Origin of the sequence: Cyanobium sp. WAJ14-Wanaka (genome assembly GCF_024345375.1) — a bacterium.
In the GTDB taxonomy this organism is placed as follows: Bacteria; Cyanobacteriota; Cyanobacteriia; order PCC-6307; family Cyanobiaceae; genus Cyanobium_A.
The window spans coordinates 507573-615929 of record NZ_JAGQAZ010000002.1 but is presented as its reverse complement, the minus strand read 5'-3'; the positions used below and the strand labels follow the sequence as shown (position 1 = coordinate 615929).

Sequence of the window (108357 nt, the reverse complement as noted above, 5' to 3'; positions counted from 1 at the left end):
GAAACCAGCAGCGCTCAAAACAGCCAGGCGGGATAATCGCCCCTTGATGCCAAAGGCGATGTGAGCGCGCGTCCGGACAATTCCACCCCGGCTTCTGCCTACAAGGACACGCTCAACCTGCTGCAAACGCCTTTCAACATGCGGGCCAATGCCAAGGCACGCGAACCCGAGCTGCAGCGCTTTTGGGCCGAAAGTCGCCTCTACGAAAGGCTTAGTCAGCAGAACCCCGGAGAAAGTTTCACCCTCCACGACGGCCCCCCCTACGCCAACGGGAACCTGCATGTGGGCCATGCCCTCAACAAGATCCTCAAGGACATCATCAACAAAACGGCCCTGCTCCAGGGCAAGAAAGCCCGCTTTATTCCCGGCTGGGATTGCCACGGTCTGCCGATCGAGCTGAAGGTGCTCCAGGGCCTCAGCAGCAGCGAGCGCCAGGAGCTCACACCGATCAGCCTGCGCCAAAAGGCCCACGCCTTTGCCCTAGAGCAGGTGGAGGGCCAAAAAGCCGGCTTCCAGCGCTGGGGCATTTGGGGCGACTGGGACCAGCCCTACCTGACCCTGCAAAAAAGCTACGAAGCCGCCCAAATCGGCGTATTTGGCCAGATGGTCTTGGCTGGCCACATCTACCGGGGCCTTAAACCCGTGCACTGGAGCCCCAGTTCCCGCACCGCCCTGGCGGAGGCGGAACTGGAATATCCCGATGGCCACACCTCCCCAAGCGTGTATGTGGCCTTCGCGGTGGAAACCCTGCCCGAAAGCCTGGAGGCCCAACTAGCCGCCGCCGGCGCCACGGAAAACCTAGCGGTGGCGATCTGGACCACCACCCCCTGGACCCTGCCGGCCAACCTGGCCGTATCGGTGAACGGCAAGCTCAACTACGCCATCTGCCGCAGCAGCTGTCCGACCAGTGGCAGCAAGCGCCACCTACTGGTGGCCGCAGAGCTGGTGGAGGGCCTGGAGAAAAGCCTGGGCATGGCCCTAGAACCGCTGCTCACCCTCAAGGGGGCCGAACTGGAGGGCATCACCTATCGCCACCCCCTACTCGAGCGCTCCAGCCCGGTGGTGCTCGGCGGCGACTACATCACCACCGAAACCGGCACGGGCCTGGTACACACCGCCCCGGGCCATGGCGTCGACGACTTCAACACCGGCAAGAAATACGGCCTGCCGGTGCTCTGCCCGGTGGATGAGGGCGGCACCCTGACCGCCGAGGCCGGCCCCTTTGCGGGCACCAACGTGCTCAAGGACGCCAACCCCACCATCATCGAAGCCCTCAAGAGCGCAGGGGCCCTGCTCGCCGAGGAGCGCTACGAACACCGCTACCCCTACGACTGGCGCACCAAAAAACCAACAATCTTCCGCGCCACCGAGCAGTGGTTTGCATCGGTAGAGGGGTTTAGGGAGCAGGCCCTAGCCGCCATTGCCGAGGTGGAGTGGCTGCCGGCCAGTGGCCGCAACCGGATCGAATCGATGGTGAGCGAGCGGGGCGATTGGTGCATCTCGCGCCAGCGCACCTGGGGCGTGCCCATTCCCGTTTTTTATCACCGCCAAAGTGGCGAGGTGCTGCTCAACGCAGACACCCTCAGCCACATCCAAGCCCTGATTGCCGAGCACGGCGCCGATGTCTGGTGGGAGCGCGACGAGGCGAGCCTGCTGCCTGACACCTACGCAGACCAGGCGGCCGATTACCGCAAGGGCACCGACACTATGGACGTGTGGTTCGACTCCGGCTCCTCCTGGGCCGGGGTGCTCGGTGGTCTCGAGGGTCAACAGCCCCGCGCAGCCGAACTGCAATACCCGGCCGATCTCTACCTGGAGGGCTCAGACCAGCACCGGGGCTGGTTCCAATCCAGCCTGCTGACCTCCGTGGCCGTCAACGGCCACGCCCCCTACCGGCGGGTGCTCACCCACGGCTTCACCCTCGATGAGAAGGGCCGCAAGATGAGCAAATCCCTGGGCAATGTGGTCGATCCGGCCGTGTTGGTGGAGGGCGGCAAAAACGAAAAGCAAGATCCCGCCTATGGCGCCGATGTGCTGCGCCTCTGGGTGAGCTCGGTCGACTACTCCGCCGATGTGCCCCTGGGGCCAGGCATCGTCAAGCAACTGGCCGACGTCTACCGCAAGGTGCGCAACACGGCCCGCTACCTGCTTGGCAACCTCCACGACTTCGACCCCAGGCCCCAGGCCGAGGGGGGCCACGCCGTGGCCTACGCCGAGCTGCCCCTGCTGGATCGGTGGATGCTGCAGCGCACCGCCTCCCTAATCAGCTCCGTAACCGCAGATTTTGAGAGCTACGAGTTTTACCGCTTCTTCCAAGCCCTCCAAAACTTCTGCGTGGTCGACCTCTCCAACGTCTACCTCGACATCGCCAAGGATCGGCTCTATGTGAGTGGGGCCAATGACGCCCGCCGCCGCAGCTGCCAAACCGTGCTGGCCCTGGTGGTGGAGCGGCTGGCCGGGCTGATTGCGCCGGTGCTCTGCCACATGGCAGAAGACATCTGGCAAAACCTCCCCTACCAGGTGGCCGAGGCTTCAGTTTTTGAGCGGGGCTGGCCCACCGCCCCGGCCCCCTGGGGCGAGGCCGACCTGGAGGCCCCCATGGCCCAGCTGCTGGAGCTGCGGGCCCAGATCAATCGGCAATTGGAAAGTTGCCGCTCCCAGGGCGAACTGGGCTCCTCATTGGAAGCGGCCGTGCACCTTGAGATCGGCGCCAGTGCGGCCGCCGAATTGCAATCGGCCCTAGATCTGGTTATTGGCAGCGCCCACCCCAGGGTCGACAACCTGGCCGACTGGCTCCTGGTGTCCAAGCTGTCAATGCAAGCCACTAGCAACCCAGTGCTTGCCGAGGCAGAAGAAGCAGGGGTAAGGGTGCAGATCGTCAGGGCGGCCGGCGAAAAATGCGAGCGCTGCTGGCACTACGAAACCAACATCGGCAGCCACACCAGTCACCCCAGCCTCTGCGGACGTTGCGTGGCGGTGTTGGCGCAATGAACGCAGCGCTGCCGCCGGCGCAACTGATCGAACTGCTCCAGCTACAACCCCACCGAGAAGGTGGTCACTACCGCGAGACCTACAGGGCTAAGGAGCTGGTGACGACACCCCGCGGACCCAGGCCCGCCAGTACGGCGATCCTGTTTCTGCTTACGGCAGGCGAGCGCTCGCACTGGCATCGCATCGCCTCCGACGAGCTCTGGCATCACCACGGTGGCGGTGGACTGGTGATCCATGAGCTCTGCCAGGCGGGGAAGGTTCTCTCCACCCACCTAGGGCTGGATCTCAGCGCGGGTCAGACGCCCCAGCATGGGGTTCCGGCGGGGAGCTGGTTTGCAGCCGAGCCCATGGCAGGCAGTCCCTGGAGCCTGGTGAGCTGCACCGTGGCACCTGGATTTGACTTCGCCGACTTCGAGCTGGCGAGCCAGGCCCAGCTGGCCTCCCATGCCTCAGCCCTGGGCCGAGGCTGTCCCCACTGGCAAAGCCTCTGTGCGGAGTTGCCCTGAGGTGTGTCTGGGCAGGGCAGAAACGGGGGCGCCGTTAGAGCCAGCTGGCGGGATCGAGAAACCGCTCCACCGCCACTGGAGCAGCCAGCTGCTGCTCCGCTACAGGATTGAGAGGGCCCAGCAACAGTTCAGCCGTCTCGATCAAGGCTCCGTCTGGCAAAAGCGGCTGATCAGGGTCGTAGGCCGTGGGATGGGTGGTGCTGCTCGAGAAGCCCCGATACATAACCAGCTCAAACGCTTCAGCGGTCCCACCAACTCCCTGCCACTGCCCACGCAAGCGAAGCACCCGATCGGGGCGATCGCGACTGAGCAGCTCCAGCTGGGCCATCAGGCCCAAATTGGCCATGGCCACCCTCAGAACTCACCGGCAACACGGCCCTGCTTCGGCAGACGCACCAGCAGCCACTGCAGCAGCCCCACCACGTAGGCCACCAGGGCCAAGTAGCCCACAAAACCCGCCAGGGTTGGGGACCATTGGGCGCCGAAAACAAAACCAAACACGCCAGTCACCTGGACATTGAGGGCTTGGGGAGCCTGCAGCCAAGGGATGCAGGCAGCACTGGCCAAGGCCGCCTTATTCAGGCAAGCCAAACTGGTGGCACTTAGGGCAGCCCCCAGCAGGGCCCAAAAGGTCAGGCTCCAACGCCAGATGCGCACGGTTAGGGGCAGTGGGCGCCAGGGGGGCAAATCGGCCAGTTCTTCGTTGATATCCACCCAAAACCAAACCGCCAGCACCACCAAAAGCTGGCCGACCAGGGCCATCAAAAAGCCCAGGGGCCGCTGGTTGGCCAGCAACAACACGCTGATCAGCAGCAGGCTGGCCACCTTCCAGTAGATCTGCAGCAGTCGGACAAGGGCGCCCTCGCGCCGCAAGGAAGCCCAGACCAGGAGCACCAGGGGCAGGGCCACGCTGAACAACACCGCCAGGCGGTAGTCGAGCCACACCAGCGAGCGGTACAGCGTTTCGGGCACAGGGATGGTTCGGTAAGACGCCATTATCCGTGCACCCCGCTGGCGATAGGGTCCAGCGATGGCTGCTTTTTCCCTGCCTAACTGGTTGAAGCTTGGTGCCACCCCTGGCGACCAGGGCCCTTGGTGCCGCACGGCCTTGGCCACCGATGCCTCCCTGCAGGCGGCGGTTGATGCCGTAGCCAGCCAACTGCAGGGCACGGGTTCGGCCGATTTAGCCCTGGTATTTGCTTCGGCCAGCTACGCCAGCGACCTGCCCAGGCTGTTGCCCCTGTTGCAGGCCCAACTACAGGCCAGCCATTGGCTTGGCTGCCTAGGAGGCGGGGTGGTGGGCACCGATGCCGCCGGAAAACCCCATGAGCTCGAGCATGCCCCAGCCCTGAGCGTCAGCCTGCTGCGGCTGCCGGGAGCCGAGCTGCACCCCTTTGCCATCGACACCCAATCCCTCCCCGACCTAGACGGTTCTGCCCAGCCGTGGCAGGAGTTGGTTGCAGCTGAACCCAGCTACTGCCCCTCGATGTTGCTGCTGGTGGATCCCAGCTGCAACGCCATCAACGACCTCATCAACGGCCTGGATTACGCCTGCCCCCAGGCCACAAAGATCGGTGGAATTGCCTCCCAGCACAGCTCCGCCCATGGCTCCCTGCTCTTTGGCGACAAGGTCACCAAGGGGGCAGTTGGCTGCTTGATCGGCGGCGACTGGCGCCTAGATCCGGTGGTGGCCCAGGGCTGTCGCCCGATCGGGCCAGTGCTTGAAATCGAGCAGGCCCAGCGCAACGTGATGCTGGAGGTGAGCGAGGGCAACAAACGCAATAGCCCCGTGGCCGCCCTTCAAGCGATCCTCTCCAGCCTCAGCGCCGACGAACGGGAGCTAGCCAAGAATTCCTTGTTTTTAGGGGTTGGCCGCAGCAGTTTCAGCCTGGAGGCGGCGGACCAGCAGGCCTTTTTAGTGCGCAACCTGATTGGGGTGGATCCCCGCAATGGGGCCGTTGCGGTGGCCGAGCGCCTTCGGGTGGGCCAGCAGGTGCAATTCCAGCTGCGCGATGGCACCACCTCCCGCCAGGAGTTGCAGCAGCTACTCGAAGACCAACACCGGCGCCAGAGCCAACCCCTAGCCGCCTTCCTATTTGCCTGTTTGGGCCGGGGCCAGGGGCTCTATGGCGAACGCGATGGCGATGTGGGCGTGGCCCGGGAGATTTTCGGCGATGTGCCCATGGCTGGGGCCTTTTGCAATGGCGAAATTGGCCCAGTGGCCGGCAGCACCCACCTGCACGGCTACACCGCCAGCTGGGGATTTTTTGTCCCAAATGCCGATGCCGTCGACTGATGCGGCAACACGTCAATCCGCTCAGTCGCATCTACCAACAACCCCTGGCCCTGCCGCCACCAAGGGAGTTATTCAGCGATCCAGATCGGCCAATCCACCTAGACATCGGCTGCGCCAGGGGCAGATTTCTACTGGCCATGGCCCAGGCCCAACCGGAGCGCAATTACCTGGGCGTAGAGATCCGCCGGCCCCTGGTGCAGGCCGCTGAATTAGATCGAGTCGCCCTGGGGCTCACAAACTTGAAATATCTCTTTTGCAATGCTAATGTAAGCCTCCAAACCTGGCTGCAGCAGTTGGGAGGAAGTCAGCTAGAGCTGGTATCGATCCAGTTCCCTGATCCCTGGTTCAAAAATCGGCACCACAAACGTCGGGTGCTCCAACCCGAGCTCCTGCTAGCCATCGCCGCGGCCCTCGATCCAGGCCGGGAGCTGTTTATCCAGAGTGATGTGCTGGCAGTGATCGAGCCAATGGTGGAGCTGATCGAAGCCAGTGGCTGCTTTACAAGGCCAAGCACCGACGAGCTGCCATGGCGCCATAACAACCCCCTGGCCTGCCCGACTGAGCGGGAAACCCTAGTGCTGCAGGAGGGTTTGCCCGTATACCGGGTGCTCTATCAACGCAACCAACAGGCCCCACCAAGGGCAAATTTCTACGTTGGCACCGATAATTCGCCAAACAGCCCAGCTCCCCTCCCTTGAGCAGCTCCGCCAGCGCGCCAGCAGTTCCCCTAATCCTGCGCTGGCAGGGAGTGCTGGCCAACTACCCGGCGGGCCAGCTAGGCCGCCAACTGACCCTGATCTCAGGCATCGTGCTGTGCGCCTTGATGGCCGGGCTGCCGCTTGTGACCCGCCCTGGCATGACTTTGCTGATTGCCGCCAGTGGCCTGCTCTGGGTATTGATAGCCCTGCGCACTCCAGCCGGGAGCATCGGTTCAATCAATCGCTGGCTGCTGGGGATCATTGCCCTAGCCCTCCTTGCCACCGGTTTTTCGCCCGTGCCAAGCGCCGCCCTGCATGGCTTTTTAAAACTGCTGAGCTACCTGGGGGTTTACGCCCTGATGCGCCAGTTGCTCGCTACAGCACCGATCTGGTGGGATCGAATTGTGGCTGCCCTGCTGGCCGGCCAGCTGGTGACCAGTGTGTTGGGCATTCGCCAACTATTTGGCGACACCAGTGAACTAGCCCGCTGGGCCGACCCCAACTCCGTGGCAGACGGCACGATCCGGATCTACGGCACCCTCGATAACCCAAACCTGCTGGCCGGTTACCTACTGCCGGCCATACCGCTGGCGCTGGTGGCCCTGTTGCGCTGGCCTGGCATGGCCCGCAAGGCCTTTGCCCTGGCTGCCCTGCTGCTGGGCATAGCGGCCCTGGTGCTCACCTACAGCCGCGGAGCCTGGATGGGGTTGGTGGCAGAAGCCGCAGTGGTGGTGGTTTTGCTTGGCAGCAGCCTCACTCGCAGCTGGCCGCCCCTCTGGCGCAGGCTATTTCCCCTATTGCTACTGGTGCTGGGCGCTGCGGCTCTGGTGGTGGTGGTCACCCAGGTGGAACCCCTCAGGGTGCGGGTGCTCAGCCTGGTGGCGGGCCGCAATGACAGCTCCAACAACTTCCGCATCAACGTGTGGCTAGCGGCCCTCGACATGATCCAGGCCCGCCCCTGGCTGGGTATCGGCCCGGGCAACGACGCCTTCAACCAGATCTATCCCCTCTTTGCCCAGCCCCGTTTCAATGCCCTGAGCGCCTATTCAATCCCGCTTGAACTCAGCGTGGAAGCCGGAATCCCCGGGCTGCTCGCCGGCATCGGTCTGGTTATCTGCTGCCTGCGTCGCGCCCTAGGCCAATGGGGCCGGGGTGGTTTTTGGGCCCTGCCGGCCCTGGCCGTGCTGGCCGTGATCGCCGGCCTGGGGGTGCAGGGCCTCACCGACACGATCTTCTTCCGCCCTGAGGTGCAGCTGAGCGGCTGGTTCTGCGTGGCCACCCTGGCTGCGGCCCCAGCCCCTACGACCGCACCGCCTAATTCCCGTGACTGAAGCTGGCCTGTTGGCCGGCTTTGATGCCGGCCAAACCCACACCACCTGCCGCCTGGTCGATGCCAGCAGTGGCGCAACCTGGGCTGAGGGCCAGGGCCCCGGCGTCAGCCACCTCGCCTCGCCCAGGGGCCCGGAGCATTTTTGGGCGGCGCTGCAGGCCAGCCTGGAAGCTGCCTATGGACACAGGCATGGGCATGGCCAGCAAAAACCAGCGCTGCTGGCAGCTGCCATTGGCGCCAGCGGCATCGAAGTGGGCAGCCCGGGGGCCGAAAGCGAATTACAACTTCAGGGCAAAACCCTGGCGGCAGGGGCCCTGGGGCTGCCGATGGGGCGGATCTGCGTAACGGGGGATGAGCGCACCGCCCTGCGGGGGGCGATGGGACAGGCTCGGGCAGGAATTCTGGTGATCAGTGGCACCGGCACGATTGCCGTGGGCCGCAATGGCGCAGGCCTCGAGCACCGCTGTTCAGGCTGGGGCTGGTTATTGGATGGCGCCGGTTCGGCCATGGATATCGGCCGAGATGGGCTGGCCCTCAGCCTGCAGATGGCCGATGTCCGAGTGGCCGATGGCCCCCTCCGCCAGCAGATCTGGCAGCACCTGGGCCTCGATCCCCAGGCCCCAAGCTCCCCCCAAGCCATCAAGACCATGGTGGTGGCTCCGGGCTTTGGGGCAGCAGGTTTTGCGCGCCTAGCCCCGGTGGTGGCCCAACTCGCCCAGGCCGGGGATAGCCATGCCCTGGCGATCTTTAAGCGCTCAGGCCAAGCCCTCGCCCAGATGACTTCAACGATCAGCGGCAGGCTTGAACTGGAAGCCCCCCTGGTCTGGACGGCGGGCGGAGCCCTACTTCACCTGGCCCCCCTAAGCAGTGCCTTCTCGGAGGCATTGGCGATCGCTTGCCCTGGCGCCCAGCTAGCGGCCGCAGCGGGAGACGCCTGTGATGGTGCCCTAGGCCTGGCTCGGGAGCTACTTAATGCCCGTTGAGATGGTGCTCGGCCTCGGACGCCAGGTGGGCTGCCCAATGGTCTACCAGTCCTTGCTCAACCGCCTCCACCATCACGCGCAATAGGGGCTCGGTGCCACTGGCCCGCACCAGCACCCTGCCCTGGCCATCCATGGCCGCCTCGGCCCGCTCCACCGCCATGCGCATCGGCTCGCAGTCCTGCCATTGCTGGCGCCTTAGGCGATCGGGAACGGTCACATTCACCAGGCTTTGGGGATAGGGGCTGAAGCTGGTATCCAGCCAATCCGCCAGGCTCTGGCCCCGGTGATGGAGAAGGGTGGCCACCTGCAGCGCCGTCAGCAGGCCATCACCGCTCATGCCATGGCGGGCCGAGAGGATGTGGCCCGATTGCTCACCACCTAGGCCGGCCCCCAGCTGCTCCATGGCCTGGTGCACAAACTGATCGCCAACGGAGGTGCGCTCGAGCACCCCCCCCTTAGCTTGCCAGGCCTTTTCGAAGCCCAAATTGGACATCACCGTGGCCACGATCCGATTGGCCGGCAGTTGGCCCTCCGCCAGTAGGGACGATCCCCAGAGATAGAGGATCTGGTCCCCATCCACCAGGCGGCCCTTGCCATCAACGGCGAGCATCCGATCCGCATCGCCATCAAAGGCAAAGCCCATGCTGGCGCCCCGCTCGAGCACGCACTGGCGCAGCTTTTCTAGGTAGGTGCTGCCGCAGTCGACATTGATCTGGTCTCCATCCGGACTGCCATGGAGCACGCTCAGATCGGCGCCCAGCTCCCTAAAAACCGCCTCACCGCAGGCGGTGGCAGATCCCCAGCAGAGGTCCAAAACAATCTTGCAGCCCTGCAAACGCCTGCCACGGACGCTCGATAACAGAGCGCGCTGGTAATCAGCCAGCAGATCGCCTCGATCCAGCACCCTGCCATTTCCTGAAAACCCTGGCCCCCCAGCACCTGCAGCCTGGCCTGCCAGGCCCGACAGGCCGGCTTCCACCGCCTGTTGCTGGGCGCGGCTGAGCTTGGCTCCCGAGGGGCCAAACACCTTGATGCCATTGTCGTGGGGTGGGTTGTGGCTGGCGGAAACCATCAGGCCGCCACTGGCGTTAAGGCGGCGAATCGCCCCTGGCACCGCAGGGGTGGGGCAGAGGCCCATGCTCCAGACCTCTCTTCCTGCTGCCGTTAGGCCCGCGCTGAGGGCAGCCTCAAGCATCGGGCCACTGCTACGGGAATCCTTGCCGATCAATATCGGCCCGCCCGGGGGCAAAACCTGGCCGCACCAATAACCCACCTGCATCGCCAAGGCGGGGCTGAGCTGGCTGCCCACCCGGCCGCGAATGCCATCGGTGCCGAAGCCCGCAACCGCACCGCCAAGGGGAAGGCCAACGGGATGGGGGACCTTCTCGACCATGGGGCTTTGCTCGAAGGAGGCCAGGCTACGTGGCCCGCCTCGGCCGCCCTAGCGCCAGCGTGGCGGCCACCAAATCCAGATCAACAATTCGCCAATGGCCCAAAGCAGCAGGGCTCCCACCACCCAGCCAGGCAGCCAATTCAAAGGCCAATAGGGCCTCAGTAGCAGCAAGGCGCCAGTCGCTGCCCAAACCCTCAGGCTGCGTAGCCGTTGGGAGGCACCTGGCAGCTGCACCTGACCTTGCTGGAGCAAGGACCAACGCGGGGGCCATCGCATGGCAGACAAAACAGGCCGTGGTGTTCCCACAATGGCGCCATTGCCGCTCCATGCCCTTGGCCCGCCTCGTCCAGTTACTTGCCCTTAGCTGCCTCGGCAGCTTTGGCCTGCTGCTGGCTGGCGATGCCCTGCTCGAGTGGGGCCCCCAGCCCAACCCCCAAACCCCCAATTGGCAGCTCGAAGGCTGGCGCCAGCTATCTGCCGATCCCGAAAAACGCCGGGAAGCCAGCCTGCTGTTGGCCGCCCAGGCAAATGCCGATCCCAGACGCCAACTGCAACTACTTGGCAACCAGGCCTGGGGGCCTGACCCCATTGCGGGAGTGGTGCTCAAACAACAGGCCCTCGCCCAGACTGCCCTGGGGGAGCACCAGGCAGCTGGGCTGCTCTGGCAGCAACTGCAGCGCCGTTTCCCCAAAGATCCCAGCAGCGCCGATGCCCTTTACAGCCTGGGGGCCAGCCAACCTTCCCTACGCCAGCAGCTCCTCAAGCGCTTCCCGGCCCACCCCGCCGCCCTGGCCGCGGCCCTGGAGGCGGGCCCCAGCCCCAAAGACCAACGCCAAGGAGCCCTGCACCTGGCCCGCTGGGGTATCCGCTGGCCCGGTGCAGATCGAAAACTCCAGGCGGTTTGCCGCCGGGAGCGGGCCCTAAAACCAGCCGAACGCAACCAGTTGGCCACGGGCCTGGCCCAACTGGCAGATACCGACAGAGCCCAGGCCTGCCTGCGGGGAACAGCAGCCTCGCCAACCACCACCCTGGCCCTGGCCAAAGCACTCCTCAAGGGCCCAGGTGGCGGGCAGGGGCAAGCCCAGCTGCAGCAAGCCGACCAGCTGCTGCTGAGCCTGGCCCAAGGCCATCCCCAAAGTTTGGAAGCGGCCGAAGCCACCCGTCTCCTGGCGGAGGGCGAAGGTGCCAGCAGTTTGCAAGCCATTGGGCACCTACCTGAAAAGCTCCGGCAGAGCGCGCCTGTGCAAGCGCGGCTAGCCCTGGAAAACGGCAAGGTTGAAAGGGCCCTTGCCGTGCTCAAGCGCTGGCCCAAGGATCCCGCGAGCTGGGAGCTCCAATGGCAAGCAGCCCGCCTGGCCCTACTGAAGGGCCAATGGTCCACGGCCCGCCAGCTGCTCTCTAGCCCCACCAACCAATATCTGCCGCTTGACCTAGCGGCCCGTCAAAAGTTTTGGTTGGGCTTTTCGCTGTTGCGCCTAGGCCAGGGAAGGGCCGCCAGGGCCCAATGGGAGCTGGTGCAACAACAACATCCCGAGGGCTATTACGGCTGGAGAGCAGCGGTGCGTTTGGGCCGCAGCGATCAGCAGTTGAAAAGTGCTGGCCCATCTGCCTTGAGCAAACCAAGCTGGAGCCCCTTGGCCAGCCCATCGCCCTCTCTGAATCGGCTGTGGCGACTGGGCCTCAACCAGGAAGCCTGGGAACACTGGCGCCACCAGCGCGGCGGTCAAGCGCCCCAGCGGGCCCAGGAGCTGCTGCTCGAGGGTCGCTTGCGCCAGGGAGCCGGAGACGACTGGATCGGCTTGGGCCAATTGGAACAGGCCGGACTCAAGCTCCAGCCCCATCAGTGCAACGCGAGGAGCCAACTGCTGAACGCCCAGAGAAGGCCGCGCTTTGTGGAAATTTTTAACCCCGTGGCAGAACGCCACGGCCTGGCGGCCAGCCTGCTGGCAGGGGTAGCCAAACAGGAATCGCGCTTTTCCCCCGGCGTCAAATCAGTGGCCGGAGCGGTGGGCCTGATGCAGCTGATGCCAGAAACCGCCCAGGAGCTCGCCGGCCGGCCGCTGGGCAATGAAGAGCTTGAAAATCCCCAAATCAGTGCAGACCTTGGTGGTCTTTACATCAAACAACTGTTGGGTCTGTGGGCCGGCAACCCGATCCTGGCCATTGCCAGTTACAACGCGGGACCCGGGGCCGTATCCCGTTGGGCTTCCCGTCCGATTGGGCCATGGCCGGAACTTTGGGTAGAGGCCATTCCCTATCCCGAAACCCGGCTCTACGTAAAAAAAGTGCTCGGCAATGCCTGGACTTACCAGCAAGAGCGCTTAGCCGATTGTTAAGCCGGGATCTTGGCTGGAAATGAAGTGGCCTGCGGTCGCCCCAAGCAACACCAGCAGGGTGAGGGCTGCGGTTAGCAGCGCTGGCGGGGGCACCACCCGAATCCGGGCCAAATCAACCCGGGCCAGCAGCACCCCAGAAGCCAGGATCAGCACGTGGCTAAGCACCTGCAAATGCAGCATGTAGAGCCCGCCAATGGTCACGATCAAAAGGGTGATCACCAAACTGATCACTCGGCTGGCCGCCATCAGGCTGGAAACCCGTTGCAACAGCAAATCGGGCATGGTGCAAATCACCACCACCACCACCGCATGCAGGCAATCGAGGGACCAAAACAGACTTGGCCACTGAAGTGAATCGACGTTGATCCCAGGGGGGTGGCCCCAGCTGAGCCCCTCATAGACCGCAATGGCCACCAACACCAACAGCATCGGCGCCCGCAGGGGCAGCAGCAGTAGGCGCAAGGCGGCTTTCACAGTTTTTTCATGACAGTTGGCTGGTCAAGCACTAGGGCAATCGCGTCCAGTGGGCAGCTGGGGATGCACTGCTCACACACCAGGCAGCGTTGCGCATCAAAGTGCAACTGCCAAGACGGCGCGCCAAAACCCAAGGCCCCACTGGGGCACACGCTCGAGCAAATGCCGCAGTCGACGCAGCGTGCCGGGTCGACCTGAATCTGTCCTGGGGCGCGGTTTATGCCCAGACCCTGGCCCTCGAGCCAATGTTCCGCTGCGGCGAGCTCATCGATGTCGCCTGAGAGTTCGACCACCATCGTGCCGCTCTGGTTTGGAGCGATTTGGGCCCGCAGGATTTTGGCGGCCACATCAAAATCGACCGCCAGCCGGTAGGTGATTGGCTGGTGAACAGCCTCCCGGGGGAAATGCAGGGTTAGACGCCGTTTCATCGGGGCCGCTCAGCTATGGGGCCGCTCAGCTGTGGCGTCCTGCAAAAAGCTAGCAAGCACTGGCAAAGTGCCCCCATGATCGAAACTCCGGATCCGGGTCCTAGCGAGCAGCGCGGCCTCAAGGAAAGCTTGCTGCTGCTGCTTTTAGCGGTTGTTTTGGCCGGGGCCGTGCTCTGGTTCCGCGGTGGCCTCCATCCCGAGGCGCCCCTCGAGCGCATGGCTCGCCAATCCCCAGACCTCCAGGTCGCCCTCGCCAATGGCAAACCAAGCATGGTGGAGTTCTACGCCGACTGGTGCGAGGCCTGCAAATCGATGGCACCGGCGATGGAGACGATGGAGTCCCAACACCGGGGAGAGCTCAATGTGGTGCTGCTCAATGTCGATAACCCCCGCTGGCAACCACAGATGGATCGCTATGGCGTCAATGGCATCCCCCAGCTGGAATTGTTCAACGACCAAGGCGTCGACATTGGCCGCTCAATCGGCGCCCGCAGCGGCGCAGAACTGCAGGCCATGGCCCAGGCCCTAATCGCCAAGGAACCCCTGCCCAAGTTCGCCGGGATGGGTGCCATAAGCACGCTTGACGCCGCCGAGCAGAATCAAGCCAAAGGGGTTACATCCCCAAGCCAGGCCGGCCCCCGCAGCCACGGCTAATCCGGCCAACCATCTCTGATATCCGCCAACCCAACCCCCCATGGATCCCCGTTTCCGGGTGGCCCTTATTGCTGCCACCCCAAATCCCCAGCAGTGCGTCTATGCCGGCATGCACCAGGACTACAGCGAGGGCTTTGTGGCAGGCGATTCGGCCAACTGGCCCGAAGAAGCTAAGGCTGGGGAGATTTGTGTAAAGCGTTTGCTGTCTGGGGAGAGGGGCCACTACGGCCCCCTGGAGCATGCCCAAATTGTGCTGAATGTGGGCTGGTTTCCCCATTCGGTGATGCAACAGGCCCGCACCCACCGGGTGGGGGTGAGCTTCGATGTGCAGTCGATGCGTTATACCGGCGATCGCATCTGTAAAGCCGCAGCAGGGGAGCTGGAGCTGGAGGAGGTTTTCTACCTACGCCCAGAGGGTAATTACAGCGACCGGCAAGGTAAAAAATACGCCTACACAGGCGAGCAAAGGGCCATCGACCTGGGGCTTTGTCAGCAGGCCGCTGAGCGCTACAGGGATCTACTGGCGGCAGGTTTTGCGGAGGAGCATGCCCGCGGCATCCTGCCCTTCGACTATCGCCAACACTTTGTGGTGAGCTTCACCCTGCGGGCCTTTCTTCACTTTTTAGATCTGCGGGCTAAGCTCGATGCCCAGCAGGAAATTCGCGAACTCTGCGACCTGATGTGGCCCCACCTGCAAACCTGGACACCCCAGTTTGCAGAGTGGTATGAGAAGAGCCGGCTCCACAAAGCCCGCCTAGCGCCCTAGGGGTCCCTAGAGCTCCCGGTACTCAAACTTTGGCCAGGGTCACCCGCTCTGGCTGATGTTGATATTTACCAGCCCGATCCTGATAGGTGGTCTCGCAGGGATCTCCCTCAAAAAAGAGCAATTGGCAAATGCCTTCGTTGGCATAAATGCGGCAATCTGCCCCCGAAGAGTTACTGAACTCCAAGGTGAGATGGCCCTCCCAACTGGCTTCAGCTGGGGTGGTATTGACAATGATGCCAAGGCGGGCATAGGTGCTTTTGCCGAGGCAGATCACGGTGATATTGGCTGGCACCTTCATCTTTTCTAGCGCCACACCTAGGCCATAGGAGTGGGCAGGCAAAATGAAGTAGGACCCGTCGGCGTCTTCGGCGAGGGCTGCTGGTTCGAGGTTGGCGGGATTGAAGCGCTTCGGATTCATGATCGTGCCCGGCACATGGCGGAAGATCAAAAACTCCTTGGGCGAAAGGCGCAGGTCGTAGCCATAGGAAGAGCAGCCAAAGCTCAGTACAGGCGAGGCACCATTCTCTGGATCGAGATGCCTAACAAGGCTGGATTGAAATGGCTCGAGCATGCCCTCTGCGGCCTGCTCCTTGATCCAAAGGTCGTTTTTCAGCATGACGGGAGAGAGAACCTAAAAGCCGCGACGCAGCTCGGTAACTTGATCAGCCAGGGCCATCAGGGCAGGGCCCATGGCAGGGCCAGTAAGGATGACATCCAGGTGGGCTGGACGGCGCTCAAGCGCATCTAGCACCTCGGCCGGCTGGAGGTAGCCCAGCTCCATCGCCAAGCCAAGTTCATCGAGCACCATTAGGTCCACCGCCCCACTGATCAGCTGCTCGCGGCTGAAGGCCCAAACCTCCTGCACGGCGGCCAAGGCGCCGCCATCTGCAAATTCAGCTTGCGCAGTTTCGGCCAAACAAGCTGGCACCGCAGGGCGCAGCCACTGCAGGCGGCCACATAGCCAAACACTGTTGGCCAACCCCTGCTCCACCCCGCCCTTGAGCAGCTGGGAAACCAGCACCCGGCTACCAAGACCAGCAGCGCGTAGGGCCTGGCTGAGAACGGAGCCAAAGCTGCCCCGGAAAGGGGCCGTATGGATCTGAAGCAGACCTTCCGACTGCTCGGCAATGCGTAAGGGCCTGGGGGCATGGGCCTGGATGCCACCGGCCACCAACTCCAACCGCTGCGGGCGCTGGTGGTTTGGGTTGGCAGCAGACAGGCTGGCGGTCATCAACTCCCCGGAGATCTGGCTTTAGGAACGCAGCCAGCCCTAGGGGCGAATGCCGCAGAATCTGAATGTAGCGGCGTAGGGGCCTTTTACAAGGAAAGGACACTACCGATAGTGGAAGCATCCGTACTACTGGTGCCGCGCCAGGGCATGGGGCGCCAAAAAGGTGCGGGTTGCTACATGTTGAGGCAGCGGTGGTACCTAGGTTCCTGCCATCTGTCCATCCCGATGGTTGGCGTGATCCACGGATTCAGCCGTACGGCCAACACACCGTCAACCGGCTCCCCCGGCAGCGTGGCGGGGGTCGGTGTGGCGAGCCAGGGCTCCGCAACCCTGCTGGAGGTAATCCGCTCCCTTTCTGGTAGCAGCGTTGAAACGGTTGAACGGGGGAAAACCATCTTCTTTCCCGGAGACCCCGCAGAACGGGTCTACCTATTGCGCCGCGGCGCTGTCCGCCTCTCACGGGTCTACGAATCCGGAGAGGAAATCACGGTGGCCCTACTCCGCGAAAACAGCCTTTTCGGGGTCTTGTCGCTGCTGACGGGCCAGCGTTCAGACAGGTTTTATCACGCGATTGCCTTCACCAGGGTGGAGATGGTTACGGCGCCGGCCACCTCCGTAAGGCGGGCCATCGAACAGGACGCCAGCGTCGGACTGCTCCTGCTGCAGGGCCTTTCTTCGAGGATTCTGCAGACCGAAACGATGATAGAAACCCTCACCCACCGCGATATGTCTTCGCGGCTGGTGAGCTTTCTGCTAGTTCTCTGCCGGGATTTTGGGGTGCCTGGCAACGAGGGGATCACCATTGATCTGCGCCTCTCACACCAGGCGATCGCCGAGGCCATTGGCTCCACCCGGGTAACAATCACCCGCCTGCTGGGCGACCTACGCAACGAAGGGCTGGTGCAGATCGATCGCAAAAAAATCACCGTGTTTGATCCGATCGCCCTGGCCAAGCGCTTTAGCTAAAGCCTTTCGCCGGGGGATACTGGTACCCCCTGCTGAAACCTGTGTCGGGCTGGCTTCTGATCCTGGCGCTGCTCGTGCTTGGGGGCGTGCTCTCGACCCTTGGTGATCGCCTGGGCAGCCGGGTGGGCAAGGCCCGTTTAAGCCTGTTTCAGATGCGGCCCCGACGCACGGCCGTGTTGATCACCGTGCTCACCGGCAGCGTGATCAGTGCCGTGTCTTTGGGCTTAATGCTTTTGGTGAGTGAACGGCTGCGGGTGGGGCTTTTTGAGCTCGACAAGCTGGAAACTCGCCTGCAAACCAGCCGCAGCAACCTGGCCACGAGCGAAGCCAAGCGGAAGCAGGCAGAAAAGGAGCAGGCCCGCTTCCAGGGCCAACTAAACCAATCGGAAGCCAGGCTGGTGACCCTGCGTAGGAGCCTGGCACCGCTGCTGGCCCAGCGCCGGCAACTGGAGGCGGAACGCAGCCGCTTGGGCCGCGACCTACAGGTGCGGGATGCCGAAATCCGCAGCAACGAAAGGGATTTGGCCCAGGTGCGCAGCCAAATTGCCGCCGGCACAAAAGAGCTCAAGGATCTGGAGACAAACCTGATTGCCTTCCGCCGCGGCGATGTGGTGATCAGCAGCGGTCAAATCCTGGCCAGCGCCAAGGTGAAGCTGGAGCAGCCAAGCCAGGCAAAATCCGTGGTTACGGCCCTGTTGCAGCAGGCCAACCTCAATGCCTTTCGCAGGGTGCTGCCGGGCCAGAACGCTGATCGGCAAATTCTGCTGGTGCCCCGTAGCGACATTGCCAAACTCGAAGAAATGCTTGCCAAACCAGGCAGCTGGGTAGTGAGCCTGATTTCGGCAGCCAATGTGTTGCGCGGGGAAAGGCAGGTGCTGGCCTTCCCCGACCTCCGGCCAAACCGACCCGTGATCAAGGCCGGTGAAGTGCTTGCCAGCACCATCCTGGAAGGGGATCTCAGCAATCCCGAGGCGATCAACAGACGCCTAAATCTGCTGCTCGCTGCCGCCTATGCCCGAGCCCAGCGCCAGGGCACGGTGGCGGATGGCCTTCAGGTGGATCCAGCCGCGGTGCGGCAACTGAGCTCGGAGTTAAGCGAACGACCCAGGGGCCTTGTCGTTGCCCTTTCGGCGGTCGCTGTTCAAAGTGCTGACACTCCCGATCCCATTGCGGTGGAACTGCGCTGGGATCGGGATGGCGATCTACAGAAGGGTGGCGCCCGGGGCAACCTTCGGTGAACTGGAAGCCGAATTGCCTAATTGCCGGCATCGACCCAGGCCGCAGCAAATGCGGTCTCGTCATTGCCGATCGGGAGGGCGGCTGGATCGAACAGGCCGCCATTCTCGAACCGGACGCGGCCCTCGCCTGGCTGGGCCATTGGCGGGGCGAAGGCCTAGCCAGCCTGGTAATTGGCAACGGCACCGGCAGTAGGGGCTGGCTTCATGCCATTGCCCCATTCGGTTTAGAAACCCATCTCGTGGACGAATACGGCACCACCCTGGCCGCCCGGCATCGCTTTTGGCAGCTGTTCCCCCCCAAAGGCCTCAGGCGCCTAGTGCCCAGGGGCCTGCGCCTCCCCCCCCGCGACCTGGATGATCTAGCGGCCCAGCTACTGGTGGAAGGCCACCTGAAACGGGAACTCAAGCGCCGGGACAGCGCCCTGCTCAGAACTTGGCCCGCACCGTAAAAACGTAGTCACCACCAGGCTCCAGCTGGTAGTCAGCCTTCAGCAAAAAGCGGAGCAGGGCATCTTGGATCAGGGCCCGGCCCAGGGAGGGCTCCACGCTTAATTGACCCCGATCGAATGCCCAGCTAAAGGTCCACTTAAAACCGCCCGCACTCACCTCACCCTCCAACAGCCGTTGGCTAAAGCTCTGGTGAAGCACCCTCAATTGCGCCGTGGTGGCAGGAAGTCGAGCCATGCAATCAGGTTGCGGCCTCTTCTGGCTTGAAACTGTTCAAACGATTGCCAGCCCGCTCGAGCCCCAGGCGCAGAATTAAGTCGATGCCACTCTCAACCTCGGCCAACACCGATTTGAGTTGGGGCTGTTCACCTGAGGCAAAGCTGCCCAACACGTGGCCCACGGTGCGCTCTTTGCGCTCAATGGGGTTGAGGGCAGGGGCCCCAATGCCAATGCGTAGCCGGGGAAAATCCTGGGTGCCCAGGTGGCTGATCGTGCTGCGTAAACCGTTGTGACCGCCTGCACTACCGCTGGCGCGCAGGCGCAATTTGCCCAGGGGTAGGTCTATGTCGTCGACCAGCACCAACAACTGCCCAGGCTTCAGGCCAAACCAATCGAGGGCAGCACGAATCGAGCGGCCGCTCTCGTTCATGTAGGTCTGGGGCATCAACAACCTCAAGCGCCTATTTCCCTGGCCCACTTCAGCCAGGAGGCCGTGCAACTTGGCCTGATTACGAAAGCTAGCCTTTGCCGCTGCCGCCAACTGCTCAAGGGCCATGAAGCCCACGTTGTGGCGAGTGCCGGCATATTTGCTGCCCGGATTACCCAGGCCCACAACCAGCTGTAAAGCCAGGGCTGGCGACTCAGGATTCAAGGCCACTCCCGTCAGGCCGCGGGCGGCTCTTCGATAACCGGCTCTGGCATAGGAACGGGCAGTTGAACTGGGGCTTCAGTTTCAGGATTCATGGCACCACGGAACTCCTTCTCAAATTCCGAGGAGGCCGATTGAAATCCCTTCAGGGTTTTGCCCAGGGTCTTACCCAGCTCAGGCAGGCGCTTCGGTCCAAACACCAGCAACCCAATGGCAGCAATAACTGCCATTTCGGGTAATCCGATGCCAAAAAAATTCATGGAGCTGGGGGGTGATTGGAGCTCAGCCGAAGCCGTTCCAGTTCACGTTGATGCCTTCCAGCAGCAGCGACTTGTTGTACAGCTGCAGGATCACCAGCAGAAACACTAGGAAAAGCACCATAAAGATTCCCATCACCGGGGTGGTGCCCCAACCCGGCACAACCTTGCCGTACTCGGAATTTAGGGGGCGGAGCAGATTTCCGAGGCGGGTCCGTTGGGCCATGGCTGCTAGGTCCTCTCGCTCAAAGAATTGCTCTAGCTACTGTAAGGGCCTCGCTGGCTCCGATGCGTTGGGCTGTCGAGACTTGTGACGCAATTCGCCAGGTAAACGCCCCATGGACCCCGCCGCTACTGGCTCACCTGCCCTTTCCATAGCCATGGCCGTTTTGGCCGTACTGCTTGCCCTGACTGGCTTTGGCGTCTACACGGCCTTTGGCCCTCCGTCGAAGCAACTGACCGATCCCTTTGACGATCACGAAGATTGAGTTGGTCCTACCAACCAAAAACCCAGGGTCCAGGGTTTGAGTTCAACTGAGAGCTTTTGGGGCGATTGCTGATCCAGGCCGTCCAACCGCGCCAAAAGCGTCCAATCGGCCCCCAAATCCAATTGGCGGCGACCTGGCGAGCTGTTTTGAACAGCCACTAGCAGCTCGCCGGGGCCTGAACCGGCCCTGCAACTAACCAGCTGGAGACCATCCCCCAGGGGTGGCAAGCCCGGCTGAGTAGCGCGGCCAGGGATTGGGGATTCGGCGGGCCTGAGCCAGAGGGGCTCCCGAAACCGGATTGCCTGCTGCGGCACTTGATCCTGTTGCCAATGGCCAGGGCAGGGCATTAGCGCCAGGCGTAGGCGCTGATATCCGTTGTCTGCGCCTGGATCAGGCCAGGTGGGGGCCCGAAGTAGCGAAACCCCAAGGGCTCCAGGGGCAGCAGACACCCCCTGGGGGCCATCGAGCAACACGGCCAAGCCCCCCTGGCCAGGCACCGATGCCAGCCAACTGATCACGGGCACTTCCCAGCGGGCCAGTTCGCGGGGGGTGATGGCCTCGGCAGGGCGCTCCAAAATGCCCCCACTGGTGTCGGCTGCCCAGCGCTGGGCAGGCTGCAACAGGGGTATCTCCAGGCGCAGCAGTTCATGGCGGGCTCGCCAGTCGACCTGCAGCAGCAGCTCAACCCAGCTCGATCCAGCCCGCAGGCGCACCTCCAGACGCACGGAGCTGTCGCCGCAGTAGCCCCGTTGCACAAAGCTGCAACAAAGGGGCCCCTGTTCAGTCAGTACCGGACCTTCCTGCCAAGCCCATGGCAGGGGATGCTCGCGGTAATCGGCTGCCAAATCCCAGGCATCCCAGAACTCACCGGAATCGCCAAAGCGCTGCCAAGCCAGGGGGGCGGCCAACTGGTGGACCCCGTCGGCACCCCAGAGCTGAACAAGCCCCCCAGCTCCCACTTCCAGGCCCACCAGGCCGTTATCTACCCGCCAGCGGCCCTGGCTGTTGGAATCGCCAGCGCGCCCGGGCAGGGTTTCCAGCTCCACCGGATGGCTGATCCCGGCAAGACCTGCAGCCGGTGCTGGCTGGGCACCCAGTTGGCGTTGCAGGGGCTGGGCCACCACCCCCGCCAGAGAAGGCAGCTGAACCCAACTGGCCCCGCCCCTGGCGGACTGCTGGGGCAACCGTTGACCGTGGCAACTCCACTGGCCTGGTGGCAAACGCAGCACGGCCGCCTGGGGCGCCAGGGGCTGGAGTTGGGCGACCCACCAATGCTGGCTGGACTCACTCTGCGGGTCGGCTTGCGGGTGCCTGCCGCCAGCCAACCAGGCCTGCAGGGCCCAATCCCGTTGCTGCCTGGCCTGGCGGCGGGCCTGGCGCCATTGGGGCTCGGCCTGCTCAAAGACCTCAGGAATAGATGTGCCCGGCAGGATGTCGTGAAACTGCTGGAACAGCAGCACCCGCCAATCGATAGCGGCCGATGCCTTTGTGGCGGCGGGCAAGCTGGCCCCGGCGAGGCCAGTCGCCAGCTCAGCCTCCCGAAGCAGGCGTTCGAGGCTGCGGTTATGCCGCTTCTGATCCGGCCGACTGGTGGCGCAGCCCCGATGCAACTCCAGGTAGAGCTCATCGCGCCAAACCGGCAGGCCCTCCTTGGCGGTCGCCAACCCGTCCAAATAGGTCCGCAGGCTGCCCTGGTGCTGCTGCACCGCCTCCCCTTGCTGGTGCCACAACTCCAGCTGCTCGAGCATTTCAGCGGTGGGGCCGCCGCCGTGGTCGCCCACGCCCGGTAACCAAAGGGCCTGGGGAGAACCCGTGGCAGCTGTCCACTCCAGGCGATAGCGCTCCATCGCCACAGGGTCGCCGTCGGTCCCAATCGGAGCCGTCATTAGGGCGAGGACCTCAGCCCCACAGCGGCCACGCCAGCGGAACAGCCTGTGGGGGAAGGGATTGGTGGCATTCCAGAACAACTTGTGGGTGCAAAACCAGCGCACCCCTGTGGCCTGGGCCACCGCTGGCAGCCCCGCCCCAAAGCCAAAGCTGTCCGGCAGCCAGGCCAACCCGTGCTCCAGCTGGGGGAAGGTACGGCGGCTGTAGTGCTGGCCAAGCTGGAATTGACGCAGCAGCGAGGCCGTGCTGATCAGCACGCAATCACTCTCCACCCAAGGGCCATTGATCGGCTCGAATCGCCCCGCCGCCACCGCCTCGAGCAGCTGGCCAAAGAGATCGGGGCGGCCCTGCTCCAGCCAGGCGTAGAGGGCTGGGGTGGAATGGGCGAAATGGAGCTCTGGAAATCGCTCCATCAGCGACAACACTGAGGCGAAGGTACGTTCGGCGGCCTGCCAGGTGTCGGCCACTGGCCACAGCCAGGCCAAATCGAGGTGGGCATGGCCCAGCACGTGAAAACGGGCATTGGCGGCTGGCTCAGAACCATGCCGACGCAGGTCGGCCAGGGCCTGCTTTGTTTCCAGCAAGAGACCCTGGGGATCAGCAGGGTCCTTGGGCTCCAAGACCAGCGCACTGGCGATCAGGGCCCCGTCGTCGTGCAGGGGGCTGCGCAGGCGCAGTTCCAAAGCCAAGGGGGTCCCTTGCCACCAACTGGCCGGCAGGGGCCAGCGGCAGGCGGTATCGAACAGGTCACCACCATGGACAAGGCGGCCATCCACCCAGAGTTCTGCCTGGTCAGCCCACCAACGCAGGGTGAGCCTGGCGATGGCCTGGTCAGCAAGCCCCCGCCAGGCCTCAGGGCAGACCAACTCCAGCCTGAGCTGATGCCATTGGCCTCCCCTGGGCCAAATCACCAGGCCCCGGGCCTGCCAATCGGGGCGATGCTGCCCGCCCCAGGGGTGTTGCAGGGCAGCGGCTTCGGAGCCATCGGGCTGCATACAGCCCCAAAGGGACTGGAGGTCCCAGCTGAAACGTGACTGAAACGTTTCAATCCGCTGGGTCTGAGGTGCACCAGGGGCCTCTGGCATCGTTGGATAGCAAGCCAAGTCCCATAGGATGATGCGGCTGCCCAGGGGCTGCCGCCCGTCTCCACCCAAGACCGAACCATGCTGGCTCTCAAGATCTCGGTTTATTCGGTCGTCTTCTTATTTATTGGGATTTTCGTGTTTGGCTTCCTAGCCAGCGATCCCAGCCGCACCCCCAGCCGCAAGGACCTCGAGGATTGAATCGGCGGCCTGCGGTGCTGGGGGCTTGTTCCCCTAAATGCCTGTGGCATGATCACGGGCTCCTAAACCCGTTAAGCCCGACGTGCGTGGCCTGCAAGATCCAGCTGCGCCGTTAAGGGGCTTTCTTTTGGGTTCGCTCGTCGCCGTACTGCCCTCAGCTCAGGTGTGGGCGGCGCCAAAAATGGCAATTCCAATGCCGGGCTCGGCAAACACCAGCCAGGGATCCACCAGTCCAAGTAAGCAACCAGCTACAGAGCCAATTACCCCGGGCCAAGGGCAGGGTTTTGTGATCATCCGTGCCGACAAACAGGGATTTGACGGACAGCTAAATCGCTACGTAGCCACGGGCAAGGTTCGACTGCAATTCAACGGCTGGACCCTGCTGGCAGATCGGCTGGAAGTTGAGGAGAAAAGCCGCAGCTTCTATGCCACAGGGCAAGTGCGACTGCGTAAAGGAGACCAGTATCTCCAAGCCAGCAGCATTCGCTATAGCTATTGGGAAGGGATCGGTGAGCTTGAAGACGTCTACGGAGTTATTGACCAAGACACGCTCAAAGCAGATACTTCACTGTCCGAAGCGCCTGATACCGCTAGAACCACAGCAGCCGCTGATATTCCTTTTGTCTGTCCGCCACTACAGGCAACTGGCAAATCAACCGCCATCAGCCTTATACCGCCAGGCAGGGTCAACCTGCCAAGCATGGCTGCAGGAGCGGGCTGCCCAGGCAGCCAGGGCGGGGCAAGACCAAAGCGAATGCAAGAAGCCCTGGAGCAGGTGGCCTTTAAGCAAGGGGCCTATGAAGAACCAGCACTTGTCAACCAGAAAGCCGAAACCAATTCCTCGGAGGGCTATGCAGGCAATGAAATCAACCAGCGGGTGCGCAATGTGCAATATCAACGCAGCTTCAACACCGGGATCAAGGTCAATTTTTCAGGGCTAATCGGCTATACAACTCCCTCAAGCCTTGGTGGCGGTTCAGGCTCTCGCTCTTTTGATAAGTCTAAAGATTTAATCCGCCGCATACGTTTTCAAAGTAGCAATCTAAGAATCAGCAAACAGGTTTGGACCTCGCGTCAAATGGCCTTTACCAACGACCCATTCACGCCAGCCCGCTCCTGGACCATGGCCCGCAATGTGACCGCCGCCATGGCAGCCGATGGCACCACCAAAATCTGGGCACGCAATGGAAACATTATCCTTGAAAATAAGCTTTCTCTGCCAGCTGTTTTCAGCACAACTCTGAATCAGCAAAAGCCAAGTTATGCTTTTGGAGTTGACAATCAAGATCGTGATGGATTTTTCGTTGGCTACAACGTAAAACCCATTCAACTGGGATCTGGCGGCGGCACCCTCAAACTCCAGCCCCAGCTACTTCTAGAAAGGGCTATCAGCGGTCAAAACAGTTCATTTGTAGCCAAGGGAGCCAGCCTGGCCAGCCCGACGGTCACCAAATCCAACACAGCCGCAGACGACTTTGGCTTGATCGCAATTACAAATTTACCGATTAAGAGGTTTAACTTTAATTCTTTTGTGAGCCTGTCGACTCTTAATCCCGAAAATATTCCCTCGGGAACACGCAGCGTAAATCGAATCAGCACACCACTTAAGCTGCCCCTACTGGGAAGTTCCTCAGCAAGTGCCTATGGCAACTACCGAGAGAGAATATACAACGGAAGCCTTGGCCAACAGACCCTTATCTACTCATATGGGCTCGAGATAGGCGGCAGCAACGTGCTCCAAACCCAACGCAGCCAACCATTGGCACTAAAAGAAACTGGCGACATAAGTTTCGCCAATCCTGCGGTAGCTAGCGCCGAATTAGAAAAGAATGATTTTGGCAAATCAACTTCATCAAGCCCATTTTTTCAACCTATTAACTTTAGCTGGAATCTGAGCTCAGGCAATTTTCAAGCAACACTCTTTGATACCGGCGCCCTCGCTACCCTTTGGCGAACGACCGCCTCTGGAACAGTTTCATCCGGGTTTTCTATCTGGAAAGGCAAGGCCCTATCCACCAAAACAAATCCGATAGCAGGCCTTAACTATTCAGCTACGGCAATAACACCAGGACTCAGCGTTGATTTTGGAGCCAGCGGTCTGGCTGCCAACTACGGCGATGGCAGCAATCAAAACACCATCACATTCTTTGGCGGGCCATCCCTGACCCTTGGACATTTTGAAAAGCCCTTTTTTGATTACACCCGCCTTTCTGCATCGATTTCGGGGACCTTCCTGGGGGGGATTAGCCCCTTTGGCTTTGATCGCTCTGTTGATAACCGCACCATTTCATTTGCCGCCAGCCAGCAGATTTATGGACCCCTAGTAGTCGAGGGCGGCGCCACATACAACATCGATCCCAACTCAATTTATTATGGCAATAATTCCTACTCATACATAGAAGTCAAATGGCAACGCCGCTCCTATGAGCTCGGGGTGTATTACAGCCCCTACGATGGCATCGGCGGCATCAGGGTGAAGCTCAACGATTTTGATTTTGATGGCACTGGCGTGCCCTTTGTGCCCACAGCGCCCTCTGCCAGAAAATTTGATGCCTCAATGCCGATTCAGCGGCGGTCAAGCTAAATCAAAAGTCAAGTTATTGAGCAGTGATAAAGCTATTGAGATAGGGCAGCTGATTCGCGACCCTGTTGAGCTCGCGGTCATGGCTAATTAACTGCGAAGTGGCATCCCACTGACCACTCAGCAACATTTGCCTGGCACCAACGGCCAATTGCAGGGGCCATTGCTGAGCTGACGAGCTTGTGGCAACTAAAGCCTCAAGATCAAGGCTGAACTCCTGGGCTGGATCGGCCTTAGCGGCCTCCTGGAGGCTCAAAATCCCAGCATGGTCTGAGGTGAAACAGGGGATGCCCAAGGCCAGGCAATTGCCGTAGAAGATCTCAGCAAAGCTCTCCCCTACAACCGCCCGAATACCCCAGCGCATCAAGGCCTGGGGCGCATGTTCGCGGCTGGAGCCACAACCAAAATTGCGGTTCACAAATAGCAGGCTGGCTCCCTGATGGGCGGAGCGATCGAAGGGATGCTCACCCTTTAGCTCCCCTCGATCATCTGCAAATACCTGCTGCCCCAAACCATCAAAGGTGACGCATTTCAAAAATCGAGCCGGAATAATCCGATCTGTATCGATGTCATCGCCGCAAAGCACCACGGCGCGGCCACTCACATTGCCGATCGGGCCCAGGGGGAAGAGGGGTGCAGACATCACAAATAGGGCAAGGGGAACAGGGAAAAGAGAAACCAGAAGACCTACAACAACTCGCGCACATCACTGACCTTGCCAGCAATTGCAGCTGCGGCCACCATGGCCGGACTCATTAACAGGGTGCGGCCGCTGGCAGAGCCTTGGCGACCCTTGAAATTGCGATTACTGGAGCTAGCGCTGATCTGGCGCCCCTCGAGGCGGTCTGGATTCATGGCCAGACACATCGAACAGCCTGGTTCGCGCCACTCAAATCCAGCCTCCCGAAACACCACATCCAGGCCTGCCGCTTCCGCCGCTAGCGCAACCTGCTCTGAACCTGGCACCACAAAAGCCTTGATTCCTGGCGCCACGTGGCGGCCCTTAGCGATGGCCGCAGCCGCCTCAAGGTCGCTGAGCCGGCCATTGGTACAACTGCCGATAAAACAAACATCAATGGGCAGTCCCACAATTGGCGTTCCTGGATTTAGGTCCATGTAGCGGTAGGCCTCCTCAGCCAGGGGGCGCTCGTCGGCTGGTATTTGCTCCAGGGTTGGCACTGTTTCATTGACGCCTATGCCCTGGCCTGGCGTAATCCCCCAGGTAACCGTGGGAGCAATCGTGCTGGCATCGAAGCGCAGCTCATCGTCGAAGACCGCCTCGGGCCCACTCGCCAAGCTGCTCCACCAGGTAAGGGCCCGACTCCAGGCATCCCCAGTGGGCGCGTAGGGCCTCCCTTCGAGGTAGGCAAAAGTGGTGGCATCGGGGTTCACATAGCCGCAGCGGGCCCCGCCCTCAATCGCCATATTGCAAAGGGTCATGCGCTCCTCCATCGAGAGGGCAGCAATGGCCGGACCCGCAAATTCATAGGCATAGCCCACACCACCCTTCACCCCGAGGCTGCGGATGATGTGCAGCACCAAATCCTTGGCATAGACCCCTGGTTGCAGCTGGCCATCCACCCAAAGGCGCCTCACCTTGAGCTTGCCCATCGCCAGGCTTTGGCTGGCCAACACATCTCGCACCTGGCTCGTGCCAATGCCAAAGGCGATGGCACCAAAGGCGCCGTGGGTGGAGGTATGGGAGTCGCCGCAGGCCACGGTCATGCCGGGCTGGGTTAGGCCCAGCTCGGGGGCGATCACATGGACAATTCCCTGGCGGCCGCTGCCGAGCCCGTGGAGGGTGATGCCGTGCTTAGAGCAGTTGCGCTCCAGGGTGACCAGCATCTCCTCGGCCAGGGAATCGGCGAAGGGCCGGGCCTGGGATGTCGTGGGCACGATGTGGTCAACGGTGGCCACCGTGCGTTCCGGATGGCGCACGCCAAGGCCCAAATCCTGCAGGGCAGCAAATGCCTGGGGACTGGTGACCTCGTGAATCAGGTGCAAACCGATGAATAGCTGGCTCGAACCACCGGGCAGCTCGGCGACCTGGTGCAAATCCCAGACCTTGTCGTAGAGGGTGCCGGAGCTCAAGGTGCAGGGTTCAAGTTGGTACTTAAGCCTAAAAGAGCTGCAGACGCAGCCGATTTAGCGATTCCCCCACCGTGAGGGCCTGGATCAACTGTCGACCATGGCGCTCGCCGAAGCGCAGCAGCTCAGAACTACTCCCCTTTGGCCCAGCAAGGCCGAAATAGACCGTGCCCACTGGCTTATCGGGGCCACCGCCAGCCGGTCCGGCGATGCCTGTCACGGCGACGCCCCAGGTGGCGGATGTGGCGCGGCGGACCCCTTCGGCCATGGCAATGGCCACCGGCGCACTTACGGCGCCATGGCGCTCCAACAATTCCGCAGGCACCCCAAGCAATTCCTGCTTGATGGCATTGGCATAGGCGATCACCCCGCCCAAAAAACCATCGGAGGCCCCTGGCACCGCCGCCAAAGCTGCCCCTAGCCCACCTCCCGTACAACTTTCTGCCACCGCCAAGGTTTCAGCCCGCTGGCGCAATTGTTCGAGCACAACCCAGGCCAAATTCTCCGCATCGGCGCCAAAGCAGTCCAGGCCCGTTCTGAGTTTGATTTCAGCCTCAACAGGCTGCAGCAGCGACCAAGCAGCCAGCTCGGATGCAGCTTTAGCCGTAATCCGCAGCTTTACTTCCCCCGCACTTGCATAGGGCGCCACCGTGGGGTTGGCCAGCTCCAGCAGGTCGGCCATTTGCTCTGCCAGCGCTGATTCACTGACCCCCCAAAAGCGCAGCATCCGGCTCACAAATACCCCCTGGGCCATGCCGCTCGCCTTCAGCCAAGGGGCCGCCGTGGCCCGCCACATCTCCTTCATTTCAGTGGGCACGCCCGGGAAGGTGAGCACCGTGAAGCCGCTCTGGATCCCAGCAGCCGCAGGCGGGCTCCAAATCATGCCGGGGGCGGTACCCGTGGGATTGGCAAGGAGCTGGGCACCTTCAGGTAGCAGGGCCTGCTTGCGATTGCTGGCGGCACCGGGCCTTCCCCTGGAGCTGATTTTGGCTTGGATATCGGCCCAAACCTCGGGCCGCTCGACCAGGCGCGTCCCGAAGGCAGCCGCAATTGCCTCCGTGGTCAGGTCGTCTGGGGTGGGGCCCAAGCCGCCCGTGGTGATCAACAGTTGACAGCGGCTGGCGGCGGCACGCACCGCCCCAATCAGTCGCTCGCGGTTGTCCCCCACCACCTCCTGGCGATGGTGGGGAATCCCCAGGCACGCCAACTGTTCAGCTAGCCAACGGGCGTTGCCGTTGGTGATGTTGCCGAGCAAAAGCTCGGTGCCGATGCAGAGAATTTCAGCGCTCAAGTTTTTGCAGTTGGCGGCGCGAGCGCACCAATACCCAAATCAGGATTGCGGTGGCAAGGGCAAGCCAGAGAAAACGCTGCTCAGCATTGACCAGCACCAGGGCCAGCGCCGCCAACCACTGGGTAAAGGCATATATCAACAACACCGTGCGGCGGTGACTAAGACCGGTGCGCAGCAGCCGGTGGTGCAGGTGGCGCCGGTCGGGATAGAAGGGGGAATGGCCCGAACTCAACCGGCCCATGATCACCGCTGACATATCGACCAGGGGCAGCGAAAGAATCAAGAGCGGCAACAACAAGCTGACGGTGGTAAGTCCCTTGGCGGGCCCCACGATGCTCACCGCGGCCAGGGCAAAGCCGAGGAAATAGGAGCCCCCATCCCCCATGAAAATGCGGGCCGGATTGAAGTTGTGGCGCAAAAAACCCAGACAGGCGCCAGCCAGGGCAGCCGCCAAAAGGCCCGCAGCCGGCTGATTGAGGCTGTAACTGACCGAGAGCAGTCCGACTGCCGCAATGCCACTAACCCCAGCCGCCAAACCATCTAGCCCGTCTAGCCAATTGATTGCGTTGGTGATACCCACCAGCCAAATCACCGTGGCCACCAAGCTCAACCACTCGGGCAGTTGCACCGAAGGAAGGCCACCACCCATGTGGCCAAAGGGCACCTCAATCGTGCCAATGCGCACCCCCTGAAACCACACCAGCGATGAAACTCCCAGCTGCAGAGCTAGTCGAGGTAGGGGCGGCAGGGCAAATAGATCGTCTGCCAGGCCAATCAGGAAAAAGCAAAGGGCCCCAGCCAGGCTGGTCCAAATCAACTGGTCATTGCTGCTGGGCAAATCGGCGAAGCCACCCAGCAACCAGGTCAAAGCCAGGGCGAGGGTGAAGGCAATCACAATTCCCACCCCCCCGAGCCGCACCATCGGGGTGGTGTGCTGCTTGCGGGCATCGGGAAGGTCGGTCAAACCCCAGCGCAAACCCAACTGGCGCACAACTGGCACCACCAGGGCCGTCAAAGCAGCGGCCAGCACAAAGGTGAGCAGGGCAGAGGCGTTCGGGCTGTGGGCGAGGTTCACAGGTATTTAGGCCGCTTGCAGCTGGCGCTGGTTCCCGTAGAGGGGGAAGCGCTCGCAAAGGCTCGCCACCCGCTCACGGCAACGCTGTTCAATCTGGCCATCCTCTGGATTGAGCAGACGGTCAGCAATCACATCGGCCACCTCCTGGAAAGCAACCGCATCGAAGCCCCGGGTTGTCATTGCTGCCGTTCCCAGCCGCAGGCCACTGGTGACGAAAGGGGATTCCGGGTCAAAGGGCACGGTGTTCTTGTTGGCGGTGATGTGCACGTCGCTGACCAACAGGTCGGCGACCTTGCCGGTCATGCCGATGCTGCGCAAATCCACCAGCACGATGTGGTTGTCGGTGCCGCCGCTGACCACCGCAATGCCCCGCTCCTGGAGGCGACTGGCGAGGGCCTGGGCATTGACCACCACCTGCTGGCAATAGGCCCTAAAGCTGGGTTCAAGGGCCTCCGCAAAGGCCACGGCCTTGGCCGCAATCACGTGCTCAAGGGGGCCGCCCTGGGTGCCAGGGAACACCGCCTTATCGAATTGCTTGGCAAACTCAGCATCCCGGCAAAGGATCAGGCCGCCCCGGGGGCCCCGGAGGGTTTTGTGGGTGGTGGTGGTGACCACGTCGCAATGGGGCAGGGGATTTGGATGGACACCGGCCGCCACCAGGCCAGCAATGTGGGCCATATCTGCCAGCAGATAGGCCCCCACCTCATCGGCAATCGCCCGGAAGGCCGCAAAGTCGATGGTGCGTGGGTATGCCGAATAGCCACAGACGATCAGCTTGGGCCTGTGCTCCAGGGCCAACTGGCGAATTGAATCGAAATTGAGCTGCTGGGTTTTGGGATCAACGCCGTAGTGGAAAGCCTTGAACCACTTGCCCGAAACATTTACCGGCGAGCCATGGGTCAGGTGGCCTCCATGGGAGAGGTCCATCCCAAGGATGGTGTCCCCGGGCTTGAGCAGGGCCAGGAAGACCGCGAAGTTGGCCTGGGCCCCACTGTGGGGCTGAACGTTTGCCCAGGCCGCTCCGAACAGCTGCTTGGCCCGCTCAATCGCCAACTCCTCAATGGCATCGACGTGTTCACAGCCGCCGTAGTAGCGCTTACTGGGCAGCCCTTCGGCGTACTTGTTGGTGAGAACCGAGCCCTGGGCCTCCATCACGGCGCGGGAGGCAAAGTTCTCACTGGCAATCAACTCCAGGTGGCTTTGCTGGCGCTGGAGCTCCTTGTTGATCAGGCCAAAAATGGCGGGATCTCCGGCAGCCAGGCTTTGATTGAGGAAGGTGCCACCGGTTTCGGGCATGGATCACAAATTGATTGACCCAGATCGTAAGAAAAAAAGCTGCCTCGGCACCCTTGCGTGGGCAGACTCGGAAACGAATGGACCAATCCAATCTGCCAAAAGCTTGAGCGCTTCTGGTGGAAGGATTGGGTTAATTGAGTGGTGAAAAGCGCGCCTGGAGAGATTCGAACTCCCGACCCTCTGATCCGTAGTCAGATGCTCTAATCCGCTGAGCTACAAGCGCATGGGCCCATTCTCACCGCATGGAGGGCCCATCCGTCAAACCATCCCCCCAAAACAACGATGCCAATCCGCTGGTACGGACCTGCCAATCCCGAAGATCCCACCTACCGGCACTTCGATCGGATTGTGAACTTCACGCTCCATGCCTCCCTGTTTGCCGCCGTAAACAGTGGCCTATGGGTGGTGCAAAACCTGCGCCACCCCTGGAGCCACCTCAATTGGTTCAGCCTGGGCTGGCTGGTGCTTTTGTTGGGGCACGCTGGGATGGTTTTACTGCTGAAGCCAGCCACCCCAACCCCAGAACCATGACCCTGAGCGCTAGCGACCTCCACGACCTCGAACTGGCCCTGGGGGATCGGCTCTACCTACAAATTGCTAACTGGCATCTTTACCTCAAGGACGCCGGCCTGGCCCAGGCCCTGGCGATCGAGTGCTCCGCCCGGCTTGACCAGGGGGCAGAGGTTGCCAGTCGCCAAGCACTTGAAGCCGTGTTGGTACCGGTGGGCGGAGGCGCCACCCGGCTTCCCCTAGCTCGCCTGATTCCGGCGGGTCAACTAAGGGATCTAGAAGAGGTGCTCGAGCCCCTTTGCCGATAGGGTTGCTCCACCTGAACGTGGGCTGTGCTGGTCATCGAGGTCACCAATGCCCAAGAGGTGATGCGCCAGCGGATGGGGCCCGTGGGCAGCCGCCTGCTCGGCAAGATCGTGGATGCAGAAGCCCAGGTGGAAAAAGCCCTTATCCAGGAGATGGAAACGGCTTTTAAGGAATTCGGCATCGAAGCCCGAATTCTCTCGGTGGATGGGCCCAAGGTGCTGGGCAGATCCCATCTCGAGATTCCCCTGCAGGTGCGCGAAGAGCGATTGGTGCGGCTAACCGATTAGGGGGAGCTTTTGGCGCAGCTGACGCACCAGCTGAAGCACCTCAGGCACACCCGCAGCTGCTGCCACCAGCCCATAGACCAATAGGCCCAAAGCACCACTGAATGTGGCCTGGATCAGGCTGCCGACCAAGCCATCGGGCCAGGCCACCAAGCTGGAGCTGGCCCAGGCCGCAGCACCGGCCAGAACCGCTGCGCCAAGCAGCAGGACCGAATCCCTGGCCCATAGCTTCAGGGGCAGGCCACCGAGCTTGATCTGCAGCGCAAGCAGTAGGGCGAGGCAGGTAAATATATTCACGGCCACGGTGGCCAAAACCAGGCCGGGGGCGCCGAAATTGAGCGCGGGCAGCTGCTGGCCCCAGGGGCTGGGTCCCCCGACCAACAGCCAATCAAAAATCACATTGAGCCCAATGCCCGCCACGGAGAGGCGAAAGGGGGTTTGGCCGTCGCCCAGGGCATAAAAAACCCGCACCAGCACATCCCGCCCCAAATAGACCGGCATGCCCACCCCGTAGGCCATCAACAAACTGCCCACCATCAGCGCCGCCTGGTGGTCAAAAGCACCGCGTTCGTAGACAAGGGCCACGATTGGGCCCGCAAGGGCCACAAACAGGGCCCCCAGGGGCAACATGCTGGCGCTGGAGAGCATCAGGCCCTGGCGAATCCGGGCGATCAACTCCGGCCGATCCGCGGGGGCCGTGAGCCTGGCAAACACCGGCAAAAGGGGCACCAACAGGGCATTGGAAAGCAGCCCCAGGGGGGTTTGAACCAGCAAGTTGGCGTAGCCAAGACCCGCCGCCGCCCCAATGATCCCCGAGGCAAAAAACAGATCGGTAAACACATTGATCTGCAACATCCCGGAGGAGAGGGTCGCCGGAGCCATCACCCGGAGCACTTCCTGCACTCCCGCATGCTGCCAATCCCAAACCAGCTGGAACTTGTGGAGACCCTGCTTCGCCAGGGCTGGCAACTGAATCAACCATTGGAAGACGGCCCCCAAGGTGGTGCTCGCGGCCAAAACCACTCCCCCCAACACGGCCTGCTGGGGGAGGGCAATCGCCGGACCAAGTTGCCACCAAAGCAGGCCAAGGCCGCCAATCACGGCCACGCTGGAGAGCAGGGGGCTTACCGAAGGCAGCCAAAAAACATCTGCGGCATTGAGGGCACCAAAGCCCAGGCCAATCAAGCCGGCGAATAAAGCCATCGGCGCCATCCAGCGCAACTCGAGCACCGCAATTGCATGGCGCTCCGCATCAAGGCCTGGCCCCACCAGGGTGATTAGGGGATCTGCAGCTAGCCAAAGGACCACCGTGACGCCAATCAAGCCAGCCCCGACGATCGTGTTGATCGCGGCCAACACATGGGCACCCTCCTGCCGCGGTCGGCGGGCCAGCACGCTCACCATGGCGCTGTGGAAAGGGCCATTGATGCCACCCAGCAGGATCAGTAAAAAGCCCGGCAACACGTAGGCGTAGTTGTATGCGTCGTAGGCCACCCCCACCCCAAATGCAGCCGCAATCACCTGCTGGCGCACAAGCCCGGCCACCTTGCTGAGGGCCGTGGCAACGGCCACGATCAGGGCAATGCGACGTAGGGATCTACTCATGGCCGGCAGTATGGCAAGCATGCCCGGTTGGCTCTAGCCCATGTCCAAAGAGATCCTGCAGCTAGGCCCGTTGGTGGAGGGCACATTGGTGAAGCGCTACAAGCGCTTTATGGCCGATGTGGAGCTGGAGGGGGGCGAGGTTGTAACGGCCCACTGCCCCAACACCGGCCCCATGACGGGGGTTTTGCACCCGGGCGGGCGGGTGCGGCTGCGGCACGATCCCTCCCCCACCCGCAAGCTGGCCTGGACCTGGGAACAGGCCCTCGTGCAGGGCGCCCATGGGAAATCGATCTGGGTGGGGGTCAACACCGCCCTACCCAACCGTCTGGTGCGGGCCACGATCGAGGCGGGTTGCCTGGAGCCCTGGCTGGGCCCTATCGCCGCCATTAGGGCTGAAGTGCCCTACGGGGAAGGGAGGCGCAGCCGCATCGACCTACTCCTAACGCCCGCAGAAAACGCCCCAGATCCCCGGGCCATCTACCTGGAGGTCAAGAACACCACCTGGACCCAGGGCGAGCTGGCCCTCTTCCCAGACACGGTCACCGAGCGGGGTCAAAAACACCTGGTGGAACTAAAGGCCCTCCTGCCAGGGACCCGCGCCGTGCTGGTGCCCTGCCTCAGTAGGTCTGATGTCAGCCGCTTTGCCCCGGGAGATTCGGCCGATCCCCGCTACGGCGAGCTGTTTCGCGAAGCCCTGGCGGCCGGCGTGGAAGTGCTGCCATGCATCTATGACTTCACTGAAGCCAAGATCAGTTGGCTGGGCCTCGCCCAGCTGGAGCAACGCCAGAGCCCATAGAGTTTGTGTATCTCGTGCTGGCAGTTGTGGATACCCGTGCCTTCAAGCGCTCTCTGCACCACTCGGAGCGCTACAACCGCCGGGGCTTCGGCCTGGGCGAAGAGGTGGCCGGCAGCCTCGAGCAGGCCTACCAGAGCGATCTAATTGCATCCCTGCGGAGCAATGGCTATGAGCTGCGGCGGGGCCGCCTGACGGTGCGCCTGGCCGAGGCCTTTGGCTTTTGTTGGGGAGTGGAGAGGGCCGTGGCAATGGCCTACGAAACCCGCCGCCACTATCCGAGTGAACGGATCTGGATCACCAACGAGATCATCCACAACCCTTCGGTGAATGACCATCTGCGCGAGATGGACGTTCAATTCATCCAGGTGGATGCGGGAGAGAAAGATTTCTCCGGGGTCGCCCCAGGTGATGTGGTGATCCTGCCGGCCTTTGGCGCCACGGTGCAGGAAATGCAGCTGCTCAACGAGCGCGGTTGCCACATCGTAGACACCACCTGTCCCTGGGTTTCCAAGGTCTGGAACACCGTGGAGAAGCACAAAAAGCACGACTTCACCTCGATCATCCACGGCAAGGTGAAGCACGAGGAAACCCTCGCCACCTCCTCGTTTGCGGGCATCTACCTGGTGGTGCTCGACATGGCCGAAGCCCAACTGGTTTGCGACTACATCCTCAATGGAGTTGAGGGGCGCCAGGACAGCAACGAGCGCAAGGCCGCGAGGGAGGCTTTTATGGATCGATTTGCCAAGGCTTGTTCACCGGGTTTTGACCCCGACATCGACCTAGTGCGGGTGGGCGTTGCCAACCAGACCACGATGCTAAAAAGCGAAACCGAAGAGATCGGTCGCCTGTTCGAGCGCACGATGCTCAAGCGCTACGGCCCCGCCGAGCTGGGCGAGCACTTCCTGGCCTTCAACACGATCTGTGATGCCACCCAGGAGCGCCAGGACGCCATGTTTGCCCTGGTGGATGAGCCGTTGGATCTGATGGTGGTAATCGGCGGCTACAACTCATCAAATACCACCCACCTCCAGGAAATTGCCGTCAGCCGTGGCATTCGTTCTTTCCACATCGACACCCCTGAACGAATCGGCCCTGACAACTGCATTGAGCACATGCCCCTGGGCGGCCAGATCGAAACCGAAATGCCCTTCCTGCCGGAAGGAGAGATTCGGGTGGGCATAACCTCCGGCGCCTCAACCCCCGACCGGGTGGTGGAAGACATCATTCAGCGCCTGATTCGGCTGACTGGGGAGTAGCAGCCGCTGCCGTTCAATGCCCACCCGGGGCTTTAGATTGCTTGAGGTTCAGCATCCCCGGGGCCCTTAGATCTGCCAGGAGTTTCGACGTTGTCTTCGCTGAAGGCCCCATCCGAGCCGGCCTTACGCCTCAGCCAGGACCCCCGGGTCCGTCGCTATTCGAGCCATTTCGCCGATCTGATGGACATGCTGGCCCCCATCTCGGTGGTGGAGGCCTACCTCGACAGCCATGAGGGCTGGTTCCAGCGCTGTGCGGCCCCAATGGCAGTGCAGCCCCTGGGGCGCCATGGCTACATCCTCACCTTGGGGAGCTTCGGCAACTTTGGCTTTGAAGTGGAGCCCACCATTGGCCTGGAGCTTTTGCCCCAGGCCAATGGGATCTACCGGATTGTCACCGCACCCGTGGCCAACCCCGCTGCCAAGGGCGAAGCTCCAAGCCTGGACGACCTATACGACGTGGAATTCAATGCCTCACTCAAACTCGATGCCCCCGAGTCGCCAGGGCTATGCACCCAAGTGCGCTGGGAGCTCGACCTAAGTGTGTGGATCCAGCTGCCTGGAGTGATCAGCCTCCTGCCGGAAGGCCTGGTGCAGTCGAGTGGTGATCACCTGCTCAAGCAAATCGTCCGCCAGGTCTCCCGCAAACTCACCTGGAAGGTGCAGGAAGACTTTCACGAGAGCAATGGCCTGGCCTGTCCGCCAAGGCGCAAGGCCCAGTTTTAAACAGGCCTTTTTTCCCAAATTTTGGCGACGATCTGCATGCCGCTGACCGCCTGCCAGAGGAAGAAGGTCATCAGGCCCATGTTCAGGCCCACGTGGATCTTGCGGGCAATCAAGTTGCCTTGCTGGATCAACGGGGTCAGGGAGGCCGCGGTAGCCACCATGCAGGTCATGGTGATCCCCACCAGCAGGTGGGGTCCCACAAACAACTTGCCGTTATTCAGGTAGGTGACAGCCATGCCGCCGAAGGTGCCCACCACCATCACCACCAAGACCAGGCTGCCAATTTGAAAATGGCGCTTGGCAAATTGGCCCTTGAGCAGCTCCTTGCGGGCCTCAGGTGTGCCGGTACGGGTGCGCTTGGCCTTGATGCCCAAAAACATCCCATAGCCAGAAAGTGCCAGCAGGGCCCACATCAATAGGGGATGCAGGAAGTTGAGGCTGTAGCTAAGCGTTTCAGGCATGGCTGCTAGGGGGTATTTGGTAATGCCAAGGGCGATCGAGTGAAGCTACAGGGGCATCAATGCAGGAAATGGCGGCGACCCGTCACAACCATGGCTAGTCCCAGGGCATTGCAGGCCGCGATCGAATCGGCATCTCGCACGCTACCGCCGGGCTGAATAACGGCCGTAATGCCATGGCTGGCAGCCAATCGCACGGTGTCGTCGAAGGGAAAAAATCCATCGCTTGCCAGCACGGCTCCCTTGGCCTTTTCAGCCGCTGCCTCGAGAGCTAATTTGGCCGATCCGACCCGATTCATCTGGCCTGCGCCAATGCCCAGGCTCTGCCCCGACTTCGCCACGGTGATGGCATTGGATCGCACATGGCGCACTAGCCGCCAGGCAAAGCGCAGATCTTGCATTTCTTCGCTGCTGGGTTGGCGCTCACTGACCACCTGCCAGCCGCCCTCATCCACCGGCTGATCATCGAACTCCTGCACAAGCACCCCACCAAGGATGCTGCGCAATTGCTGGCGCGGGGCCTGGCCAATCGCCTCTGGGCTGAGTTCGAGCAGCCGCAGGTTGGCCTTTGCCGCCAGGTGGGTCCTGGCCTCGGCGCCAAAAACTGGAGCCACCACACATTCCAAAAACAGACTGGTGAGCTGTTCAGCTGCCACCAGATCCACCGAGGTGTTGAGGGCGACGATGCCACCAAAGGCCGACAGCCGATCGGCATCTAGGGCCCTGGTCAAGGCCTCGGCCGTGCCGAGGCCGGTGGCGACACCACAGGGATTGGTGTGTTTGAGCACAACTGCAGCACTTTGGGCCCCGGGGCCGTAGCCAAATTCCCGCACGGTGGCCAGGGCTGCTTCGAGATCGATCAAGTTGTTGTAGCTGAGCTCCTTGCCCTGCAACTGGCTGGCACCACCCCAGCCAATGGCAGGGGCGCTATACCAGGTGGCGCCTTGGTGCGGGTTTTCGCCGTAGCGCAGCGACTGCCTGGCGGGCAGCTCCAATTTCAAGCTGGGAGCGGCTTGGGTCCCTAGCCAGCTGCTAATTGCCCCGTCGTAGCTAGCGGTGTGCTGGAAGGCCTCAAGGGCCAATTGGCGACGTAGCTCGTTGCCAATGCCATTGGCCGCCAAGGCTGCCAAAAAGGCTGGGTATTGGCTGGGGCTGGTGAGCACCGCCACATCGGCGTGGTTTTTGGCCGCTGCCCGCACCATGGCCGGACCACCAATATCAATGTTTTCGATGGCAGTTTCAAAAGAAACCGAAGGATCGGCGATGGTTTCCCGGAAGGGATAGAGGTTCACCACCACCACATCGATGGGGTCGATGCCCTGGGCAGCCAAATCAGCCTGATGGGAGGGCTCAGAGCGCTTGGCCAAGATGCCGCCATGGATGCGGGGGTGCAGGGTTTTGACCCTGCCGCCAAGGATTTCAGGAGCCCCGGTGTGCTCTGCCACCTTGGTCACCGGCAGCCCAGCTGCCTGGAGAGCAGCAGCGGTGCCGCCACTGGAAATCAATCGATAGCCCGCCGCCAAAAGGCCTTCGGCCAAGGGCACCAGACCCTCTTTATTGGAGACACTGAGAAGGGCCGTGGGCGCCATGGCTGCAGCTGGGCTGGTTGAAAGGCCAACCTAAGCAGTGGCTATCACCCAACCCCTCCACCGCCGAAGCTCCATGGCTGACGAATTCCCGCCCACCGCTCCAGCAGCCGCTCCAGGGGCCACTCCAGCCGCCGGAGAGCTGCGCTTGGGCCCTTCAGGCACGGGCAAGCGCCTAGTGCTGCTCCATGGCTGGGGCGCCGATGCCGACGACCTCTTGGAACTGGGCCCAATGCTGGTGGGAGCTGGGGTGGAAATCGTGGCCTTGCAGGCCCCCTGGCCCCACCCTGCGGGCAGCGGTAGGCAGTGGTACGACCTGCAGCAGAGCGAATGGCCCCAGTTACCCGAAGCCCGGCTTGCCCTGCGCACGCGCCTAGAACAACTGGGCCGGGAAACGCCCCTGGAGAACACCTTGGTGCTGGGTTTTTCCCAGGGAGCAGCCATGGCCATCGATGTGATCAGCTCCGATGGGGGCCTGCCCTGTGCGGGGCTGATCGGCTGTAGCGGCTACCCCCACCCCCAATGGCAACCCAATGCAGCCAAACCCAGCGCCGTGTTGCTAACCCATGGCATCCACGATCCCGTGGTGCCATTCGCAGCCAGTAAAGCCCTGCAGAAGCAATTGGAGGAGGGCGGCCACCTGAGCCAGCTACTGCGGTTCGAAGGCGGCCACACAATTGATCAGGGGCTATTTCCGGCCATGCGCGACTTCATTGCCGCGCAATGGCCACAGTCCTGATCAAACGAAGGCGTACTCGTACTCCTCCATTTCTTCCCAATCATCGGCAGCCAGGGCCTCAATACCTTCGAAGAGAACCTCTTCTCCAATCCGATCAACAATTTCCCGAAGGGAAGGGAAAAGGAAATGATTTTCCTCAGCGTATTGGGCGCTGAAAAGGCCCTTTTCACCCCAGAAGAATCGATCGGTGGTGTGCTCATTGCGACGCACATTGAGGATTGCTGGCGGTACCAACACCTCCTCGGCGATGAAGCGACGGGCCGCTGTCACCGGTTTGTGGGAGCCCGTTTCTAAATGAAAGGTGGCTACATGGGCCAAAACCCTTTGGCCAGCCAACCGACGGCGGCTGATGCGCTTGCGCTTCTTAGACATGGAACGGCTCCGGAACAGGAGCAAAGAGTGGGGACAAGAAGGGATCAGGGGGAAACAGTCGAGGGCTGCGAAAAGACCAAGTTGGTCAGATCCACAGAGACCGTGACTCAGCAAGCCGAGGGATGAACCCGGCGGCGGCGCCCAACCATCTGTCGTCCATGAGGGTCTGCAGGCCTTGGGAGGTCAGCGACTCTGCAATTCGCCCATTCGAATTGCAAGAACAGCTAGAGGAGTGGTCGTCGAAAGACTGAACTACATCTGCTGTAGCCTGATTACACGAAATGTGCAACTCGGCTGTCACAACTGTGGCCTGCTGCCCGCTCGCGGACCGCGAAGTATTGGTCGATACGAAGATCTTAAGACTTTTTTCTGGATTTCCCCAAAATCCCGAAAACTTTTTTTGTACGCCGTCCAGCTGAGCGCGTCAAATGCAAGTCTCCACGCGCTTTTTGAGCCTGCTCCACTTCCAGTTGGCCCAGTTCGCTGACCGCAGCGATGTCAGCTCCCTAGTGGTTTACGTGACCCAGCCAGGCGATGGCGGGCCTCCCTCTCTGGTACCTATCGGCCAATGGCCCCGCGATGGCAGAGCCCTGCCCACGGTTGCTGCAGATAGCCCCCTACGGATGCCAGCCGAGGGAAGGCGCTGGTTACCCCTGCGCCAGGAGCAGATTTTGCTTGGCGCCATCCAAGTGGAAACCAACACCCTCCCCTGGCCCGACGGACTCAGCCAAAGGCTGCAGGCGGTGGCCCTCTGTCTTACCGAAGCGCTTTGCCTGGATCTCGACCAGAAGCGCCTAGCCGAGAGCCTGCATCAGCAGCAGGAGCAACTGGCCCTGTTGGTACACCAGCTGCGCAACCCCCTCGCCGCCCTGCGCACCTTTGGCCAACTGCTGCTGCGTCGACTCGAGCAGGACAGCCTGAATAGACCACTGGTGGAGGGGCTTCTGGCCGAAGAGCGCCAACTCAATCGCTATGTCGAAGCGATCGACGAACTGCAAGGGATGGAGGCCCTGCCAGCCGCGGGCAACCTGGCCCACCCCCTGCTGCTGCCCCCCACCCTCAGTGGCGCCGAAGGGCAACCCCTCGCTGATCTACTAATCCCCCTTTTGCAAAGGGCCTCGGCCACCGCAGCCCTGCAACAGAGGGCCTGGCATCCACCCGAGCACCTACCCGACTGGTGTGGGGACAGTGGCAGTGCGGCAGAGGTGCTCGCCAACCTGCTGGAAAATGCCTTCCGCTACAGCCAAAGCCAAGCCCCCATAGGTCTCTATTGCCAAAAAACCGAGGCCGGTAGCTGGCTGATCAGCGTTTGGGATGGCGGTGAGCCAATTGCCAATAGCGAAAGGGAGGCCATCTTTGGGCGGGGCTTTCGGGGCCAGGCTGGCCAAAAGCTGCCGGGCACCGGGGTCGGCCTGGCCCTAGCCAGGGATCTGGCCAGGAGCCTGGGGGGCGATTTAGTGCTGCTGCCATCGCCGGCCGCCCTGGATCCCGCCCTACCGGCCAGGGGCAACGCCTTTCAGCTCAGCCTGCCAGCCCCAACAACAGCCTGATCAACAGGCCACAAAGCAGCAGGGCCAGGGCTTCGCTCCATTCCACGCAGGCGCCATAGCTGTCGCCGCTGTGGCCGCCCAGGCGGCGGCCCAACCAAAGCGGCACCAGCAGAGCCGGCACGCCAGCAAGCAGTCCCATCCAGAGCAGGGGTGCTGCCACCCCTGCTACCAGCAGGCCCGCCAGCAGCAAACCAGCCGCCACCAGGGCCGGTCCCAACTCCCTGGGCAAGCCAAGCCAATGGCTGCGATGGAAGGCGGCGCTGCCGCCCTCGGGCCGCAGGTAAGCAAAGGCCGCCATGGCAAATAGGGGAGACACCCGGCCCCACAGGGCAGCCCAAAGCAGGGCCACCGGTGCTGCCTGGGCCAGGCAGGCGAAAGCGGCAACCTTCAGCAGCAGCAACAAGACCATTGCCTGCACGCCAGAGGCCCCCACCCGGCTGTCTTGCATCGCCTCCAGGGCCCGCCGGGGGCCAGCGGCCAGGCCATCGGCCGTATCCATGGCGCCGTCCAGGTGCAGCCCCCCCGTGAGTAGCACCCCCAGGGCAATCACCAAGGGCACCTGGGCCGCCAGCGGCAGCCAGGCGGCAGTGAGCCACCAAAAAGAGGCCTGAACCAGGCCCAAAACCAGTCCGACAAGGGGGGCAAAACGGGCAATCCGTTCAAAACGCGGCTCAACCCCAGGCCAGGCAGGTAATACGGAATAGAAAACCCAAGCCCCTGCCCCATCGCGGATCCCGCCCTTCAAGCGCGTTTTCAAGGGCATGGGCTTTGCAGGTGTAAATGAGAAAGGCCAGTGGATATGGCAGGTGGTTAAGGCAAGACAGCAACTGTTTTCCCTTGCCTGCAAGTCTTAGCTTCGAACAAGCACCCAAGGGGCGCGATCGCCTTTTCATTCGACATCACCGCCCGTTGCCCCCGCAGCCGGGCCCGTTGTGGCTGTTTTCACACCCCCCACGGGGTGGTGAATACGCCCCGCTTCATGCCCGTGGGAACCCTCGCCACGGTCAAGGGGGTCACCACCAGCCAGCTGGCCGCGACGGGCGCAGAAATGGTGCTGGCCAACACCTATCACCTGCACCTGCAGCCCGGTGAGCAAATCGTGGCCGATGCGGGGGGACTGCATCGCTTCATGGGCTGGAGCGGCCCCCTGCTCACCGATTCAGGGGGCTTCCAGGTCTTCAGCCTGGGGGACCTGAACCAGATCAACGACCAGGGGGTGGTCTTTCGATCCCCCCGGGATGGCGCCCGCATTGAGCTGACCCCAGAGCGCTCCATGCAGATCCAGATGGCCCTGGGGGCCGATGTGGCGATGGCCTTCGACCAATGTCCGCCCTATCCGGCCAGTGAAGCCGATGTGGCCACAGCCAGCCGCAGGACCCACAACTGGCTCGAGCGCTGCATCACCACCCACAACAAAAGCGATCAGGCCCTTTTTGGCATCGTCCAGGGGGGCTGCTTCCCCCATCTGCGCCAGGAATCGGCAAGGGTGATTGCCTCGATGGGCCTACCGGGCATTGCGGTGGGCGGCGTGAGTGTGGGGGAGCCCACCGAGGAGATGCATCGAATCGTGCGCCAGGTCGGGCCGCTTTTGCCGGAAGAGAAACCCCACTACCTAATGGGTGTGGGCACCCTTCGAGAGATGGCCATTGCCGTGGCCCAGGGCTTTGATCTATTCGATTGCGTGATTCCCACCCGGTTGGGCCGCCATGGGGCCGCCCTGGTCGGCGGAGAGAGCTGGAACCTCAAAAATTCCTGCTTTCGCCACGACCACACCCCGATGGACGCCAGCTGCCCATGCCCGGCCTGTAGCTGCCACACCCGGGCCTATTTGCACCACCTGACCAAGAGCAACGAAATGCTGGGCAAAATTCTGCTGAGCCTGCACAACCTCCACCAATTGGTGCGCTTCAGCACTGCCATGGCCCAGGCAATCCGCGAAGGATGTTTTGCGGAGGATTTCGCTCCATGGGAAGCGGGCTCCCCAGCCGCCCACACGTGGTAGCGTCCGCCTCTAGCTGATTACTTTCAGGGATGGCTGTCTCCGCTCTGCTGGCTTCCACTTCGCTGCAGACCTTGGCCCAGCTGCCTGAGGCCTACCAAGCTTTTGGACCCTTGGTAGACATCCTGCCAATCATTCCCCTCTTTTTCCTGCTGCTCGCCTTTGTGTGGCAAGCCTCGGTGGGTTTCCGCTGAGACCTCAGGCCAACTAATTGCCAGAGGCACCCCTGGTTGCTTGAGGGGGCCTGATTAGGCACCCCGCCAAACCGCCCAGGCGAATTGGGGCAGTGAAAGCATTCGGCGCCAACGGCTCGGCTCCTGGAGGAGCCGGTAAAGCCATTCGATTTGCATCGCTCCCATCCAGGCGGGGGCCCTTTTTTTTGTGCCTGCCCACACGTCAAAGCTGCCGCCAACGCCCATCCACAGGCCGCCCCGGCGCCCGGGTAAGGATTGGATCCAGGTTTCCTGCCGCGGCACGCCTAGGGCAACCAGCACCAAATCAGGGCGGGCCGCCAGCAACTGGTGCTCCAGCCCAGCCCAGGCCTCAGCCGGCTGGTAGCCGTGGGCGCAGAAAACCAGTTGCAGCGCCGGCAGCTGTTGGCGCAACTGCGCACCGAGCTGGGTCATCACCTGGGGAGATGAGCCAATTAGGGCCACCCGCCAGCCCCGCTGGGCGGCATGGCCCAACAGCTCCCGGGCCAGCTCGATCCCGGGGCTCCGGCGAACTCGATAGCCCTGACGGGCCAGGGCCCACACCACCCCGGCCCCATCTGGAATTACCAATTGGGCCGCCTCTATGGCCGCGCCCAAGGAAGGATCGGCAATTGCCGCCATGGTCATCTCGGCATTGAGGGTGACGATCTGGCCACCACCCCGTTGCTGCAGTGCCAAAGCCGCCTCAAAGACATCCGGGCAAACACTGACCTGCACGCCCAGCACTCGCGTTTGCAAGGGTTCTGTTGCCGTTGCTGCCATGGGGGGTTGCTGCCGCGGAGCAGAATCTATGGCTGTCCAATTCTGAACTGCTCCAGGCCGGGCGCCCTAACGCCGCGGTCCGATGACGCGCTTCGACATGTCCCCACCCCCAGCCACCCCGGGGAGCTCCCCGGCTGGCAGCTCCTACGACGCCATGGAGGCGGCACAGGCCTGGGCTGCGCTGCTGGAGATCGATCGGCAAATTGAAACGGTGGTGCTGGCGCGCCAGCACCCGATCACGGGGCTACTCCCCGCCAGCACGGCAAACACCGTCCATGGCAATTACGGCGACGCCTGGGTGCGTGATTGCGTCTATTCGATCCAGTGCGTCTGGGGCCTGGCCCTGGCCCACCGGCGCCTGCGCGGACCCAGCCGGAGGGTTTTTGAACTGGAGCAGCGGGTTCTGCAACTGATGCGCGGGCTGCTCAACTCGATGCTGCGCCAGGCGGCGAAAGTGGAACGGTTCAAGCACAGCCTGGCCCGGCTGGATGCAATTCACGCCAAATTTGATACCCTCACCGGCTCCGCCGTGGTGGCCGATGACGGCTGGGGCCATCTCCAACTCGACGCCACTGCCCTTTTTCTGCTGCAACTGGCCCAATTAACCCGCTCCGGGCTGGTGGTGATCCAAAGCCAGCATGAGTGCGATTTCGTTCAAAACCTCGTCTACTACGTGTCGCGGGCCTATCGGGTGGCCGACTACGGCATCTGGGAGCGGGGCGACAAAGGCAACCATGGCCAGCCCGAGCGCAATGCCAGCTCGATCGGCCTTGTCAAAGCGGCCTTGGAATCCCTGGAGGGCCTCGATCTCTACGGCCCCCATGGCGACGGCAGTGCCTGTCTAGTGATCCCCCACGACGCCATCGTGCGCCTGCGGCGTGCCCTGAGGAGCCTGTTGCCAAGGGAGTCCGCCAGCAAGGAAGTGGACAGCGCCTGCCTCTCGGTAATTGGCTACCCCGCCTGGGCAGTGGAGGATCCCGCCCTGGCCGAACGGACCCGCCGCAAGATCCGCGCTGAGCTGGGTGGCGCCTACGGCTACAAACGCTTCCGCCGTGACGGCCACCAAACCGTGGTGGAGGATCACGGTCGCCTCCACTACGAGCGAGAGGAACTGGCGGCCTTCGAGCACATCGAATGCGAATGGCCCCTCTTTTGGGCCTACGAGTTGATCACCGCCTGCTGCGAAGAACGCTGGGAGGAGGCCCGGCAATGGCGCCAAAAACTGACCACCGTCAGTGTCAATGTCCAGGGTGTGTCGCTCCTGCCAGAGCTCTATCTGGTGCCTGAAATCGGCTTGGCCGCGGAACGGCGCCAGCCAGGTAGCCAGCCCCGTCAAGCCAACCCGAATGTGCCCCTGCTCTGGACCCAGAGCCTTACCTGGCTGTCGGACCTGCTGCTCCAGGGCTTGATCACCCCCGCCGATCTCGACCCGAGCGGCCGGCGGCTACCCCAACCCCTCGGTGCCGACCAGGTGCTGGTGGCCCTGGTACCCGCCAACGGGGAGATTGCCGCAGTTCTGAACGAAGCGGGCCTGCCCCTGGCCACCGATCAGAGCCCGCCAGCCGATCTGCACGCCAAAACCGAGGGGCAGCAAACGCTCATAATTGGCGGCTCAAGGGAACTGGCCCAACGGATGGCCCAGGTGGGCGCCAATGGCCGCCTGGGCCTCAGCGGCCATCCGAACGTGCGCATGGAAACCTTGGCCACGGCGCGGCTCTATCGCCGTTCGGGAGCCGAAGGCGTTGAGCAACTGGCTTTCCTGCCAGCGGTGCTTGAGGAAGGCACTTTTTATTTGGCCGATGACCCCGAACAATTGGTGGATGTGGTCGCCGCCGAACTGCGCCTGCTGCAACGCCACTGGCGCGGTCCTGGGGCCCCGTTACTGCTGATTCCCGTGGCTGAAGGGGCCTTCGGCGCAAGCCCAAACGCCTTTTTGACCCTGGGCAAGCAGCTGCAACAGGGCTTGCTGGAGGGCGTAGCCGTACAACTGGCTCCGCTCGACAAACTGATTGACCAAGCCTGCTGGGTCGAGCTGCCGGAGCAAGCACACCTCAACCACGCACCGCAAACACCCGCTGCCATTCCCCTGCGGGCCAGTACCAGCCAGCCGCCGCTTTCCGCCGAAGAAGAGCAAGAACTGGAACGGGAAGACCTCAGCATCGGCGAACTGGCCGAGCGGCTTTGGCAAAGCACCTCCCTGGCCGAGCAGAGCGAAGTGCTGGAGCAACTGGTGCGGCGCCTGGGCAGCGGGGCCCAGTTACAGGGGCCCGCCAATGCCCAACCCGTGAGACTCCAGGAACTATTGGCCGAGGTCTATCGCCGCTCCCTTGCCGAGGCCAATTGGGATGTGGTGCGCCGCGTAGCCGGCGCGATGGGGCTGGTGCATCCCCAGTTGGAAGATGCCCTGACCGACCTGCTGGTGCGTCAAAAACAGGTGGTAGTTGGCCGCAACTACACCAACGATTCGCTGATCAGCGAGCCCCAGGGCAGTGCGGCAATCGCCGCCATGATTCGCCAGTTCAGCGGCGAAGACGGGCGCGAATGGATGCTGCAGCAGGAGATTTTGCTGGCCCTTGATGGCCTGGCACGCCACGAGCCGGACCTTTTCAACGGCAGTCTCACCCTGCAACTCGGCCAACTACTGCTGCTGCTCACCAGCGAACTGGCCGGCGAAGCCGATCTCACCCCCATTGATGCCTTTGAGGCCCTCTGCGCCCAGCCGCCCCATGGGATTCGGCGCCGACTAAGGGCAGTGCTGGCCGACGTGGAGCACGCCCGGGCCGCCCTGCAGCGCAAGGAACAGCTGCACGTGCGTGGGCGGGTCAAATGGCACATCCCCATCCCCCTTGAAGAGCTTCCCAAAGGGGGCTGCTGGCTACAACACCGCATCCGGCTAGGGGCCCTGGGCCGGGTTCCCCGCGACTTTTATCCCGGTATTTGGGAGCTGTTGCACCACTGCCATGGCCTGGTGATTGGCGACAAGTTGGAAAAACGCAACCGCCTCGAAAGTGGCCCGCTCCTAAGTGAAAAAACACCTGGGGAGAAAAACTTCGCCGCGCTAGTGGAACACCTGCTCAGCAAAATCGAGGCCTCGGAATATCGCCAACTCTGCACCGAAACCCTGATCACTTTGATGGCCTTTTTTGCTGAAAACCCTGGGGCCCGCTTTGAAGAGGATCTGGCCCTGGATGTGGTTATCGGCCATGCCGTGCGGGTGGGCTGGCAACTGGAGCACCCCGAAATTTCCGAAACGCTCTACAGCCAGCACAAAGCAGAGGCCTGGGATCGCTTCTACCGGGCCGCACCCAGTGATTGCCGCGGCTGGCAGCTGGAAGCGCTCAAACAGCTAACCACCAGGGCCTAAAAGCTGCTAGATCGGCGTGGCGAGGCTCATGCTCAGGCCGGGCTGTTCCACGCACTGTTCGATCAGGTCAGCTAGTTGCAGTGCCCGGGAAGCCTGTAGGCCGTCCACTGCGGGGATTTCAGCCCCCCGGACGCACTGGAGAAAATGCTCCAGTTCGGCATATAGGGGCTCGATCGAAGTGGTGCTCACCTCCTCAATCACCCCATCGGAGCGATAGACCAGCTCACCGTGGTCGGCGCTGACCGACTCGTGGGATTTGCGGTGGATGTGCAGGGTGCGATTGAGAAAATCGGTCTCCACCAAGCTGCTTCTGCAGTGGGCACTGAGGCTGCGGATCTTGCGATGGGCCATCTTGCTGGCGGTCAGGCTTGCCACGACGCCGTTGGCAAAGCCCAAGGTGGCGTTGACGTAGTCAATCGGCCCGTCGGCACTCCGGCCCCCAGCGGCAGCCAGTCGCACCACCGGAGCCCTGGCCAGCTCAAGCACCAGGTCGATGTCGTGGATCATTAGATCCAGCACCACCGACACGTCGTTGGCCCGGTCGGGGTTGGGGCTGTGGCGCCTGGCCTCAAGCACCACCACCTCCTCGTTGGCCACCACCTTCACCAACTCCCGGAATGCCGGATTAAAGCGTTCAATGTGGCCCACCTGCAGCAGGCGACCGGCGGCTTCTGATGCACGGATCAGATCAGCCGCTTCCTCCTGGCTGGCGGCGATCGGCTTTTCAATCAGCACATGGACGCCCGCCTTCAGACAGGCGAGGCCAACTCGATGGTGCAAAAGGGTCGGAACGGCAATGCAAACCGCCTCCACCTCGCCCAACATTTCCTCGTAGGTGGCAAACCACTTACAGCCAAATTGGCCAGTGGCGAGCTCGCCGCGGGCCTGGTCGGGATCAGCCACCCCAACCAACTCCGCATCCTTGATCAGGCTGAGCACCCGAGCGTGGTGCCAGCCCATGTTGCCGATGCCGATGACACCCAAACGCACAGGGTTCATGGCTGGGGCATTTACGTCGAAACCATTATCGATGATCAGCAGCCCCTGCGCAAAAGCCCATTAACTGGCCACCCGCTCAATCGCAACCCTTTCGATCCGCGGACCATCCATTATCAAGACCCGATATTGATGTCCCTTCCAGCTCAAACTCTCTCCAGGGGAGGGGATGTGCTGGAGCCGTTCGAGCAAAAAGCCCGCCAGGGTGTGGTGGCCATCGGCCTCTGGAAGTTGGAGGCAGAGTTGGCGATTGAGTTCAAAGATTTCCAAATCACCCGCCACCGACCACTGGCCATCGGCAAGTTCTTGGAGGTCGGCGGCGGCCTCTAGGGGGTCGTCGTCGTCGCCGACAATTTCGCTTGTGAGGTCAGCAACTGTGACCAGACCCTCGGTGCCGCCATGCTCATCCACCACCAAGAGCATCGGCTGCCCACTGCGGATTAGGGGCAACAACTGGGCCAAAGAGGTGCTCTCCTGAACCACCGCGAGGGGCGTTATGAAAGGCGCCAATGGGGTATCTGGCTGCAGGTGGCCACGGGCAATCGGATCCGCCAGCCGCCGCAGATCCAACAGCCCACGCACATCATCAAGGGAATTGCCAATCACCGGAAAACGGGCATGGGCGGTGTCATGCACCTCGCGCATCAGGGCTGCGAAGGTGACATCCACGGGCACGGTGACCATGCCGGAACGGGGCACCATCACCTCCCGTACCAGGGTGTCCCGCAGTGAGAAAACTCCCTCCAGGATGCTGCGCTCATCGGGCATAAGTCCGGTGACACTGCCCGTTTCAATCAGAGTCTCGAGCTCACCGGCAGATAGCACCGGCACCAGCTCATCCCAGTTGCGGGGCAAACCCAACAGGCGCAGGAGCACCGCCGCAAGCCGCTCAATCAGCGAGAGCAATGGGGCCAGGCTGCGGATTACCGCATCCAGCAGGGGTGCCAGCCGCAGGGCCGATTCTTCCGGTCGGTGAAGCACCCAGGCCTTGGGCAGCAAGCCCCCCAGCAGGGTGGCCAACAGCACCAGACCAAGAAAAACGGCGGCATCAACCAAGGCAGTGCCACCGAATTTGTCGGCTAAGCCACGGCCTGCCCAACCCAGGGCCACCAGGGCCAGCGCCGCCCCCAACTGGGTTGCCACCAGCAGACGCCGGAGCCTGAACTGCAACTTGGCCACCGCCTGGGCCCCGGAGGCACCCGCCTCCACCAGCTGGCGCACCCGGCTGGGTCGAAGCCGAATCAGGGCAAATTCACCTGCCGCAAAAAAGGCCACAAGGGCCAGCAGCACCGCCAGAGCCAGGGAAACGATCACAGAAGTGGGTGGTGGGGGTCCCGAGGATCGAACTCGGCTAAGGCGAATTATGAGTTCGCTGCATTCACCAGATTGCTAGACCCCCAACCGGTGGTGTGTCTACCACAGGTTTGGGCGATGGGCCACCAGACGCGAGGCTGCCGCCAAAGCCATTGCCCACATCAACCGTGCGCCAGGGGAGGGGATTGGACTGCTGCTCAAGCAGAACCTGATAGGTGTTTTGTAGGGCGGTGCCATCCCAGACGATGGTCTGATCAGGGAAACCAAAACCCATCAAGCGGTTTCCTTCGACCCCACCCATGGCAATTCCCAGGAGGTCGGTGACTTGGTGGCTGAGGTCAACACCACTGGCAAAAGGCGACGTATATGTGTAAAAACGCTGCTCCACCAGCGCTGGGGTGGTTTGCACTGCAGCGCAGCTGGTGAGCTCGCCACTGGTGGTGCAAAGCACCGGCCCAGCCCAACCCAAGCCAGCAGTGAGTCCAAAGCTGGCAGCCAGCCCAAGCAGCCCCAATCCACGCCTAGGGAACCAATTCATGCCACGGACCTGTCTGGTCGCAAACTAGGCAGGATCGGGACCTTCCACCAGCCCCCATTGCCAACAAGACCGTGTCGAACTCAAGCGTGGCGAACTCAAGCGTGGCCAACCTGACCCTGCCCACCAACCCAGCGGCAATGCGTGCCCAATTGCTGGCACAACTGGCCCAAAAGGCCTATCGCCACGGTCAGTTCACCCTGGCTTCAGGGCGCAGCAGTGACCACTACGTCAACTGCAAACCCGTGAGCCTCAGTGGTGAAGGGCTGGCCCTACTGGGTGCCCTGTTCCTGGAGCAGGTGGAGCCAGAGGCCTTGGCGGTGGCCGGGCTGACCCTGGGCGCCGACCCCCTGGTCAGCGCCGTGGCCATGGGCGCCGCCCTCGCCGGCCGGAGCCTCGATGCCCTGATTGTGCGCAAGGAAGCCAAGGGCCATGGCACCGGAGCCTGGTTGGAGGGCCCCCTGCCCGAGCCGGGCAGCCGCATCACCGTGCTGGAGGACGTGGTCACCACCGGGGGCTCCTCGCTCAAGGCAGTGAACCAACTGAGGGAGGCCGGCTACGAGGTAAGGCGGGTGGTGACGATCGTGGACCGTCAAGAGGGGGGCCTCGAAGCGATGACCGCTGCCGGCCTTGAATTGCGCAGCCTGTTCCTGCTGGAAGAAGTTGCAGCCGCAAGCCTTGGCCAATGAGTGACATCTGGAGCTGGCAACCCGAGCAAGCCAGCCGCACCGATCAGCCGGTGAGCCTGCTGCACCTGGAAGGGCCAGGCAGCCTGCGCTTTTTACATGGCCAAACAACCGCCGCCATTGAAAATGTCGCCACCGGCAGTTGGATCCCCAGCTGCTGCACCAGCCCCACCGGCCGGATGCGGGCCGTAGTCGACGTCTGGATTGGTGGCGCCCCCGCAGAGCAGGAAGCGGCGGCTGGCCAGGGGGCCTGGTTGATGATCCACGGCCCAAGCCAAAGCACCGGCCTGGCCCTGCACCAGTGCCTGGATCGGGTGCTGTTCCCTGCAGATCGGGTCAAGCTGGGCCCCCTAGAGGCGGCCACCTGGATCACCCCAATCGGTTCGGGCCTGGAGCCCTTCCTCCAGCGCGAGGGCGCAGCACTGGCCAAGGAGATAGCCGCTCTTACCTGTTTGGGCCCAATGGATCAGGAGCGCTGGCGGATTCAGCAGGGCTTGCCGACCGAACCAGCTGAAATCAACGACCACACCAACCCCTTTGAACTGGGCCTGGCAGATCGGGTGAGTCTTGGCAAAGGCTGTTATTTGGGGCAGGAAACCCTGGCCAAATTGGCCACCTACGACGGCGTAAAACAGCAGCTACGGCGCTGGCACTGCCGGCTCGAGAATCCAAGCTCATCGCCGCTGCTTGCCCCGGGTCAGCTGCTCTGGAGCAATGACCAAGTCAAGGCTGGCCTGATCACCTCCAGCCTGGCCATCGGCAGCGGTCAATGGATTGGCCTGGCCCTGGTGCGACGCCAGGCCCTGGGGCAAGAGTGTCTGATGGCTAGGGATGTCAACCAACTAGCTGACCCAAAACCACTTGGCGGCCAACTAACTCTCTACCTCTCCCAAGCACCCAGCTTCTCAGCAATACCCATAGGAGCCGGTGGCAACGGCTAGGAGTCTTTGTCCAGCAGCCAGCGCACCACGACCCAGGTGGCGAGGCTGTCGTCGCGGTTGTAGCGAAAAATCCGTTCAAGCTGGTAGCGGCTGGCGCGGCCCCGCGGGCCTGGCTCATGGCGCCACTGACGCCACTGGCGCCACCACAACAGGCAACGGGCGCCATCAACACCCTTCTGGCTCCAGGCAAAACCCAGCCAGCTGGCAACCGTTTTGAGGCCGTAGCTGCCCACCGGCAGCCGCCAGCTGCGTTTTAGGCGCATGTGGACATCCACAAGCCGGGAGCGCAGCTCGCGAACCGTGGATTCGCTAGCCCCCTGGCGCTGGGCCAAGCGAGTCAGGCCAATTGCTTCGGTTTCGCCAAAGTGCAGCACCGTCCAGCCCGGGTAGCGGTTCAGGAACCGCTCAAGCCGCAGCCAGAGGCGCCCTTCCCCGTGCTCATGGAGGGCAAGCAGGGGCCGGTAACGACAGCCATCCAATTCCCCTGGCCAGGAGCCATCGGCAGCTCGCTCCACAAGCACAAAGCCATGGAGGAAGTCGTCGCGGGCATCGGGATCCGACTCAATGTCGTAAAGCAGACAGCCCCGGGCACTGGCCAGCTCCGGCAACGCTGGTGCAGCCTGCAGGCGCTGGGGCTGCCCCCCCTGCTGCACCCGCGCCTGGGCCACCAATTCAGCAGCGATTTCGCGGTGCTGCTCGCCATGCACCGCCAATTTGGAAGCCAACACACCCGGATCGGCCTGGGCCAAGGCGCCCAAGCTGCCTATTCCCACCTCCAGCAGCAACTCCCGGCGTTTGCCACCGATGCCACTAACCTCGCTGAGATGGCCTGTGGCTGCAGCCTCCTGATCACAGAAGCCCCGCCAACTGCAAAGGGTGCACTTTTTGCGATCACTGACCAAGGGCGGCGGGCTGGAACTGGCCAGATCAGCCGCCAACTTCACCAGGCTGTCATCCAGTTGTTGCTGCAGGCCGGAATGGAGGGAAAGGCGCTCGCGCTGCAGGGCCCGACCTTCTCCAGCCAACACGAGGCCCTGGGGCACGGCCGCCTGCTGATAAACCGCCAACAACCTGCCCCACAGGGCTAAAACCAGCCGGTGCTCCCGGGTCACCCTCCGCCCCTGGCGAGCCAACACTGGCCAATAGGCGTAATCGCCCCAGCGGCTCGCACCGGAAACCCGCTCTAAAAGAGCCGGATGGGCCTCCAGCTCCAACCCCGCTGGACCCGCTCCTTTCAGTCTTAGGCCCACCACCCCAGGCTCCCCGGCCAGGCAGGCGGCATCGCCCCGGCCAGGCTTTCGGGGCAGCAATGCCTGGAAGCTGCGGAACTGGTCGTTTAGGGCCAGGGTTCGGTGGGCGTTCCACTGGCGTCTAGCAGGCTCCCCCCATTGATCCAACCAAGCCCGCCGCCGGCAGCGCACCCAGCTGCGCAGGAGCCGGTCAGTTAGGGGCGAGGCCGTCACACATGGGGATTGCTATGGGCAGAGGCTAGGCCGGTAGGACGCCTGGATAGGGGCACCGGCAAACAGCAGAATTGGGCGCATTGAGTTTGGTTTGCAATGGCCTCAGCCCCCCTGCCCTTGGAGGCCAGCCCGATTGCCTTTGGCACCGATGGCTGGCGGGGCATCCTCGGGGTTGACATCACGGTGGAGCGCATGTTGCCGGTGGCTGCCGCCGCCGCCCGTGAACTGGCCCATTCGGCACCGGAGGGGCTTAGCAGCAAGGAGGTGGTGATTGGCTACGACCGCCGCTTCTTGGCCCCCGAGTTGGCGGAGGCAATTTGCGCCGCAGTACATGGCTGCGGACTGGTGCCCCTGCTCTGCGACACCTCCGTACCAACTCCCGCCTGCAGCTGGGCGGTGGTGGAGCGCCATGCCCTGGGGGCCCTGGTGATAACTGCCAGCCACAACCCAGCTGAATGGCTGGGCCTAAAAATCAAGGGTCCCTTTGGGGGCTCGGTGGAGGGTGATTTCACCCAGAGGGTGGAGCGCCGTCTAGCGGCCGGCGGCATCACCGTGCCAATTCCAAGCCCCACCCAACGCTTTGATGCGATGGGCACCTACCTGGCCGGGCTCAAGGCGAAGGTGGACACGGAAGCCCTCAGTGCCGGCCTGGCCCGCCTGGGTCTCCAGGTAATTGTCGATCCAATGCATGGCTCAGCCGCCGGTGGATTGGAAAAACTGCTGGAGTCGGCGAGTAGCAGCGGTCACCTGGTTGAAATTCGTGGCCAACGGGATCCCCTATTTGGCGGCAACCCACCCGAACCCCTGGCGCCCTATCTCGAGCAACTGATCAAGGCGGTGCAGGCCTCCGGTGCGGCAGGGCGTCCAGCGGTCGGAATCGTGTTTGACGGCGATGGCGACCGTATCGCGGCGGTCGATGAGCGGGGCCGCTTCTGCAGCACCCAGCTACTGATGCCCCTATTCATCGACCACCTTGCCGGGGCCAGAAAACTGGAGGGATTGGTGATCAAAACCGTCAGCGGCTCAGACCTAATGCAACTGGTAGCCGAAGATCTGGGTCGCCAGGTGCTGGAGATGCCCGTGGGCTTCAAGTACATCGCCAGTGAAATGCTGAAAGGGGGAGTGCTAGTCGGCGGCGAGGAATCTGGTGGGGTGGGTTTTGGCATGCACCTGCCGGAGCGCGACGCCCTATTTGCCGCACTGCTTCTTATCGAAGCCCTTGTGGAGGGAGGCCAGCCCCTTGGTGTGCGCCTAGATGATCTGCAGTCGCGCTGCGGCGGAGCCGCCGCCTACGACCGCCTGGACCTGCGACTGGCCGACATGGCCACCCGCAAACGCCTAGAAGTTCTGCTGCAGGAAGCCCCGCCTTCCCAGGTGGCCGGCCATACGGTGAAGGAAGTAATCAGGACCGATGGCGTAAAACTGCGGCTTGGAGACAACCACTGGCTGATGCTGCGCTTCTCCGGCACCGAACCTCTATTGCGGCTGTACTGCGAAGCCCCAAGCCAAGAAAGGGTTGCCGAAGTGCTCGCCTGGGCCAAGCAATACGCAGACTCGATATAGCAATTAGCACCCCAAACATGATGGCTTCCCAAACAAAGTTTTCACTGCCTGACCTATTGGTTATCGCCAGCGGCAATGCAGGCAAGGTCCGCGAATTCAGCCACCTGCTCGAAGGCTATGGCCTGAAAATCATTCCCCAGCCTGAAGGCCTGGATGTGGAAGAAACGGGCCAAACCTTTGCCGAAAATGCCCGAATCAAGGCAATCGCTGTTGCCAAGGCGAGTGGCCATTGGGCCCTAGCTGACGACTCGGGCCTCTGCGTAGACGCCCTCGGCGGCGCACCCGGGGTCCACTCATCTCGCTATGCCGATAGCGATAGGGCCCGCATTCAACGACTACTCGGCGAGCTGCAGCAGGTGCAAATCACCACAGACTCAGAAAACCGAAGGGCTGAGTTTGTGGCGGCCCTGGCCATCTCCGACCCCTCAGGGAATGTGCTCATTGAAGTGGAAGGGCGCTGCCCCGGCGAGATTTTAAAATCACCCAGGGGAGAGGGTGGCTTTGGCTATGACCCAATTTTCTACGTATCAGAAGCAACTCAAACCTTCGCCGAAATGGACAAGGCAGTTAAAAGCAATATCGGCCACCGCGGGCGGGCTTTCTCACTGCTACTTCCTAAACTAAGAGCCTTGATGCCAACTGCCATGTAGCCCATAGGGCATGGCAAGGGGTAGCTCAATCACAGCCGTTTCACTTAGATCTGCGGCGTCAAGGATCACTAAATCGTTAGCATCTCGGGCCCCATTCCAGATCAAGCACAACAGCCAGCCATCGTCCTCGGCAGGCATTCGCTCACCTTCCTTAATTGATCGTGGCACCATGATCGGTTCAGTGACAAAGCCCCGGGGTGCCGCACTCCAAGTGCTGCCCTCACCTGTTTGCAAATCGAGTTTCTTGATAACCTGCAAAGGGTCATTGCCGGTTTCGCGCTCTGCAACAGCCATCCAGCCATAGCGGGCGGGCAAACCCTGGAACCTCGGATTCACCATCGCAAATTCACAGCAACGCTCACTCAAGCGTTCACTACTTGCCGTACCAGTAGTGAGATTGATTCGACAACGCTCAAGCAAGCCAGCGGGCAAAGAATCAAAGTCGATCGAGCGAAAATCGTCGTCGGGTCCAATTGAGGGGAAGTCGTTATAGAAAATGCTCTCTACCACCACCTCGTCTCCCTCTTCATAGGCATTGAGATGGTGGAAGACAAAGCCATCGGGGGCATCAATCAACCTGGGGGCTTGGCCCGCATAGGAGCCACAGTCCCTGGGAATAAGCCAAAATTGGCCACGGCCGCCTGGCCTAGAGCGCAAACACTGGGCTGCCCCCTTCTGTCCGAATACAAATGGCAGGGGGTTGAAGTCGATCGCGTTTTGCAAAAACACTGCCCAATTTGGGGTGATAGCAAAGTCGTGCAAGAAGGCAAACCCCCCAAAGCTGTCGCTGCGATCAGCCACCAGCTGGCCTGCCTTCGGACCCTCGGTGGCAAATTCCATCAGCCGCACGCTGCTGCGGGGGCCACTCTTCACACCAAAAGTGACCATCCTCGGCTCACCATGGTGGCCCGGATCAAAACGGGGATGGGCACTAAAAGCCTCACCTGGCTTAAGCACGCCATCTAGGAGAGTGAGGCCCCTGGTTTCAAGGCTGACGGGGTCAAGGGCATGGGGGGAACTTGCCTCCCAGAGCGCCAAAAGATCATCACCGAGGCGCACCACATGGGTGTTGGCGATATTTTTAAGACGTAGATCAAAAGCGTTAGCGAGCGCTCCTCCAGGCTTCTGGCTGCCAAACACCCCACGATATAGATATTTCCCGGCCTTCTCTTCCTCTAGCCATCCCTCAGTGCGCACAAAACGATTAGCTAGCTCGACAGATCCCTCCGCAAAGCGAAAGGCCGTGATCATTCCATCGCCATCAAAGGGATGGTGGACAGATAGGCCTGCCCTCTCCAAACGGCCCGGACCATTGCGATAGAGGGTCCCATTAAGTTCCGGCGGGATAATCCCGCGAACTGGCTGGAGACATACCCCATCAAGCTCCTGGGTGACATTGCGAAAGGCCCTGGCCCAATCACCCCGATTGGTGGCCACAGAAGTTTCTCCAGCCAAAGAGCTAGTCATACGGAAGAAGCCGCTTCTGCGCTTGCGAACTGAGTCGAAAATAGGTGGGAATAGGGCCCACCGCGAGCCAAAAGCTCCTGGTGAGGACCAGACTCAACAACCCGCCCCTTGGCGATTACGCAGATGCAATCCGCATTAACCACGGTGGAAAGACGATGGGCCACCACCAAAGTGGTGCGGTTTTGCATCAACCTATCTAGGGCCTCTTGAACCACCTGCTCTGAAGCCGAATCCAAGGCTGAAGTGGCCTCATCCAAGAACAAGATGGGGGAGTTCTTAATCAAGGCCCTCGCAATGGCCAGGCGCTGGCGCTGCCCACCAGAAAGCATGGTGCCATTCTCACCAATTAAGGTGTCATAACCATCTGGAAGCTGGCAGATAAAATCGTGGGCATTGGCAGAGCGGGCGGCAGCTTCAATCACATCAATGGAAGCTTCCGAGAGGCCATAGGCAATATTATTTGCAACGGTATCATTGAACAAAAAAGTATTTTGGTCAACAACAGAAATAATGCTACGCAATTCTGATAACTGCAAATCCTTGAGATCAACCCCATCGATGCTGATCACACCGGAACTGGGATCATAAAAACGACAAAACAAATCCACAATTGTGCTCTTGCCACCACCACTAGATCCCACCAGGGCAACTGTTTTACCGCAGGGCACTTCAAGATCCAGCCTGTCTATCACCAGTTCATTGCCATAGCCAAATGAAACGCTTTGAGCACTTAATCCCACAGAAAAATTGGGAACTTTGAGGGGATTCTCAGGGTCGGCGGGATCATTGGGAACATCCAGAATTGCATAGATATCCTCAGCAGCTGCAGCCCCCTGCTGCCAGGTTGCATTGGATTTGGCAATGCTCTTAAAAGGTGCATAGCAAAGATAGAGTGATGCCATAAAAGCAAACAAACTTCCCGTCGTGCGGGTGCCGGCAATCACACTTTCGCCACCATATAGAAGAACCGCACTAAAGCCAATCGCCCCCAGTAATTCCATTAAGGGCTGGTTGGCCAGTTTGGCCCTAGTGGTCTTAAGGGCGGTTTGTAATACGGATTTATTTTCGGCGTCAAAGCGATCCAGCTCATAGGCCTGCATCCCAAAAATCTTGACGACCCTTGAACCCACAATTGATTCCTGAAGATAGGTGGCCAAGCGAGCCAAGCTATTCTGGCTGGTTCTAGAATGACGCCTAACTTTTTTGGAAGACTTCAGGACAGGTGCAATTGCGAAAGGGAAAAGTACAAAAGCAATTAGGGAAAGCAACCAGTCTTGATAAAAAGCAACCGCAACCAATACCGCCAAAGTGAGGCCATCCTTAACTACGGAAACGAAACCATCGACAATTCCGGATTTGACCAAGCCCACATCATTCATCACCCGAGAAACCAACATCGCAGAAGGATTTCGATCCAAAAAGGATTCTGGTAATTCGACCATTTTTGCCGCCATGGTTTTGCGCAGATCGGCAGTCATCGACTGACCCACCAACTCAGTCAAATAGGATCCCAGGTATTGGGAGGCAGCACGAATTGCCATAACCACCACAATCGCCACAGGAGCGCTGTAGAGCCGAACCCGATCCTGGGAGGGCAAAACCTCGTCGAATAGATAGCGAATTACCAGGGGCACAAAGCCGGTAGATGCGCCGTAGAGAAGGTTAAAGAACAGGGCAAATGCAAAGGTGGGCCATAAATAACGACGGCCATAAATCGCCAGCCGCCAATAGAATGATTTGGGCTCCAACTTGGCAGGGGTTGGCGAATTAGATATGGTCATTAGATCTGTTCATTTGATTAGCTTAGCAAGCTCATGGGCAGCCCTATCAGAGGCTCCAGGCTGCCCCATGGCGCTTCGCAACTGGTCTACGGCCTGGCCACAGGCCTGGCGATTTGCAGCCATTTGGGCCACGGCCCGCACAATATTGGCAGGGGTGACCCGACGCTGGAGCAATTCCGGGAAAAAAGGACGACCCAAAATCACATTGGGCAGCCCCATTGTGCGATGGCGAATAAATAGTTTCCCCAATAGATAGGTAATCAGCGAAAAGCGATAGAGAATTACATGGGGGCATCCCAGAAGAGCCGCCTCCAAAGTGGCCGTCCCCGAAGCAATTACCCCCGCATCAGCGGCTGCCAACAGGTTGTATGCGTCACCCTCTACCACTGGCACTGGGAATGGACCCTTGCCATGGCTCCGTTTCAAAAAGGACTCGGAAATGGTGGGTGCTTTCAATAGGGCCACCTGCCAGCCATCGGCCTTGAGCTGCTGGGCGGCCCCCAACATGGCTGGCAACAACAGGTGAACCTCGGAGCGCCGGCTACCCGGCATCAACACCAACAATGGTTGCTGCAGATCAAAACCATGGAGTTGGCGAGTTTCACCAGGGCTGCGGCTCGTTTTGAGGCTATCCATCAATGGATGGCCCACATAGCTGGCCACAGCTCGACCATATCTATTGAAAATCTCTTCCTCAAAGGGAAAGATCACGGCAAGGCGATCAATCAACTGGGCCATGGTTTTGGCCCGGCCCTTACCCCAAGCCCAAACCTGGGGGGCGATGTAGAAGAAGACCGGGATTCCCCTTTTTTTGGCTTCCTTTGCCACGAACATGTTGAAGCCGGGATAGTCAACCAACACCACAGCCTTGGGTCGATGTTGATCCATTTGCTGCTTCAGCATCTCCATCACCCGGTAATGCCTGGGGATAGAAGCCGCAATTTCCACCAGGCCAGCGGCCGAAAGGGTGCTCACATCCGCCAAGGTCTCCATGCCCTGGGCCCGCAGGTTGTCACCGCCCACACCCACCACCTGCACCCCAGGCAATAGGCGGCGGAGCTCCCGGAGCATGGCACCGCCATGGAGATCCCCAGAAGCCTCCCCGGCCACAAGCAGAATCCTGGGCCCGTCCTCAGCCATTGCCGATCCGCTCCAATATTTGGGCCACCAAGGCATCTAGGGCCCCAGTTTCCAGCCGCATGGGGATGGCCCTCACCGAAGGGCGATAGGCAGCCGGCAGCCGCTGGGCATCCTTCACCGTGGTAACCAACAGGGCGTCATGGGCTTGGGCCACAGCCGATAAACGCGCCAACTCCTGCTCAGAATAGGCGTGGTGGTCAGCAAAGCTCTCCGTGGCCAGCAGCTTCAAGCCAGCGGCGCCCAGGGCCTCAAAAAACTTGCGCGGCAGGCCTATCCCGCAAAAAGCCCACAGCTGCCTGCCAAAAAGATCGGCCGGCACCTCTAGCTGATAGGTCAACTCGAAGCAGGGCTTTTTAACCGGCCAGTGATCCCTGATCCGTCGGTCCATGGGGCCAGCAGGGGCAGGGCCGGTAAGCACCAAAATGTCGGCCCTTGCCAGCTGGCCCAGGGGTTCGCGCAAGGGGCCTGCGGGGAAAACCTGGCCATTGCCAACGCCGTGGCGGCGATCCAGCAGGGTCAGATCAAGATTGCGCTGCAAAGGCCAGTGCTGGAGACCATCGTCGAGCAACAGCAGATTGGCGCCGTTGTCGATCGCCAAGTGAGCACTGCAGGTGCGGTTGGATCCCACCCAAACCTGCACCCCAGGTAATTGTTGGGCGTATTCGAGCGCCTCATCGCCAACGGCCTGATAGGCCATGGAAGCCTGCACCAGGAGAGGTTCCTTGCCCTGGCGGCCGTAGCCCCGCAGCAGGACAGCCACCGCGAAACCCTGGCCGCTCAAGGCGCGGGCCAAGGCAATCACCAATGGGGTTTTGCCAGTGCCGCCCAAGGTGATGTTTCCCACCGAAATCACCGGTACGGGCAGTCGCACCGGGCGAATGCTGCGGCGATGCAGATGCAGCCCCAGGCGGTAAAGCCATGCAAAGGGCAAAAGAGCCGCCGCCTGGGGGCTCAGGCGCCGTTGGTACCAAAATCGGGGTGCTGGGATTGGCATCAAAGACTTACGGCCGAACTATCCGCTTTCGCGCCGGTTTTGCCCAGAAATTGCTTGATTTGCTGGGCAATCTGACGGGAGGGGCCCTCGAAGTGAGGGGCTTGGCTAGGTCCGGAAGGTCTAGGGCCCTGGCCGCCGCGATCCCGCTCGAGCAAGTGCTGAACCCCAGCCCAGGCAGCCGCTGGCGTGGGATAGGACCACAGCAATTCCCTATCGGCCAAGACACCTGCCAAATCGGAAAAGTTGGCCATGTCGGGCCCACAAACCACCGGCTTGCCCAGGGCCACGGGCTCAAGGGGATTATGGCCACCAATCGACCGACCTCCAGGCTCAAAACTGCCCCCGATCACCACCACTCCAGCCGCCTCGATCCAGGCACCCATCGCCCCTAGGCAATCAGCGATCACCACATCGGCCGCGAGCCCTTCAGCGGATTCCTCATCAACAGCTTCATCATCAACGGCCTTCTCGCCTGGGACGATCCCACTCCAAAGACGAGCACCTGGCAGGAGCTTCAGCAATTCTGGTGCCCGCTGGGGATGGCGGGGAGCAATCAACAGCGCCACCGGGCTTGGTTGCGGGCCAAAGATCCAGGGGCAGGCATCCAGCAGGAGCTGCTCCTCGCCGGCGTGGGTACTGGCGAGGAGCACCACGGCCCGAGCTCCAAATACCTGCTGCAGCCGATCCACAATCCGGCGATCGACAGGCAGGGGATCGGCATCCAGCTTGGTTGAGCCCGTGGCCTGCACCTGCGGCGCCCCCAGGCGCCGAAAGCGCTCGGCATCCTGCTCCGATTGGGCCAAGCAAGTCTCAAAACGGCCCATTAACCAGCTCGAAAACCAACTGGCCCGCTGGTGTTGCCTAAACGAGGCGCCGCTCATCCGGGCATTAATCACCTTGAGGTGGGGCATGGCATGGACAATTTCTGGCCACAGCTCGGCCTCGGCCAACACCCCCAGCTCAGCTCGCCAATGGCGCCTAAATGGCAGCCAACAGAGCCAGTGATCTATGGGCACGTATTGATGAAGCACCCCCTCAGGCAAAAGCTCCCTGGCCAAGCCCGCCGAGCTGCGGGTCACCGTTGTGACCAACAGGCTTACCGGAAAATCCTGCAGCTCCCTAAAAACGGGCTGCAGGCTATTGAGCTCACCGACACTGGCGGCATGGAACCAAACAAGAGGGCCCTTGGGGCGCCGCAGGGTTGCCCAGCCCAGGCGTTCCTGGATCCGCCGGGGATCCTCCTTACCCTGCAGCAGGCGCCAGACGAGCAAGCCCAAGGCCACAGGGGTGAGGCCCAACCAAAGGGTGCGATAGAGCAGCAACAACCCTGATCCGGCCCAGGAAGGGGTTCTACCCATGGCTGGTGCCGACCAATCCTGGCTGGGGACCAGTGATCCTGGCCTGGGCGCGACCCACCGTGGACTCCATCGCCCGATTTAGCTCATCCTGCAAAGCCTCGATCGGGGCATCCGCTGAAAAATAAATAGGGGCCCCCAAGACAAAAACAGCCCTGGAAAACGGCAGGGGCAGGAAGGTGCGATCCCAGGACCTAAGGCGATGCACCCTTGAACAGGCCAGGGCCACCGGCACGACGGCGCAACCCGATTGCTGGGCCAGGTGGATGACCCCAGGCTTCACCAGCTCCCGTGGTCCCTTGGGGCCATCGGGGGTAATACCAACGGACTGCCCCTGCTCCAAAACCCTCAGCAACTGCAAGTAGGCCCGGGCTCCACCGCGGGTAGAAGAGCCCACCACCAGGCGAATACCCCGCAACCGCGCGGCCACGCCCACAATTTGGGCGTCGCGATGGGCGCTTAGCAGCACTGAAACCGGCCGGCGCTCATAACTACGCAGCAACGGCACAAAAAAAACATGGCTATGCCACAGGGCATAAATCACCGGCTCACCACCACCTTTGACCAAGAGATCCAGCTCGGGATCAGCCTCTATGCGCAGCAGAGTGGTCAGCAAAATCACCTGGCCATAGGCATTGAGCAGCCCTCCCACCAGCAAGGTGAGGGCCCGGTTGTTCAAAAGTGTTCGCTTCTTAGCCATGGGCCTTGTCAGCAAATAACCCCTGGTGGAGAGGCTTGGGCCATCCACCGGGGGTTTGCAGATCCAAAATCTGTGTGCCTAAAAAAGAATGGGGCTGCGAAGGGAAAGGTTTAGGCCGAACCAACGCCAACGTAGGCGCCGTAGAAAAACAGACCAACCACAAAGATCACTGCCATGCCACCGGCCGTGGCCACCAGCCAGAGGGGCAGCACCCCTTCGGTCCAGCGAGAACGCCATGCCACCGCTGGGCGGCCATCGGGCAGGCGATCGGGAATCCGGCCGTCAGGCAAGTTTGATTTTTTACCGCTCATCGGAAGTGCTCCTGATCAGTTGAAGAAATAGCTGGAGAACAGGATCCCGGTGACGAACACAAACAACAGGCCCAAATAAAGGCTTGTACGGTTCAGCTCAACCGGCAGATTGTTGGGGTTGGGGGTGCGTTGCATGGCCTCAGCGACGAACGAATTGCATGGCGGCCAGGGCTCCCAGGAAAAACACCGTGGGAATACCGAGGGCGTGGATAGACAGCCACCGGACCGTAAAGATCGGGTAGTTGCGGGGGGTGGTGGAAATGGGTGCTTGGGTCATGACTTATTGCAAGCGCAAATCGAGGGAGCTCTTGGCGTCGTAACGCTGGCTCACCACAGGAGCCTTACTTTCCTGAGCCTGGAAATAGGCATCAGGGCGGGGAGTCCCAAAGGCGTCGTAGGCCAATCCCGTAGACACGAATAGGAAGCCAGCCAAGAAGATGGAAGGCAGGGTCACCGCATGGATGACCCAGTAACGGATGCTCGTGATGATTTCGAAGAACGGACGTTCTCCTGTTGAGCCGGCAGCCATAGCGGTAAGCGTTCAGCGAGGCGATCCTAAGGGTCTGGGAGCAGACGACGGGAGTCGGTCTGGCCCTTGGTTACAGAAGTTGGCGCTAGCCCACCCAACGCAGCAGGGAACCCCGCTCACCCAGGACAAAAGCCTTGCCATCGGGCAGGAAGCTGATGCGGGTGAAGTTGGTGGGTTGGGCCGCTCCCACGGGGTCCTTTTGCCAGGTTTTGCCCTGATCAGGGCTCACCAACAGGGTGCCGCTGCCCCCACCGGCCCAAATCGAGCCCTGGGGGTCCCAGGCCATGTCGAGATAGCCATAGCCGTTGGTGATCGGGATTACAGGCTTGCTCCAGTCTTCTGGGTTGGCCGGATCGGCTCCAAAACGCAGTTGGGCGCCCCGGGCCAGCATCCACAGGGCACCATCGGGCTGGAAGCCAATCGATTGCAGCCGCTGGCTACTGACCCGCTGGTGGGGGGTCCAGATCGGATCGCCGGGGTTCCAGGTGGCGAAGAAATTGCCCAGGCTGCTGACACTGACGTATTCACCGGCTGATCCCCGGCGCAGATCCCTCACGGAGCCAGCCGCATCAGCCACATTGGCCTGCCAGCTATTGCCGCCATCGCTGGTTTCATAGATGGCGCCCACATTGGTGGCCAACTCAGCCGTATTGGCAGCGAGGGCCGTGATCAGGTAGGGCTCCCCAGGGAGCTTGGTATCCAGGAAGAGGCGGCTCCAGTTTTGGCCAGCATCGGTGCTGTGCAGAAGCAAGCCGGGCTGGCCCGCAATCCAACCCTCATCGCCGCGGAAATCAAGGCTGATCAGCCGGAAGTTTTCCTCCTCAGGCAAATCCAAGGCCCGCTCAGCCCAGCTGGCACCGCCATCGTTGGTTTCCAGGATCAGACGGTTGCTGCCTACCAGAAAGCCGTGGTTGGCATCTGTGAATGCCACATCAAGCGGGTTGGCCTTGGTGGCCAGTGGCACCGCCTGCCAGGGGCTGGTGGTCGCCGTGGGCAAACCGGTGGTAACGCAGCCGCTGAGGCCGAAGCCCAGGAACAGGGCTAGCCCCAGGCTGAGCAGAGGTGAGAGATAGCGGCGCATGGGTCTTCAGCGAAGCGAATAGAGGGAAAGGAAGAAGGCAACCGCCAGGGCGAAGGCGCCAAAGATCAACACATTCTTCTGCCCAGGAGTCAGTCGGTTCACCCCCAGGCCGAAATCAAGGTTTTCCTCAAACCCGCTGGGCTTGTTGCGCGGGCCAATGTCGATGAAAGCTGCGGTCTTGCTGCGGCAAACCGGGCAGCGGAAGCTGGACGGATCTAGCTCAAGGAAGGGCACCCCCGGCGTGATTCCGTATTTCTTGACCCCCTCGGCCGGGTCATAGACGAAACCACAACTGCGGCACTCGAAGCGGTGATCAATCGCCTCAAGGGCAGGGTCCTGGGGCTCAAGGACCTTCTCTAGGCCCTCCTCCAGCCCCACTTCTTCTTGCGCGTCGTCCTGCATCCCTAAACCGCAGTTGGGCTGAACAAACTGTATCGACGCCCAAGCCTGGATCGCAGATGCCAGACTGCATGGCAGGTTGGCCTGGTCCGCATGTTCGTGCTCTCCGGCTACGACGCCTTTCTCGGCTTTTTGCTGATTTCGGCTGCCGTTCCCGTTTTGGCACTGGTTACCAACAAGTTGTTGGCACCGAAAAGCCGCCAAGGCGAAAGGGAACTCACCTATGAATCCGGCATGGAGCCCATTGGTGGCGCCTGGATTCAATTCAATATCCGCTACTACATGTTTGCCCTGGTCTTCGTCATCTTCGACGTGGAGACCGTTTTCCTCTACCCCTGGGCGGTGGCCTTCCACCGTCTTGGCCTGCTGGCATTCATCGAGGCCCTAATTTTTATTGCGATCCTGGTGGTGGCCCTTGCCTACGCCTGGCGCAAGGGCGCCCTCGAGTGGAGCTGAACCGGATTTCCCCATGACCCAATCCCCCTCGATAGACGCCCTGCGCGACCTGCGTGCAGCCAGCTGCAACCCGGTGGGCGCGCCTGCTGTCACCTCGGATCTTTCCGAGAACGTGATCCTCACCACCCTCGACGACATCCACAACTGGGCCCGGCTCAGCAGCCTCTGGCCCCTGCTCTATGGCACGGCCTGCTGCTTCATTGAGTTCGCTGCCCTGATCGGCTCCCGCTTCGACTTTGACCGCTTTGGCCTGGTGCCCCGATCCAGCCCCCGCCAGGCCGATCTACTGATCGTGGCGGGCACGGTCACCATGAAGATGGGCCCCGCCCTGGTGCGGCTCTATGAGCAGATGCCCGAGCCCAAATATGTGATTGCCATGGGTGCCTGCACCATTACTGGTGGCATGTTTTCCGCCGACTCCACCACGGCCGTGCGGGGCGTAGACAAGCTGATCCCAGTTGACCTCTACCTGCCGGGTTGCCCGCCCAGGCCCGAGGCGATCTTTGATGCGGTGATCAAACTGCGCAAAAAAGTGGGCAATGAGGCCCTTGCTGAACGGGGCAACCTCCAGCAGACCCACCGCTACTGCACGGTCAGCCACCAGATGAAGGCCATTGAACCGATAGTGGATGGCCGCTACCTGAGGGCTGAAACCCAGCAAAGGGCCCTGGCTGCCGCCGCTGGCCTCCCCCTGGGCGCCACCCAGCCCCAACCAGAGAAAATCGATGCCTGAAGAAACCCAACCCGGGCCTGTGGCCCAATGGCTAACCAGCCAGGGCTTTGAGGCTGAGGTGCTCGGCAGTGATCACCTGGGCATCGAAATTCTGGGGGTGGAAGCGGCCTTTTTGCCACTGGTGGCCACTGCCCTAAAGGCCCATGGCTTCGATTACCTGCAGTGCCAGGGCGGCTACGACGAAGGCCCGGGCGGAAAGCTGGTTAGCTTCTACAACCTGGTCAAACTCGGCTCCTTCAGCGCCCAGATAGATGCCGAAGGCAAACCGCTGGCCGATGCCAAGCCGGAAGAGGTGAGGCTCAAGGTGGCCGTGGCTCGCAACGACAAGCCCACAATCCCCAGCCTTTACGGACTCTTTCGGGGAGCCGACTGGCAGGAGCGTGAAACCTTCGACATGTATGGCATCGAATTCGAGGGCCATCCCCAGCCCAAGCGGCTCCTGATGCCAGAGGATTGGCGGGGTTTTCCACTGCGGAAGGACTACGTGCAGCCCGACTTCTACGAGATGCAGGACGCCTACTAGCGATCTCGCTGGTGCTGTTTGTAAAAACGCATCACCGCCAGGCCCACGCTGCGGGGATCGTGCCTAAGGGTGGCCGTTGGCCTGGCCCCCTGCAGCGGCGCCTGCATCACCTGGTAGCCCTGGCGCCGTAGCTGGCGGGCATCACAGAGGACCGGCTCGGCCCCCTGCTGGCGGTAGTGCTCAACCAGGGCAAAATCCTCCAGGTCCTGCTGGGCCAGAACCGCCGTAAATAATCGCTGGTCGATGCCCAGGCTGGCCAATTGGGCCTCAATGGCCCGCAAATGGCCGGCCACATTAAGGCCATCGGTCTCCCCCGGTTGGGTCATCAGGTTGCAGATGTAAAGCCGGGGCGCCTTGCTGCGGCTGATCGCTGCCACCAACTCCGGCACCAACAGATTTGGCAGCAGGGAGGTGTAGAGACTGCCGGGGCCCAGCACAATCAAATCGGCATTGGCAATTGCCTCGAGGGCCCGGGGCAGGGCCGGCGGCCGCTCTGGCGTGCAGCCCAGACGCACGATTGGGCTATGGGCCTTACCGATCTTGGATTCACCCTCCAGCCGTTCGCCGTTTTCGAGCTCGGCCCAAAGACGCACATCGGCATTGGTGGCGGGCACCACCTGGCCCTGAACCGCCAAAACCCGGCTACTGGCGGTAATCGCCGATTCGAGGCTGCCGGTAATCGCCGTAAGGGCGGAGAGAAAGAGGTTGCCAAAACTGTGCCCCTCCAAACCGCTACCGGCACGGAAGCGGTATTGAAAAAGCTTGGTGAGCAATGGCTCTTCCCGCGATAGGGCAGCCAGGCAGTTGCGGATGTCGCCAGGGGGCTGCACCCCGAGCTCGCGCCGCAAAATACCGCTACTGCCGCCGTCATCGGCGACTGTGACGATGGCGGTGATGTTGGTGCTATAGCGCTTCAGGCCACTCAACAGGGTGGAAAGGCCCGTGCCACCGCCAATTGCCACGATGTTGGGGCCGCGGTTAAGGCGCCCCTGGGCCGCCAGGGCATCGACCAAGGCCGTGCCCTTATCGGGAGCTAGGGCCTGCTGAATCGAGCCGAAGCTGCGGCTTTGCCCCCAAATCACCAGGGCTGCGCCAACCACCAGCACCAGGGGGCCGGTGATTCCCCTCGGCATTACGCGGGTGACCTCCTGGAGAAGCCACTTAATGCTGTTGAGCGACCAATAGATCGGCTGCAAATCAGCCCAAACGGCAGCGCCCAGTAAGGCCAGCAGCAGACCCAGGCCCGAGGTGAACAGCCAACGCTTAACCACAAGGCCGGGTTGAAGCCACCGAACCGCCCGCCGCGAGCGGCTCATTAGGTCCTGTTGGCGAGAACGCCGCAAAGACAAATGCCTGGAAATACGGGGCAAAGGCGGGGGAGGGACGCTGCCTTAAGTAATCGAACTTTAGGGAGAGTTGGCCAAGCCCCCACCCCAACCCGGCAAGATGGTTTTTAATGCGATCAACCAGCCCTGGCAAACATGCAGCCGATTGCTGAGATGCGCGATCTCAGCGTGCGCTGGGGTCGCCGCACGGTGATTGAAAACGTCAACCTGACCCTGGAGGCCGGAGAGCGCCTAGTGGTGGTCGGCCCTTCCGGGGCCGGCAAATCGACCGTGCTGCGGCTGCTGGCCGGCCTAATGCTGCCCAGCAGCGGCAGCCTGCGGCTCCATGGCCAGGAGCAGAAATACCTGCGCCTCGACCAACGCACCCCGGCGGATGTGCGGTTTGTGTTCCAAAACCCGGCGCTGCTGGGTTCCCTGAGCGTGCTGGAGAACGTTGGGTTTTTGCTTTATCGCGACGGCAGCCTTCCCGAACGTGAGATTCGAGCAAGGGTGTCCCAAGCCCTGGAGGCGGTGGGACTGGCGGGCATCGAAGACCAGCTGCCCAACGAACTCAGCGGCGGCATGCAAAAGCGGGTGAGTTTTGCCCGGGCCTTGATCGAAGATCCCCGCAAGGCAGCCGATCAAATGCCATTGCTCCTCTTTGATGAACCCACAGCCGGCCTAGATCCGGTGGCCTGCACCAGAATCGAGGATCTGATTGTGCGCACCACCGAAGTTGCCCAGGCCGCATCGGTGGTGGTGAGTCACGTGCACAGCACGATCGAGCGCACCGCTGAAAAGGTGGTTTTGCTCTACGACGGCCTTTTTCGCTGGCATGGCAGCCTCGACGACTACCGCAGCACCAGTGATCCCTATGTGGTGCAGTTCAGGAGCGGTAACCTGAGCGGACCGATGCAGCCAGCTGAGCTCTAACCCATGCGGCGCAGTGTTCGAGAAGCGATTGTCGGGTTTTCGCTATTGGCTGCCTTAGCCAGCGCAGCTGGCCTTTCATTATGGTTGCGCGGCATTTCCCTAAACCGCAGTAATTGGACAGTGCGCGCCAGCTTTGCCCAAGCATCTGGCTTGGCCGAACGCTCAGCCGTGACCTACCGGGGCGTTCAGGTGGGCAATGTGCGCCGAGTCAGGGTTACCCCTGGAGCGGTGATTGCTGATCTGGAGATCAGCAAAGCCGACCTGCACCTCGCCAAGCCGGCCTACGCCGAGATCAGTTCTGCCTCCCTACTTGGGGGAGATTCCCAAGTTTCCCTGGTGAGCACGGGTCCCCTGCTGCCGCCAAACGCCCCCGCCCCCTATTCGAAGACCTGCAACCAGGCGGTGATGCTCTGCAATGGCAGCAGCATTGTCGGCCTAGAGGCCGCAAGCCTGAGCACGGTTACCGCCCTGATGCACAAAATGCTCACTGAGGTGGATAAGGACAACCTGATAAGCAAGTTTTCCAAGCTCACCACGAGCTTCGAGCAAACCTCTCAAGATGCCTCCGGTTTCCTCAAAGATGGCCAGGTTTTGGTCAAAAAGCTAGATAAATCGGTTGATCATGCCCAGCCAACCATCACCAACCTCAACGCCAGCACCGCCCATCTACGCAACCTGCTGGTAGCCCTTGACAACCCCAAAACCGTTAAGGATCTTCAGCAGACCGTGAGCAACGCCGAAAAGCTCAGCGCCAAATGGAATGCGGTTGGAGGGGATGTGAAAAAACTTACCGACGACCCCAAATTCATGGACGGGGTACGCAGCGTGGCCGTGGGCCTTGGCAAGTTTTTTGACGAGCTATATCCCGAGCGCAAAGTTAAAACCTATTGATTGCCTCCATGGCAATGGCAGCGATGGCCTGATCACTTGCCTTGGGTAGCTGGACGTATTTCCCACCGGCAGCCGTGGCAAGGTCCTTACCCATCCCACTGCCGATGAACTTGCGCTCGGTGTCGATCACCAGCAACTTGATCCCGAGGTAGCGATAGCGGCTGGCCACCTGCTTCACCTCTTCCTTTAGATCCACCGGCTCCTCCCCCTCCAGCTGGGGCTGGCCCAAGGAGCGGCCCAGCGGCACGTTGCCGCGGCCATCGGTGATCGCCACCACCACCACCTGGCCCAGGTCGCCGGTGGCCAGGGCATTGGCCCCCACCCGGGCCGCCTGGGTGAGGCCATGGGCCAGCGGCGAGCCCCCACCGCAGGGCATCGACTCCAGGCGCCGGCGGGCGGCGGTGATCGAGCGGGTGGGCGGCAGCAGCACTTCAGCCTGTTCGCCTCGAAAGGGAATCAGGGCAACTTCATCCCGGTTTTCGTAGGCCTCGGTAAGCAGCCGGATCACGGCCCCCTTAGCGCTCTGCATGCGGTTGAGGGCCATCGAGCCACTGGCATCCACCAGGAAGATCACCAGGGCTCCAGCCTTGCGCTGCAATTGCTTGGCCCGCAGGTCGCCATCTTCAACAATCACCTTGCGGTGGGGTTGTTGCTCGCGGCGGCTCTTTTGATAGGGAGCTGCAGCCCTCAAGGTGGCATCCACGGCGATGCGCCTGACGGGCCCGCGGGGCAACATCGGCTTCACATAGCGGCCGCGGGAGTCGCTGAACACCACCGAACGCTTGCCGCTGCCACCGGTCTTAGCCCTGGCCGCTGAAAACAGCAGCAGGTCGGGGTCGATGGCCACCGCCTCGGGATCAAGCAAAAACTCCTCGGGGATTTGCGGCGGAGCCTGGTCCTCCGGGGTGTCGTCTTCCTGGTCTTCTGGCTCGTTTTCGGGCTCCTCGGGCTCCTGCTCGTTTTCGGGCGGCTCCGGCTGGTCCGGGGGCTGTTCGCCCTGGGGTGGTGGCGGGGGTGGTGGCTCCAGGGGCTGGTCGGGATCGGGGGGCGGCAGCTGCAACGCCCGCGGCGCAATCACCAGACGCACTGCCACCTGCAGGTCGTCTGCCTCGACCCGGTCGCGGCCACTGAGGGCCGCATGGGCCCGGGCAACGCGCACCGCATAAAGCTCACTGCGGTGGCCTTCCACCCCGCCGCGCAGGGCCTCCGTCACCAGATAGGTGATCTGCTCGCGGCTTATTTGCACGTCTGGGAGCCATTGGCGGGCCAGCAGAAGCTGGGTGGCCAAGGCATCGGTTTCCTCCTGCCAGCGGGCGCGGAAGCTGTCGCTGCTTTCGGCGTGTTCAATGGCGCTGCGGCTGATCTCCACCCGTTGCTTGAGCTCCAGCACCTGGTTGGCCGAGAGGCAGATGGCAAAGCGATCGAGCAGGTGATCGCGCACCGCCCCCTCCTCGGGGTTGAAGGTGGCGATCAACAGGCAGCGGCAGGGGTGGCTAAGGCTGAGGCCCTCCCGCTCAATTCGATTTTCACCGCTGCCCACCGCCGCCAGCAGCAAGTTGGTGATGCCGTCATCGAGCAGGTTCAGTTCATCGATGTAGAGCACGCCCCGGTGCGCCTCCGCCAGCAGGCCGGGCAGAAACACAGCCGCGCCACTGGCGAGGGATGCGGCCACATCGACCGAGCCCAGCAGCCGGTCTTCGGTAATGCCGAGCGGCACCTGCACAAACGGGGCAGGAATCACCTTGGTGGGCGGGGCACTGCCATTCAGGCCCTCGGCACCCCATTCATCCGCGCCCCATTCATCCGGGCGACTCGGGTCAAGGTTGAGACCCGTGGCCGCCGGGCCAAGATCGACCACATCAATCGGCGGCAGCAGGGCGTGCAGGGCGCGGGCCAGCACTGATTTACCCGTGCCCCGACCGCCGGCAATCACCACGCCGCCCAGGCCCGGGTCCACGGCGGCCAGCAGCAGGGCCAGCTTGAGGGTGCCGTGGCCAGTGATCGCCGCCAGTGGAAAGGCGCGGGCCGCGGCTGCCGCCGCCTCGCTGGAGCCGGAAGTGCTGGGGGCGCTGGCGACCATGGAGACCGGTAGGGAGCCTCAATATGGTGGCAGTCTCGCCGATCCCTTGATCGAGGAGCTCCGTCGATGAGGCTGCCCAGCCAGGCCGCAGACACGATCGCCATCGCCCTCGGCGCCAACCTGGCCGATCCCTTCGCCACCCTGGCGGCGCTGCGGCCGCTGCTGGTGGAGATGCTGGAGGCCCAAGCCCCTAAACCGATTGGCTACCACTGGTCGCCCTTGTTTCGCACCGAGCCGGTGGGGGGACCGGCCGGTCAGCCGCCCTATCTCAATGCGGTGCTGCTGCTGGGTCCGCCGCTGCCGCCCCTTGATCCCCTGGAGCTGCTCCAGCTATTGCAGGCCCTGGAGACGCGCTTTGGCCGCCAGCGCCTCGAGCGCTGGGGACCACGCCACCTCGATCTCGACCTGCTCTGGTGCGGCTCCACACAGGTTGAAGGGCCAGAGCTGCAGCTCCCCCACCCACGCCTGCTGGAGCGCTCCTTTGTGCTGGCGCCCCTGGCCGCAATCGCGCCAGAGCTTGTCCCACCTGGGCAGGACCCCAAAGCCCCGGGGCTGGATTGCGCTGCCTTACTGGAGAAGTTGCTGCCCCAGCTGGCCGAGGCGCCGCCCGAACGGCTGCCCGCCGCACCCGGCTGGCCTGCATAGGCCATGCTGGCCTGATCGCTGAGCTGCCCCGATGGCGCCCCTACCTGCCCCCGAGCCCGCGCGCCTGATCGAAACCACGGCCAGCCTCGAGGCCCGCAAACTGCGCTTCGAAGTGAACCGGGTTGAGCTGCCGATGGGGGTGGAGGGCAGCTTTGGCCTGATTCGCCACCCAGGGGCATCCCTAGCCGTGCCCGTACTCGATGACGGCCGCTTGGTGTTGCTGCGCCAGTACCGCTTTGCAGTGGCCGCGCGCCTCCTGGAATTTCCCGCCGGCACCCTGGATCCGGGTGAAACACCCCTGAGCACCATGCAGCGCGAACTGCAGGAAGAAGCCGGCTACAGCGCCAGCCGCTGGGACCCCCTGGGCGCCATGCTCCCTTGCCCGGGCTATTCCGATGAGGTAATCCATCTGTTTTTGGCCAGGGAGCTTTCCCTACTGAGCGAACGTCCCCCCGGCGATGACGACGAAGACCTCGAAGTGCTGCTGATGGAGCCGGCCCAGTTGGATGAGGTGCTGGCCAGTGGCACTGAATACCTCGATGGCAAAAGCGTGACCGCCTGGCTGCGGGCCAAACAATTGCTGGGGATCTAATGGCTGCTGAGCGCTGGCTGTTCTGGCACCGCCGCGACCTGCGGCTAAGCGACAACCTGGGACTGGCCGCGGCGGCCATGGCAACGCCAGCTGTTACGGGCGTTTTTGTGCTGGATCCGGCCGTCCTCGAGCCCGCAGCAGGCCAGCCCCCCATGGCACCGGCGCGGCTCTGGTTTTTAAGCGAGAGCCTCAAGGAACTGGAGCGCAGCTGGCGGTTGGCCGGCAGTCGCCTGGTGATCCTGCGGGGTGACCCCACGGCCTTGGTGCCCCAATTGGCCCAGGCCATCGGTGCGTCAGTGGTCGCCTGGAATCGGGATGGCGAACCCTACGGACGCGAGCGGGATCGCAGGGTGGCGGCAGCTGTTCAGGCAGATGGCCGCAGGGTGCTCGTCGACTGGGATCAACTGCTGGTGGCACCGGAGCAGCTGAAAACCGGCGGCGGTGATCCCTATCGGGTTTATGGCCCCTTCCTGCGCAACTGGCGCGGCCAGGTGGAACAACTGACGGTCCAGGGGGCCCTCAATCCCCTGCCGGCGCCGGCGGGACTGCAGGACCTACCGACCGACTTGGCTACCGAAGCCCTATCGGTCCTACCCCTGGTGGGCCCGGAGCTGAACCATGGCTTTAGGGGGATGGAGATCTGCCCCTGCCGCCCCGGAGAGGGGGCCGCCCAGGAGCAATTGCAGACCTTCAGCCTTGGTGGCGCCACTGGCAGAGGTCGCTCGGCCGCCCTGCTCGGCTACGAACCGGGTCGCAATATCCCCTCGGAAGCGGGCACCTCCGGCCTCAGTGCGGCCCTCAATTTCGGCACCATTAGCCCGCGCCAGGCCTGGTCAGCGGCCCAGGAGTCACGCCTGGCGGTGGAGGCCATGGGCGGCGGCGCAGAGGCCCTCCATTCGATTGAGGTGTGGGAGCAGGAGCTGGCCTGGCGCGAGTTTTACCAGCAGGCCCTCTTCCACTTCCCCGAGCTCGCCGATGGCCCCTACCGGGCCCAGTGGCGCCAATTCCCCTGGGAAAACGATCGGGAGCGGCTGGCGGCCTGGCAGGAGGGGCGCACTGGCATGCCGATCATTGATGCGGCGATGCGGCAACTGCTCGAGAGCGGCTGGATGCACAACCGTTGCCGAATGATCGTGGCCTCCTACCTGGTCAAAGACCTGATCTGCGACTGGCAGCTGGGGGAGGCAACCTTCATGGAGCACCTGGTGGATGGGGATCTGGCCGCCAACAACGGCGGCTGGCAGTGGAGTGCCAGTAGCGGCATGGATCCCAAGCCCCTGCGAATTTTCAACCCCGCCACCCAGGCCGCCAAATTCGACCCCGAGGCCACCTACATCCGCACCTGGCTGCCGGAGTTGGCCAAGGTCGATACGGCCTCCCTGATTTCCGGGGAGATCGCTCCGCTGGAGCGGGGCAGCTATCCGGGCCTAATCGTGAGCCACAAGCATCAGCAGGCCCATTTCAAGGCGCTCTACGCCACGATCAAAGCCTGAGCCGTCAGCTTTTGAAGCACGGCAATCACCTGTTGCTGCTGGGCGCTGCTGAGTTCCGGGAAGATCGGCAGGCTCAACACCTCGGCACATAGACGCTCGGTGACGGGCAGGGAGCCGGGCCCGTAGCCCAGATCGGCGTAGGCGGGCTGCAGATGGATCGGGATGGGGTAATAGATGATCGTGCTTACCCCAGCGTCTTGGAGCTGCTGTTTTAGCCAATCGCGGCAGCAGGCCTCCGGCAGCCCGAAGCTGGCGCTGTCGGCTGAGGGAATACAGGGGGCTGGCCCGGTTGCACCGGCGTTAAGGGCAGATGCACAGGCCTTGGCTGCCGCTGGACAGCCAGGTACCCGCACCACAAATTGGTTCCAGCTGTGGCCGGTCGGGCCCTGCTCAGGCAACTGCACCCCCACCAACTCGGTCAATTGGCTGCGGTAGGTGGCCGCAATGGCTTGGCGGCGGGCCACCCAGCGACCTAGGTGGGGCAACTTGACGTTGAGCACGGCCGCCTGCATGGCGTCGAGGCGGCTGTTGTAGCCGAGGGCCGTATGCAGGTAACGCCTGGGCATGCCATGGACTGCCAACTCGCGAATGGTCTGGGCGAGCTGGCCATCACGGCAGGTGACTGCCCCACCATCCCCCGCAGCACCAAGATTTTTGGTGGGGAAAAAACTGAAGCAGCCGACATCCCCCCAGCTGCCAACGGGCTGGCCAGCCCAGCTGGCGCCACTGGCCTGGGCGCAGTCTTCGACCACCTTGAGGCCATGGCGCTCGGCAAGGGCACAAACCCGTTCCATGTCGACGGGGCGACCAAATAAATGGACCGGAATTAGGGCCTTGGTGGCAGGGGTAATGGCCGCTTCCAGCTGGTCGAGATCGATCAAATAGCTGCTTTCCTCCACATCCACAAAGACGGGCCTGGCACCTACTGCACTGATCGCTTCTGCCGTGGCAAAGAAGCTGAAGGAGGCCGTGATTACTTCATCACCCGGGCCGATGCCCAGGGCCCGCAGGGCCAGGATCAGGGCGTCGGTGCCGCTATTGCAGCCAATCGCATGGGCGACCTGGGTAATGGCGGCGAAGTCGGTTTCAAACTGGGCGATCGTGGCCCCACCGATGTATTGACCGCTGCGCAGCACCTGCAGCACGGCCTGATCGAGGGCTTCACCCAGCTCACTGATTTGCTCGCTGAGACTGAACGGAGGCACTTGCATGGCGGTGAACTTAAATCCCCCTGCAAGCGGGTGGGCCAGAATCTGCAGATTGCTCATTGGCCCGGCTGGGTCCCGCCCATTAATGCTTCTCGATCTGCGCGGCAAGAAGGCCCTGGTCACAGGCATCGCCAACAACAAGTCGATCGCCTGGGGCATCGCCCAGCAGCTGCATGCCGCCGGTGCCGAGTTGGGCGTCACCTATCTGCCCGATGAGAAGGGCCGCTTTGAGGGCAAGGTGCGGGACCTGACCGCCCCCCTAGCTCCGACCCTGTTCGAACCCCTAAACGTGCAGGAGCCAGCCCAGATCGAGGCGGTTTTTGAGCAGGTGAAAAAGCAGTGGGGTTCGATCGATGTGCTGGTGCACTGCCTTGCCTTCGCTGGCAAGGAGGAGCTGGTTGGTGATTATTCCGCCATCAGCCCTGAAGGCTTCGCCCGGGCCCTGGAGGTGAGTGCCTATTCCCTTGCCCCCCTTTGCCGCTACGCCAAGCCCCTGTTCAACGATGGGGCCAGTGTGATCACCCTCAGCTACTTGGGGGCTGAACGCGCCATCCCTAACTACAACGTGATGGGTGTGGCCAAGGCCGCCCTTGAGGCTTCGGTGCGCTACTTGGCCGCTGAGCTGGGCCCCGAAAAGCAGGTGCGGGTAAATGCGATCAGCGCCGGCCCGATCCGCACCCTGGCCAGCAGTGCCATCGGCGGCATCCTCGACATGATCCACAACGTGGAAGCAAAAGCCCCCCTGGGTCGCACCGTCACCCAGGAGGAGGTGGGCTCCACCGCCGCCTTCCTGGCCAGCCCCCTGGCCTCAGGCATCACCGGCCAGGTGATCTATGTGGATGCGGGCTACTGCATCACGGGGATGTGAACGCCCTGCCAAGCGCCATTTGCCCTAGGCGGCTTCCGGCCGAATGGGAGCCGGTTGGGGCTGTCCTGATGGCCTGGCCCCGGGCCGATGGCGACTGGGCGCCCTATCTCAAAGAGGTGCGGGCCTGCTACATGGAGCTCTGCGCAGCGGTAATGCGGCATGCGCCACTTTTGCTACTCAGCGCCACAGCCGAGGCCAACGCCCAAGAGTTGGCCCACCTGGGCAAAGATCGGCTAAGGGTGTGCTCAAGCCCCGCCCAGGACACCTGGAGCCGCGATTACGGACCAATCACGGTGCTGCAGCAGCTGGGCAGCGAAACCGAAACTCCCCTACTGCTGGACTTTCGCTTTAACGGCTGGGGCGGCAAATACCAGGCCGATGGCGACAACCAGGCCACCGCGGCTGCCTGGCGTGGGGGCGCCTTCGGCGGGGCCCCGCTGGAGGCGGTGGAGATGGTGCTGGAGGGGGGCAGCATCGAATCCGATGGCAAAGGCACCCTGCTCACCACCAGCACCTGCCTGCTCTCACCCGAGCGCAATCCCCAGCTGAGCCAGGCGGAGATAGAAGCCGCCCTGATCAGCCACCTGGGCGTCGAAAGGGTGATCTGGCTTGGCCATGGCCAACTTTCTGGCGATGACACCGACGCCCACATCGACACCCTGGTGCGCTTCTGCAGTCCGGGCACCTTGGCCTACGTGGCTTGCGACGATCCCAGCGACCCCCAGGCGGCGTCGCTGAAGCTCCTGGAGGCAGAGCTGCAGGCTCTGCGCACCGCCGATGGCGAGCCCTACCGGCTGATTCCCCTGCCCTGGCCCCGGGCCCGCTTCGCCCCAGACGATGGCCGCAGGCTGCCGGCCACCTACGCCAATTTCCTGATCCTCAATGGAGCGGTACTGGTGCCCAGCTACGGCTATCCCCCCAGGGATCTGGCGGCCCAAACGGCCCTGGCAAAAGCTTTCCCCGCCCACACGATCGAAGCCGTCGACTGCTCGGCCCTGCTGCTTCAGCACGGCTCCCTGCATTGCGCCACGATGCAGATTCCTGCGGCTGTTTACCAATGAACAGAACTGCCGTGAACCAGCTACGGGCGACAAAATTGCGGGCTGCCCTGATCCAGCAGGCCTGGGTAGGCAATCGCAAGGAAATGGTTGCGGCCACCTGTCGGGCCATCCGCGCAGCCGCCAGCCAGGGGGCCCAGCTGGTGCTCTGCCAGGAGCTGCATACCAGCGCCTACTTCTGCCAGCAGGAACTGGTCGAGCGCCACGACCTGGCAGAAACAATTCCCGGCCCCTCCACCACGCTTTTCGGAGCTTTGGCCCAGGAGCTTGGAATAGTGCTGGTGATCAGCCTGTTTGAGAGAAGGGCACCCGGTTTATCCCACAACACGGCAGTCGTAATTGAGCGGGATGGCTCCATTGCCGGCACCTATCGCAAGATGCACATCCCCGATGATCCTGGCTTCCACGAAAAGTTCTATTTCACCCCAGGCGATCAAGGTTTTGAACCAATTGCCACCAGCGTGGGCAAGCTCGGGGTGTTGATTTGCTGGGACCAGTGGTATCCAGAGGCAGCCCGCCTGATGACCCTGGCCGGCGCCGATTTGCTGCTCTATCCCACGGCCATTGGCTGGAGCCCAGGCGACGACGCTGAGGAACGGGCCCGCCAGCGGGAGGCCTGGATCACGGTGCAACGCAGCCATGCCATTACCAATGGTCTGCCGGTGCTGGCGGTAAACCGCTGCGGCAGCGAACAGGACTGCCAATTTTGGGGCAGCAGCTTTGCCGCCGGCCCCCAGGGCGAACTGCTGGCCCAGGCGGCGATAGGAGAGGAAAGCGTGCTGCTGGTGGATCTGGACCTGGAGCGCAGCGAAAGCGTGCGTCGCTGGTGGCCTTTCCTGAGGGATCGGCGCATAGATGCCTACGAAGGCTTACTGAAGCGCTGGCGCGACTAGGCAGAATCCCCGCGGCATGATGCTTGAAGGATCTGCCACCGCTTGAGCATGCGTACCGGCGAAATACACCGCGTCACCGGCGAAACCGAAGTACGCGTAAAACTCAACCTCGATGGCAGCGGCCTTTGCCAGGTGGGTACGGGCGTGCCGTTTCTCGATCACATGCTCCATCAGATCGCCAGCCATGGCCTGCTGGACCTGGAGATCAGCGCCAAGGGTGACACCCACATCGACGACCACCACACCAACGAAGACGTGGGTATTGCCGTGGGTCAGGCCCTGGCCCAAGCCCTGGCGGAACGGCGCGGCATCCACCGCTTCGGCCATTTCGTGGCGCCCCTCGATGAGGCCCTAGTGCAGGTGGCCCTGGATTGCTCCGGCCGGCCCCACCTGAGCTATGGCCTGCAGATTCCTGCCCAAAAGATCGGCAGCTACGACACCGAACTGGTCAAGGAGTTTTTTGCCGCCGTGGCCAACAATGCCGGCCTTACCTTGCACATCCGCCAGCTCGATGGGGTGAATTCGCACCACATCGTGGAGGCCTGCTTTAAGGCCTTCGCCCGGTCCCTGCGGCTGGCCGTGGAATTGGATCCCCGCCGGGCAGGAACAGTGCCCAGCAGCAAGGGCGTGCTGGAGCGGGCCGGCAGCTAGACCCGGCCGGCATTGGGGGCTCTAGCGCCTGAGGGATTAACGCCTCAGCGGTTCCCGCGACCAGAGAAACAACCCCAGCCGCTCCGCATCGGCCATGGTTCGCTCCGCATCCAGCAAAAGAGCGCCACGGGCCTCCCAGGCGATGCCGGTGAGGCCTGCTGCGGCGGCTTTGGCCACCGTGATCGGACCAATCCCGGGCAGGTCCATGCGCCGGTCCTGGTGCAGCTTCGGGCCCTTGTAAAGCACCCCAGATCCCACCGCATCCGGCAACTGGGGGCGGATGGCGGAGATCCAATCGAGCATGGCGTCGGTGCCTGGCAGGGCCTCGGTGGCCAAACAAAGGCCTGCAGCCACCACGGCCCCCTGGCCCACATCCACAGCGGAGATGGCTTCAACGATGTAGGCCGCCCGCTCCACATCAGCCCGCTCGGCCTCGGTGGGTACCCGGCCTGCATAGAGGCCAGGCTGGGTGAGCAGATTGGGGGCCACCTCTTCTATGCCCACCACCTGGAGGCCCAATTCCTCAATGATCTGGGCCAAGGCCCGCAGGGCCGCGTCGTCACCACTGCGCAGGGAGGCCAGGATCCGGGGTGCCGCCATCAAGGTGGGGGCCTCAAATCGCAGCACATTTAGGGATTTGGGGCGGTGGAACTTGCCCACCATCACCACCTGCTGGATGCCGCGCTTCTCCAGGGATTTGAAAAAGGAAATCGAGCGCTCGAAATAGAAGGGCTCGGCCCCCTCAATTTCCACCTCCAGGCCCTGGGGGAAACACACCAGGTGCTCCCGGCCAGCCCTGGTGAGGGCCTCCGAGAGCATCCGTGGCATTACCCCGGAACCGGCAATGATGGCAAGCGACGGATCACCCATCGAAGCGGCGCGTAACTCCAGACAAACCAATGAGGGCAGTTAACAGCTGCCCAACCCTTGGGTGCGTGCCCAAGTGGACAGGTCCTGCGGCGTCAGCCTTTGATCGCTGACGCCGGACTGGCGCAAATCCTTAAGCACCACCACCCCATCGAGGGCCTCCTCTTCACCAATCACCAGGGCCCAGCGGGCACCGGAACGGTCGGCCCGCTTGAACTGCTTGCCAAAGGCCGAACCACTGGCATCGATCTCCACTGCCAGGCCAGCCGCCCGGCATTGGCGGGCCAGGGGCAACGCCATCGCCTCGGCCGCCCCTCCGCGGTTGACCACATAGAGATCCAGGGGCGCCGGCCCTTCCTCCTCCAGCCCTCCTGCCTGGGCCAGCAGCAGGGCGAGGCGCTCCATGCCCAGGGCCCAACCAAAGGCAGGCGTAACCGGCCCACCCAACTGTTCTACCAGGCCGTCATAGCGACCGCCACCGCAGACGGTGGCCTGGGCCCCCAACTGGCTGCTGGTGATCTCAAAGGCGGTGTGGCTGTAGTAGTCGAGGCCCCGCACCAGGCGGCGATTGAGCAGATAGGGAATGGCCAGGGCATCCAGGCCCCGCTGCACCTGGGCAAAGCGCTCCTGGCTTTCTGGGTCCAGGGCATCCGCCAGGCTCGGGGCATCGGCCAAAAGGGCCTGGGTCTGGGGGTTTTTGGAATCGAGCACCCGCAGGGGATTGGTGTGGATGCGGGCCTGGGAATCCGGGTCGAGTTGGTCGGCACGGGCCCCGAGCCAGGCCACCAATTGCTCGCGGTAACGGGCCCGATCGGCGCCGCTGCCCAGGGAATTGATCTCAAGGGCTAGGCCACCAACCCCCAGATCAGCGAGCAAATCCCAGGCCACGGCAATTGCTTCCACATCGCTGCGGGCATCGGCAAAACCCAGCAACTCCACACCGATCTGGTGAAACTGGCGCTGGCGGCCCGCCTGGGGCCGTTCATAGCGAAACATCGGCCCGCCATACCAAAACCGCTGGGCCCCCTGACTTAATAGCCCGTGTTGAATCGCGGCCCGCACCACCGAAGCGGTGCCCTCCGGCCTGAGGGTGCAACTGCGCTCACCACGGTCGAGGAAGGTGTACATCTCCTTGCCCACCACATCGGTGGCCTCGCCAATACCGCGGGAAAATAGCTCGGTTACCTCCAGTAGGGGCGTGCGAATTTCAGAAATGGCGGCCCGGCGGAAATGGTCGCGGGCCTTGGCCTCAATCAGCTGCCATTGGGCGGTTTGCTCGGGCAGCAAATCCACCATCCCCCGCAGGCACTGGAGCGGGGAGGCGGGGCTGGGCACGGCAACCAGTTAGCAATCGGCCCAGTTTGCCGCGTAGCTAGCTCGGTATCTAGCCATAAAAATGCCGGTACCAATCTGCAAAGCGCCGCACCCCTAGCTCAATCGGGGTAGCGGGCCTGAAGCCCACCCAGGCCTCGAGCAGGGAGGTGTCGGCGGCGGTGGCCACTACATCGCCCGGTTGCATCGGCTGAAAATCCTTGATGGCCTCCCGGCCCAGGGCATGCTCCAGCAGCTCGATGAAGCGGAGCAGCTCAACGGGCTGGGAGTTGCCAATGTTGAAGACCCGATGGGGGGCCCAGCTGGTGGCCGGATCAGGTGCGGCGGCATCGAAAGCAGGATCGGCCGTCGCTGGCTTGTCGAGGCAGCGGATCACGGCAGCGACGATGTCGTCGATGTAGGTGAAATCGCGGCGCATGGCCCCGTTGTTAAACACCTTGATCGGTTCGCCCGCCAGGATCGCCTTGGCGAACAGCATCGGCGCCATGTCAGGGCGGCCCCAGGGGCCGTACACCGTGAAAAAACGCAGCCCCGTGGCCGGCAGGCCATAGAGATGGCTGTAGGTGTGGGCCATCAGCTCATTGGCCTTCTTGGTGGCCGCATAGAGGCTCACCGGGTGGTTTACCGGCTGCTGCTCGGCAAAGGGCATGGCCCTGTTGCCCCCATAGACCGAACTGCTGCTGGCATAGACCAAATGGCCGATGCCGTGGTGGCGGCAGCCCTCAAGGATGGAACCAAACCCCGCCAGGTTGCTTTGGATGTAGGCGGCGGGATTTTCAAGCGAGTAGCGCACACCCGCCTGGGCCCCTAGGTGCACAACCGCCCGGGGCTTTTCGGCGACAAATAGTTCTGCAATGGCGGCGCCATCGGCCAGATCCAGGCGCTGAAACTGCCAATTGCCTTGGTCAAAGCTGAGCTGCAGCCGATCAAGCCGGGCCTGTTTCAGGGCAGGGTCGTAGTAGCTGTTGAGGTTGTCGAGGCCCACCACCGGTTCGCCACGGGCCAGGAGCTGCTCGCAAACGGCCGCGCCGATGAAGCCCGCGGCACCGGTTACGAGAGTTGTCATTGGATAGCTTCGCCCTGGTCAAGAATGGCTGTCTCCAGAGCATCCAGCCTCGCCACGAAATCAGCCAGGAGACTCTCGCGATCTGCCGGCAAGGCAAAAGGACCCTCCTCGTAGCGCGCCTCCACGGCAAAAACCTGCAGCTTGAGAAGCACATTTGGCAACTCCTCTCCAGCTTGCTCAGCCAGCAGGGCCAACTCATGGCTGCGTTTGGGGGCAAGGTTACTGAGCACCAGCTTCGCCTTCAGCAATTTTTCAAGGGCCTGCTGGGCTTGAAAACCCCACTCCTCCTCTGGGTAGCTGGGATCAAGATTGAGCTGCATCGCCAACAGGTGCCTGCGCACAATGCGCAGCAGCAGCTTTGCATCTTCAGCCGGCGACATAGAGCACCTGCCCCTCCCGCGCCACATCGCCCATCACATGCCAGCGGGAGGCGGCCATCCGCCCAGCATCATGGGCTCCGATCACCACCAAATCAACGCCGCAATTCAAGGGGCCAAGCAGCAGTCGAAAAGCGTGCGAGCGCTCTGTTTTGAGTTCGGGAGACAGGCTGGGTTCGTGGCAAATCACAGCCAGATCCAAATCGGAATCAGGTTCAGCGTCTCCCCGGGCCCTTGATCCAAAGGCCACAACGGCGTGGACGTTGGCTTGCTGGCAGAGACCCTGGAGCCGCTCCCGCAGGGTTGATGCATCAAGACCAGGCCCCAGCTCAATGTCCTGGGCCAAGGGGATGGCTGCCAACCAAGGAATGGCCGGAGCAACAAAAGGCTGGGCGGCAACACTGACCATATGTCTACCCTATCCACCACTCAAGATTCGTTTGATCTGGCTGCTCAGAACATCACGTCTTGGGAACAAGCCGCTCATGCTGAAAGCAACCCACGGAAATAGGCCATCGTGGGCTCAAGACCCTGCTCCAGCGGCACCGTGGGCTGCCAGCCCAGCTCCCGTTGGGCCAGATCGATTACCGGTTGGCGCTGCAGGGGATCATCGGCGGGTAGGGGCTTAGTGATCAAAGGCAGCTGGGGGTTGATGCGATCACGCACCAGCTCAGCCAATTGCTTGATTGTGAATTCAGCTGGATTACCGATGTTGATTGGGCCGGTGTGCTCGCCATTCATCAAGCGGATCAGGCCCTCCACCAGATCATCCACATAGCAAAAACTGCGGGTTTGGCTGCCGTCTCCGTAGAGGGTGAGGGGTTCGCCGCTCAACGCCTGCACGATGAAGTTGCTAACCACCCGGCCGTCGTCGGGCAGCATCCTGGGCCCGTAGGTATTGAAGATCCGCGCCACCCGGATCTCGGTGCCGTGCATGCGCCGGTAATCAAAGCAAAGGGTTTCGGCGATGCGCTTGCCCTCGTCGTAGCAGCTGCGGATGCCGATGGTGTTAACGCAGCCCCGGTAGCTCTCGGGCTGGGGATGCACCTCCGGATCGCCATACACCTCACTGGTGCTGGCAAGCAATAGCCGGGCCCCCACCCGCCGGGCCAGGCCCAACATGTTGTAGGTGCCAAGGAAGCTGGTTTTGGCCGTTTTGATCGGATTGAACTGGTAGTGCACCGGCGAAGCCGGGCAGGCCAGGTGCCAAATCCGGTCGACCTCAAGCTTGATCGGCTCAGTCACGTCGTGGCGGATCAGCTCAAAGCGGGGGTGGCCGATCCACTGGGCAATGTTTTCCTTGCGGCCGGTGAAGTAGTTGTCGAGGCAGATCACCTCCTCACCGGCTTCCATCAGCCGATCCACCAGGTGCGAGCCCACAAAGCCGGCACCGCCGGTGATCAGGTTGCGGGTAAGGGAGGCAGGCATGGCGTTAGGTCAACAGGGTTGGCATCAAACAGGTATGAGCTCCAAGGCTTCTGAGCCTCCAGCCACGGCAGTAGTCACCAAGCGCCGATCAAAGCTGGCCAAGCGGCCCTGCTGGCGAACGGCCATAGCCAGCAGGTAGGTGTCGCTGATCTGGGCGGGATCGAGCAGGGCCTGGGCCTCCACCTCTGGCGCCGTGAGCAGGCTGAGGGAATCGGCCCAAAACTGGTGACTGGGGTGGTGAATCAACTGCTGGAGAACGGGGGCTACCGCCGCTGGAGCTCCCGGTGAATTGGGGTAACGGGGATGCCCCAGGATCCGTAAAACAGCGTTTTGGGTCAACGCGCAGCTGGCCCAGGCCAGATCGTCTCGCTTGGCGAACCACCGATGGGCCGGCTCGTGATGCACATGCAACGGATCAAGCAGGGCAATCAACACATTCACATCCAATAGGACCCCAGCGCTCACGGCAGCTCATCGCGCAGCCTGTTGACCAGCTGCAGGTCCACAGGTTGGCCGTCGGGGCGAATCGGCAACAGCGGCAAACCGTTGCGGCTGGACTGGACTGAATAGACCGGTTTCTGCAAACCTTGGCGGACCAGGGCGCTCAACACGCAGCCCACGGATCTCCCCTGCTGCCTGGCCAAAACCCTTGCCGCAGCTAGCACGTCGTCATCAAGGGTCAAGGTGGTGCGCATCTGATGTTGTGACATCAAGCATCAATTTAACCCTCCCCCACGGTCCAAACGTTTAGGCCCGCCGCCTTGGCACCAGCCGCATCAGCCTTTGCCCGGGCATCAAACAACCAGGCGGGTTGGCGCATCACCGAAGCGATCGCCTTCCAATCGAGAGAGCCAAACTCCGCCCAATCGGTGAGCAGCAAAACAGCATCTGCCCCCGCTGCGGCCTCCAAAGCCGAATCCACCATCTGCCAACCCCCGTCGCAATCGGCGGGGGCCTGGCCCAGATCCCTGGCGATTTGCTCGGGCTTCACCTTCGGATCGACGATCGCCAGACGGGCCCCCTCCTCGAGCAGGTCTCGGCAAATGCGAATCGCAGGCGATTCCCGGGTGTCATTGGTGTCGGCCTTAAAGGCAAAGCCCAACACCGCCAGACGCTTGCCGCTGACGGTGCCAAAAAGCTTGTTGACCACCAAGCGGGCAATCCGCTGCTGCTGCCAAATGTTCAGCGCCACCACCTGCTCCCAGTAGGCCGCCACCTCCTCAAGGCCGTAGTGCCGGCACAGATAAACCAAATTGAGGATGTCTTTTTGGAAGCAGCTGCCACCAAAACCAGGGCCAGCCTGCAAAAACTTGGGGCCAATGCGGCTGTCTGCGCCTATTGCCCTGGCCACCTCCGACACATCGGCGCCCGTGGCCTCACAGAAGGCGGCAATGCCGTTGATCGAGCTGATCCGCTGGGCCAAGAAGGCATTGGCGGTGAGCTTGGAGAGCTCCGAACTCCAGAGATTGGTGCGCAGGATCTTTTCGGGCGCCACCCAATGGCCATAGATGGCGGCCAAGGCCTCAATGGCGGCGGGGTCATCGCCACCGATCAACACCCGGTCGGGGGCATCGAGATCGGCCATGGCGGTGCCTTCGGCCAAAAACTCCGGATTGGAGAGCACCGAAAAACTTTTACCTTCTGGGCCCGCATCGAGGATTGCCTTAACCGCCGCGGCCGTGCGCACGGGCAGGGTGCTTTTCTCCACCACCACCGTGTGGCCCTGGGCATGGGCTGCCACCTGGCGGGCGGAGGCCTCCACCCACTTGAGGTCGCTGGCCTGGCCGGCCCCCAAACCCTTGGTTTTGGTGGGGGTGTTAACCGAAAGGAACACCATGTCGGCGGCGGCGATCGCCGCATCCACCTCGGTGGAGAAATGCAGGTTGCGGCCCCGACAACGGCCCACCACCGCATCCAGGCCGGGCTCATAGATCGGCAACTTGGCTAGATCGGGATCGTTCCAGGCGGCAATGCGCTCGGCGTTGAGATCCACCACCTGCACCTGGATATGGGGGCAGCGATCGGCGATTACGGCCATCGTGGGGCCGCCCACGTAGCCCGCTCCGATGCAACAAATGGTCCGGATGCTGCCCAACAACTAATCCCACCAAAACTTCTGCAGGAGAGACTATTGCCAAGCGGTTTTCCCTCGCCCATGGCCCATCTCCTAATCACCGGTGGCGCCGGCTTCATCGGCAGCCACACCTGCCTGGTGCTGCTGGAGGCCGGCCACAGCCTGGTGGTGCTCGACAACTTCGCCAACAGTTCCCCAGAGAGCCTCATACGGGTGCTGGAGCTGGCCGAATTGGGCTTCGAAAGCGAGCGTTTGCGGGTCATTGAGGGCGATATCCGCAGCGAGGCGGACCTAAATCGGGCCTTTGGCGCAACTCCCGGCAGCACCGGCATCGAGGCGGTGATCCACTTCGCCGGACTCAAGGCCGTGGGGGAATCGGTGGCCCACCCCCTGCGCTACTGGGATGTGAACCTGGCGGGCTCCCGCAGTCTGCTGGCGGCGATGGAGGCCCACGGCTGCCGCAACCTGGTTTTCAGCAGTAGCGCCACCCTCTACGGCTACCCCGAGGTGGTGCCGATCGCTGAAACGGCGCCAATCCAGCCAATCAACCCCTATGGCCACAGCAAGGCTGCAGTGGAGCAGCTGCTGGCGGATTTATACGGGGCCAGGCTCCAAAGCCAAACCCCCTGGCGCATCGCCCGCTTGAGGTACTTCAACCCGGTGGGCGCCCATCCCAGCGGGCGCATCGGTGAAGACCCCAATGGCACGCCCAACAACCTTTTCCCCTTTGTGAGCCAGGTGGCCATCGGTCGGCGCAAGCAACTGCAGGTCTTTGGTGGCGACTGGCCCACCGCCGATGGCAGCGGCGTGCGCGATTACATCCACGTAATGGATCTGGCGGAAGGACACCGCGCTGCCCTGGATGTGCTGCTGGCCGAGCCACCCCAACTGCTCACCTTGAATCTGGGCAGCGGCCAGGGCCATTCGGTGCTGGAGGTGGTGTCTGCCTTTGGGGCCGCCAGTGGCCAGCCAGTGCCCTACGAAATCGTGCCGCGCCGGGCCGGCGATGCGGCCGCCACCGTGGCCGATGCCTCCCTAGCCCATGGGCGCCTGGGCTGGCGTACAAGCCGCACCCTCCAGGACATGTGCCGCGACGGCTGGGCCTGGCAAAGCGGCAATCCCAAGGGCTACGGAAAGTAAACCCATGAATCCAACCCTTTGTTGAAGGTAGCAAGAGTGGTCAGTTGATAAATGCCTCGGGCGTATCAATGCAGCACCAGTCCAGCCAGCTCCCCCAAGAGCACCTGGTTTTGGCCGGGGGTGGCCACAGCCATGTGCTGGTGCTGCGGATGTGGGCGATGGCGGCGACAGGCAGGGGTCGATGGGCAAAACCGCCGGCATTGATCACCCTGGTGAGTCGCCACAGCACTGCCCTCTATTCGGGGATGGTGCCGGGCCTGGTGGCAGGGTTTTATCGGCGCGATGAGTGCGCCATCGACCTGCGGCGGCTCTGCCAACTGGCGGGGGTGGGCTTTGTGCAGGCCGAGATCACCGGGCTGGATTTACAGGCGCAGCAATTGCATCTAGAGGGGCGCTTGCCGATGGTCTATGGCCAACTGAGCCTCGATGTGGGCTGCGAAACCCGGATCAGCAAAGCCGCCACGGGGATGGCGATCAAGCCCCTGGAGCCCTTCCTGGCCTGGTGCCAGCAGCAGCAGCCCTCACCGGCCAGTCCTGCGGCCAGCAAAGCAGTAAGAGCCCCCGGGGTCACCCTCCAGGGAGGCGGACTGGCGGCAGTGGAGCTGGCCCTAGCCCTTAAGGCCCGGGGATTTGCCAGCCAAATAAACCTGAATGGCCACCAATTCAGGCTGGGCTCAAAGGCTGCCAACCGCCGCGGCCGTCAGCTACTCCAACAAGCCGCCATTCCCCTCACGGTTCCAGGGCCAGCTGACGCGGCCTGCCCTGATCTGGCCGCAAATGGCAGCGCCGATCAAAACCTGCTCTGCACCGGCAGCCAGGCCCCCGCTTGGCTGGTTGAATCGGGCCTGCCCACCGACGGCTCAGGGCGGGTACTCACGGAAACCAGCCTGCAGGTGCTGGGCCATGGCGGCCTATTCGCCAGCGGTGATTGCGGCGTAATCGCCAGCCACCCCAGGCCAGCCTCGGGCGTCTGGGCCGTGCGGGCTGCGCCGGTGCTGGCCGCCAACCTGGAGCGAAGCCTGAAAAACCAGCTGCTGGCGGAGCCAAAGCGCAAACCACTGCAGTCCTGGAGGCCCCAAAGGCAGGTTCTGCAGCTAGTCGGAGATGGGGGCTCCATCACGGGAAGACCGCGGGCCCTTGCCCTCTGGGGACCTTTTGCTTTCGGGCCCAGCCGGCTGCTCTGGCGCTGGAAGGAGGCCATCGACCGGCGCTTCATGGCCGGCTTTGAAGACCTCCAAGCCATGAGGCAAGGTGCCAACCAGCCGGCTACCCAGCCTGGTAATCAACCAGCCATGGCCTGCCGGGGCTGCGCCGCCAAGTTGCCCGCCGCACCGCTCCAAGCGGCCCTGCAGCGCTCAGGCCTCAAGGGCCCCCCTGAGGACGCCGCCCTGGTTGGCACTGGGGCCGGTGGAGAGCTGTTGCTGCAAAGCGTGGATGGCTTCCCGGCGCTGGTGGCCGACCCCTGGCTGAATGCCCGCCTCACCACCCTGCACGCCTGCAGCGATCTCTGGGCCTGCGGAGCCAGGGTGGATAGCGGGCAAGCGGTCGTGACCCTGCCGGAGGCTGGGCCGCATCTGCAGGCAGAGCTGCTCAGCCAAACCCTGGCCGGCATCTTATCGGTGCTCGAGCCGATGCGCGCTGGGCTGATCGGCGGCCACACCCTCGAGGGCCGCGATGGCAGCGGCCTGAGCCTGGTGCTCAGCGTGAATGGATCAGCCGCTGAAGCCTGGGGTAAGGGGCCCCTCCGTAGCGGCGACACCCTGATCCTGACCAAGGCGATTGGCACGGGGGTGCTGTTTTCCGCCCAGATGGCCCATGCCCCCAGCCGCCTCTGTCCGCCCCAGGCCATCGACCGGGCCCTGGAGGTGATGCAGCAAAACCAGGCTCAATGCGTGGCTGTGCTGGCGGCAGGAAGGTGCAAGGCCTGCACGGATGTCACCGGCTTTGGCCTGCTCGGTCACCTGGGCGAGATGCTTGCCGCCAGTCCTGTTGGGCTCAAGGTGGTTCTTGATAGGGATGCCTTGGCGGCCCTGGCCCTACCTGGGGCCCTGGCCCTGCTCCAAGCCGGCTACGCCAGCAGCCTGGCCCCCGCCAATGGGGCTGCCCTTTCCCTGTTGGCTGGCCGGGTCGAGCTTGAGCCCTGCCCTAACGGCCTAAGCGGTCTGTTGATCGATCCCCAAACCTGCGGCCCCCTGCTGGCTGCGGTTCCCAAAGAGCAAAGCGGGGCCGTGGTAGCCAACCTCAGAGCCCTCGGCTTTGCTAGCGCTGCCCGCATTGGCAGCGTGGCGTGAAAAGCCCGCCCTAGGCAGCCTGGTGGGAGAATCGCCCCCATCCACGGCCATTTCACTTGTCTGCCCTGACCCGCTGTTTGGAGGAGGAGGCGGCGGCGATTGCGGCGGCGGCCCAGCGCCTGGACAGTGACCAGGTGGAAGCAGCCCTCAGCCTGTTGAACAACTGCCGGGAGCGCCGGGGCAAGTTGGTGGTGACTGGGGTGGGCAAAAGCGGCATCGTGGCCCGCAAAATTGCTGCCACCTTTTGCTCGATCGGCCTAACGGCGGTGTTTTTAAATCCCACCGACGCCCTCCATGGCGACCTGGGCATCGTGGCTGCCGACGACGTGGCCCTGCTGCTCTCCAACAGCGGCGAAACGGAAGAACTGCTGGCAATCCTTCCCCACCTGAAGCGGCGCGGCACCGGCCGCATTGCCCTGGTGGGCCGGCTCAACTCCAGCCTGGCGGCAGGTTGTGATGTGGCCCTCGACGGCTCTGTGGACAGGGAGGTCTGCCCCCTGAATCTCGCCCCCACGGCCAGCACAGCCGTGGCGATGGCGATCGGCGATGCCCTGGCGGCGGTCTGGATGGAGCGCTGCGGCATCTCCCCAGAGGATTTCGCCATCAACCACCCGGCTGGTGCCCTGGGCCGCCAACTGACCCTGACCGTGGCCGATTTGATGGTGCCAGCCGCCGAACTCAGTCCGCTCAACCCCCAGGCCCGCCTGCCGGAGGTGATCGCCAAGCTCACCGAGGGCAGCCCAGCTCGGGGAAGCCTCGGTGCCGCCTGGGTGCATGGCTCAAGGGATCGAGGCCAGTTGGGCGGCCTGATCACCGATGGCGACCTGCGCCGCACCCTCCAGCGCCACGGACCCCAGGAATGGGCCGGGATCACCGCCCTGGAGATGGCCACCGTCGCACCAATCACCACCACACCTGGGGCCCTGGCGGCAGAGGCCCTGGAGTTGATGGAGCGCAATCCCCGCCAGGCCATTTCCGTGCTGCCCGTGGTTGATCCCCAAAACAGCGAGAAACTGCTGGGACTGTTGCGCCTCCACGATCTGGTGCAGGCTGGGTTCACCTCCAACCAGAGCTGATGGCCGCCAAGCCCCTCACCTTGATCGCCGGTCCGTGCGTGATCGAAAGCCGGGAGCTGGTGCTGTCAGTGGCCGAGCAGGTGCAGGCGATCTGCCAGGAGCTGGGCATCACCTACGTGTTTAAGGCCAGTTTCGATAAGGCCAACCGCAGCTCCGGCGCCTCCTTCCGTGGACCGGGGGTTGATGGCGGCCTGGCGATCCTGCAGGAGGTGAAGAGCAGCCTGGGGCTAAAAGTGCTCACCGACATCCACGAAAGCCACCAGGCCGCTGCCGTGGCTGAGGTGGTGGATGTGTTGCAGATACCCGCCTTCCTCTGCCGCCAAACCGACCTGCTCGAGGCCGCCGCCAGGGCCGTTGCCGGCACCAGCAAGGTGGTGAATGTGAAAAAGGGCCAATTCCTGGCCCCCTGGGACATGGCCCAGGTGGTGGCCAAGTTCAAGGAGTTGGGGCTGGATCCAGCTAGCGGCCGGCTCTGGCTGACCGAGCGGGGCAACAGCTTTGGCTACAACACCCTGGTGGTGGATTACCGCAGCCTGCCCCAGCTCCAGGCCCTCGGCTGCCCGGTGATTTTCGATGCCACCCATGCGGTGCAGCAACCGGGCGGGCGGGGCAGCAGCTCAGGAGGTCAACGGGAATTTGTGGCGCCCCTGGCCCGAGCTGCCATGGCCGTGGGGGTCGATGGGCTGTTTTTGGAGGTCCATCCCAACCCGGAGGAGGCCCTCAGCGATGGCCCCAACATGGTGCCGTTGCATCGCCTCAAGCCCCTGCTGCGCCAACTGCTGGCGATCCGCGAGGTGGTGGCTCAGGGGTTGGCCCCTTCAATTCTTTAAATCCAGCTCCCTGCCTGCCAAGGATCTCTGTTTGTGATTCGCCACCTGCTGCTTGCTTCCCGCTTCCGTGCCATCGAGCTGTTGGTCTGTGATGTGGATGGGGTGCTCACCGATGGCGGCCTCCACTACGACGAAGCGGGCCGGGTGGTGAAGCGTTTCAACGTGCGCGATGGCCTGGCGATTCGGATGCTGCAGCGGGCTGGGGTGGAGGTGGCCTTCCTCAGCGGCGGCCGCAGTGGGGCGATCGAACAGCGCGCCGCCCACCTCGACATTCGCCATTGCCTGGTGGGGGTCGGCGACAAGTTGGCCGCATTGGAGGATCTGCAGCACCAACTGCAGCTGCCGGTTGAGGCGACGGCCTTCATCGGCGACGACCTCAACGACCTGACCGTCAGGCCGGCCACGGGGTTGCTGGTGTGTCCAGCCGATGGGGCGCGGGGTCTGCGGAGAAGGGCCGACTGGGTGCTGAAAAGCCGCGGCGGCCATGGGGCAGTTCGCGAACTCGCCGAACAGCTATTGGAGCGCCGGGGCCAGTGGCAGGAGCTCAACCGCTCCGGCTGGCGCGATAAAAACGTTTAACCAGGCCAGGCCAGCCCTGCCCAAGCCCTAGGCCAGTCGCCGGGCCAGCTCCAGTTGGTCCTGGGTGTCGACTGAGAAGCAATCCCCGTCCACCACAAAGGTATGCAAGGGGATGCCCGCCTCCACCAGGCGCAACTGCTCCAGCTTTTCGAGGCCCTCAAGCTGCGAGATCGGCAGCTGGTTCCAGCCCGCCAGCACGTCGGCGCGGTAGCCATACATGCCCACATGGCCCCAGTAGGGGCAGTGCTGGTGCCACAGCTCCGGCGGCACATCCCGCACATGGGGCAGGGCGCTGCGCGAAAAGGTAATGGCCCGGCCATCGGCGGCCCGCAGCACCTTCACCACATTGGGGTCGTGGAGTTTGTCTGGCCCCAGGGCATAGACCGGCGTCAAAACCTGGGGTTTATGGCGAGCTGCGAACTGCTCGACCATGGTTTCGATGATCGTGGGATCCAGCAGGGGCTGGTCGCCCTGCACATTGATCACCAGGGTGTCTTCTGGCTCGCCGCCAGCGGCGGCCACTAGCTCTGCCAGCACCGAGGCCAGCCGTTCACTTCCTGAAGCGCAGCTGGCCGGAGTCAGCAGGGCGTCAAAGCCCCAGTCTTGGGCGTGGCGCTGCACCAGCTCGCTATCGGTGCAAGCAATTACGGCCGCCACCCCCTTGGCCAGGGCGCAGCGCTCGAGCACATGGCGCAACATCGGCTTACCACCGATATCGGCCATCACCTTGCCGGGCAGCCTCGAGGATTCCAGCCGCGCCGGCACCGCCACCACGGCCCTGGGGGAAGTCATGGTTGCAGGAGTGCTCCCATTAGCTGCGCTCACTTTGCAGGAGCGTCGCCCGGGCCTGGCGCAGCCGGGCCCCCAATTCGGGGCCCGGCTGGATTCCTTCAGCGATCAATTGGTGGGCACTGATCGGGGCCTGCAGCTGGCGCCAGCGCAACCACCAGCGCAGCAGGGGGCGGCGCCAGCGGGGTCTGCGGCCGGCCGTGCTGACCAGCAGCAGGGCCACCGCTTCCGCTGGGCAGCCAGGTGCCTCCAGCAGCTCGCACCACTGGGGCACCGAGAGGGCGGCAGGGTTTTCTAGGGCCCCAAGCCGCTGCAGCAGGGCTTGGGCCGCAGTCAACAACCTGTGCTGGCGGTGGGGCAATTGCAGCCGCTCGGCCAGGGCCAGGGGCTGCTGGGCGCAGGCCACCAGGGCCACCAGCAATGGCAATCCGGCCCTCTGGGCCCAATTCAGGCGCAGCCGCCAAAAACGGTCGGCCTGCAACTGGGGATCGAGCAGCGCCATGCCGCCCCAGCCCTGCAAAAGCTCCAGGGCCTTGAGCCAGGGTTCGCGCTCAAGCAGCAGCTCCAACTCCATCCGCAGGCGGGTGGCCAGGGCCGGCGGTGCCTGGTCGGGCCGATCCCCCAGCCGCCACTGCCAGGGCCAGGCCTTCAGGGTGGCTTGCACCTGCTGCAGGCTCTCTGGAGCCAGCTCAAAACCAAGACGGGCCCCATAGCGGGCGGCCCGAACCAGCCGGGTGGGGTCATCGGCGAGGCTGCCGCCATGCAAAAAGCGCAACTGCCGGGCCTGCAAATCCGCCTGGCCGCCATGGGGATCCAGCAGGGCTGAGCTGGTCAGATCCAGGGCGATGGCATTGATCGTGAAATCGCGGCGGGCCAGATCGTCGGCCAGGCACCCGAAGCTCACCTGGGGATTTTCCGCCAATTGGGGATAGATCTCCCGGCGGGCCGTGGCCACATCCAAGAGCAGCAGCTGGCCGGCCACTTCCAGCTCCAGCTCCACGGTGCCGTAGGCCCCATGCTCCCTGGAAGCCTTCAGGACGCCGGCCCCAGCGGCCAAGCTGGAGGCCAACTGGCGCACCAGCTCAGGGGCCGAACCCTCCACCACCAGATCCAGATCCGGCAGCCCCCGCCAGGGGTCGTTGTGCAGCCGGTGCAGCAGCAGATCTCGCACCGCCCCACCCACCAGGGCCAAGTGCATCCCTGCTGCTGCCTCGGTCAGCAGGCCGATTAAATCCGGCGGCACCCCCGGCATCTCCTTCACTGGAGTGGCTCAATCGGTGCCAGGCGCGGATCGAGGATTTTGGGGCCCATGCCCGAGAACTTCACTGCAATCGAGATCTTTTCGCCGCTGCCAAACAGGTGGGTGACATGGCCTTCGCCAAAGGCGCTGTGGCGCAGGCGATCACCCACTGCCCAGGCCTTGCCGGCGACCGGACCGGCCGAGCGCCGCCGCACCGCATTGGCCGGCGCTCCTGCCTCGCCGCCAGCCGCCACCTGCTGGGATTCCTCCCGATCCACCCGGGTGAGCCGCTCCATACGCTGGTCGCGCCGAATTGCGGCGCCGCCGCTGCGGGGGATGTCGCCCTGGATCAGCTCCGTGGGCAATTCAGACAAAAACACCGAGGGCAGGGCCGCCTCTCGCATGCCGCCCCAGAGCCGGCGCTCGCTGGCGTGGGAGAGAAATAGGCGCTCCTTGGCGCGGGTCAGGCCCACATAACAAAGGCGCCGCTCCTCCTCCAGGGCGGAGGGATCCTCCAGGGAGCGATAGCTGGGGAACAGCCCCTGCTCCAGGCCCACCAAAAAGACCACGGGAAATTCCAGGCCCTTGCTGGCATGGAGGGTCATCAACGTGACCCGGTTTTGCTCGGTGTCCTTGCTGTCGGCATCACTGGCTAGGGCAGCCGAGGCCAGGAAATCCTCGAGGGAGCCCTCCTCGTTTTCCTCCTGGTATTGCAGCGCCGCGTTGACCAATTCGTTGAGGTTGCGGCGGCGATCTTCCGCCTCATCGGTGCCATCGGCAATCAGCTCGGCCACATAGCCGCTCTGCTCCATCACCCGCTGCACCAGCTCCGAGGGGGCGATGTCCTGGCTGCGGGCCTGGAGATCACTGATCAGCCCATGGAACTGCAGCAGACCCTTGGCTGAACGGCCCCCCAGGGAGCGCACCGCCTCCGCATCACTGACCACATCCCAGAGGGGAATGCCCAGCTGGTTGGAGGCATCGGTGAGCCGTTCGATTGTGGTTTTGCCAATACCTCGCTTGGGCACGTTCAGCACCCGCAGCAGGCTGACGGTGTCGGAGGGATTGACCAACAACTTGAGGTAGGCCAGTACGTCCTTGATTTCGCGCCGGTCGTAGAAGCGCAGGCCACCCACCACCACGTAGGGGATCCCCCAGCGCACCAGGGCCTCCTCCATGGCCCGCGACTGGGCATTGGTGCGGTAGAGGGTGGCCATGTCACCCCAGTTGAGGTCGGGGTGGGCCGCCTCGAGCATGCGCATGCGGTGCACCACCGCCTCTGCCTCGGCGATTTCGTCGTCGCAGCGGGTCAGGGAAATCAATTCGCCTTCGCCGCGGGTGGGGCGGAGCACCTTGTCGATCCGCTCGGAGTTGTGGGCGATCAGGGCATTGGCCGCCTCCAGGATCGTGGCGGTGGAGCGGTAGTTCTCCTCCAACTTGACCATCGTTTTGGTGGCCAGATCGGGGGCACCGTCGCCGAAGTCGTCCTGGAAGCCCATCAGGATCGTGAAATCGGCGGCCCTGAAGCTGTAGATGCTTTGGTCGGCATCACCCACCACAAACACGGAGCGGCCCTCCCAGTCGTTGTAGGTGTCTGGGTCCTTGCCATCGGTGACCAGCAGCTTGATCAGGTCGTACTGGGTGCGGTTGGTGTCCTGGTATTCATCCACGAGCACGTGGCGAAAACGCCGATGCCAGTAGCTGCGGATCTGCTCGTTTTGGCGCAGGAGCTGCACCGGCAGCAGCAGTAGGTCGTCAAAATCGAGAGCGTTATTGGCGGCCAGGGCCCGCCGGTAACGGCGGTAGGTCTCAGCCATCAACTTGCCCCGCTGGCCGCCGCCGGCATCGGCCTCCAGCTGCTCGGGCAGCCACCCCTGGTTTTTGGTATTGCTGATTGCCCAACGCACCTTTTTGGGCTCAAAGCGCTTGGGATCGAGCTGCAGCTCCTTGGTGACGATCTCCTTGATCAGGCTCTGGACGTCGTTCTCGTCGTAGATCGAGAACTGGCGGGTCCAGGTCAGGCCCTCCGGGTCCTGGTATTTGTCGATATCGAAGCGCAGCAGGCGGGCAAACAGGGCGTGGAAGGTGCCGATCCAGAGGTCCTTGATCACCTCGCGGTAGATGCGGCTGCGCAGTTGGCGTTGCTCCGCCAGGGGCAGGGTGCTCCAGGGCTGGCCGAACTGGCTCTGGGCCAGCTTTTGGGCCAGCAGCAGCTCGAGCCGCTCCTTCATCTCCCGGGCAGCCTTGTTGGTGAAGGTGACCGCCAACAGATGGGCCGGATCGGCGCCGTGGTGGCCAATCAGGTGGGCAATGCGGTGGGTTAGGGCGCGGGTTTTGCCACTGCCAGCGCCCGCCACCACCAGCAGGGGACCGGTGTGGTGATCAACTGCCCGTCGCTGGGCATCGTTGAGGCCAGCTAGAAATGCGCTCATCGCAGCAGCTTGGCGAACCGGGCCCGCAATTGCGCTGGGAATTTGGCCTGGAGCCGCGCCAAAAGCTGGCCCAGCCTGAGCCGGAAGATCGATGGACTCCGCAGGGGCGGCTCACCGGCGGCGATGCGGTCCCAATGGGAATTGATCTGGCTGAGGGCCGCCTGCCAACGCTCCAATAGGGCGGCTTCGGAGCAGCCAGCCAACAGGGCTGCCAGCTCTGCTGGCTGGGCTTGCCAAGCCAATGGATCGGCCACGGCCGCCATGATGCGTTCAAGATCTGCCTGCAGGGTTCCCGCACCGATCTGGTGCCCCAGCCGGCCGGGATCAAGGCTGTCGGCTAGGGCGTGGTTGAGGCTGCTGAACACCACACAGCCGCAGGCCATCGCCTCTAAAGGCGGCAAGCCAAACCCCTCACTCACCCCACGGCCCCGCCAGTAATCGGCGGAGTCGTAGAGCACCACGGCGGCGCTGTTGAAAAGGTCGACCAGATCATCCACCCAGCCGCTTTGAACCTCCACCCTGAGGCCCTGGGCCCGCAGGGCCGGCACCAGCTTCTTGAGCAGGTAGGGGCTCGACTTACGTAATTGCACCAGGACATCAATGGGCCGGCGTTCTGGGCTGACACGGTTGCCCCGCTGCAGCCATTGGGGCTCGAGGGCATTGGGCACCAGGTGCAGGGGGCTGCGGGGGCTGCGGTTTCCCCAGTAGCCGAGGGTGTTGCGGCTCACCGCCAGGACCGGCACCGCCGCCGGCAGGTCAAAGCCGTAGCCGCTGCTGTGGGCGTGGTAGGCCACGGGCCGGCCCCGCAGCTGGCGCAGGAGTTGGGGCACATCAAAACCCCAGCTGACAATCCAGAGGGGCTCTGTTGCTGCCTGGCTAGCCGGGGAAGATTTGCGCAGCAGGTCTGGCAGGAAGGGATGGCCCGGTTCCCTTTGGCGGTAGGTGACCACCTCGGTGGCCGCCAGCTGGCCCACCAGCTTGGCCGTTTGCAGCTCCACCAGCAGCCCCCCGCAGCGGAAGCGGCCCGTGGTGCCTGGCACCAAAAAACGGACGGGTCGCACTCAGGCGGGCACGGCCTCAGTGCTGCCGGAGCGCTGACGGCGGGTGAGGAAGCCAAAGAGCACCTTGCCGATGGCGGCAATCAGGTTGCCCTCTAGTTCCTGGAACATCACCATGTTGAGGTGGAAGGCGCCATTGGCCTCTTCCACGATGCGATCGGCCATGGCCTGGTCAATCGGCAGGCCATCCAGCACGGTGCGGTAGTTGGCCTTAAAGCCCTTTTCGTCGGGGATCGAATCGAATTCGTAGAAGCGCAGGCCGTCGTGCTCACCCAGGTTCATCGCCTTCTGGGCAATATTCTTGAGGATCTGGCCGCCGGAGAGATCACCGATGTAGCGGGTGTAGTGGTGACCCACCAAAAGCTCGGGGCTTTCTTTCGCCACCTGGTGCAGGCGAGCGACGTATTTTTGGGCGCCGGGGGTGGCTGTGATCGCAGTGCGCCAGTCGGCTCCGAAATAGAAGGCGAGGTCTTGCTCGAGGCTGTCGCGGCGGTTGAGCTCAACAAACCCCACCGGACCCACCACCGGGTGGTCCTTGAGCTTGGCGAACTCCTCCTCCATGGCGGAGTAAACGAAGTAGAGGTCGGCCACCAGGGTGCGATAGCTGGCCTTATCGACCACGCCCTTGAGGAAACAGCTCACGAAGCCGGTGTTCTCCGCCATCGTGTGGGCCTTTTTGGTGCCTTCTCGCAGCTGGGAGGCAAGGGCGACAGACATGGGATCGGTGGGCTGCTGGAGCAGAGGCCACAAAGTAGGCGGGTCCTAGGCCAGCTAGGTATGAAGGTTGCGAAGGTTAACGGGCTACAAAGGCTGGCGGTTGAAACTAGGCTCGAATTAGCTAGCAATTGCCACTGTGGATTTCGAAAAGCTCAGCGCCCCCAGCAGTGGCACGGCCATTCGTTTTGAAAACGGCCAGCCGGTGGTGCCAAACGATCCGATCATTCCCTTCATCCGCGGCGATGGCACCGGCGTAGATATTTGGCCCGCCACCCAGCTGGTGCTGGATGCGGCCGTGGCCCAGGCCTATGGCGGCGAGCGGCGGATCGAATGGTTCAAGGTCTATGCCGGCGATGAGGCCTGCGACCTCTACGGCACCTATCAATACCTACCGGAAGACACCCTCGAGGCGATCCGCACCTACGGCCTGGCGATCAAGGGTCCCCTAACCACGCCAATCGGCGGCGGCATCCGCTCCCTAAACGTGGCCCTGCGCCAGATCTTTGACCTCTATTGCTGCGTGCGGCCCTGCCGCTACTACGCCGGCACCCCCAGCCCCCACAAGCGGCCCCAGGACCTAGACGTAATCGTCTACCGGGAAAACACCGAAGACATTTACATGGGGATTGAGTGGGAAGCCACTGATCCGGTCTGCCTCGAGTTGATAGAGCACCTCAACAATGTGGTGATTCCAGCCAACGGCAAGCTCGGCCAGCGCCAGATCCCCGCCGGTGCAGCCATCGGCATCAAGCCCGTGAGCAAGCACGGCAGCCAGCGGCACATCCGCAAGGCGATCGAGCACGCCCTGCGGCTTGAGGGCAACAAGCGCCACGTGACCCTGGTGCACAAGGGCAACATCATGAAGTTCACGGAGGGGGGCTTCCGCGACTGGGGCTATGAACTGGCCACCAGCGAATTTCGCGATGTCTGCGTGACCGAGCGGGAGAGCTGGATCCTCGACAACCTCGAGCGCGACCACTCGCTCAATACGGAAGACAACGCCCGCCTGATCGAACCGGGCTACGAATCCCTAACACCAGAGAAGAAGGAGGCGATCTGCGCCGAAGTGAAAGCGGTGATCGACAGCATTGGCGAAAGCCATGGCTACGGCAAGTGGAAGTCGATGGTGTTGGTCGACGATCGCATAGCCGACAGCATCTTCCAGCAGATCCAAACCCGCCCCCAGGACTATTCGATCCTGGCCACCCTCAACCTCAACGGCGACTACATCTCCGATGCGGCAGCTGCGGTGGTGGGAGGCCTGGGCATGGCGCCCGGCGCCAACATTGGCGACAACGCCGCCATCTTTGAAGCCACCCACGGCACCGCCCCCAAGCACGCTGGCCTCGACCGCATCAACCCGGGTTCGGTGATCCTTTCGGGCGTGATGATGCTCGAATTCATGGGCTGGCAGGAGGCTGCAGACCTGATCACCGCTGGGCTAAGCGCCGCCATCGCCGCCGGGGAGGTCACCTACGACCTGGCCCGCCTGATGGAGCCAAGGGTGGAACCGGTGAGTTGCTCAGGCTTTGCCCAGGCGGTAGTGAGTCATTTCCATAAGTGAGTGCTGCGGTTGGGGCCGCTCAGGCCAGGCGACCCTGGACACTCCCTTTAGATATTGGTCAGAGGCGGACCAGTTGCTGATCGAGCTGCTGGCGGAAATCGGAGACCGTGCTGTTGAGGCCTACGGGCAGCGGAATTTGGGCCTGCCAGCCCAGGGCCGCCAGGCAGCTGACATCAAGTTGCTTTTTGGGCGTGCCATCGGGCTTGGTGGCATCCCATTCGATGCTGCCGCGATAGCCCGTGGCTGCGGCCACTGCTGCAGCTAGATCGCGGATGCTCAGATCCACGCCCGTGCCCACATTTAGGAATGTCAGGGGCTCAGCGTTGGCAGCCCGGGGGGCGTTGGGCGCGTCCGGATCCCAGTGCTCCAGGGCAAACACGCAGGCCTCGCCCAGATCATCCACATGCAGGAATTCCCGCAACGGCGTGCCACTCCCCCAACACGTCACTGAATTGCCAGCTCCATGATCGGGCAGTTGGGCGGCCTCGTGGAAGCGTCGTATCAACGCCGGCAGCACATGGCTGTTGGTGGGGTGATAGTTGTCGCCCGGCCCATAGAGATTGGTGGGCATCAAGCTGATTGCATCAAAACCGTGCTGCTGTCTCAGGGCCTGGCATAACTTGATCCCCGCAATCTTGGCGATCGCATACCACTCGTTGCTGGGCTCCAGGGCGGCCGTGAGCAGGGCCTCCTCCTTGATCGGTTGCTCGGCAAATTTGGGATAGATGCAGCTACTGCCTAAAAACAGCAGCCGTCTCACGCCCGCCCGCCAAGCGCCCTCGATCACATGGGTTTGGATCTTGAGGTTGTCCAGCAAGAAATCGGCCGGATAGCTGGCATTGGCCTGAATGCCACCCACCTTCGCGGCTGCGAGCACCACCACAGTGGGCCGATTGCTGGCAAACCAGGCCTCGACCGCCGCCGGATCCAACAAATCCAGCTCGCTGCGGGGGGCCGTGAGCAGGGCACCACCCTGGGCCGGGTCGCCATGGCCAGCGCGCTGCAGGGCCCGACAGATCGCACTGCCTGCCATGCCTCGGTGGCCCGCCACAAAAATGCGGTCTGCTGGCAAAAGCAAGCCAAGTGAGTTGGTCATGACCGCCGCCAGATGCAGCGGCCAACCCTTTGCACATGGGCCTCCAGGTCGGCTGGTAGCTCATGGCGCAGCACCAGATCCACCCTCCAGGGCAACAGCAGATCATCAATTTTCGCCATTAGGCGCAGGCGGTCTGGGTGGCTCAGCTGGGAACCTTCCAGGCAAAGATCAAGGTCTGATCCGGGCTGCTGACTCTCCATTGCCCTTGAGCCGAACAGCCACACAGCTTCTGCTTGGGGCTGCATGGCAAACAGCTGCACCAGCTGCCGCTGGGCTGATTCGGGCACACCGGGTATGGAGCTCACTGCGATTTCTCCAATAGGCGCTGATTCAGCCTGGCCCGCAGCTGCCGAAAGCGGGGCAGATACTGGGCCAATATTTGCCCGCCAATTGCATCAGCCGTAGCGCGGTTGTAGGTGTGGCTGGTGAGATTGCGGTCCTGAATCATCAACATCCAGGTCTGGCCTTCATCGATCAGACCCAGGCGAAAAGCCTCACGGAGGGTGTCGCGAGAACCCAACAATGAGCTATCACCCTGGTTCCGCAAAAGATCCCTAAGGGTGTTCCAAGCCAGCTCAAAAGTGTATTCAAATGCTTTGATCAGACCCTGCTGTTCCCTTTCATTTAGGGCGGGGGGCTCCGCAAAGGTTTCCAGCTGAATCAGCGCTTTGTTGTAGTTGCTAAAGCGCTGCTGCCAGCGGATGTCTTCCGTCATCAGCCTGGACCAACAGCCGCAGGATTCGCAGCAGGCCTAGCCGGCGGATTTTCCATCGAGCCCACCACCACAAAGCCCTCACGCCGCAGGGTGGCCTCCTTCGCCGCTTCTTCCTTATCGGCTGCCACCATTTCCGCCACCAACTCCTCGAGCGTGGTGGTTGGGGTCCAGCCCAGCTTTGCCTGGGCCTTGCTGGGATCTCCTAGCAGGGTTTCCACCTCCGCAGGCCGGAAGTAACGGGGATCGATCTTCACCACAACTGCGCCGGTGTCGGCGCGGCGGCCCACCTCATTAATTCCTTCGCCTTCCCACTGGATCGCACGCCCAGAACTGCCATTGCCAGAGCCCCAGCCCAATTCAGCAGCGGCCAGCTCAATGAAACGGCGCACCGATTCCTGGCGGCCGGTGGCAATCACGAAATCTTCCGGGGGGCCCTCTTGCTGCAGCATCCGCCACTGCATCTCCACGTAGTCGCGGGCATGGCCCCAATCGCGCAGGGAATCGAGGTTGCCCATGAATAGGCACTGCTCCAGATCCGCATCAATCCGAGCCAGGCCGCGGGTGATCTTGCGGGTCACGAAGGTTTCACCGCGCCGCGGTGATTCGTGGTTAAACAAAATGCCGTTGCAGGCATACATCCCATAGGCCTCGCGGTAGTTCACCGTGATCCAGTAGGCGTAGAGCTTTGCCACCCCATAGGGGCTGCGGGGATAAAAGGGAGTGCTCTCCTTCTGGGGGATCTCCTGCACCAGGCCGTAGAGCTCAGAGGTGCTGGCCTGGTAGATCCTGGTTTTGGCACTCAGCCCCAACATCCGCACCGCCTCGAGGATGCGCAGGGTGCCGAGGGCGTCGGAATTGGCGGTGTATTCGGGCGCCTCAAAGCTCACGGCCACATGGCTCTGGGCCCCCAGGTTGTAGATCTCGTCGGGCTGGACCTGCTGGATGATCCGGATCAGGTTGGTGCTGTCGGTGAGGTCTCCGTAGTGGAGGGTTAGGCGCGGTGCCTCGCCTGAAGACCCCGTTTCATGGGGATCCTGGTAGAGGTGATCAATCCGGGTGGTGTTGAACGAAGAGGCTCGCCGTTTAATGCCGTGCACCTGGTAGCCCTTCTCCAGCAGCAGCTCGGCCAGATAGCTGCCGTCTTGCCCCGTGATGCCCGTGATCAGGGCTACTTTTCCAGTAATTTCGCCAATAACAGCTCCAATTGCTGGACTTGGGGTCATGCGCTTTGGAGGCTCTGGAAAAGTTTTTCAAGAAATTGAGAATAGATCCACGAAACCACCTCGAGCAGGTGAGTTGCGGCTGGGGCCAAACTGAATAAATGCCAGCTGCCACCCCAGCACCGATCAGCAGCACCGATCCCTGCGTGCATTGCGGCTTTTGCCTGCCCAGCTGTGCCAGCTACCAGGTGCTGGGCACAGAGATGGATTCGCCCCGGGGCCGGATCCATGCCCTCAAGGCGATCGAAGCCGGGGAATTGGCCCTCGATGCCACCGTTGCCGGCCATTTCGACAGTTGCCTGGGCTGCTTTGCCTGCGTCAGCGCCTGTCCATCCGGGGTGCGCTACGACAGCCTGCTGGAGGCCACCCGCCCCAAGCTCAACGCCCCCGGGCTGCGCAGCCCCGCCCAAAATCTTTTCCGCCAACTGCTCTTTTCCCTGCTGCCCTACCCGGCGCGGCTGCGGGCGGTGCTGACCAGCTGGCGCCACTATGCGGGCTCACCCCTGCAGGGCCTGGTGCGCCGCAGTGGCCTGCTCAAGCTGGCGCCCCCCCAGCTGGCCGCCCTCGAGCAGTTGCTGCCGGCCCTAAGCAACGAGAGCTTCAACGACGGCCTCGCCCTTGTCACCCCGGCCCAGGGCCCACGCCGCTACCGGGTGGGCCTGGTGCTCGGCTGCGTGCAACGGCTGTTTGAGCCGGGGGTGAATGGGGCCGCCCTGAGAGTGTTGAGCGCCAACGGCATTGAGGTGGTGATTCCGCCAAACCAGGGCTGCTGCGGCGCCATTACCCACCACCAGGGCGAAGAGCAGCAAACCCGCGGCCTGGCCAAGGCCCTGATCGCCAGCTTCGAAGCGGTGGTAGGCCCAGGTAAGGCCGCTGGCCCCGAGCCCCTCGATGCGGTTTTGGTGGCGGCCTCCGGCTGCGGCCACACCCTCAAGGCCTACGACCAACTAGTGGGCAGCAGCTTCTCGGCGCCCGTGCACGACATCCAGGCCTTCCTGCATGGCGTGGGCCTCAGCGAATCATTTGTGGCTGGCCTCAGCCCCCTGAGCCATGGCGATGGCCGCCCCGCCAGTGCCGCAGACCCCCTGGAGCTGGCCTATCACGATGCCTGCCACATGCTGCACGGCCAGGGCATCCGCGATGAGCCCCGCCAGCTGTTGGCCCAGATTCCCCACGTGCGGCTGAAGGAGGCCAGCGACGCGGGGGTTTGCTGCGGCAGCGCCGGCATCTACAACCTGGTGCAACCCGATGAGGCCAGCGAACTGGGCCGGCTTAAGGCCGCCGATCTCTGCGCCACCGGTGCCTCCCTGGCGGTAAGCGCCAATATCGGCTGCACCCTCCAAATCCGCCGGGCCATGGAGGCCTCGCCCGAGCCGATTGCGGTAGAGCATCCAATCCAACTGCTCGATCGCAGTTTCCGGGGCGAACGGCCTGAGTCGCTGGGCTAGAGCTCAGCCCCCTCCAGCAATTGCCAGGCCTGGCTGAGGGTCTCGGCGGTGCCGAGGTTGCCGGGGAAGGTGAGCACCGGCAGCAGGGGCACGGCCGCCTCCGGCGGGCTGAGCACCAGCGACAAACCGGGCAATAGCTGGCCCTGCAATTCCACCGCGGCCAAGCCCAGCCCATCGGCGAGCAGGACCTGGGTGGTGATGCCCCCCTTGCTGATCAGGTAGCCAAGCCCAGGCGCCAGGGCCGCCACCAGGCGGGCCATCAGGGCGGCCAGCTCCATACCCAATTTGCGGCGCTCGAAGGCATTAGCGCAAACCACTTCCCCCCGGGAGCTAAACAGCACCGGGGTTAGGCCATTTGCAATAACAGCCTCCAATTTTTCAAGCCAACTGCGCTCTAGGGAGGCCAACAGCTCGCCAGCTGCCGGGCCAGCCAGCACCCGGGCCAGCTTGGCCACATTGATTTCCACTCCACCACAGCTACTGCCCCCAGAGCTACTGCCACTGGCCAGCAGGTGCTCCAGCTGGGCATCGGCCAGGGGCACATGGGAGCCCACCACCACCAACCCCGGCAGGAAATTGCCCCCTAAATCCCGGCGGCGCAGGGCCGCCAAACCCCTGGCATCGAGTGGCTGCTCCGGCAGCTCCAGCAGGCCGTTGATCAGGCTGGCGGCCGCTTGGTAGAGGAACCGCCGCGGCCGGCCCCAACGCTCTGCTGCAGTTGGAGCCGTGAGCTCGCGCACTGCAGCTCCAAAGGCCTCCAGGTGCTGCGGCCGCTCCGCATCCAGCACCACCCAGGGGTTACCTGCCAGCCCGGCCAGGTGGCTGATCAGGCTGTCCTTTGGACCCTCCAGCAGTTGGCTGCTAAGCAACTGAACCGGGCCCGCCCGTCCGCCGGTTTTTTCCCTGATCCAATCCGGCAGGAAGCTGGTGCCGTAGCCAAACAGCCGGTCCTGGGCGAAGGCGCTGCTGTGCACCGGTTGGCCGTGCAGATAGTGAACCCCTCCCGCCGTGGTGCGGCCACCGGGCAAAAAGGCCGGGGCCAGAAAGCTGGCATCGAAGGGCCCCAGTTCGGCTGCTAATTCCTCGGCCAACACCTCGGCCTCCAGGGGGAAATGGCCCCGCAGGGTCGAATCACCGCGGCTGACGATCCAGCAGCGTTCAAAGGTTCCGTTGGCCAATCCAGCCGCCAACTCCGGCTTCAGGGCGCGGCAAATTTCCCGGATCCTCTGGCGGGCATCGCCTGGATCGAGGGACCGGGTATTGGCCAGCAAAAACAGCAAGGGCGAAGGATGGGCCAAACCCCGGCGCAGGCTGGCGGCATCCCAGCGCAGCAGCAGGGGGCAACTGTGCACCGTCTGGGAGCCGGTGGGGTCGTCGTCTATGACGACAATCTTGATGGGGGCGGCCATGGCACCATCGTGCCGTGATGACCCCTCAGCCCAGGGAACTACAGGAGCTGGTGCGCACGCTGCATCAGCAGGGCACCCCCTGGCTGCCATCTGGCCTGGGTAGCCGCCTCGACTGGGGACCCCCAAGCCCGATGGAGTTGGTGCTGAGCTGCAGGGAGCTCAATGGGGTGATCGAGCACAGCCCCGGCGATTTCACCGTGCGGGTGCGGGCCGGCACACCACTGCTGGAGGTGCAGGCGGCCCTGGCCCAGCACCGGCAATGGTTGGCCATAGATATGCCCTGGGGCAGCGGGCCAAGTGATCTCACCAAAACAACCGGCGCATCCAGTGGCAGCATCGGCGGCCTGGTGGCCCGGGGTCTGGCGGGGGGCTATCGCCAGCGCTACCTGGGCATCCGCGACCAACTAATCGGCATCAGCCTGATCCGCGCCGATGGGGTCGAGGCCAAGGCCGGCGGCAAGGTGGTCAAAAACGTGGCCGGCTACGACCTGATGCGGCTGCTGGCCGGCAGCTGGGGGTCGCTGGGCCTGATTACCGAACTGAACCTGCGCACCCTGCCGATTCCGCCCGGGCGCCTGGGCCTTTGGATCCGGGGCGACCTAACTCCCCTGGCCGAACTGGGCCGCTGGCTGCTCAACTCCAGCCTGAGCCCGGAGCGAATTGATTGGTGGCGGCCCGCCCCTGGCCCCCTGGGCCTGGTGGTGAGCCTGGCCAGCATTAGCCGCCAAACCCTCAACGAACAACTGCTTTGCCTGCAGGAGAAAACAGCCGCGATGGGTCTGGCGAGCACCCCCCTGGGGGCGGAAACCCTGGCCGAGCTGGAGGCTGATGGGCGTGGGGTTGAAGGGCGCGGAGAAGAGGCGCGAGGGGCTAGTGCCGGGGCCGGTTGGCTGTTGCGGCTGGGGCTGCGATCCAGCGAGGCCCGCGCCCTGCTGGCATCCCCGAGCCTGGAGGGGTTTTCGCTGGTGCTGGGGGCAGGCAG

The 108357-nt window shown here is 62.8% G+C and carries 113 protein-coding genes and 2 tRNA genes (2 of these 115 running past the window's edge); 51 read left to right on the top strand and 64 right to left on the bottom strand.

Annotated elements, in window-relative coordinates:
• From KBY49_RS09805 to KBY49_RS09795, 3 genes are all read left to right on the top strand, one after another.
• Window positions 1–36 carry the 3' portion of a Ycf66 family protein gene (locus KBY49_RS09805; protein WP_254934581.1) on the top strand. It extends 465 nt beyond the left edge of the window, so 36 of the gene's 501 nt are visible here — the last part of the coding sequence; its start codon lies beyond the left edge, outside the window; it ends in the stop codon at window positions 34–36.
• Window positions 37–138: 102 nt separating this feature from the next.
• Window positions 139–2991, top strand: a complete 2853-nt coding sequence (gene ileS / locus KBY49_RS09800) for an isoleucine--tRNA ligase (RefSeq protein ID WP_254934667.1) — start codon at window positions 139–141, stop codon at window positions 2989–2991.
• The gene (locus tag KBY49_RS09795; RefSeq protein WP_254934580.1) at window positions 2988–3497 is read left to right on the top strand and encodes a cupin domain-containing protein; all 510 of its coding nucleotides are present in this window, start codon (window positions 2988–2990) and stop codon (window positions 3495–3497) included. The genes ileS and KBY49_RS09795 overlap by 4 nt, the downstream gene beginning before the upstream one ends.
• Window positions 3498–3531: 34 nt before the next feature.
• Here the strand turns inward: KBY49_RS09795 and KBY49_RS09790 are convergent, their stop codons facing one another.
• Complete coding sequence (locus KBY49_RS09790; RefSeq protein WP_254934579.1) at window positions 3532–3843, bottom strand: hypothetical protein; 312 nt, start codon at window positions 3841–3843, stop codon at window positions 3532–3534.
• A gap of 8 nt (window positions 3844–3851) precedes the next feature.
• Complete coding sequence (locus KBY49_RS09785) at window positions 3852–4469, bottom strand: DUF3177 family protein (protein WP_254934666.1); 618 nt, start codon at window positions 4467–4469, stop codon at window positions 3852–3854.
• A 58-nt stretch (window positions 4470–4527) separates the two neighbouring features.
• On the opposite strand from KBY49_RS09785, the gene KBY49_RS09780 reads away from it, so the two are divergent.
• The 4 genes from KBY49_RS09780 to KBY49_RS09765 are packed head-to-tail and all read left to right on the top strand — an operon-like array spanning window position 4528 to window position 8804.
• Window positions 4528–5793: an FIST N-terminal domain-containing protein gene (locus tag KBY49_RS09780; RefSeq protein ID WP_254934578.1), complete on the top strand. Its 1266-nt coding sequence runs from the start codon at window positions 4528–4530 to the stop codon at window positions 5791–5793.
• The gene (trmB, locus tag KBY49_RS09775; RefSeq protein WP_315857020.1) at window positions 5793–6491 is read left to right on the top strand and encodes a tRNA (guanosine(46)-N7)-methyltransferase TrmB; all 699 of its coding nucleotides are present in this window, start codon (window positions 5793–5795) and stop codon (window positions 6489–6491) included. Before KBY49_RS09780 ends, trmB begins: the two co-directional genes overlap by 1 nt.
• On the top strand, window positions 6488–7822 hold the full coding sequence (locus tag KBY49_RS09770) for an IctB family putative bicarbonate transporter (RefSeq protein WP_254934577.1): 1335 nt from the start codon (window positions 6488–6490) through the stop codon (window positions 7820–7822). The genes trmB and KBY49_RS09770 overlap by 4 nt, the downstream gene beginning before the upstream one ends.
• Window positions 7815–8804 (top strand): BadF/BadG/BcrA/BcrD ATPase family protein, encoded by a 990-nt coding sequence (locus KBY49_RS09765; protein ID WP_254934576.1) that lies wholly within the window; start codon window positions 7815–7817, stop codon window positions 8802–8804. Before KBY49_RS09770 ends, KBY49_RS09765 begins: the two co-directional genes overlap by 8 nt.
• Here KBY49_RS09765 and glmM read toward each other — a convergent pair.
• Together glmM and KBY49_RS09755 are read right to left on the bottom strand one after the other, a co-directional pair.
• The gene (glmM, locus tag KBY49_RS09760; RefSeq protein ID WP_254934575.1) at window positions 8791–10197 is read right to left on the bottom strand and encodes a phosphoglucosamine mutase; all 1407 of its coding nucleotides are present in this window, start codon (window positions 10195–10197) and stop codon (window positions 8791–8793) included. The two genes, KBY49_RS09765 and glmM, sit on opposite strands and share 14 nt — an antisense overlap.
• 48 nt (window positions 10198–10245) lie before the next feature.
• A complete protein-coding gene (locus KBY49_RS09755) occupies window positions 10246–10449 on the bottom strand; it encodes a hypothetical protein (RefSeq protein ID WP_254934574.1) in 204 nt (67 codons plus the stop codon).
• A gap of 80 nt (window positions 10450–10529) precedes the next feature.
• Between KBY49_RS09755 and KBY49_RS09750 the strand changes: the two genes are divergently transcribed.
• On the top strand, window positions 10530–12533 hold the full coding sequence (locus KBY49_RS09750; protein WP_254934573.1) for a lytic transglycosylase domain-containing protein: 2004 nt from the start codon (window positions 10530–10532) through the stop codon (window positions 12531–12533).
• Here the strand turns inward: KBY49_RS09750 and KBY49_RS09745 are convergent.
• Both KBY49_RS09745 and KBY49_RS09740 read right to left on the bottom strand, forming a co-directional pair.
• Window positions 12519–13007: a hypothetical protein gene (locus tag KBY49_RS09745; protein ID WP_254934572.1), complete on the bottom strand. Its 489-nt coding sequence runs from the start codon at window positions 13005–13007 to the stop codon at window positions 12519–12521. The two genes, KBY49_RS09750 and KBY49_RS09745, sit on opposite strands and share 15 nt — an antisense overlap.
• Window positions 13004–13435, bottom strand: coding sequence for an NIL domain-containing protein (locus tag KBY49_RS09740; RefSeq protein ID WP_254934571.1), 432 nt, complete (start codon window positions 13433–13435; stop codon window positions 13004–13006). The genes KBY49_RS09745 and KBY49_RS09740 overlap by 4 nt, the downstream gene beginning before the upstream one ends.
• A 75-nt stretch (window positions 13436–13510) precedes the next feature.
• On the opposite strand from KBY49_RS09740, the gene KBY49_RS09735 reads away from it, so the two are divergent.
• Both KBY49_RS09735 and thyX read left to right on the top strand, forming a co-directional pair.
• Window positions 13511–14089, top strand: coding sequence for a thioredoxin domain-containing protein (locus tag KBY49_RS09735; protein ID WP_254934570.1), 579 nt, complete (start codon window positions 13511–13513; stop codon window positions 14087–14089).
• 40 nt (window positions 14090–14129) lie between these two features.
• Window positions 14130–14855 carry an FAD-dependent thymidylate synthase gene (gene thyX / locus KBY49_RS09730; protein WP_254934569.1) on the top strand — a complete coding sequence of 242 codons (726 nt, stop codon included), beginning with the start codon at window positions 14130–14132 and terminating at the stop codon, window positions 14853–14855.
• A gap of 22 nt (window positions 14856–14877) precedes the next feature.
• Here the strand turns inward: thyX and dcd are convergent, their stop codons facing one another.
• Both dcd and KBY49_RS09720 read right to left on the bottom strand, forming a co-directional pair.
• Window positions 14878–15471, bottom strand: a complete 594-nt coding sequence (dcd, locus tag KBY49_RS09725) for a dCTP deaminase (protein WP_254934568.1) — start codon at window positions 15469–15471, stop codon at window positions 14878–14880.
• Window positions 15472–15486: 15 nt separating this feature from the next.
• Window positions 15487–16086 (bottom strand): cob(I)yrinic acid a,c-diamide adenosyltransferase, encoded by a 600-nt coding sequence (locus KBY49_RS09720; RefSeq protein WP_254934567.1) that lies wholly within the window; start codon window positions 16084–16086, stop codon window positions 15487–15489.
• Window positions 16087–16311: 225 nt separating this feature from the next.
• Between KBY49_RS09720 and ntcA the strand changes: the two genes are divergently transcribed.
• Genes ntcA through KBY49_RS09705 form a run of 3 tightly spaced genes read left to right on the top strand, consistent with a single transcriptional unit; the run spans window position 16312 to window position 18739 of the window.
• Window positions 16312–17052: a global nitrogen regulator NtcA gene (gene ntcA / locus KBY49_RS09715; RefSeq protein WP_254934665.1), complete on the top strand. Its 741-nt coding sequence runs from the start codon at window positions 16312–16314 to the stop codon at window positions 17050–17052.
• A gap of 41 nt (window positions 17053–17093) precedes the next feature.
• The gene (locus tag KBY49_RS09710; protein ID WP_254934566.1) at window positions 17094–18290 is read left to right on the top strand and encodes a DUF3084 domain-containing protein; all 1197 of its coding nucleotides are present in this window, start codon (window positions 17094–17096) and stop codon (window positions 18288–18290) included.
• Window positions 18287–18739, top strand: coding sequence for a resolvase (locus KBY49_RS09705; RefSeq protein ID WP_254934565.1), 453 nt, complete (start codon window positions 18287–18289; stop codon window positions 18737–18739). Before KBY49_RS09710 ends, KBY49_RS09705 begins: the two co-directional genes overlap by 4 nt.
• On the opposite strand, the gene KBY49_RS09700 is transcribed toward KBY49_RS09705, so the two are convergent.
• Genes KBY49_RS09700 through psbH form a run of 4 tightly spaced genes read right to left on the bottom strand, consistent with a single transcriptional unit; the run spans window position 18717 to window position 20088 of the window.
• On the bottom strand, window positions 18717–18974 hold the full coding sequence (locus KBY49_RS09700) for a DUF3146 family protein (RefSeq protein WP_254934564.1): 258 nt from the start codon (window positions 18972–18974) through the stop codon (window positions 18717–18719). The two genes, KBY49_RS09705 and KBY49_RS09700, sit on opposite strands and share 23 nt — an antisense overlap.
• A 4-nt stretch (window positions 18975–18978) precedes the next feature.
• Complete coding sequence (gene pth, locus KBY49_RS09695) at window positions 18979–19587, bottom strand: aminoacyl-tRNA hydrolase (RefSeq protein ID WP_254934664.1); 609 nt, start codon at window positions 19585–19587, stop codon at window positions 18979–18981.
• Window positions 19588–19619: 32 nt separating this feature from the next.
• On the bottom strand, window positions 19620–19865 hold the full coding sequence (locus KBY49_RS09690) for a TatA/E family twin arginine-targeting protein translocase (protein WP_254934563.1): 246 nt from the start codon (window positions 19863–19865) through the stop codon (window positions 19620–19622).
• Between the two features lie 22 nt (window positions 19866–19887).
• The gene (psbH, locus tag KBY49_RS09685) at window positions 19888–20088 is read right to left on the bottom strand and encodes a photosystem II reaction center phosphoprotein PsbH (protein ID WP_254934562.1); all 201 of its coding nucleotides are present in this window, start codon (window positions 20086–20088) and stop codon (window positions 19888–19890) included.
• Window positions 20089–20200: 112 nt separating this feature from the next.
• Here psbH and psbN point away from each other — a divergent pair, with 112 nt between their 5' ends.
• Window positions 20201–20350, top strand: coding sequence for a photosystem II reaction center protein PsbN (psbN, locus tag KBY49_RS09680; RefSeq protein WP_254934561.1), 150 nt, complete (start codon window positions 20201–20203; stop codon window positions 20348–20350).
• On the opposite strand, the gene KBY49_RS09675 is transcribed toward psbN, so the two are convergent.
• Entirely contained in the window at window positions 20338–23232 is a 2895-nt protein-coding gene (locus KBY49_RS09675; RefSeq protein WP_254934560.1) for a glycoside hydrolase family 38 C-terminal domain-containing protein, read from the bottom strand. The two genes, psbN and KBY49_RS09675, sit on opposite strands and share 13 nt — an antisense overlap.
• A 168-nt stretch (window positions 23233–23400) precedes the next feature.
• On the opposite strand from KBY49_RS09675, the gene KBY49_RS09670 reads away from it, so the two are divergent.
• Together KBY49_RS09670 and KBY49_RS09665 are read left to right on the top strand one after the other, a co-directional pair.
• Window positions 23401–23520, top strand: coding sequence for a photosystem II reaction center protein I (locus KBY49_RS09670; protein WP_254934559.1), 120 nt, complete (start codon window positions 23401–23403; stop codon window positions 23518–23520).
• Window positions 23521–23602: 82 nt separating this feature from the next.
• Window positions 23603–26104, top strand: a complete 2502-nt coding sequence (locus tag KBY49_RS09665) for a DUF3769 domain-containing protein (protein WP_254934558.1) — start codon at window positions 23603–23605, stop codon at window positions 26102–26104.
• 13 nt (window positions 26105–26117) lie between these two features.
• Here KBY49_RS09665 and KBY49_RS09660 read toward each other — a convergent pair whose 3' ends face one another.
• The 6 genes from KBY49_RS09660 to KBY49_RS09635 all read right to left on the bottom strand — a co-directional run bounded on the left by KBY49_RS09660 (window position 26118) and on the right by KBY49_RS09635 (window position 32074).
• Window positions 26118–26744: a 3-isopropylmalate dehydratase small subunit 2 gene (locus KBY49_RS09660; protein WP_254934557.1), complete on the bottom strand. Its 627-nt coding sequence runs from the start codon at window positions 26742–26744 to the stop codon at window positions 26118–26120.
• A 44-nt stretch (window positions 26745–26788) separates the two neighbouring features.
• On the bottom strand, window positions 26789–28192 hold the full coding sequence (leuC, locus tag KBY49_RS09655; protein WP_254934556.1) for a 3-isopropylmalate dehydratase large subunit: 1404 nt from the start codon (window positions 28190–28192) through the stop codon (window positions 26789–26791).
• Window positions 28193–28220: 28 nt separating this feature from the next.
• Window positions 28221–29480, bottom strand: a complete 1260-nt coding sequence (locus KBY49_RS09650; RefSeq protein WP_254934555.1) for a competence/damage-inducible protein A — start codon at window positions 29478–29480, stop codon at window positions 28221–28223.
• Window positions 29470–30555, bottom strand: coding sequence for a glycosyltransferase family 4 protein (locus KBY49_RS09645; protein WP_254934554.1), 1086 nt, complete (start codon window positions 30553–30555; stop codon window positions 29470–29472). Before KBY49_RS09645 ends, KBY49_RS09650 begins: the two co-directional genes overlap by 11 nt.
• Before the next feature lie 6 nt (window positions 30556–30561).
• Window positions 30562–31851: a serine hydroxymethyltransferase gene (glyA, locus tag KBY49_RS09640; RefSeq protein ID WP_254934553.1), complete on the bottom strand. Its 1290-nt coding sequence runs from the start codon at window positions 31849–31851 to the stop codon at window positions 30562–30564.
• Between the two features lie 149 nt (window positions 31852–32000).
• Window positions 32001–32074, bottom strand: a tRNA-Arg gene (locus tag KBY49_RS09635).
• Window positions 32075–32133: 59 nt separating this feature from the next.
• On the opposite strand from KBY49_RS09635, the gene KBY49_RS09630 reads away from it, so the two are divergent.
• Genes KBY49_RS09630 through KBY49_RS09620 form a run of 3 tightly spaced genes read left to right on the top strand, consistent with a single transcriptional unit; the run spans window position 32134 to window position 32954 of the window.
• The gene (locus KBY49_RS09630) at window positions 32134–32382 is read left to right on the top strand and encodes a hypothetical protein (protein WP_254934552.1); all 249 of its coding nucleotides are present in this window, start codon (window positions 32134–32136) and stop codon (window positions 32380–32382) included.
• A complete protein-coding gene (locus tag KBY49_RS09625; RefSeq protein WP_254934551.1) occupies window positions 32379–32669 on the top strand; it encodes a DUF3181 family protein in 291 nt (96 codons plus the stop codon). The genes KBY49_RS09630 and KBY49_RS09625 overlap by 4 nt, the downstream gene beginning before the upstream one ends.
• Before the next feature lie 24 nt (window positions 32670–32693).
• Complete coding sequence (locus tag KBY49_RS09620) at window positions 32694–32954, top strand: cytochrome-c oxidase (protein WP_254934550.1); 261 nt, start codon at window positions 32694–32696, stop codon at window positions 32952–32954.
• Here KBY49_RS09620 and murJ read toward each other — a convergent pair.
• A complete protein-coding gene (gene murJ / locus KBY49_RS09615; protein ID WP_254934549.1) occupies window positions 32943–34556 on the bottom strand; it encodes a murein biosynthesis integral membrane protein MurJ in 1614 nt (537 codons plus the stop codon). The two genes, KBY49_RS09620 and murJ, sit on opposite strands and share 12 nt — an antisense overlap.
• A gap of 40 nt (window positions 34557–34596) precedes the next feature.
• On the opposite strand from murJ, the gene sfsA reads away from it, so the two are divergent.
• The 3 genes from sfsA to KBY49_RS09600 all read left to right on the top strand — a co-directional run bounded on the left by sfsA (window position 34597) and on the right by KBY49_RS09600 (window position 37331).
• The gene (gene sfsA / locus KBY49_RS09610) at window positions 34597–35352 is read left to right on the top strand and encodes a DNA/RNA nuclease SfsA (RefSeq protein WP_254934548.1); all 756 of its coding nucleotides are present in this window, start codon (window positions 34597–34599) and stop codon (window positions 35350–35352) included.
• A 26-nt stretch (window positions 35353–35378) separates the two neighbouring features.
• A complete protein-coding gene (locus KBY49_RS09605; protein WP_254934663.1) occupies window positions 35379–36608 on the top strand; it encodes a 4-hydroxy-3-methylbut-2-enyl diphosphate reductase in 1230 nt (409 codons plus the stop codon).
• Window positions 36609–36698: 90 nt separating this feature from the next.
• Window positions 36699–37331, top strand: a complete 633-nt coding sequence (locus tag KBY49_RS09600) for a DUF1997 domain-containing protein (protein ID WP_254934547.1) — start codon at window positions 36699–36701, stop codon at window positions 37329–37331.
• On the opposite strand, the gene KBY49_RS09595 is transcribed toward KBY49_RS09600, so the two are convergent.
• On the bottom strand, window positions 37328–37792 hold the full coding sequence (locus KBY49_RS09595) for a DUF4079 domain-containing protein (protein ID WP_254934546.1): 465 nt from the start codon (window positions 37790–37792) through the stop codon (window positions 37328–37330). The two genes, KBY49_RS09600 and KBY49_RS09595, sit on opposite strands and share 4 nt — an antisense overlap.
• Before the next feature lie 56 nt (window positions 37793–37848).
• Window positions 37849–39378 carry a bifunctional phosphoribosylaminoimidazolecarboxamide formyltransferase/IMP cyclohydrolase gene (purH, locus tag KBY49_RS09590; protein WP_254934545.1) on the bottom strand — a complete coding sequence of 510 codons (1530 nt, stop codon included), beginning with the start codon at window positions 39376–39378 and terminating at the stop codon, window positions 37849–37851.
• Window positions 39379–39451: 73 nt separating this feature from the next.
• Between purH and KBY49_RS09585 the strand changes: the two genes are divergently transcribed.
• On the top strand, window positions 39452–40114 hold the full coding sequence (locus KBY49_RS09585) for an alpha/beta hydrolase (protein ID WP_254934544.1): 663 nt from the start codon (window positions 39452–39454) through the stop codon (window positions 40112–40114).
• Here KBY49_RS09585 and KBY49_RS09580 read toward each other — a convergent pair whose 3' ends face one another.
• On the bottom strand, window positions 40115–40486 hold the full coding sequence (locus KBY49_RS09580) for a DUF3155 domain-containing protein (RefSeq protein ID WP_254934543.1): 372 nt from the start codon (window positions 40484–40486) through the stop codon (window positions 40115–40117). It abuts the gene before it with no gap.
• A 428-nt stretch (window positions 40487–40914) separates the two neighbouring features.
• On the opposite strand from KBY49_RS09580, the gene KBY49_RS09575 reads away from it, so the two are divergent.
• Window positions 40915–42036, top strand: a complete 1122-nt coding sequence (locus KBY49_RS09575; RefSeq protein ID WP_254934542.1) for a sensor histidine kinase KdpD — start codon at window positions 40915–40917, stop codon at window positions 42034–42036.
• Here the strand turns inward: KBY49_RS09575 and cobS are convergent.
• On the bottom strand, window positions 42008–42799 hold the full coding sequence (cobS, locus tag KBY49_RS09570; protein ID WP_396099755.1) for an adenosylcobinamide-GDP ribazoletransferase: 792 nt from the start codon (window positions 42797–42799) through the stop codon (window positions 42008–42010). The genes KBY49_RS09575 and cobS overlap by 29 nt on opposite strands.
• A 117-nt stretch (window positions 42800–42916) precedes the next feature.
• Here cobS and tgt point away from each other — a divergent pair, with 117 nt between their 5' ends.
• Both tgt and KBY49_RS09560 read left to right on the top strand, forming a co-directional pair.
• Complete coding sequence (gene tgt, locus KBY49_RS09565; protein ID WP_254934662.1) at window positions 42917–44038, top strand: tRNA guanosine(34) transglycosylase Tgt; 1122 nt, start codon at window positions 42917–42919, stop codon at window positions 44036–44038.
• 47 nt (window positions 44039–44085) lie between these two features.
• Window positions 44086–44229, top strand: coding sequence for a photosystem II reaction center protein K (locus KBY49_RS09560; protein ID WP_254934661.1), 144 nt, complete (start codon window positions 44086–44088; stop codon window positions 44227–44229).
• A gap of 54 nt (window positions 44230–44283) precedes the next feature.
• On the opposite strand, the gene KBY49_RS09555 is transcribed toward KBY49_RS09560, so the two are convergent.
• On the bottom strand, window positions 44284–45009 hold the full coding sequence (locus KBY49_RS09555) for a WecB/TagA/CpsF family glycosyltransferase (RefSeq protein WP_254934540.1): 726 nt from the start codon (window positions 45007–45009) through the stop codon (window positions 44284–44286).
• 82 nt (window positions 45010–45091) lie between these two features.
• On the opposite strand from KBY49_RS09555, the gene KBY49_RS09550 reads away from it, so the two are divergent.
• Window positions 45092–48373, top strand: a complete 3282-nt coding sequence (locus KBY49_RS09550) for a glycoside hydrolase family 15 protein (protein ID WP_396099753.1) — start codon at window positions 45092–45094, stop codon at window positions 48371–48373.
• A 6-nt stretch (window positions 48374–48379) separates the two neighbouring features.
• Here KBY49_RS09550 and KBY49_RS09545 read toward each other — a convergent pair whose 3' ends face one another.
• The 4 genes from KBY49_RS09545 to KBY49_RS09530 all read right to left on the bottom strand — a co-directional run bounded on the left by KBY49_RS09545 (window position 48380) and on the right by KBY49_RS09530 (window position 51221).
• On the bottom strand, window positions 48380–49372 hold the full coding sequence (locus KBY49_RS09545) for a Gfo/Idh/MocA family protein (protein WP_254934539.1): 993 nt from the start codon (window positions 49370–49372) through the stop codon (window positions 48380–48382).
• A gap of 60 nt (window positions 49373–49432) precedes the next feature.
• Window positions 49433–50683 (bottom strand): hemolysin family protein, encoded by a 1251-nt coding sequence (locus KBY49_RS09540; protein ID WP_396099751.1) that lies wholly within the window; start codon window positions 50681–50683, stop codon window positions 49433–49435.
• A gap of 9 nt (window positions 50684–50692) precedes the next feature.
• Window positions 50693–50768: transfer RNA gene (locus KBY49_RS09535), tRNA-Ile, on the bottom strand.
• On the bottom strand, window positions 50748–51221 hold the full coding sequence (locus KBY49_RS09530; protein WP_254934538.1) for an Occludin/ELL family protein: 474 nt from the start codon (window positions 51219–51221) through the stop codon (window positions 50748–50750). The genes KBY49_RS09535 and KBY49_RS09530 overlap by 21 nt, the downstream gene beginning before the upstream one ends.
• A gap of 137 nt (window positions 51222–51358) precedes the next feature.
• Between KBY49_RS09530 and pyrE the strand changes: the two genes are divergently transcribed.
• Together pyrE and KBY49_RS09520 are read left to right on the top strand one after the other, a co-directional pair.
• The gene (pyrE, locus tag KBY49_RS09525) at window positions 51359–51907 is read left to right on the top strand and encodes an orotate phosphoribosyltransferase (RefSeq protein WP_254934658.1); all 549 of its coding nucleotides are present in this window, start codon (window positions 51359–51361) and stop codon (window positions 51905–51907) included.
• Complete coding sequence (locus KBY49_RS09520) at window positions 51904–52845, top strand: folate-binding protein YgfZ (RefSeq protein WP_254934537.1); 942 nt, start codon at window positions 51904–51906, stop codon at window positions 52843–52845. The genes pyrE and KBY49_RS09520 overlap by 4 nt, the downstream gene beginning before the upstream one ends.
• On the opposite strand, the gene KBY49_RS09515 is transcribed toward KBY49_RS09520, so the two are convergent.
• On the bottom strand, window positions 52842–54308 hold the full coding sequence (locus tag KBY49_RS09515) for a TM0106 family RecB-like putative nuclease (protein ID WP_254934536.1): 1467 nt from the start codon (window positions 54306–54308) through the stop codon (window positions 52842–52844). The genes KBY49_RS09520 and KBY49_RS09515 overlap by 4 nt on opposite strands.
• Before the next feature lie 96 nt (window positions 54309–54404).
• Between KBY49_RS09515 and KBY49_RS09510 the strand changes: the two genes are divergently transcribed.
• Both KBY49_RS09510 and rdgB read left to right on the top strand, forming a co-directional pair.
• Window positions 54405–55871, top strand: coding sequence for a phosphoglucomutase/phosphomannomutase family protein (locus KBY49_RS09510; protein ID WP_254934535.1), 1467 nt, complete (start codon window positions 54405–54407; stop codon window positions 55869–55871).
• A gap of 20 nt (window positions 55872–55891) precedes the next feature.
• Entirely contained in the window at window positions 55892–56521 is a 630-nt protein-coding gene (gene rdgB / locus KBY49_RS09505; protein ID WP_254934534.1) for an RdgB/HAM1 family non-canonical purine NTP pyrophosphatase, read from the top strand.
• Here rdgB and KBY49_RS09500 read toward each other — a convergent pair.
• The 12 genes from KBY49_RS09500 to KBY49_RS09445 all read right to left on the bottom strand — a co-directional run bounded on the left by KBY49_RS09500 (window position 56492) and on the right by KBY49_RS09445 (window position 66281).
• The gene (locus KBY49_RS09500) at window positions 56492–57988 is read right to left on the bottom strand and encodes a carotenoid oxygenase family protein (RefSeq protein ID WP_254934533.1); all 1497 of its coding nucleotides are present in this window, start codon (window positions 57986–57988) and stop codon (window positions 56492–56494) included. The two genes, rdgB and KBY49_RS09500, sit on opposite strands and share 30 nt — an antisense overlap.
• Window positions 57985–59769: an ABC transporter ATP-binding protein gene (locus tag KBY49_RS09495; RefSeq protein ID WP_254934532.1), complete on the bottom strand. Its 1785-nt coding sequence runs from the start codon at window positions 59767–59769 to the stop codon at window positions 57985–57987. The genes KBY49_RS09500 and KBY49_RS09495 overlap by 4 nt, the downstream gene beginning before the upstream one ends.
• Window positions 59770–59778: 9 nt before the next feature.
• The gene (gene lpxB, locus KBY49_RS09490) at window positions 59779–60909 is read right to left on the bottom strand and encodes a lipid-A-disaccharide synthase (protein WP_254934531.1); all 1131 of its coding nucleotides are present in this window, start codon (window positions 60907–60909) and stop codon (window positions 59779–59781) included.
• Window positions 60902–61903 (bottom strand): tetraacyldisaccharide 4'-kinase, encoded by a 1002-nt coding sequence (gene lpxK / locus KBY49_RS09485; RefSeq protein ID WP_254934530.1) that lies wholly within the window; start codon window positions 61901–61903, stop codon window positions 60902–60904. Before lpxK ends, lpxB begins: the two co-directional genes overlap by 8 nt.
• Window positions 61903–63261, bottom strand: a complete 1359-nt coding sequence (locus KBY49_RS09480) for a 3-deoxy-D-manno-octulosonic acid transferase (RefSeq protein ID WP_254934529.1) — start codon at window positions 63259–63261, stop codon at window positions 61903–61905. Before KBY49_RS09480 ends, lpxK begins: the two co-directional genes overlap by 1 nt.
• Window positions 63254–63958, bottom strand: coding sequence for a lysophospholipid acyltransferase family protein (locus tag KBY49_RS09475; RefSeq protein ID WP_254934528.1), 705 nt, complete (start codon window positions 63956–63958; stop codon window positions 63254–63256). Before KBY49_RS09475 ends, KBY49_RS09480 begins: the two co-directional genes overlap by 8 nt.
• Before the next feature lie 110 nt (window positions 63959–64068).
• Entirely contained in the window at window positions 64069–64269 is a 201-nt protein-coding gene (locus KBY49_RS09470; RefSeq protein ID WP_048017331.1) for a photosystem II reaction center protein J, read from the bottom strand.
• A 15-nt stretch (window positions 64270–64284) separates the two neighbouring features.
• The gene (locus KBY49_RS09465) at window positions 64285–64404 is read right to left on the bottom strand and encodes a photosystem II reaction center protein L (protein WP_254934527.1); all 120 of its coding nucleotides are present in this window, start codon (window positions 64402–64404) and stop codon (window positions 64285–64287) included.
• A 4-nt stretch (window positions 64405–64408) separates the two neighbouring features.
• A complete protein-coding gene (psbF, locus tag KBY49_RS09460) occupies window positions 64409–64546 on the bottom strand; it encodes a cytochrome b559 subunit beta (protein WP_254934526.1) in 138 nt (45 codons plus the stop codon).
• A 3-nt stretch (window positions 64547–64549) separates the two neighbouring features.
• Window positions 64550–64798: a cytochrome b559 subunit alpha gene (gene psbE / locus KBY49_RS09455; RefSeq protein WP_254934525.1), complete on the bottom strand. Its 249-nt coding sequence runs from the start codon at window positions 64796–64798 to the stop codon at window positions 64550–64552.
• An 85-nt stretch (window positions 64799–64883) separates the two neighbouring features.
• A complete protein-coding gene (locus KBY49_RS09450) occupies window positions 64884–65879 on the bottom strand; it encodes a photosynthesis system II assembly factor Ycf48 (RefSeq protein WP_254934524.1) in 996 nt (331 codons plus the stop codon).
• Window positions 65880–65885: 6 nt separating this feature from the next.
• Window positions 65886–66281 carry a rubredoxin gene (locus tag KBY49_RS09445; RefSeq protein ID WP_254934523.1) on the bottom strand — a complete coding sequence of 132 codons (396 nt, stop codon included), beginning with the start codon at window positions 66279–66281 and terminating at the stop codon, window positions 65886–65888.
• Window positions 66282–66371: 90 nt separating this feature from the next.
• Between KBY49_RS09445 and ndhC the strand changes: the two genes are divergently transcribed.
• Genes ndhC through KBY49_RS09430 form a run of 3 tightly spaced genes read left to right on the top strand, consistent with a single transcriptional unit; the run spans window position 66372 to window position 67990 of the window.
• Complete coding sequence (gene ndhC, locus KBY49_RS09440) at window positions 66372–66734, top strand: photosynthetic/respiratory NAD(P)H-quinone oxidoreductase subunit C (RefSeq protein ID WP_254934522.1); 363 nt, start codon at window positions 66372–66374, stop codon at window positions 66732–66734.
• Window positions 66735–66747: 13 nt separating this feature from the next.
• The gene (locus tag KBY49_RS09435; protein WP_254934521.1) at window positions 66748–67467 is read left to right on the top strand and encodes an NADH dehydrogenase subunit K; all 720 of its coding nucleotides are present in this window, start codon (window positions 66748–66750) and stop codon (window positions 67465–67467) included.
• Window positions 67460–67990 (top strand): NAD(P)H-quinone oxidoreductase subunit J, encoded by a 531-nt coding sequence (locus KBY49_RS09430; RefSeq protein ID WP_254934520.1) that lies wholly within the window; start codon window positions 67460–67462, stop codon window positions 67988–67990. The genes KBY49_RS09435 and KBY49_RS09430 overlap by 8 nt, the downstream gene beginning before the upstream one ends.
• Here KBY49_RS09430 and yvcK read toward each other — a convergent pair.
• A complete protein-coding gene (gene yvcK, locus KBY49_RS09425) occupies window positions 67987–69306 on the bottom strand; it encodes a gluconeogenesis factor YvcK family protein (protein WP_254934519.1) in 1320 nt (439 codons plus the stop codon). The genes KBY49_RS09430 and yvcK overlap by 4 nt on opposite strands.
• Before the next feature lie 165 nt (window positions 69307–69471).
• Between yvcK and KBY49_RS09420 the strand changes: the two genes are divergently transcribed.
• Both KBY49_RS09420 and KBY49_RS09415 read left to right on the top strand, forming a co-directional pair.
• Entirely contained in the window at window positions 69472–70248 is a 777-nt protein-coding gene (locus KBY49_RS09420; protein WP_254934518.1) for an ABC transporter ATP-binding protein, read from the top strand.
• Window positions 70249–70251: 3 nt separating this feature from the next.
• Window positions 70252–71139: an MlaD family protein gene (locus tag KBY49_RS09415; protein WP_254934517.1), complete on the top strand. Its 888-nt coding sequence runs from the start codon at window positions 70252–70254 to the stop codon at window positions 71137–71139.
• On the opposite strand, the gene bchD is transcribed toward KBY49_RS09415, so the two are convergent.
• Window positions 71126–73219, bottom strand: coding sequence for a magnesium chelatase ATPase subunit D (gene bchD, locus KBY49_RS09410; RefSeq protein ID WP_254934516.1), 2094 nt, complete (start codon window positions 73217–73219; stop codon window positions 71126–71128). The two genes, KBY49_RS09415 and bchD, sit on opposite strands and share 14 nt — an antisense overlap.
• A 66-nt stretch (window positions 73220–73285) precedes the next feature.
• Here bchD and folK point away from each other — a divergent pair, with 66 nt between their 5' ends.
• The 3 genes from folK to KBY49_RS09395 are packed head-to-tail and all read left to right on the top strand — an operon-like array spanning window position 73286 to window position 75949.
• Complete coding sequence (folK, locus tag KBY49_RS09405; protein ID WP_254934515.1) at window positions 73286–73864, top strand: 2-amino-4-hydroxy-6-hydroxymethyldihydropteridine diphosphokinase; 579 nt, start codon at window positions 73286–73288, stop codon at window positions 73862–73864.
• 31 nt (window positions 73865–73895) lie between these two features.
• Window positions 73896–74456, top strand: coding sequence for an NUDIX domain-containing protein (locus KBY49_RS09400; RefSeq protein WP_254934514.1), 561 nt, complete (start codon window positions 73896–73898; stop codon window positions 74454–74456).
• Window positions 74456–75949, top strand: a complete 1494-nt coding sequence (locus tag KBY49_RS09395; RefSeq protein ID WP_254934513.1) for an FAD-binding domain-containing protein — start codon at window positions 74456–74458, stop codon at window positions 75947–75949. Before KBY49_RS09400 ends, KBY49_RS09395 begins: the two co-directional genes overlap by 1 nt.
• Here KBY49_RS09395 and KBY49_RS09390 read toward each other — a convergent pair.
• On the bottom strand, window positions 75928–77160 hold the full coding sequence (locus KBY49_RS09390) for a DegT/DnrJ/EryC1/StrS aminotransferase family protein (protein WP_254934512.1): 1233 nt from the start codon (window positions 77158–77160) through the stop codon (window positions 75928–75930). The genes KBY49_RS09395 and KBY49_RS09390 overlap by 22 nt on opposite strands.
• An 82-nt stretch (window positions 77161–77242) precedes the next feature.
• On the opposite strand from KBY49_RS09390, the gene fabI reads away from it, so the two are divergent.
• From fabI to hisB, 4 genes are read left to right on the top strand one after another with little or no spacing between them, the layout of a single operon-like run.
• Window positions 77243–78025 (top strand): enoyl-ACP reductase FabI, encoded by a 783-nt coding sequence (fabI, locus tag KBY49_RS09385; protein ID WP_254934511.1) that lies wholly within the window; start codon window positions 77243–77245, stop codon window positions 78023–78025.
• Window positions 78022–79086, top strand: a complete 1065-nt coding sequence (locus tag KBY49_RS09380) for an agmatine/peptidylarginine deiminase (RefSeq protein ID WP_254934510.1) — start codon at window positions 78022–78024, stop codon at window positions 79084–79086. The genes fabI and KBY49_RS09380 overlap by 4 nt, the downstream gene beginning before the upstream one ends.
• Window positions 79083–79976 carry a carbon-nitrogen hydrolase gene (locus KBY49_RS09375; protein WP_315857018.1) on the top strand — a complete coding sequence of 298 codons (894 nt, stop codon included), beginning with the start codon at window positions 79083–79085 and terminating at the stop codon, window positions 79974–79976. Before KBY49_RS09380 ends, KBY49_RS09375 begins: the two co-directional genes overlap by 4 nt.
• A 48-nt stretch (window positions 79977–80024) precedes the next feature.
• Entirely contained in the window at window positions 80025–80627 is a 603-nt protein-coding gene (gene hisB, locus KBY49_RS09370) for an imidazoleglycerol-phosphate dehydratase HisB (protein WP_254934656.1), read from the top strand.
• A gap of 36 nt (window positions 80628–80663) precedes the next feature.
• Here hisB and KBY49_RS09365 read toward each other — a convergent pair whose 3' ends face one another.
• From KBY49_RS09365 to KBY49_RS09325, 9 genes are all read right to left on the bottom strand, one after another.
• Window positions 80664–81497 (bottom strand): LpxI family protein, encoded by an 834-nt coding sequence (locus KBY49_RS09365; RefSeq protein ID WP_254934509.1) that lies wholly within the window; start codon window positions 81495–81497, stop codon window positions 80664–80666.
• A gap of 39 nt (window positions 81498–81536) precedes the next feature.
• Entirely contained in the window at window positions 81537–82790 is a 1254-nt protein-coding gene (gene hisS, locus KBY49_RS09360) for a histidine--tRNA ligase (protein WP_254934655.1), read from the bottom strand.
• Between the two features lie 88 nt (window positions 82791–82878).
• Window positions 82879–83892 (bottom strand): NAD-dependent epimerase, encoded by a 1014-nt coding sequence (locus tag KBY49_RS09355; RefSeq protein WP_254934508.1) that lies wholly within the window; start codon window positions 83890–83892, stop codon window positions 82879–82881.
• Window positions 83889–84272 (bottom strand): HEPN domain-containing protein, encoded by a 384-nt coding sequence (locus tag KBY49_RS09350; protein WP_254934507.1) that lies wholly within the window; start codon window positions 84270–84272, stop codon window positions 83889–83891. The genes KBY49_RS09355 and KBY49_RS09350 overlap by 4 nt, the downstream gene beginning before the upstream one ends.
• Window positions 84259–84678: a nucleotidyltransferase family protein gene (locus tag KBY49_RS09345; protein WP_254934506.1), complete on the bottom strand. Its 420-nt coding sequence runs from the start codon at window positions 84676–84678 to the stop codon at window positions 84259–84261. The genes KBY49_RS09350 and KBY49_RS09345 overlap by 14 nt, the downstream gene beginning before the upstream one ends.
• Window positions 84679–84752: 74 nt before the next feature.
• Window positions 84753–85697, bottom strand: coding sequence for a UDP-glucuronic acid decarboxylase family protein (locus tag KBY49_RS09340; protein WP_254934505.1), 945 nt, complete (start codon window positions 85695–85697; stop codon window positions 84753–84755).
• A gap of 24 nt (window positions 85698–85721) precedes the next feature.
• Window positions 85722–86162: a TA system VapC family ribonuclease toxin gene (locus KBY49_RS09335; protein ID WP_254934504.1), complete on the bottom strand. Its 441-nt coding sequence runs from the start codon at window positions 86160–86162 to the stop codon at window positions 85722–85724.
• The gene (locus tag KBY49_RS09330) at window positions 86159–86392 is read right to left on the bottom strand and encodes a ribbon-helix-helix domain-containing protein (RefSeq protein WP_254934503.1); all 234 of its coding nucleotides are present in this window, start codon (window positions 86390–86392) and stop codon (window positions 86159–86161) included. Before KBY49_RS09330 ends, KBY49_RS09335 begins: the two co-directional genes overlap by 4 nt.
• Window positions 86393–86418: 26 nt before the next feature.
• Window positions 86419–87735, bottom strand: coding sequence for a nucleotide sugar dehydrogenase (locus KBY49_RS09325; RefSeq protein WP_396099806.1), 1317 nt, complete (start codon window positions 87733–87735; stop codon window positions 86419–86421).
• 117 nt (window positions 87736–87852) lie between these two features.
• On the opposite strand from KBY49_RS09325, the gene galE reads away from it, so the two are divergent.
• The 5 genes from galE to KBY49_RS09300 all read left to right on the top strand — a co-directional run bounded on the left by galE (window position 87853) and on the right by KBY49_RS09300 (window position 93687).
• A complete protein-coding gene (gene galE, locus KBY49_RS09320; RefSeq protein ID WP_254934501.1) occupies window positions 87853–88911 on the top strand; it encodes a UDP-glucose 4-epimerase GalE in 1059 nt (352 codons plus the stop codon).
• A gap of 68 nt (window positions 88912–88979) precedes the next feature.
• A complete protein-coding gene (gene selD / locus KBY49_RS09315) occupies window positions 88980–91202 on the top strand; it encodes a selenide, water dikinase SelD (protein WP_254934500.1) in 2223 nt (740 codons plus the stop codon).
• Window positions 91203–91258: 56 nt separating this feature from the next.
• Window positions 91259–92278 (top strand): SIS domain-containing protein, encoded by a 1020-nt coding sequence (locus tag KBY49_RS09310; protein WP_254934499.1) that lies wholly within the window; start codon window positions 91259–91261, stop codon window positions 92276–92278.
• Window positions 92278–93108: a 3-deoxy-8-phosphooctulonate synthase gene (gene kdsA / locus KBY49_RS09305; protein ID WP_254934498.1), complete on the top strand. Its 831-nt coding sequence runs from the start codon at window positions 92278–92280 to the stop codon at window positions 93106–93108. The genes KBY49_RS09310 and kdsA overlap by 1 nt, the downstream gene beginning before the upstream one ends.
• A 36-nt stretch (window positions 93109–93144) precedes the next feature.
• Entirely contained in the window at window positions 93145–93687 is a 543-nt protein-coding gene (locus KBY49_RS09300) for a KdsC family phosphatase (RefSeq protein ID WP_396099804.1), read from the top strand.
• A 27-nt stretch (window positions 93688–93714) separates the two neighbouring features.
• Here KBY49_RS09300 and kdsB read toward each other — a convergent pair whose 3' ends face one another.
• The 5 genes from kdsB to KBY49_RS09275 are packed head-to-tail and all read right to left on the bottom strand — an operon-like array spanning window position 93715 to window position 99923.
• Window positions 93715–94479, bottom strand: coding sequence for a 3-deoxy-manno-octulosonate cytidylyltransferase (gene kdsB, locus KBY49_RS09295; protein WP_254934497.1), 765 nt, complete (start codon window positions 94477–94479; stop codon window positions 93715–93717).
• Between the two features lie 19 nt (window positions 94480–94498).
• Window positions 94499–95728 carry a CCA tRNA nucleotidyltransferase gene (locus tag KBY49_RS09290; RefSeq protein WP_254934653.1) on the bottom strand — a complete coding sequence of 410 codons (1230 nt, stop codon included), beginning with the start codon at window positions 95726–95728 and terminating at the stop codon, window positions 94499–94501.
• A gap of 5 nt (window positions 95729–95733) precedes the next feature.
• The gene (locus tag KBY49_RS09285; RefSeq protein WP_254934496.1) at window positions 95734–98148 is read right to left on the bottom strand and encodes a UvrD-helicase domain-containing protein; all 2415 of its coding nucleotides are present in this window, start codon (window positions 98146–98148) and stop codon (window positions 95734–95736) included.
• Window positions 98145–99209 (bottom strand): glycosyltransferase, encoded by a 1065-nt coding sequence (locus KBY49_RS09280; RefSeq protein ID WP_254934495.1) that lies wholly within the window; start codon window positions 99207–99209, stop codon window positions 98145–98147. The genes KBY49_RS09285 and KBY49_RS09280 overlap by 4 nt, the downstream gene beginning before the upstream one ends.
• Window positions 99210–99923 carry a heme oxygenase (biliverdin-producing) gene (locus KBY49_RS09275; protein ID WP_254934494.1) on the bottom strand — a complete coding sequence of 238 codons (714 nt, stop codon included), beginning with the start codon at window positions 99921–99923 and terminating at the stop codon, window positions 99210–99212.
• Window positions 99924–100059: 136 nt separating this feature from the next.
• Between KBY49_RS09275 and KBY49_RS09270 the strand changes: the two genes are divergently transcribed.
• A complete protein-coding gene (locus tag KBY49_RS09270) occupies window positions 100060–101487 on the top strand; it encodes an NADP-dependent isocitrate dehydrogenase (protein ID WP_254934493.1) in 1428 nt (475 codons plus the stop codon).
• Between the two features lie 58 nt (window positions 101488–101545).
• Here the strand turns inward: KBY49_RS09270 and KBY49_RS09265 are convergent, their stop codons facing one another.
• Genes KBY49_RS09265 through gmd form a run of 4 tightly spaced genes read right to left on the bottom strand, consistent with a single transcriptional unit; the run spans window position 101546 to window position 104521 of the window.
• Window positions 101546–102583 carry a GDP-L-fucose synthase gene (locus KBY49_RS09265; protein ID WP_315857017.1) on the bottom strand — a complete coding sequence of 346 codons (1038 nt, stop codon included), beginning with the start codon at window positions 102581–102583 and terminating at the stop codon, window positions 101546–101548.
• Entirely contained in the window at window positions 102580–102888 is a 309-nt protein-coding gene (locus KBY49_RS09260) for a nucleotidyltransferase domain-containing protein (protein WP_254934492.1), read from the bottom strand. The genes KBY49_RS09265 and KBY49_RS09260 overlap by 4 nt, the downstream gene beginning before the upstream one ends.
• Entirely contained in the window at window positions 102885–103298 is a 414-nt protein-coding gene (locus KBY49_RS09255) for a nucleotidyltransferase substrate binding protein (RefSeq protein ID WP_254934491.1), read from the bottom strand. The genes KBY49_RS09260 and KBY49_RS09255 overlap by 4 nt, the downstream gene beginning before the upstream one ends.
• Complete coding sequence (gene gmd / locus KBY49_RS09250; RefSeq protein ID WP_254934490.1) at window positions 103298–104521, bottom strand: GDP-mannose 4,6-dehydratase; 1224 nt, start codon at window positions 104519–104521, stop codon at window positions 103298–103300. Before gmd ends, KBY49_RS09255 begins: the two co-directional genes overlap by 1 nt.
• A 98-nt stretch (window positions 104522–104619) precedes the next feature.
• Here gmd and KBY49_RS09245 point away from each other — a divergent pair, with 98 nt between their 5' ends.
• A complete protein-coding gene (locus tag KBY49_RS09245) occupies window positions 104620–105966 on the top strand; it encodes a (Fe-S)-binding protein (protein WP_254934489.1) in 1347 nt (448 codons plus the stop codon).
• Here the strand turns inward: KBY49_RS09245 and KBY49_RS09240 are convergent.
• Window positions 105963–107375: a four-carbon acid sugar kinase family protein gene (locus KBY49_RS09240; protein ID WP_254934488.1), complete on the bottom strand. Its 1413-nt coding sequence runs from the start codon at window positions 107373–107375 to the stop codon at window positions 105963–105965. The two genes, KBY49_RS09245 and KBY49_RS09240, sit on opposite strands and share 4 nt — an antisense overlap.
• 17 nt (window positions 107376–107392) lie before the next feature.
• Between KBY49_RS09240 and KBY49_RS09235 the strand changes: the two genes are divergently transcribed.
• Window positions 107393–108357: the 5' portion of an FAD-binding oxidoreductase gene (locus KBY49_RS09235; RefSeq protein WP_254934487.1), read on the top strand. Its footprint extends 250 nt past the window's final position; 965 of the gene's 1215 nt are visible here — the first part of the coding sequence; it begins with the start codon at window positions 107393–107395; its stop codon lies beyond the right edge, outside the window.

Bases quoted from the DNA above. Each gene is read 5' to 3' on its own strand.
- galE (WP_254934501.1), top strand. From the start codon at position 87,853: ATGGCCCATCTCCTAATCACCGGTGGCGCCGGCTTCATCGGCAGCCAC.
- KBY49_RS09550 (WP_396099753.1), top strand. From the start codon at position 45,092: ATGACGCGCTTCGACATGTCCCCACCCCCAGCCACCCCGGGGAGCTCC.
- hisS (WP_254934655.1), bottom strand. From the start codon at position 82,790: ATGGTGGATTTGCTGCCCGAGCAAACCGCCCAATGGCAGCTGATTGAG.
- KBY49_RS09500 (WP_254934533.1), bottom strand. From the start codon at position 57,988: ATGACTAGCTCTTTGGCTGGAGAAACTTCTGTGGCCACCAATCGGGGT.
- KBY49_RS09545 (WP_254934539.1), bottom strand. From the start codon at position 49,372: ATGAACCCTGTGCGTTTGGGTGTCATCGGCATCGGCAACATGGGCTGG.
- KBY49_RS09245 (WP_254934489.1), top strand. From the start codon at position 104,620: ATGCCAGCTGCCACCCCAGCACCGATCAGCAGCACCGATCCCTGCGTG.
- KBY49_RS09395 (WP_254934513.1), top strand. From the start codon at position 74,456: ATGGCTGCTGAGCGCTGGCTGTTCTGGCACCGCCGCGACCTGCGGCTA.
- KBY49_RS09265 (WP_315857017.1), bottom strand. From the start codon at position 102,583: ATGACCAACTCACTTGGCTTGCTTTTGCCAGCAGACCGCATTTTTGTG.
- KBY49_RS09740 (WP_254934571.1), bottom strand. From the start codon at position 13,435: ATGAAACGGCGTCTAACCCTGCATTTCCCCCGGGAGGCTGTTCACCAG.
- KBY49_RS09555 (WP_254934540.1), bottom strand. From the start codon at position 45,009: ATGGCAGCAACGGCAACAGAACCCTTGCAAACGCGAGTGCTGGGCGTG.
- KBY49_RS09445 (WP_254934523.1), bottom strand. From the start codon at position 66,281: ATGCAGGACGACGCGCAAGAAGAAGTGGGGCTGGAGGAGGGCCTAGAG.
- KBY49_RS09510 (WP_254934535.1), top strand. From the start codon at position 54,405: ATGGCCTCAGCCCCCCTGCCCTTGGAGGCCAGCCCGATTGCCTTTGGC.
- KBY49_RS09355 (WP_254934508.1), bottom strand. From the start codon at position 83,892: ATGACAACTCTCGTAACCGGTGCCGCGGGCTTCATCGGCGCGGCCGTT.
- lpxK (WP_254934530.1), bottom strand. From the start codon at position 61,903: ATGCCAATCCCAGCACCCCGATTTTGGTACCAACGGCGCCTGAGCCCC.
- ndhC (WP_254934522.1), top strand. From the start codon at position 66,372: ATGTTCGTGCTCTCCGGCTACGACGCCTTTCTCGGCTTTTTGCTGATT.
- KBY49_RS09735 (WP_254934570.1), top strand. From the start codon at position 13,511: ATGATCGAAACTCCGGATCCGGGTCCTAGCGAGCAGCGCGGCCTCAAG.
- KBY49_RS09350 (WP_254934507.1), bottom strand. From the start codon at position 84,272: ATGTCGCCGGCTGAAGATGCAAAGCTGCTGCTGCGCATTGTGCGCAGG.
- KBY49_RS09470 (WP_048017331.1), bottom strand. From the start codon at position 64,269: ATGAGCGGTAAAAAATCAAACTTGCCTGACGGCCGGATTCCCGATCGC.
- KBY49_RS09255 (WP_254934491.1), bottom strand. From the start codon at position 103,298: ATGACGGAAGACATCCGCTGGCAGCAGCGCTTTAGCAACTACAACAAA.
- dcd (WP_254934568.1), bottom strand. From the start codon at position 15,471: ATGCTGAAAAACGACCTTTGGATCAAGGAGCAGGCCGCAGAGGGCATG.
- KBY49_RS09400 (WP_254934514.1), top strand. From the start codon at position 73,896: ATGGCGCCCCTACCTGCCCCCGAGCCCGCGCGCCTGATCGAAACCACG.
- ntcA (WP_254934665.1), top strand. From the start codon at position 16,312: ATGGTTGGCGTGATCCACGGATTCAGCCGTACGGCCAACACACCGTCA.
- trmB (WP_315857020.1), top strand. From the start codon at position 5,793: ATGCGGCAACACGTCAATCCGCTCAGTCGCATCTACCAACAACCCCTG.
- KBY49_RS09325 (WP_396099806.1), bottom strand. From the start codon at position 87,735: ATGGCCGTAATCGCCGATCGCTGCCCCCATATCCAGGTGCAGGTGGTG.
- KBY49_RS09285 (WP_254934496.1), bottom strand. From the start codon at position 98,148: ATGAGCGCATTTCTAGCTGGCCTCAACGATGCCCAGCGACGGGCAGTT.
- KBY49_RS09475 (WP_254934528.1), bottom strand. From the start codon at position 63,958: ATGGCTAAGAAGCGAACACTTTTGAACAACCGGGCCCTCACCTTGCTG.
- KBY49_RS09340 (WP_254934505.1), bottom strand. From the start codon at position 85,697: ATGCCTGCCTCCCTTACCCGCAACCTGATCACCGGCGGTGCCGGCTTT.
- KBY49_RS09365 (WP_254934509.1), bottom strand. From the start codon at position 81,497: ATGGGTGATCCGTCGCTTGCCATCATTGCCGGTTCCGGGGTAATGCCA.
- KBY49_RS09595 (WP_254934546.1), bottom strand. From the start codon at position 37,792: ATGCCTGAAACGCTTAGCTACAGCCTCAACTTCCTGCATCCCCTATTG.
- bchD (WP_254934516.1), bottom strand. From the start codon at position 73,219: ATGGTCGCCAGCGCCCCCAGCACTTCCGGCTCCAGCGAGGCGGCGGCA.
- KBY49_RS09330 (WP_254934503.1), bottom strand. From the start codon at position 86,392: ATGCGCACCACCTTGACCCTTGATGACGACGTGCTAGCTGCGGCAAGG.
- KBY49_RS09430 (WP_254934520.1), top strand. From the start codon at position 67,460: ATGCCTGAAGAAACCCAACCCGGGCCTGTGGCCCAATGGCTAACCAGC.
- ileS (WP_254934667.1), top strand. From the start codon at position 139: ATGCGGGCCAATGCCAAGGCACGCGAACCCGAGCTGCAGCGCTTTTGG.
- KBY49_RS09415 (WP_254934517.1), top strand. From the start codon at position 70,252: ATGCGGCGCAGTGTTCGAGAAGCGATTGTCGGGTTTTCGCTATTGGCT.
- kdsA (WP_254934498.1), top strand. From the start codon at position 92,278: ATGGCCGCCAAGCCCCTCACCTTGATCGCCGGTCCGTGCGTGATCGAA.
- KBY49_RS09495 (WP_254934532.1), bottom strand. From the start codon at position 59,769: ATGACCATATCTAATTCGCCAACCCCTGCCAAGTTGGAGCCCAAATCA.
- KBY49_RS09390 (WP_254934512.1), bottom strand. From the start codon at position 77,160: ATGCAAGTGCCTCCGTTCAGTCTCAGCGAGCAAATCAGTGAGCTGGGT.
- fabI (WP_254934511.1), top strand. From the start codon at position 77,243: ATGCTTCTCGATCTGCGCGGCAAGAAGGCCCTGGTCACAGGCATCGCC.
- KBY49_RS09700 (WP_254934564.1), bottom strand. From the start codon at position 18,974: ATGGCTCGACTTCCTGCCACCACGGCGCAATTGAGGGTGCTTCACCAG.
- thyX (WP_254934569.1), top strand. From the start codon at position 14,130: ATGGATCCCCGTTTCCGGGTGGCCCTTATTGCTGCCACCCCAAATCCC.
- glmM (WP_254934575.1), bottom strand. From the start codon at position 10,197: ATGGTCGAGAAGGTCCCCCATCCCGTTGGCCTTCCCCTTGGCGGTGCG.
- KBY49_RS09375 (WP_315857018.1), top strand. From the start codon at position 79,083: ATGAACAGAACTGCCGTGAACCAGCTACGGGCGACAAAATTGCGGGCT.
- purH (WP_254934545.1), bottom strand. From the start codon at position 39,378: ATGGCGCCCACGGCCCTTCTCAGTGTCTCCAATAAAGAGGGTCTGGTG.
- selD (WP_254934500.1), top strand. From the start codon at position 88,980: ATGCAGCACCAGTCCAGCCAGCTCCCCCAAGAGCACCTGGTTTTGGCC.
- KBY49_RS09675 (WP_254934560.1), bottom strand. From the start codon at position 23,232: ATGCAGCCCGATGGCTCCGAAGCCGCTGCCCTGCAACACCCCTGGGGC.
- psbF (WP_254934526.1), bottom strand. From the start codon at position 64,546: ATGACCCAAGCACCCATTTCCACCACCCCCCGCAACTACCCGATCTTT.
- KBY49_RS09795 (WP_254934580.1), top strand. From the start codon at position 2,988: ATGAACGCAGCGCTGCCGCCGGCGCAACTGATCGAACTGCTCCAGCTA.
- KBY49_RS09690 (WP_254934563.1), bottom strand. From the start codon at position 19,865: ATGAATTTTTTTGGCATCGGATTACCCGAAATGGCAGTTATTGCTGCC.
- gmd (WP_254934490.1), bottom strand. From the start codon at position 104,521: ATGACCCCAAGTCCAGCAATTGGAGCTGTTATTGGCGAAATTACTGGA.
- psbE (WP_254934525.1), bottom strand. From the start codon at position 64,798: ATGGCTGCCGGCTCAACAGGAGAACGTCCGTTCTTCGAAATCATCACG.
- lpxB (WP_254934531.1), bottom strand. From the start codon at position 60,909: ATGGCTGAGGACGGGCCCAGGATTCTGCTTGTGGCCGGGGAGGCTTCT.
- psbH (WP_254934562.1), bottom strand. From the start codon at position 20,088: ATGGCCCAACGGACCCGCCTCGGAAATCTGCTCCGCCCCCTAAATTCC.
- KBY49_RS09660 (WP_254934557.1), bottom strand. From the start codon at position 26,744: ATGTCTGCACCCCTCTTCCCCCTGGGCCCGATCGGCAATGTGAGTGGC.
- folK (WP_254934515.1), top strand. From the start codon at position 73,286: ATGAGGCTGCCCAGCCAGGCCGCAGACACGATCGCCATCGCCCTCGGC.
- KBY49_RS09275 (WP_254934494.1), bottom strand. From the start codon at position 99,923: ATGTCTGTCGCCCTTGCCTCCCAGCTGCGAGAAGGCACCAAAAAGGCC.
- KBY49_RS09780 (WP_254934578.1), top strand. From the start codon at position 4,528: ATGGCTGCTTTTTCCCTGCCTAACTGGTTGAAGCTTGGTGCCACCCCT.
- KBY49_RS09480 (WP_254934529.1), bottom strand. From the start codon at position 63,261: ATGGGTAGAACCCCTTCCTGGGCCGGATCAGGGTTGTTGCTGCTCTAT.
- pyrE (WP_254934658.1), top strand. From the start codon at position 51,359: ATGCGTGCCCAATTGCTGGCACAACTGGCCCAAAAGGCCTATCGCCAC.
- KBY49_RS09720 (WP_254934567.1), bottom strand. From the start codon at position 16,086: ATGACCGCCAGCCTGTCTGCTGCCAACCCAAACCACCAGCGCCCGCAG.
- KBY49_RS09670 (WP_254934559.1), top strand. From the start codon at position 23,401: ATGCTGGCTCTCAAGATCTCGGTTTATTCGGTCGTCTTCTTATTTATT.
- kdsB (WP_254934497.1), bottom strand. From the start codon at position 94,479: ATGACTTCCCCCAGGGCCGTGGTGGCGGTGCCGGCGCGGCTGGAATCC.
- KBY49_RS09625 (WP_254934551.1), top strand. From the start codon at position 32,379: ATGACCCTGAGCGCTAGCGACCTCCACGACCTCGAACTGGCCCTGGGG.
- KBY49_RS09420 (WP_254934518.1), top strand. From the start codon at position 69,472: ATGCAGCCGATTGCTGAGATGCGCGATCTCAGCGTGCGCTGGGGTCGC.
- sfsA (WP_254934548.1), top strand. From the start codon at position 34,597: ATGTCCAAAGAGATCCTGCAGCTAGGCCCGTTGGTGGAGGGCACATTG.
- psbN (WP_254934561.1), top strand. From the start codon at position 20,201: ATGGACCCCGCCGCTACTGGCTCACCTGCCCTTTCCATAGCCATGGCC.
- hisB (WP_254934656.1), top strand. From the start codon at position 80,025: ATGCGTACCGGCGAAATACACCGCGTCACCGGCGAAACCGAAGTACGC.
- KBY49_RS09790 (WP_254934579.1), bottom strand. From the start codon at position 3,843: ATGGCCAATTTGGGCCTGATGGCCCAGCTGGAGCTGCTCAGTCGCGAT.
- yvcK (WP_254934519.1), bottom strand. From the start codon at position 69,306: ATGAGCCGCTCGCGGCGGGCGGTTCGGTGGCTTCAACCCGGCCTTGTG.
- KBY49_RS09575 (WP_254934542.1), top strand. From the start codon at position 40,915: ATGCAAGTCTCCACGCGCTTTTTGAGCCTGCTCCACTTCCAGTTGGCC.
- rdgB (WP_254934534.1), top strand. From the start codon at position 55,892: ATGGCTTCCCAAACAAAGTTTTCACTGCCTGACCTATTGGTTATCGCC.
- KBY49_RS09520 (WP_254934537.1), top strand. From the start codon at position 51,904: ATGAGTGACATCTGGAGCTGGCAACCCGAGCAAGCCAGCCGCACCGAT.
- KBY49_RS09580 (WP_254934543.1), bottom strand. From the start codon at position 40,486: ATGTCTAAGAAGCGCAAGCGCATCAGCCGCCGTCGGTTGGCTGGCCAA.
- KBY49_RS09450 (WP_254934524.1), bottom strand. From the start codon at position 65,879: ATGCGCCGCTATCTCTCACCTCTGCTCAGCCTGGGGCTAGCCCTGTTC.
- KBY49_RS09290 (WP_254934653.1), bottom strand. From the start codon at position 95,728: ATGCCGGGGGTGCCGCCGGATTTAATCGGCCTGCTGACCGAGGCAGCA.
- murJ (WP_254934549.1), bottom strand. From the start codon at position 34,556: ATGAGTAGATCCCTACGTCGCATTGCCCTGATCGTGGCCGTTGCCACG.
- glyA (WP_254934553.1), bottom strand. From the start codon at position 31,851: ATGCCCGAAACCGGTGGCACCTTCCTCAATCAAAGCCTGGCTGCCGGA.
- KBY49_RS09345 (WP_254934506.1), bottom strand. From the start codon at position 84,678: ATGGTCAGTGTTGCCGCCCAGCCTTTTGTTGCTCCGGCCATTCCTTGG.
- KBY49_RS09240 (WP_254934488.1), bottom strand. From the start codon at position 107,375: ATGGCCGCCCCCATCAAGATTGTCGTCATAGACGACGACCCCACCGGC.
- cobS (WP_396099755.1), bottom strand. From the start codon at position 42,799: ATGCCCTTGAAAACGCGCTTGAAGGGCGGGATCCGCGATGGGGCAGGG.
- KBY49_RS09630 (WP_254934552.1), top strand. From the start codon at position 32,134: ATGCCAATCCGCTGGTACGGACCTGCCAATCCCGAAGATCCCACCTAC.
- KBY49_RS09435 (WP_254934521.1), top strand. From the start codon at position 66,748: ATGACCCAATCCCCCTCGATAGACGCCCTGCGCGACCTGCGTGCAGCC.
- KBY49_RS09465 (WP_254934527.1), bottom strand. From the start codon at position 64,404: ATGCAACGCACCCCCAACCCCAACAATCTGCCGGTTGAGCTGAACCGT.
- KBY49_RS09585 (WP_254934544.1), top strand. From the start codon at position 39,452: ATGGCTGACGAATTCCCGCCCACCGCTCCAGCAGCCGCTCCAGGGGCC.
- KBY49_RS09530 (WP_254934538.1), bottom strand. From the start codon at position 51,221: ATGAATTGGTTCCCTAGGCGTGGATTGGGGCTGCTTGGGCTGGCTGCC.